At 48.6% G+C, this 115,343-nt stretch carries 101 protein-coding genes, 3 pseudogenes and 1 riboswitch (1 of these 105 cut by a window edge); of the genes and pseudogenes, 86 read left to right on the top strand and 18 right to left on the bottom strand.

Annotation, left to right across the window (positions count from 1 at the left end):
- The 3 genes in view from DWZ40_RS14160 to DWZ40_RS14150 are tightly spaced (at most 17 nt apart) and all read left to right on the top strand, a layout consistent with a single transcriptional unit that may run on beyond the window.
- Positions 1 to 969, top strand: partial view of an ABC transporter ATP-binding protein gene (locus DWZ40_RS14160; protein ID WP_118543643.1) — the 3' portion only. The gene continues 39 nt to the left of window position 1, outside the view; only the last 969 of its 1,008 coding nucleotides appear in the window; the start codon falls outside the window, past its left edge; its stop codon occupies positions 967 to 969.
- Entirely contained in the window at positions 956 to 2,023 is a 1,068-nt protein-coding gene (locus DWZ40_RS14155; RefSeq protein WP_118543642.1) for a dipeptide ABC transporter ATP-binding protein, read from the top strand. The genes DWZ40_RS14160 and DWZ40_RS14155 overlap by 14 nt, the downstream gene beginning before the upstream one ends.
- A gap of 17 nt (positions 2,024 to 2,040) precedes the next feature.
- Positions 2,041 to 2,532, top strand: a complete 492-nt coding sequence (locus DWZ40_RS14150) for a GNAT family N-acetyltransferase (RefSeq protein WP_118543641.1) — start codon at positions 2,041 to 2,043, stop codon at positions 2,530 to 2,532.
- Between the two features lie 95 nt (positions 2,533 to 2,627).
- Here DWZ40_RS14150 and DWZ40_RS14145 read toward each other — a convergent pair whose 3' ends face one another.
- The gene (locus tag DWZ40_RS14145) at positions 2,628 to 4,547 is read right to left on the bottom strand and encodes a GGDEF domain-containing phosphodiesterase (protein WP_118543640.1); all 1,920 of its coding nucleotides are present in this window, start codon (positions 4,545 to 4,547) and stop codon (positions 2,628 to 2,630) included.
- A complete protein-coding gene (locus tag DWZ40_RS14140) occupies positions 4,544 to 6,262 on the bottom strand; it encodes a diguanylate cyclase (protein WP_118543639.1) in 1,719 nt (572 codons plus the stop codon). Before DWZ40_RS14140 ends, DWZ40_RS14145 begins: the two co-directional genes overlap by 4 nt.
- 137 nt (positions 6,263 to 6,399) lie before the next feature.
- Positions 6,400 to 6,473: riboswitch (Fluoride riboswitch) on the top strand.
- Between the two features lie 94 nt (positions 6,474 to 6,567).
- On the opposite strand from DWZ40_RS14140, the gene DWZ40_RS14135 reads away from it, so the two are divergent.
- The 3 genes from DWZ40_RS14135 (at position 6,568) to DWZ40_RS14125 (ending at position 9,177) form a co-directional block, all read left to right on the top strand.
- The gene (locus DWZ40_RS14135) at positions 6,568 to 7,764 is read left to right on the top strand and encodes a cation:proton antiporter (protein WP_118543638.1); all 1,197 of its coding nucleotides are present in this window, start codon (positions 6,568 to 6,570) and stop codon (positions 7,762 to 7,764) included.
- A gap of 138 nt (positions 7,765 to 7,902) precedes the next feature.
- Positions 7,903 to 8,313, top strand: a complete 411-nt coding sequence (locus tag DWZ40_RS14130; RefSeq protein WP_118543637.1) for a hypothetical protein — start codon at positions 7,903 to 7,905, stop codon at positions 8,311 to 8,313.
- Between the two features lie 318 nt (positions 8,314 to 8,631).
- Positions 8,632 to 9,177 carry a carbonic anhydrase gene (locus tag DWZ40_RS14125; RefSeq protein WP_118543636.1) on the top strand — a complete coding sequence of 182 codons (546 nt, stop codon included), beginning with the start codon at positions 8,632 to 8,634 and terminating at the stop codon, positions 9,175 to 9,177.
- Positions 9,178 to 9,294: 117 nt separating this feature from the next.
- Here DWZ40_RS14125 and DWZ40_RS14120 read toward each other — a convergent pair whose 3' ends face one another.
- Positions 9,295 to 10,314 carry a sugar kinase gene (locus DWZ40_RS14120; protein ID WP_118543635.1) on the bottom strand — a complete coding sequence of 340 codons (1,020 nt, stop codon included), beginning with the start codon at positions 10,312 to 10,314 and terminating at the stop codon, positions 9,295 to 9,297.
- 241 nt (positions 10,315 to 10,555) lie between these two features.
- Here DWZ40_RS14120 and DWZ40_RS14115 point away from each other — a divergent pair, with 241 nt between their 5' ends.
- Complete coding sequence (locus DWZ40_RS14115) at positions 10,556 to 11,143, top strand: HD domain-containing protein (RefSeq protein WP_118543634.1); 588 nt, start codon at positions 10,556 to 10,558, stop codon at positions 11,141 to 11,143.
- Positions 11,144 to 11,194: 51 nt separating this feature from the next.
- Positions 11,195 to 11,947 carry an AAA family ATPase gene (locus tag DWZ40_RS14110; RefSeq protein ID WP_118543633.1) on the top strand — a complete coding sequence of 251 codons (753 nt, stop codon included), beginning with the start codon at positions 11,195 to 11,197 and terminating at the stop codon, positions 11,945 to 11,947.
- 307 nt (positions 11,948 to 12,254) lie between these two features.
- Here the strand turns inward: DWZ40_RS14110 and DWZ40_RS14105 are convergent, their stop codons facing one another.
- Positions 12,255 to 12,836 (bottom strand): 50S ribosomal protein L25, encoded by a 582-nt coding sequence (locus tag DWZ40_RS14105; protein ID WP_118543632.1) that lies wholly within the window; start codon positions 12,834 to 12,836, stop codon positions 12,255 to 12,257.
- 393 nt (positions 12,837 to 13,229) lie between these two features.
- Here DWZ40_RS14105 and xylB point away from each other — a divergent pair, with 393 nt between their 5' ends.
- Positions 13,230 to 14,699, top strand: coding sequence for a xylulokinase (gene xylB, locus DWZ40_RS14100; RefSeq protein ID WP_118543631.1), 1,470 nt, complete (start codon positions 13,230 to 13,232; stop codon positions 14,697 to 14,699).
- Between the two features lie 42 nt (positions 14,700 to 14,741).
- A complete protein-coding gene (locus DWZ40_RS14095) occupies positions 14,742 to 16,226 on the top strand; it encodes an L-fucose/L-arabinose isomerase family protein (RefSeq protein ID WP_118543630.1) in 1,485 nt (494 codons plus the stop codon).
- Between the two features lie 184 nt (positions 16,227 to 16,410).
- Here the strand turns inward: DWZ40_RS14095 and sigG are convergent, their stop codons facing one another.
- Entirely contained in the window at positions 16,411 to 17,187 is a 777-nt protein-coding gene (gene sigG / locus DWZ40_RS14090) for an RNA polymerase sporulation sigma factor SigG (protein ID WP_118543629.1), read from the bottom strand.
- A 280-nt stretch (positions 17,188 to 17,467) separates the two neighbouring features.
- On the opposite strand from sigG, the gene DWZ40_RS14085 reads away from it, so the two are divergent.
- The 4 genes from DWZ40_RS14085 to DWZ40_RS14070 all read left to right on the top strand — a co-directional run bounded on the left by DWZ40_RS14085 (position 17,468) and on the right by DWZ40_RS14070 (position 21,833).
- Positions 17,468 to 18,007 (top strand): histidine phosphatase family protein, encoded by a 540-nt coding sequence (locus DWZ40_RS14085; protein ID WP_118543628.1) that lies wholly within the window; start codon positions 17,468 to 17,470, stop codon positions 18,005 to 18,007.
- 125 nt (positions 18,008 to 18,132) lie between these two features.
- Entirely contained in the window at positions 18,133 to 19,158 is a 1,026-nt protein-coding gene (locus tag DWZ40_RS14080; protein WP_118543627.1) for a DUF362 domain-containing protein, read from the top strand.
- A 292-nt stretch (positions 19,159 to 19,450) separates the two neighbouring features.
- A complete protein-coding gene (locus DWZ40_RS14075; RefSeq protein WP_347560094.1) occupies positions 19,451 to 20,500 on the top strand; it encodes an aminotransferase class I/II-fold pyridoxal phosphate-dependent enzyme in 1,050 nt (349 codons plus the stop codon).
- 226 nt (positions 20,501 to 20,726) lie between these two features.
- Entirely contained in the window at positions 20,727 to 21,833 is a 1,107-nt protein-coding gene (locus DWZ40_RS14070) for a J domain-containing protein (protein WP_118543625.1), read from the top strand.
- 49 nt (positions 21,834 to 21,882) lie between these two features.
- On the opposite strand, the gene DWZ40_RS14065 is transcribed toward DWZ40_RS14070, so the two are convergent.
- Positions 21,883 to 22,461: a methylated-DNA--[protein]-cysteine S-methyltransferase gene (locus tag DWZ40_RS14065; RefSeq protein ID WP_118543624.1), complete on the bottom strand. Its 579-nt coding sequence runs from the start codon at positions 22,459 to 22,461 to the stop codon at positions 21,883 to 21,885.
- 199 nt (positions 22,462 to 22,660) lie between these two features.
- Here DWZ40_RS14065 and DWZ40_RS14060 point away from each other — a divergent pair, with 199 nt between their 5' ends.
- Positions 22,661 to 23,887, top strand: a complete 1,227-nt coding sequence (locus DWZ40_RS14060) for an AAA family ATPase (RefSeq protein ID WP_118543623.1) — start codon at positions 22,661 to 22,663, stop codon at positions 23,885 to 23,887.
- Positions 23,888 to 24,089: 202 nt separating this feature from the next.
- On the opposite strand, the gene DWZ40_RS14055 is transcribed toward DWZ40_RS14060, so the two are convergent.
- The gene (locus tag DWZ40_RS14055) at positions 24,090 to 24,857 is read right to left on the bottom strand and encodes a type III pantothenate kinase (RefSeq protein WP_118543622.1); all 768 of its coding nucleotides are present in this window, start codon (positions 24,855 to 24,857) and stop codon (positions 24,090 to 24,092) included.
- Between the two features lie 239 nt (positions 24,858 to 25,096).
- Between DWZ40_RS14055 and coaBC the strand changes: the two genes are divergently transcribed.
- From coaBC to DWZ40_RS13985, 14 genes and pseudogenes are all read left to right on the top strand, one after another.
- The gene (gene coaBC, locus DWZ40_RS14050; protein ID WP_118543621.1) at positions 25,097 to 26,287 is read left to right on the top strand and encodes a bifunctional phosphopantothenoylcysteine decarboxylase/phosphopantothenate--cysteine ligase CoaBC; all 1,191 of its coding nucleotides are present in this window, start codon (positions 25,097 to 25,099) and stop codon (positions 26,285 to 26,287) included.
- Between the two features lie 134 nt (positions 26,288 to 26,421).
- Complete coding sequence (locus tag DWZ40_RS14045) at positions 26,422 to 28,014, top strand: peptide chain release factor 3 (RefSeq protein ID WP_118543620.1); 1,593 nt, start codon at positions 26,422 to 26,424, stop codon at positions 28,012 to 28,014.
- Positions 28,015 to 28,046: 32 nt separating this feature from the next.
- Positions 28,047 to 28,493, top strand: coding sequence for a GatB/YqeY domain-containing protein (locus DWZ40_RS14040; protein ID WP_118543619.1), 447 nt, complete (start codon positions 28,047 to 28,049; stop codon positions 28,491 to 28,493).
- Positions 28,494 to 28,573: 80 nt separating this feature from the next.
- A complete protein-coding gene (pepV, locus tag DWZ40_RS14035; RefSeq protein WP_118543618.1) occupies positions 28,574 to 29,983 on the top strand; it encodes a dipeptidase PepV in 1,410 nt (469 codons plus the stop codon).
- Positions 29,984 to 30,298: 315 nt separating this feature from the next.
- The gene (locus DWZ40_RS14030) at positions 30,299 to 31,585 is read left to right on the top strand and encodes an O-acetylhomoserine aminocarboxypropyltransferase/cysteine synthase family protein (RefSeq protein ID WP_118543617.1); all 1,287 of its coding nucleotides are present in this window, start codon (positions 30,299 to 30,301) and stop codon (positions 31,583 to 31,585) included.
- A gap of 95 nt (positions 31,586 to 31,680) precedes the next feature.
- The gene (gene cysK, locus DWZ40_RS14025) at positions 31,681 to 32,613 is read left to right on the top strand and encodes a cysteine synthase A (protein WP_118543616.1); all 933 of its coding nucleotides are present in this window, start codon (positions 31,681 to 31,683) and stop codon (positions 32,611 to 32,613) included.
- Positions 32,614 to 32,734: 121 nt separating this feature from the next.
- Positions 32,735 to 33,163 carry an RrF2 family transcriptional regulator gene (locus DWZ40_RS14020; protein ID WP_118543615.1) on the top strand — a complete coding sequence of 143 codons (429 nt, stop codon included), beginning with the start codon at positions 32,735 to 32,737 and terminating at the stop codon, positions 33,161 to 33,163.
- Positions 33,164 to 33,724: 561 nt separating this feature from the next.
- Positions 33,725 to 34,744, top strand: coding sequence for an ATP-binding cassette domain-containing protein (locus DWZ40_RS14015; protein ID WP_182431756.1), 1,020 nt, complete (start codon positions 33,725 to 33,727; stop codon positions 34,742 to 34,744).
- A complete protein-coding gene (locus DWZ40_RS14010; protein ID WP_182430498.1) occupies positions 34,734 to 35,399 on the top strand; it encodes a methionine ABC transporter permease in 666 nt (221 codons plus the stop codon). Before DWZ40_RS14015 ends, DWZ40_RS14010 begins: the two co-directional genes overlap by 11 nt.
- Positions 35,400 to 35,563: 164 nt before the next feature.
- Positions 35,564 to 36,481, top strand: coding sequence for a MetQ/NlpA family ABC transporter substrate-binding protein (locus DWZ40_RS14005; RefSeq protein WP_118543614.1), 918 nt, complete (start codon positions 35,564 to 35,566; stop codon positions 36,479 to 36,481).
- Between the two features lie 165 nt (positions 36,482 to 36,646).
- A pseudogene (locus DWZ40_RS14000) lies at positions 36,647 to 36,883 on the top strand (PRC-barrel domain-containing protein); the annotation flags it as partial.
- A 241-nt stretch (positions 36,884 to 37,124) separates the two neighbouring features.
- Positions 37,125 to 38,009 (top strand): MBL fold metallo-hydrolase, encoded by an 885-nt coding sequence (locus DWZ40_RS13995; protein WP_118543612.1) that lies wholly within the window; start codon positions 37,125 to 37,127, stop codon positions 38,007 to 38,009.
- A 68-nt stretch (positions 38,010 to 38,077) separates the two neighbouring features.
- A complete protein-coding gene (nrdR, locus tag DWZ40_RS13990) occupies positions 38,078 to 38,539 on the top strand; it encodes a transcriptional regulator NrdR (protein ID WP_118543611.1) in 462 nt (153 codons plus the stop codon).
- A gap of 17 nt (positions 38,540 to 38,556) precedes the next feature.
- On the top strand, positions 38,557 to 39,063 hold the full coding sequence (locus tag DWZ40_RS13985) for a YqeG family HAD IIIA-type phosphatase (RefSeq protein WP_118543659.1): 507 nt from the start codon (positions 38,557 to 38,559) through the stop codon (positions 39,061 to 39,063).
- A gap of 76 nt (positions 39,064 to 39,139) precedes the next feature.
- Here DWZ40_RS13985 and DWZ40_RS13980 read toward each other — a convergent pair whose 3' ends face one another.
- Positions 39,140 to 39,724: a chromate transporter gene (locus tag DWZ40_RS13980; RefSeq protein ID WP_347560093.1), complete on the bottom strand. Its 585-nt coding sequence runs from the start codon at positions 39,722 to 39,724 to the stop codon at positions 39,140 to 39,142.
- Positions 39,721 to 40,353 carry a chromate transporter gene (locus tag DWZ40_RS13975; protein ID WP_118543610.1) on the bottom strand — a complete coding sequence of 211 codons (633 nt, stop codon included), beginning with the start codon at positions 40,351 to 40,353 and terminating at the stop codon, positions 39,721 to 39,723. Before DWZ40_RS13975 ends, DWZ40_RS13980 begins: the two co-directional genes overlap by 4 nt.
- A gap of 197 nt (positions 40,354 to 40,550) precedes the next feature.
- Here DWZ40_RS13975 and DWZ40_RS13970 point away from each other — a divergent pair, with 197 nt between their 5' ends.
- A complete protein-coding gene (locus DWZ40_RS13970) occupies positions 40,551 to 41,480 on the top strand; it encodes a LysR family transcriptional regulator (protein ID WP_118543657.1) in 930 nt (309 codons plus the stop codon).
- A gap of 26 nt (positions 41,481 to 41,506) precedes the next feature.
- Here DWZ40_RS13970 and DWZ40_RS13965 read toward each other — a convergent pair whose 3' ends face one another.
- Positions 41,507 to 42,559 carry a helix-turn-helix domain-containing protein gene (locus DWZ40_RS13965; RefSeq protein ID WP_207664519.1) on the bottom strand — a complete coding sequence of 351 codons (1,053 nt, stop codon included), beginning with the start codon at positions 42,557 to 42,559 and terminating at the stop codon, positions 41,507 to 41,509.
- Between the two features lie 217 nt (positions 42,560 to 42,776).
- Between DWZ40_RS13965 and DWZ40_RS13960 the strand changes: the two genes are divergently transcribed.
- From DWZ40_RS13960 to DWZ40_RS13950, 3 genes are all read left to right on the top strand, one after another.
- Positions 42,777 to 43,850 (top strand): M20/M25/M40 family metallo-hydrolase, encoded by a 1,074-nt coding sequence (locus tag DWZ40_RS13960; RefSeq protein WP_118543608.1) that lies wholly within the window; start codon positions 42,777 to 42,779, stop codon positions 43,848 to 43,850.
- Between the two features lie 27 nt (positions 43,851 to 43,877).
- The gene (locus DWZ40_RS13955; RefSeq protein WP_118543607.1) at positions 43,878 to 45,275 is read left to right on the top strand and encodes a YfcC family protein; all 1,398 of its coding nucleotides are present in this window, start codon (positions 43,878 to 43,880) and stop codon (positions 45,273 to 45,275) included.
- A gap of 107 nt (positions 45,276 to 45,382) precedes the next feature.
- Positions 45,383 to 46,552 carry an amidohydrolase gene (locus tag DWZ40_RS13950; RefSeq protein WP_118543606.1) on the top strand — a complete coding sequence of 390 codons (1,170 nt, stop codon included), beginning with the start codon at positions 45,383 to 45,385 and terminating at the stop codon, positions 46,550 to 46,552.
- A 178-nt stretch (positions 46,553 to 46,730) separates the two neighbouring features.
- On the opposite strand, the gene efp is transcribed toward DWZ40_RS13950, so the two are convergent.
- The gene (gene efp / locus DWZ40_RS13945; protein ID WP_118534287.1) at positions 46,731 to 47,288 is read right to left on the bottom strand and encodes an elongation factor P; all 558 of its coding nucleotides are present in this window, start codon (positions 47,286 to 47,288) and stop codon (positions 46,731 to 46,733) included.
- Positions 47,289 to 47,469: 181 nt separating this feature from the next.
- On the opposite strand from efp, the gene argS reads away from it, so the two are divergent.
- Together argS and DWZ40_RS19620 are read left to right on the top strand one after the other, a co-directional pair.
- Positions 47,470 to 49,236 (top strand): arginine--tRNA ligase, encoded by a 1,767-nt coding sequence (gene argS / locus DWZ40_RS13940; RefSeq protein WP_118543605.1) that lies wholly within the window; start codon positions 47,470 to 47,472, stop codon positions 49,234 to 49,236.
- 118 nt (positions 49,237 to 49,354) lie between these two features.
- On the top strand, positions 49,355 to 52,696 hold the full coding sequence (locus DWZ40_RS19620; RefSeq protein ID WP_182431753.1) for a DEAD/DEAH box helicase: 3,342 nt from the start codon (positions 49,355 to 49,357) through the stop codon (positions 52,694 to 52,696).
- Here the strand turns inward: DWZ40_RS19620 and DWZ40_RS13930 are convergent.
- Complete coding sequence (locus DWZ40_RS13930) at positions 52,626 to 53,612, bottom strand: P1 family peptidase (RefSeq protein WP_118543604.1); 987 nt, start codon at positions 53,610 to 53,612, stop codon at positions 52,626 to 52,628. The two genes, DWZ40_RS19620 and DWZ40_RS13930, sit on opposite strands and share 71 nt — an antisense overlap.
- A gap of 74 nt (positions 53,613 to 53,686) precedes the next feature.
- On the bottom strand, positions 53,687 to 54,319 hold the full coding sequence (locus DWZ40_RS13925; protein WP_118543655.1) for an ECF transporter S component: 633 nt from the start codon (positions 54,317 to 54,319) through the stop codon (positions 53,687 to 53,689).
- A 580-nt stretch (positions 54,320 to 54,899) separates the two neighbouring features.
- On the opposite strand from DWZ40_RS13925, the gene DWZ40_RS13920 reads away from it, so the two are divergent.
- Genes DWZ40_RS13920 through DWZ40_RS13910 form a run of 3 tightly spaced genes read left to right on the top strand, consistent with a single transcriptional unit; the run spans position 54,900 to position 57,349 of the window.
- Positions 54,900 to 56,009, top strand: a complete 1,110-nt coding sequence (locus DWZ40_RS13920) for an ABC transporter substrate-binding protein (protein WP_118543603.1) — start codon at positions 54,900 to 54,902, stop codon at positions 56,007 to 56,009.
- The gene (locus tag DWZ40_RS13915; protein ID WP_243035347.1) at positions 56,002 to 56,766 is read left to right on the top strand and encodes an ABC transporter permease subunit; all 765 of its coding nucleotides are present in this window, start codon (positions 56,002 to 56,004) and stop codon (positions 56,764 to 56,766) included. The genes DWZ40_RS13920 and DWZ40_RS13915 overlap by 8 nt, the downstream gene beginning before the upstream one ends.
- A complete protein-coding gene (locus DWZ40_RS13910; protein WP_118543602.1) occupies positions 56,747 to 57,349 on the top strand; it encodes an ATP-binding cassette domain-containing protein in 603 nt (200 codons plus the stop codon). Before DWZ40_RS13915 ends, DWZ40_RS13910 begins: the two co-directional genes overlap by 20 nt.
- A 61-nt stretch (positions 57,350 to 57,410) precedes the next feature.
- Here the strand turns inward: DWZ40_RS13910 and DWZ40_RS13905 are convergent, their stop codons facing one another.
- From DWZ40_RS13905 to DWZ40_RS13895, 3 genes are all read right to left on the bottom strand, one after another.
- Positions 57,411 to 58,283 carry a methionyl aminopeptidase gene (locus DWZ40_RS13905; protein ID WP_118543601.1) on the bottom strand — a complete coding sequence of 291 codons (873 nt, stop codon included), beginning with the start codon at positions 58,281 to 58,283 and terminating at the stop codon, positions 57,411 to 57,413.
- 19 nt (positions 58,284 to 58,302) lie between these two features.
- Positions 58,303 to 62,562, bottom strand: a complete 4,260-nt coding sequence (locus DWZ40_RS13900) for a 2-hydroxyacyl-CoA dehydratase (protein ID WP_118543600.1) — start codon at positions 62,560 to 62,562, stop codon at positions 58,303 to 58,305.
- 151 nt (positions 62,563 to 62,713) lie between these two features.
- A complete protein-coding gene (locus DWZ40_RS13895) occupies positions 62,714 to 63,730 on the bottom strand; it encodes a LacI family DNA-binding transcriptional regulator (RefSeq protein ID WP_118543599.1) in 1,017 nt (338 codons plus the stop codon).
- A 383-nt stretch (positions 63,731 to 64,113) separates the two neighbouring features.
- On the opposite strand from DWZ40_RS13895, the gene DWZ40_RS13890 reads away from it, so the two are divergent.
- The 18 genes from DWZ40_RS13890 (at position 64,114) to ychF (ending at position 80,976) form a co-directional block, all read left to right on the top strand.
- Positions 64,114 to 65,610 carry a lactate racemase domain-containing protein gene (locus DWZ40_RS13890; RefSeq protein ID WP_118543598.1) on the top strand — a complete coding sequence of 499 codons (1,497 nt, stop codon included), beginning with the start codon at positions 64,114 to 64,116 and terminating at the stop codon, positions 65,608 to 65,610.
- Positions 65,611 to 65,642: 32 nt separating this feature from the next.
- On the top strand, positions 65,643 to 66,830 hold the full coding sequence (locus DWZ40_RS13885) for an ABC transporter substrate-binding protein (protein ID WP_243035346.1): 1,188 nt from the start codon (positions 65,643 to 65,645) through the stop codon (positions 66,828 to 66,830).
- A 193-nt stretch (positions 66,831 to 67,023) separates the two neighbouring features.
- Positions 67,024 to 67,776 (top strand): ABC transporter permease, encoded by a 753-nt coding sequence (locus tag DWZ40_RS13880; RefSeq protein WP_243035349.1) that lies wholly within the window; start codon positions 67,024 to 67,026, stop codon positions 67,774 to 67,776.
- A complete protein-coding gene (locus DWZ40_RS13875) occupies positions 67,773 to 68,594 on the top strand; it encodes an ABC transporter permease (RefSeq protein WP_118543652.1) in 822 nt (273 codons plus the stop codon). The genes DWZ40_RS13880 and DWZ40_RS13875 overlap by 4 nt, the downstream gene beginning before the upstream one ends.
- Positions 68,570 to 69,331, top strand: a complete 762-nt coding sequence (locus tag DWZ40_RS13870; protein ID WP_118543596.1) for an ABC transporter ATP-binding protein — start codon at positions 68,570 to 68,572, stop codon at positions 69,329 to 69,331. Before DWZ40_RS13875 ends, DWZ40_RS13870 begins: the two co-directional genes overlap by 25 nt.
- A gap of 12 nt (positions 69,332 to 69,343) precedes the next feature.
- Positions 69,344 to 70,090, top strand: coding sequence for an ABC transporter ATP-binding protein (locus DWZ40_RS13865; RefSeq protein ID WP_118543595.1), 747 nt, complete (start codon positions 69,344 to 69,346; stop codon positions 70,088 to 70,090).
- 20 nt (positions 70,091 to 70,110) lie between these two features.
- Positions 70,111 to 71,556 carry an NAD(P)/FAD-dependent oxidoreductase gene (locus DWZ40_RS13860; protein ID WP_118543594.1) on the top strand — a complete coding sequence of 482 codons (1,446 nt, stop codon included), beginning with the start codon at positions 70,111 to 70,113 and terminating at the stop codon, positions 71,554 to 71,556.
- Positions 71,553 to 72,833 (top strand): FAD-dependent oxidoreductase, encoded by a 1,281-nt coding sequence (locus DWZ40_RS13855; RefSeq protein ID WP_118543593.1) that lies wholly within the window; start codon positions 71,553 to 71,555, stop codon positions 72,831 to 72,833. Before DWZ40_RS13860 ends, DWZ40_RS13855 begins: the two co-directional genes overlap by 4 nt.
- Positions 72,830 to 73,186: a DUF1667 domain-containing protein gene (locus DWZ40_RS13850; protein ID WP_118543592.1), complete on the top strand. Its 357-nt coding sequence runs from the start codon at positions 72,830 to 72,832 to the stop codon at positions 73,184 to 73,186. The genes DWZ40_RS13855 and DWZ40_RS13850 overlap by 4 nt, the downstream gene beginning before the upstream one ends.
- A 329-nt stretch (positions 73,187 to 73,515) precedes the next feature.
- Positions 73,516 to 74,457 carry a magnesium transporter CorA family protein gene (locus tag DWZ40_RS13845; protein ID WP_118543591.1) on the top strand — a complete coding sequence of 314 codons (942 nt, stop codon included), beginning with the start codon at positions 73,516 to 73,518 and terminating at the stop codon, positions 74,455 to 74,457.
- A 99-nt stretch (positions 74,458 to 74,556) separates the two neighbouring features.
- Positions 74,557 to 75,405, top strand: a complete 849-nt coding sequence (locus tag DWZ40_RS13840; protein ID WP_118543590.1) for a hypothetical protein — start codon at positions 74,557 to 74,559, stop codon at positions 75,403 to 75,405.
- A 33-nt stretch (positions 75,406 to 75,438) separates the two neighbouring features.
- The gene (pyk, locus tag DWZ40_RS13835; RefSeq protein WP_118543589.1) at positions 75,439 to 76,878 is read left to right on the top strand and encodes a pyruvate kinase; all 1,440 of its coding nucleotides are present in this window, start codon (positions 75,439 to 75,441) and stop codon (positions 76,876 to 76,878) included.
- 53 nt (positions 76,879 to 76,931) lie between these two features.
- Positions 76,932 to 77,090 carry a hypothetical protein gene (locus DWZ40_RS19615; protein WP_182431752.1) on the top strand — a complete coding sequence of 53 codons (159 nt, stop codon included), beginning with the start codon at positions 76,932 to 76,934 and terminating at the stop codon, positions 77,088 to 77,090.
- 13 nt (positions 77,091 to 77,103) lie between these two features.
- Positions 77,104 to 78,375, top strand: a complete 1,272-nt coding sequence (locus DWZ40_RS13830; RefSeq protein ID WP_118543588.1) for a diaminopimelate decarboxylase — start codon at positions 77,104 to 77,106, stop codon at positions 78,373 to 78,375.
- Between the two features lie 453 nt (positions 78,376 to 78,828).
- A complete protein-coding gene (locus DWZ40_RS19610) occupies positions 78,829 to 78,981 on the top strand; it encodes a hypothetical protein (RefSeq protein WP_182431751.1) in 153 nt (50 codons plus the stop codon).
- Between the two features lie 113 nt (positions 78,982 to 79,094).
- The gene (locus DWZ40_RS13825) at positions 79,095 to 79,319 is read left to right on the top strand and encodes a helix-turn-helix transcriptional regulator (RefSeq protein ID WP_118543587.1); all 225 of its coding nucleotides are present in this window, start codon (positions 79,095 to 79,097) and stop codon (positions 79,317 to 79,319) included.
- A gap of 152 nt (positions 79,320 to 79,471) precedes the next feature.
- Complete coding sequence (locus tag DWZ40_RS13820; protein WP_118543586.1) at positions 79,472 to 79,762, top strand: pyridoxal-phosphate dependent enzyme; 291 nt, start codon at positions 79,472 to 79,474, stop codon at positions 79,760 to 79,762.
- Positions 79,763 to 79,878: 116 nt separating this feature from the next.
- Positions 79,879 to 80,976 carry a redox-regulated ATPase YchF gene (gene ychF / locus DWZ40_RS13815; protein WP_118543585.1) on the top strand — a complete coding sequence of 366 codons (1,098 nt, stop codon included), beginning with the start codon at positions 79,879 to 79,881 and terminating at the stop codon, positions 80,974 to 80,976.
- Positions 80,977 to 81,245: 269 nt separating this feature from the next.
- On the opposite strand, the gene rpsT is transcribed toward ychF, so the two are convergent.
- On the bottom strand, positions 81,246 to 81,509 hold the full coding sequence (rpsT, locus tag DWZ40_RS13810) for a 30S ribosomal protein S20 (protein ID WP_118543584.1): 264 nt from the start codon (positions 81,507 to 81,509) through the stop codon (positions 81,246 to 81,248).
- A 257-nt stretch (positions 81,510 to 81,766) separates the two neighbouring features.
- On the opposite strand from rpsT, the gene gpr reads away from it, so the two are divergent.
- The 6 genes from gpr to thiI all read left to right on the top strand — a co-directional run bounded on the left by gpr (position 81,767) and on the right by thiI (position 87,879).
- Positions 81,767 to 82,843: a GPR endopeptidase gene (gpr, locus tag DWZ40_RS13805; RefSeq protein ID WP_118543583.1), complete on the top strand. Its 1,077-nt coding sequence runs from the start codon at positions 81,767 to 81,769 to the stop codon at positions 82,841 to 82,843.
- Between the two features lie 165 nt (positions 82,844 to 83,008).
- A complete protein-coding gene (locus DWZ40_RS13800; RefSeq protein ID WP_118543582.1) occupies positions 83,009 to 83,770 on the top strand; it encodes a TSUP family transporter in 762 nt (253 codons plus the stop codon).
- Positions 83,771 to 83,796: 26 nt separating this feature from the next.
- The gene (gene prmA, locus DWZ40_RS13795; protein WP_118543581.1) at positions 83,797 to 84,753 is read left to right on the top strand and encodes a 50S ribosomal protein L11 methyltransferase; all 957 of its coding nucleotides are present in this window, start codon (positions 83,797 to 83,799) and stop codon (positions 84,751 to 84,753) included.
- A 12-nt stretch (positions 84,754 to 84,765) separates the two neighbouring features.
- Positions 84,766 to 85,503 carry a 16S rRNA (uracil(1498)-N(3))-methyltransferase gene (locus tag DWZ40_RS13790; protein ID WP_118543580.1) on the top strand — a complete coding sequence of 246 codons (738 nt, stop codon included), beginning with the start codon at positions 84,766 to 84,768 and terminating at the stop codon, positions 85,501 to 85,503.
- A gap of 19 nt (positions 85,504 to 85,522) precedes the next feature.
- Positions 85,523 to 86,677, top strand: coding sequence for a cysteine desulfurase family protein (locus DWZ40_RS13785; protein ID WP_118543579.1), 1,155 nt, complete (start codon positions 85,523 to 85,525; stop codon positions 86,675 to 86,677).
- A gap of 20 nt (positions 86,678 to 86,697) precedes the next feature.
- A complete protein-coding gene (thiI, locus tag DWZ40_RS13780) occupies positions 86,698 to 87,879 on the top strand; it encodes a tRNA uracil 4-sulfurtransferase ThiI (RefSeq protein WP_118543578.1) in 1,182 nt (393 codons plus the stop codon).
- Positions 87,880 to 87,939: 60 nt separating this feature from the next.
- Here thiI and DWZ40_RS13775 read toward each other — a convergent pair whose 3' ends face one another.
- Positions 87,940 to 88,173, bottom strand: coding sequence for an HPr family phosphocarrier protein (locus DWZ40_RS13775; RefSeq protein ID WP_118534028.1), 234 nt, complete (start codon positions 88,171 to 88,173; stop codon positions 87,940 to 87,942).
- A 200-nt stretch (positions 88,174 to 88,373) separates the two neighbouring features.
- Between DWZ40_RS13775 and mtaB the strand changes: the two genes are divergently transcribed.
- The 24 genes and pseudogenes from mtaB to DWZ40_RS13655 all read left to right on the top strand — a co-directional run bounded on the left by mtaB (position 88,374) and on the right by DWZ40_RS13655 (position 114,908).
- A complete protein-coding gene (gene mtaB / locus DWZ40_RS13770; RefSeq protein WP_118543577.1) occupies positions 88,374 to 89,702 on the top strand; it encodes a tRNA (N(6)-L-threonylcarbamoyladenosine(37)-C(2))-methylthiotransferase MtaB in 1,329 nt (442 codons plus the stop codon).
- A gap of 33 nt (positions 89,703 to 89,735) precedes the next feature.
- Positions 89,736 to 89,996 carry an IreB family regulatory phosphoprotein gene (locus DWZ40_RS13765; protein WP_118543576.1) on the top strand — a complete coding sequence of 87 codons (261 nt, stop codon included), beginning with the start codon at positions 89,736 to 89,738 and terminating at the stop codon, positions 89,994 to 89,996.
- Between the two features lie 235 nt (positions 89,997 to 90,231).
- Entirely contained in the window at positions 90,232 to 90,651 is a 420-nt protein-coding gene (ruvX, locus tag DWZ40_RS13760; protein ID WP_118543575.1) for a Holliday junction resolvase RuvX, read from the top strand.
- A gap of 53 nt (positions 90,652 to 90,704) precedes the next feature.
- A complete protein-coding gene (locus tag DWZ40_RS13755) occupies positions 90,705 to 90,974 on the top strand; it encodes a DUF1292 domain-containing protein (RefSeq protein ID WP_118543574.1) in 270 nt (89 codons plus the stop codon).
- 697 nt (positions 90,975 to 91,671) lie between these two features.
- On the top strand, positions 91,672 to 93,342 hold the full coding sequence (locus DWZ40_RS13750) for a ribonuclease J (protein ID WP_243103253.1): 1,671 nt from the start codon (positions 91,672 to 91,674) through the stop codon (positions 93,340 to 93,342).
- Between the two features lie 7 nt (positions 93,343 to 93,349).
- Positions 93,350 to 93,748, top strand: a complete 399-nt coding sequence (locus DWZ40_RS13745) for an endolytic transglycosylase MltG (RefSeq protein ID WP_118543573.1) — start codon at positions 93,350 to 93,352, stop codon at positions 93,746 to 93,748.
- Complete coding sequence (locus DWZ40_RS13740) at positions 93,745 to 94,392, top strand: O-methyltransferase (RefSeq protein WP_118543572.1); 648 nt, start codon at positions 93,745 to 93,747, stop codon at positions 94,390 to 94,392. Before DWZ40_RS13745 ends, DWZ40_RS13740 begins: the two co-directional genes overlap by 4 nt.
- Before the next feature lie 159 nt (positions 94,393 to 94,551).
- Positions 94,552 to 95,781 carry a U32 family peptidase gene (locus DWZ40_RS13735; RefSeq protein ID WP_118543571.1) on the top strand — a complete coding sequence of 410 codons (1,230 nt, stop codon included), beginning with the start codon at positions 94,552 to 94,554 and terminating at the stop codon, positions 95,779 to 95,781.
- 190 nt (positions 95,782 to 95,971) lie between these two features.
- Complete coding sequence (cobJ, locus tag DWZ40_RS13730) at positions 95,972 to 96,706, top strand: precorrin-3B C(17)-methyltransferase (RefSeq protein WP_279220673.1); 735 nt, start codon at positions 95,972 to 95,974, stop codon at positions 96,704 to 96,706.
- Positions 96,707 to 96,725: 19 nt separating this feature from the next.
- Complete coding sequence (gene cobT / locus DWZ40_RS13725) at positions 96,726 to 97,808, top strand: nicotinate-nucleotide--dimethylbenzimidazole phosphoribosyltransferase (RefSeq protein ID WP_118543569.1); 1,083 nt, start codon at positions 96,726 to 96,728, stop codon at positions 97,806 to 97,808.
- A 4-nt stretch (positions 97,809 to 97,812) separates the two neighbouring features.
- Positions 97,813 to 98,565, top strand: a complete 753-nt coding sequence (gene cobM / locus DWZ40_RS13720) for a precorrin-4 C(11)-methyltransferase (protein ID WP_118543568.1) — start codon at positions 97,813 to 97,815, stop codon at positions 98,563 to 98,565.
- A 2-nt stretch (positions 98,566 to 98,567) separates the two neighbouring features.
- Positions 98,568 to 100,130 (top strand): cobyric acid synthase, encoded by a 1,563-nt coding sequence (locus DWZ40_RS13715; protein ID WP_118543567.1) that lies wholly within the window; start codon positions 98,568 to 98,570, stop codon positions 100,128 to 100,130.
- Positions 100,127 to 100,768, top strand: a complete 642-nt coding sequence (locus DWZ40_RS13710) for a precorrin-8X methylmutase (protein WP_118543566.1) — start codon at positions 100,127 to 100,129, stop codon at positions 100,766 to 100,768. Before DWZ40_RS13715 ends, DWZ40_RS13710 begins: the two co-directional genes overlap by 4 nt.
- Positions 100,769 to 100,877: 109 nt before the next feature.
- On the top strand, positions 100,878 to 103,163 hold the full coding sequence (locus tag DWZ40_RS13705; RefSeq protein WP_118543650.1) for a bifunctional (p)ppGpp synthetase/guanosine-3',5'-bis(diphosphate) 3'-pyrophosphohydrolase: 2,286 nt from the start codon (positions 100,878 to 100,880) through the stop codon (positions 103,161 to 103,163).
- A gap of 51 nt (positions 103,164 to 103,214) precedes the next feature.
- Entirely contained in the window at positions 103,215 to 103,877 is a 663-nt protein-coding gene (locus DWZ40_RS13700) for an MBL fold metallo-hydrolase (protein ID WP_118543565.1), read from the top strand.
- Positions 103,874 to 105,379 (top strand): coproporphyrinogen dehydrogenase HemZ, encoded by a 1,506-nt coding sequence (gene hemZ / locus DWZ40_RS13695; RefSeq protein WP_118543564.1) that lies wholly within the window; start codon positions 103,874 to 103,876, stop codon positions 105,377 to 105,379. Before DWZ40_RS13700 ends, hemZ begins: the two co-directional genes overlap by 4 nt.
- Before the next feature lie 185 nt (positions 105,380 to 105,564).
- Positions 105,565 to 106,827, top strand: a complete 1,263-nt coding sequence (gene hisS / locus DWZ40_RS13690) for a histidine--tRNA ligase (RefSeq protein ID WP_118543563.1) — start codon at positions 105,565 to 105,567, stop codon at positions 106,825 to 106,827.
- A gap of 112 nt (positions 106,828 to 106,939) precedes the next feature.
- Positions 106,940 to 108,742 (top strand): aspartate--tRNA ligase, encoded by a 1,803-nt coding sequence (aspS, locus tag DWZ40_RS13685; RefSeq protein ID WP_118543562.1) that lies wholly within the window; start codon positions 106,940 to 106,942, stop codon positions 108,740 to 108,742.
- A 231-nt stretch (positions 108,743 to 108,973) separates the two neighbouring features.
- Positions 108,974 to 109,648, top strand: a complete 675-nt coding sequence (locus DWZ40_RS13680) for a response regulator transcription factor (protein WP_118543561.1) — start codon at positions 108,974 to 108,976, stop codon at positions 109,646 to 109,648.
- A complete protein-coding gene (locus DWZ40_RS13675) occupies positions 109,648 to 111,378 on the top strand; it encodes a HAMP domain-containing sensor histidine kinase (protein ID WP_118543560.1) in 1,731 nt (576 codons plus the stop codon). Before DWZ40_RS13680 ends, DWZ40_RS13675 begins: the two co-directional genes overlap by 1 nt.
- A gap of 148 nt (positions 111,379 to 111,526) precedes the next feature.
- Positions 111,527 to 111,961, top strand: a pseudogene (locus DWZ40_RS13670) (chorismate-binding protein); the annotation flags it as partial.
- Positions 111,962 to 112,044: 83 nt separating this feature from the next.
- A pseudogene (locus tag DWZ40_RS13665) lies at positions 112,045 to 112,500 on the top strand (indole-3-glycerol phosphate synthase TrpC); the annotation flags it as partial.
- Positions 112,501 to 112,647: 147 nt separating this feature from the next.
- On the top strand, positions 112,648 to 113,265 hold the full coding sequence (locus DWZ40_RS13660) for a phosphoribosylanthranilate isomerase (RefSeq protein WP_243035344.1): 618 nt from the start codon (positions 112,648 to 112,650) through the stop codon (positions 113,263 to 113,265).
- Positions 113,266 to 113,351: 86 nt separating this feature from the next.
- Positions 113,352 to 114,908: a nitrite/sulfite reductase gene (locus DWZ40_RS13655; RefSeq protein ID WP_118543557.1), complete on the top strand. Its 1,557-nt coding sequence runs from the start codon at positions 113,352 to 113,354 to the stop codon at positions 114,906 to 114,908.
- Positions 114,909 to 115,343 lie beyond the last annotated feature (435 nt).

Raw genomic sequence — 115,343 nt, 5'->3', positions numbered from 1 at the left:
TCCCACTTCTTTACCGCGAAGGGGGAGGTGCCGGCAGTGGATGGCGTCAGCATTGAGGTACCGGCCGGAAAGATCATTGGCATTGTAGGAGAGAGCGGATGTGGAAAGAGTATGACCGCCATGTCTGTTATGGGACTTTTGCGTTACCCGGGCAAGGTGGTAGGCGGAAGCATTACCCTGGAGGGACGCGACATTACCCACCTTTCCCCGCGGGAACTGGCGAAGGTGCGCGGAAATGAGATCTCGATGATCTTCCAGGAGCCGATGACCTCGTTAAACCCGGTCTATCCGGTGGGAAAGCAGGTGCAGGAGGCCATTCTTTTGCATCAGAAGGTTTCAAAAGAAGAAGCAAAGCAGCGCGTTATTGACATTTTCCGTGCAGTCGGAATCCCGGAGCCGGAGAAGCGCTATAAGAGTTATCCGCATCAGCTTTCCGGCGGTCTGCGCCAGAGAGTCATGATCGGTATGGCCATGGTGTGCCGCCCGAAGGTGATGATCGCCGACGAGCCGACCACGGCGCTGGACGTGACCATTGAAGCGCAGATCTTACAGTTAATGAAGAAACTCTGTGAGGAGCAGGGAACTTCGATCATCCTCATTACCCACAACATGGGCGTGGTGGCAGAAGTTTGCGACTATGTGTATGTCATGTATGCGGGCAAGGTTATGGAGCAGGCAGAGACCTTTGAACTGTTTGACCATACCGCGCACCCTTATACGCAGGGCCTGTTAAAGTCCATTCCGAAGCTGGACAGCCGGGAAGAGCGGCTTTACACGATCGAGGGTGTGGTGCCGAATCTCTTACATCTGCCGAAAGGTTGCCGTTTCTGCACCCGGTGTGAGTATGCGACGGAGCGGTGCAGAAATGAGGAGCCGCAGATGTATGAGAGTGCCGAAGGGCATAAGGTGCGGTGCTTTCGGAGCGAAAATGCCGGAGCAGAGGAGGTGAGCGTGAATGGAGACAACTGAAAACACAACATGGCTGGCAGATCAGCCATGTCTGGATGGGCTGGCAGAAAACCAGCAGACAGAAAACAGCACGAGTGAACGCAAGCTTCTGCTTCGCACCAATCATCTGGTAAAGGAATTCCCTATTGGCGGCACAAAGAAGGATCCGCTGGTGGTGCATGCAGTGTCTGATGTCAACCTGGAAATTTACGAAGGTGAGACGCTGGCGCTGGTCGGAGAATCCGGCTGCGGAAAGAGTACGTTAGGGCGCTTGCTGATCCGTCTTCTGGAGGCAACCTCCGGTAAGGTGGAGTTTGAGGGGCAGGATATCACTGCCATGAAGGAGTCGGAGTTTGCGAAGATCCGCAGACAGCTGCAGATCATCTTCCAGGATCCGTACGCTTCCTTAAATCCGCGCATGAGCGTGGCGAAGATCATTGCAGAGCCGCTGACAACTTATGGAATGAAAGACAAAAAGCAGTTGGAAACACGGGTGAAGGAGCTCATGAAAGAGGTCGGGATCCCGGAAGAATTTTATAACCGGTATCCGCACCAGTTCTCCGGCGGACAGCGCCAGCGAATCGGCATTGCCCGTGCCATCGCACTGAATCCGAGACTGATCGTCTGCGATGAGCCGGTATCCGCGCTGGACGTTTCCATCCAGTCCCAGGTGTTAAACCTGTTAAAGGATCTGCAGGAAGAATATAAGCTGACGTATCTGTTTATTTCCCACGATCTGAGCGTAGTGAAATTTATCGCAGACCGTGTGTGTGTCATGTTTTTGGGAAGCATCTGCGAGATCGGGGATACCGAGTCGCTGTATGCGCATCCGCTGCACCCGTACACCCGCTTCCTTATGAATGCAATCCCGAAGGCAGATCCGCATCTTCGGACCAAAGAAAAAGAACTGCTGACCGGTGAGATCCCGTCTCCGGTGAATCCGCCGTCTGGCTGTAAATTCCACACCCGCTGCCCTTATGCACAGGAAATTTGTGGACAAGAGCAGCCGCCATGTAAGCGTTTTGGGGATAGAACGGTGTTCTGTCATTTCCCGCTTGAGAGCGCGGAGCAATAGAAAAGAGGAAACAGATCATGGAATTTGTATTTGAGCATGTGCGAAAAGAAGAGGCGGACGAAGTCCTGGACCTCTACCGTTCGCTGGTCGGCACTCCGTTTTGTGCCTGGACAGCAGACTATCCGTCTCGTAGTGACGTAGACTTTGACTTATCCCGCAATGCATTATTCTGTCTGCGGAACGAAGAAAACGGAGAGATCGCCGGAGTTATCTCCATCGATGAAGATCCAAAGGTGGAAACGCTGTCCTGCTGGACGAAAGAGCTTCAGCCGGGGCGGGAACTTTCCAGGCTCGGTGTGCGCGAAAGCTACCAGAACCAGGGAATTGCCAGAAAGCTGATGGCGGGGGCGATAGAGGAACTGCGCAGCCAGGGATTCAAAAGTGTACACATCCTGGTGGCAAAGGAAAATAAAAAAGCACTGGCGTCTTATAAGGTGTTTGAATATGAAACAGTCGGGGCGTGTTTTTTACACGAACACGATTACTGGTGTTACGAAAAAGCATTATAATAGAAAGAAAAAGCTGATGACTTCTGCGGAAAAAACGCAGGGCATCAGCTTTTTTGATATGGATCCGGCTGTGACGGTAGGAATCCTGGATCCGCTTAGTTTGTTTTCTCGGTGAGCAGTTCCAGAAGCGCGATCGGAGCCAGAGGTCTGGAAAAATAATATCCCTGGATCATATTGACACCCCACTGTTCCAGCAGGTCCAGTTCTTCCTGGGTTTCCACACCCTCTGAAATGATCAGGTAGCCCATCCGCTGGAATGCAGCCACAATACTTTGATAGAAGGTAGCGGCTTTGACATCAGAACAGATGTGAAAGAGCAGGGAGCGGTCCAGCTTGATCGCAGCAAATGGAAGCCGCATGACGGTATTAAAGTTTGCGTAGCCGGAGCCGAAATCATCCAGGCACAAGAGAATCCCGGCATTGGAAAATTCTTCGACAGCCTGATTCAGGATGTTATTGTATTCGGTTGCCACGGTTTCCGTAATTTCAAATTGGAAATAGGAATGCGGGAGACCGAATTCATCTATGATCCGGATAAAACGGCTGCTGCAGTCATTTTTGATCAGATCCAGCGGAGAAAGGTTGAATTTGACCGTATGGAGCTGCTTCATCAGATCTTCATGGTCTTTGAGGAAGCGGCAGACACGGCGAAACTGCAGGTCGCTGATCTGGTCGACCAACCTGTTCCTTTCTGCAATCTGAATGAACATATCGGGAGAAATCCAGCCGTACGTCGGATGACGCAGGCGGCTTAAGGCTTCCAGGGAAACGAAGCATTTTTCATCCAGGGAGTAGACCGGCTGGTAATAGACTTCAAACAGATCCTCTTCAATGGCGGTATGCAGAAACTGTTCGATTTCTTTATTATACACAAAGCTGCTCATGGTTTTCTGGTCATCCTGAACGGTTTCAACGATGCCATTTCGCGGAGCAAGAGATTCCAGGTATTCTGCGTATTCCAGGATGGCCCCTCCATCATCCAGCTTTTCTGCATTGAGGATACCGCAAAGAATGGCAGGGGAGGATAGCTTGTCAGAGGTTTCTGCATTCAAACCGGAATTCTGCTGAAAAAGCTTTTTTATTTCCGTCAGGAAATATTCATATTCCTGCAGGGAAGAGGCCAGTACGAGAAATCGTTTTCCGGTGATGCGGAAAACCTGCAGTCCGCAGATTTCTTGAAGCTGTTCGGAGATGAGCTTTAGAAACTGGTCCCCACTCTGGGTACCGGCTGCCCGGTTGATCTGGTTTAACTGGTAAAAGGTTATGGTGATCACGTGGAAACTTTTCTTTTCCGCGAGAAATTCTTCTGTTTTTCGGATGAAGTATGGTTTGTCATAGAGCCCGGTCAGACTGTCGGTATTGGCATGTGGATTGTTAATGGTCAAAAACAGTGTCAGGACTGCAAGGCTGAGCCCAAATCCAGTCATCAAAAGCGGTTGATACAGCGCCTGAACGATGACACCGAAAGCCGACAGTACAAGAATCTGAAACAGTGCCTTGCTGGTCGCTGGACCAAGTGCTTTTCTCCGGAAAATGATGATCAGAGTGGCTTCTGCAATATGGAGCAGGGCACAGTAATACATGAGCATGTACAGTGGGCCTTTTACGTAACCGGTCTGAGATTCAAAGAAAAACATATTGCCGGTAAACTGATTGCTCAGGATCAAAAAGAGCAGGATAAGTGTTGGAAAGCCCAGGATGAACATTTCACCGGGATGAATGTGCTCTTTTTTATGAAAGGTCCGGATGTAACAGACCAGAACGAAAGGAAGCAAGGTCTGCATCAGGTAAAAGATGGTAGTGGATAAAATGGCGCCCATTCCAAAATCACCATAACCGGAAGCAATGTAGTAAGTGCTGATCAGTTCAAAAAATACATCCAGAATTCCAAGCACTGCCAAATGAAGAAATGTGCGGTTATTCAGATCGTTTGGGCGCTTCTGATTAAAAAACTGCCACAGAACGATGGTAAGAATGATGAACGCGGCAATCAGAAAATCGGAATTATAACTCATAAGGATTCCTCCTGTTCGGACATTCTTTTGTATGGATTGCTGACCTGGGAAGCGGCGGTCTGTCCGCTGCTTTTGTGCTGGTCATAATCGGCCTGGCTCTTCCAGCTGCTGATACTCTGTGTATTTCCCAGGCTGTCTTTAAAATAGCTGTGTCCCAATGTAAGACATACCTGGCAGCGGCTGCTGCCGGACGCATTGAATCTGCGAATCTCTTTCTGCAGCATGGTTTCATAGTCAGAAAAAGAAATTTTTGGATCGGTAAGAATGACGGCAAATTCATTTCCATCGGTACGGAAACATTCAATCGGTTCCGGTGAAAGTTCCCTGCAGACATTCTGGATACACTGCGCGGCACTGATGATCAGTTCATTTCCGGCACTCATGCCATAGGCCGCATTGGCTTCTTTCAGATCCTCCAGTTTCAGAAATGCCAGGAATGCATTTGCGTATTCATCAGAATGCCGTTCCAGTTTTGCAAGATAGTGTTCGAAGGCTTTTTTGTTTTTCAAGCCGGTCATCCGGTCTTCCATGGACATTTTTTCCCGGATTTCCTGTTCCATGCGGAAGCGGATATCGTTTGTGATCTTACAGATCAGACCCCAGAACAGAAGCAGGATATACAGCATGATTCCAAACTGGAAGATGGCATCATACCAGTAGATCTTAAAGAGCCAGTATAAGATCAGGGAGATAATGCCGCCCACGCCAAGGATCGCGAATGCAATCAGACAAAGCCCGACTCCCCGGTTGTGTGTGGTCAGGTATTCGCGGCGTAACAGCAAAATCATGGTAATGACTCCGGAAAACAGCAGGATATGTGTGAGGAAAAGCATATGGATAAACGGTATGCCTGTCAAAAGGTACCCGATCCCCTGGAAAAAAGCATTGGCATAGAGGGCTGCGATCCAGAGGCCGGGAAGCGGACTCCTTTTTAATGTCCCAGTATTTTGTACGAAGTGAAGCATGGGAACGGACATCAGCATGAATGCGTAAAAGGAGATGAGGCTTCCAATCGCAATTTCTTTTCCATATACATGATAAATCCCTGAGTCGGTAAAGGACCACAGAGAACACAGGAACAGAAACAGTGCGACATCCAGAAAACGTGGTTCGTGAAAATCGTGATATTTCAGGTACAGGTAAATGGCAAGGGAAAGAATCCCAATGCCCAGCATGCCCGCCAGGACGGCAAAGGAAAGCGCATGGTCAATCAGATGCTGTCTTGTCACTGCTGAAGTGGGACCGAAAATGGGCGCGTAAATAAACTGAGGGCTGTCTGGCATGTTTCTATAGACCAGGCAAAGCGGACTGCTTCCGATCGTTTGTGGGAGGAAAACGTCAGCCCAGAGTTTTCCCTTCATCTGGTCATTTTTCAGAAACGCATTTTCCCGGTACTGATAAAGAAGGGAGTCTCCCATGCGGATCTCAAGGCCATACTGGATGCCGCGGGCGGAAAAAATTTTCCCGGCATCGGATCTGGTCAGTTTGTCACAATACAGCGTGAGGCTGCCGTCAGGTCCCGGTGTCAGGTTTGCCGGAAGTCTCACTTCGATGCGCTGTCCGTCCTGCAGCCGGTACCAGTCGCTCACAACGGATACCGGCGCGTTCACGGCAGGCTCTGGTTTATAAAAGCAAAATGACAGAAAGACCAGACACAGCAGCAGAAAACCAATTGCTGCGTATTCCAGTTTTTTCCATTTCGAAAGTTTATTCATGATCCATCTCCTAATGTAGAATGCAGGTATAGCATTTTGCCTGATAGTCTTATTATATCGTACAGAGTGTTTGGATGACAAGATTAGATGGCAAAAATGAGAATCTTCGCTTTACAAACCGTGGAAAATACAGTAAAATAGCGCCTGGGAATGAAGTTCTCCCGTGGGAAACCAAAACCGCTGAAATAAGGCTGATGACTTCTGTGAGAAAATCACAGGGGTCACCAGCTTTTTTTTTGCATTGCATATCGAGGAGTCACCAGTGGCGTGTCCGATGATTTCGCGTACAATAAGGAGGAAAAAATATGTTAACATCACTATCATTCATTTTTCTGGCAGGTCTGGCCATGGCGGCGATCTGTGCACGTATGAAACTGCCGCGCATCATCGGCATGCTTCTGACCGGCATTGTGCTGGGACCGTATGTACTGAACCTGCTGGATCCATCCATTTTGTCTATTTCATCCGAGCTGAGGCAGATGGCGCTGATCATCATTCTGGTAAAGGCCGGACTATCCTTGAACCTGGCCGATCTAAAGAAGGTGGGACGGCCTGCCGTGATGCTGGCCTGCGTTCCGGCGAGCTTTGAGCTTCTTGGGTATGTATTGTTTGCGCCTGTGATCCTTGGTGTGAACCGGATCGAGGCCGCTGTTATGGGAGCTGTTCTGGCCGCTGTTTCCCCGGCCGTTGTTGTGCCGCGCATGGTGAAGCTGATCGAAACCGGATACGGTACGAAAAAGAGCATTCCGCAGATGATCCTGGCGAGTGCTTCTTGCGATGATATTTTTGTCATTGTCCTGTTTTCTACGTTTTCCGGGATGGCGCAGGGCGGAAGTGCCAGACTGATGGATTTTGTGAATATCCCGGTCTCCATCATCAGCGGCGTGATCGTTGGTGAGGTGGCAGGATGGCTGCTGAGTCTGTTCTTTGAGACGGCTTATGCGAAGGAGCATTATGTCCGCAACAGCATGAAAGTGATCATTGTGCTCGGAATCTCGTTCCTTCTCATGTCCGTGGAAACCTGGCTGAAACCATACATTTCGGTATCCGGTCTTCTGGCTGTAGTCAGCATGGCCTGTGTGCTGAAGCTGCGCAGCATCAAAGAAGTCTCCGGGCGTCTGTCTGAAAAGTTTGGAAAGCTGTGGCTGGCAGCAGAGGTGCTTTTGTTTGTGCTGGTGGGCGCGGCGGTGGATATCCGCTACACCGTGGGAGCCGGGCTGGCTGCCGTTGTCATGATTGCGGTTGCTCTGCTTTTCCGCACGGTTGGCGTGCTGCTCTGCCTGGTCAAGACGACCCTGAACTGGAAAGAGCGCCTGTTCTGCGTGATCGCCTATCTGCCGAAAGCAACCGTGCAGGCTGCGATCGGTTCCGTGCCGATGGCAATGGGACTGCCATGCGGACAGATCATTTTGTCGGTGGCGGTTATGGCAATCCTCATTACAGCACCGCTCGGGGCGCTTGGCATGGATGCGAGTTTTGAGAAGCTGTTGGAAAAAGAGTAGAACCGGATGGAGGAAATCTGTAAAATCAGACAAAAAATCGCTTGATCGGGGAAAACACGGATAAATAATGGAAGAAATCACGGGGATTTTGTATATTGGAAGAAAGAGGAGAATGGGGTTAGAGAGGGGAGGGATTTTATGGCAGAACAGGAGAAGCTGGAACAAGGCAAAGAAGAACCACGTGCGCTGACGCTGGAAGAAAAATGGCAGATGGACGAAGAAATGCAGGCAGATGGCAGCAGCAATTACCAGGTGTTTACGCCGCAGTGTAGAAGCTGTCAGTTTGCGAAAAAAGGGGCACTGGAAGAGTGCCGGAAGTACTACACAATTCCATGGAAAATCCTGACTGTGCAGGAAGCATGTCCGTATTACCAGAGTCAGGAAGATCAGAAGCAGCAGAGTCTGGAATTACGCGGATGTCAGCATGCATTGAGTGTGAAGAACAAGATCTCGAAAAGCCAGATCCGGGTGCTAGCTTTTTTCAAAAGATCGGTTGGAAGCAAAGCTCTTGCGAATGGAAAAATTTGGAATACCAGCCAAAGCATATGATGTCTGAAAAATGGAAGAAATTTGTAATGAGAACAAGGCTTGAAAAAGCATCGTGAAAGGGAAAAACGCGTCTTTACCGCGGCGCAGATCTTGCGCCTGTGTTTGGAAACCCGGTGATACCTGCAAAGACGCTGTTGGTGATTGGGGAATCGTCATGTATGCTTCCGACGTGTTTCTGAAATTTCCATAAATAATTTTCTGATCTACTGACAATAGAACAAAAATCTGCTATATTGATGCATGCAGGCAATTGGTACAGAGAAAAATTTCACGGACATGGCAGCCTGCAGATATCCCACAGAAAGAGAGTGATAACCTATGATAGATGAAATTATGGAATACAACCGGAAATTTGTGGAGAATAAGGGCTATGAGCCGTATTTAACCAGCAAATACCCGGACAAAAAACTGGCAATCTTAACCTGTATGGATACCCGTCTCTTAGAACTTCTTCCGGCTGCGCTTGGCATCAAAAATGGCGATGCCAAGATCATCAAGAATGCCGGTGGTGTGATCGTGCATCCTTACGGCAGCGTGGTGCGAAGCCTGTTGGTCGGCATTCTGGAACTGGGTGTGGAAGAGGTTATGGTCATTGGTCATACTGACTGCGGCGTGCAGGGCATGGATGGAAACGAGATGCTGGAGAAGCTGGTGGAGCGCGGTATTGACCAGCAGCACATTGATATTGTGCGTCACAGTGGCGTGAATCTGGAACGCTGGCTGGGCGGCTTTGAGTCCGTGGAGACTTCGGTTCATGAGACCGTGTGCCGCTTAAAAGAGCATCCGCTGATGCCGAAAGATGTGCGGATCAACGGATTTATCATGGATTCGGCAACCGGAGAGCTGAGAAGAGTTGAAGGATAAGAACAGAAGCGATATTGCATAGGAAATATCCAAGGGGCGAATGTCCCGTGCCCGCCGTAAATGGTGGATGCGGAACGTTCGCCCCTTGTTTGTTATCGTGCGATATGGTTATATCATTTAGCGCATCACGTTGGTCTCTCCGGTTTTCATAATGCGGAGGATTTCTTCTTCACTGGCCAGATTAAAGTCGTGCTGGATCATCAGTTTCATGACGCTGGCGGTGATGGAAAAGTCGATCAGCTTCTGTGGGGAAAACTGGTGGACGAGTCCATGGATCAGGGCACCGGCAAAAGCATCTCCTGCGCCGACGGCTTCGAAGCTGTGTACGGTGTGGATGGGACTTTCGTAAAAATGTCCGCCCTTTAAATAGATGCCCATCCAGTCTCCATCCTCAGCGGTTTTCAAATTGCGCAGAACACTGGTAACGGCGCTGCAGTTTGGGTAAAGCTCCTGAATTTGTTTCATTCCCTGGCGGTAAGTTTCAATCTGGTCGATGCCGTGTGCCATGTCACCGTCAAATGCGTGGATGCCGAGAGTCGCTTCGAAATCTTCATCGTTGGCGATACAAAGGTCTACATACTGCATCAGTTCTTTCATGACGGACTGGGCTTTTTCGCGGGACCACATTTTCGCGCGGTAATTTAAGTCGCAGATGACGGTAATGCCATGTGTGTGGCAGTATTTCAGTGCGTCGCGTACAGCCTGTTCTACAGAATCGCTGATGGCAGGTGTGACACCGGAAAAGAAGAAAATGTCCACACCGGAAAGCAGGGTTTTCCAGTCAAATTCGTTGGCATCAGCTTCGGCTAGGGCGCTTCCGGCCCTGTCATAAAGCACGTTAGTCGGGCGGATATCGCTGCCCTTTTCAAAGTAATAAATGCCGAGTCGCGGGCCGCCGCGCAGAATGCGGGAGGTATCGACCCCGTAGCGCCGAAGCTCGTTAAATGCGGCATCGCCTACCGGATTTTTCGGAAGCTTGCTGACAAAGGCTGCGTCATCCCCAAGGGTGGCAAGTGACACGGCAACATTCGATTCCGCGCCGCCGTAGCTGGCTTCAAACCCGTCTGTCTGCACGATCCGCAGGTGGTCCGGTGTTTTTAAACGGAGCATGATTTCTCCGAAGGTAAGTATTTTCATGGAAAGATTGTCCTTTCAATAAGAATCGGTTATGGATTGTCTTTTTAGGTTCGGTGGTTTCATTATACCACGCTTTTTGTTGGATGGAATGTATTTTGTGGCTGAAAGAGGGGAAAAGCTGTGGTAGAATGTTATTGTACACAGATAGAAATTTTTTGAACTGAATTTATGCAGTGAAAGGCATGAGCCGCGAGAAACAGGAAATGAAACCGGCATATCGTGTACAGAAAGAGGATTCAGTATGGACGAACGTTTACAGAAGCAGATTGACTTTATTTTGGAAATCGATAAAGAAAAAAATATTTTCCGCCAGACGCACCTGACGGGACACGGGCGCAATGAGAACGATGCGGAACATGCCTGGCACATGGCGATCATGGCATATCTTTTGCGGGAATATTCCAACGAAAAGATCGATGTGGCACGGGTTATGCTCATGTGCCTGATCCATGATGTGGTGGAGATCGATGCGGGAGACACCTACGCCTACGATGCGGAAGGCTTGAAAACCCAGAAAGCAAGGGAAGAAGCAGCAAAGGAACGCATTTATTCCCTTCTTCCGGAAGATCAGAAAGAGAAGCTGGTGGAAATCTTCGATGAATTTGAGGAACGCAAGACTCCGGAAGCAAAATTTGCGCGGGCACTGGATAACCTGCAGCCGCTTTTATTGAACAACAGCAATGATGGCGGAGACTGGAAGCGCCACGATGTTACGGCCAAGCAGGTTTACGGAAGACAGTCCCGTACCCGCGAAGGATCGGAGAAGCTGTTCGAGATCACGGACCAGATCCTGAAAGAGAATATTGCGAAGGGGAATATTAAAGAGTAACGTGGCAGTCCGTTAAGCATCTGCATGAGTTTTTGGAAGGGGAACTAAGAAATGGGAATTTATTTTAATCCTGATAACGATAGCTTCAAAAAGGATAAAAATAGTGAATTATACCTCGATAAAACCGGTTTGCTGGAACATCTGAACCGGGTTATCTGCACAAATGCCAACTGTATCAGTGTCAGTCATGCAAGAAGATTTGGTAAATCCCATGCCGCCGGAATGATAGATGCATACTATAGCCGTGGCTGCGATTCATCAGAACTTTTTGAAAATACGGAAATAGCAACAAAGCCCGGATATCTTGAACACATGAACCAGTATCAAGTGATACACATCGATGTTTCATCATTTTGGGATGTCTATAAGGATAATGTAATAGAAAAAATCCAGGAGTATATCTGCGACGAGCTGAAACAGGTATATGGCGATTCCATTGACTATACAAAAATGCTAAGTGTTATACTTCTGTCCATCTATAAACTTACCGGTATTCCATTTGTTATCATTATGGACGAATGGGACTGTGTGATCAGAAATGGGGGAAACTCAGAACTGGTTCACAATTATCTGCAGTTTTTACATTTATTGTTTAAAAGTGAAGAGTCAAAGGCGTTTCTGGCATTGGCGTATATCACAGGCATTTTACCTATAAAAAAAATAAAAGATGAGTCCGCACTCAATAATTTCCGGGAATTTACCATGCTGAAATCCCGGCAGCTTACGAGGTATTTTGGCTTTACGGAAGAAGAAGTAAAAGGTCTGTGTGACTCATCTGGCATTGCAAACCGGTTCATGGAGTGAAGTCGCAAAAATTCATTCCAAGAGCAAATGCGGGGGGAAGACCTGCTTTTGTTGTGGAATTGAAATATAATGAGTCAGCTGATTCAGCAATCCGGCAAATTAAAGACCGACGATACAGTGGAATATTACAGGGATACGGAGATAAAATTTTGCTTGTAGGAATCAACTATAACGAAGATCCTAAAAATAAGAAAAAGCATACGTGTATCATAGAGAGTGTTCATTTATAACAATTTAAGTATATGACAAGGACCGTGTGAGTTGCCGAAAGGCAACTCACACGGTCCTATTAAAGTCAAATGGATTGTTATTTCGTTGCAGGTGCTTCTTCCTCAGCATCCTCTTCAACCTTCGCATATTCACCAACATGGAACAGCTGGGAATCGGCAGTGGTGACTACGGTGACACCTTTTTCTTCCAGCTTCAGGTCTTTGACATACAACGTCTTGGTTCCCTGCGGAAGCTTTGCCAGATCGATCTCAATCGGGTCAAGCAGATGTGCCGGGTCTGCTTTGTAATGAATCTCGGTGATCTCCGGTTCGAAGACACCCTGAACGACTTCTTCATTTACAAAGGTGACCGGAACGGTTGCGGATACAACTTCACCTGCGACCAGTGCCTGGAAATCCAGTGCCAGGATCTTCTTGCTCAGTGGATCATAATCAATATTTTTTACCAGGGCATCGACCTTTTCACCTGCGATATCCAGCATGGTCTGTGCACCTTCTTTGGCTTTTTTAATGAAGCTTAAAGCATCCTTTTCTGCGTATTTCAGAGCTACATTTTCTTTCATCTCACGACCATATAAAACGCCGGTGGTGTAGCCTTCTCTTCTTAATTTTTTTGCCTTTACCTCAGGGTCTCTTTTTTCAGCTGCTAATGTCATCATAATAATCTGCCTCCTACTTTGAATGGCCGGAGAAAGAAATCCTTCCGGTCTTATAATCATTATTCATTCGTGTAGATGGAGAGCTTGATGTGTTGCTTTAAACATCGATTGGTTCTTCTTGCACTGACTGTATTATAGCACTTCTGGAAAAAAGTGAACCTTGAAAAAGTTACAAAAAAACAGTACACAAAGAAATAAAATTAGCAATATTTTCAGAAATTAGCACTCTTTTATGCAGACTGCTAATAAGTGCGGCCTGGGAATTATGCAATTTCATAACCGCTTATTGAAAATCAAGAGTAAACAGGCTAATATGGGAGTAGAACTGGTGTTGCTGTTAGGCAACGCGTGAACAGCAACGAACGGATTGCATTACCTGAAAGGGGGAAAGGTATGCTCTATATTGGAATTGATCTTGGAACATCGGCGGTAAAACTCCTTCTTATGGAGGGCGATGGAACGATCCAGAAAATCGTATCCAGGGAATATCCGATCTATTTTCCGCATCCCAGCTGGTCGGAGCAAAAGCCGGAGGACTGGTTCGCCGGGACAATGGACGGTTTGAAAGAATTACTGGATGGCTGCGAGAAGGACCAGGTGGCAGGCATCAGCTTTGGGGGACAGATGCATGGCCTTGTGATTCTGGACGAAGACGACCAAGTAATTCGACCGGCACTGTTATGGAACGATGGACGGACCTGGGAGGAATGCGATTATTTAAACAACGTGATCGGTAAGGAAACGCTTTCGGAATATACGGCCAACATTGCTTTTACGGGCTTTACGGCGCCGAAGCTTTTGTGGGTGAAAAATAAGGAACCGGAGCATTTTGCGCGGATCACGAAGATCATGCTCCCGAAGGATTACATTGCTTACCGTCTGACCGGGGTGCATTGCACCGATGTGTCGGATGCGTCCGGCATGCTGCTGTTTGATGTAAAGAACCGCTGCTGGTCGAAAGAAATGTGTGAGATCTGCGGAGTGCGTGAAGAGCAGCTGGCAAAGGTTTATGAGTCTTACGAGAGCGTGGGAACCGTACTTCCAGAGATTGCGGATGAGCTTGGTATCCCGCATACAGTCCGGGTAGCAGCAGGTGCCGGAGACAATGCGGCAGCGGCCGTTGGAACCGGTACGGTGGGCGATGGCATGTGCAATATTTCTTTAGGAACCAGCGGCACAATCTTCATTTCTTCGGAAAAGTTTGGGGTAGACAAGCACAATGCGCTGCATGCGTTTGCCCATGCAGACGGACATTATCATCTGATGGGGTGCATGCTCAGTGCGGCTTCCTGTAATAAGTGGTGGATGGATGAGATACTCAAAACGAACGACTATGCAGTGGAACAGCTCACAATTGAAAATCTGGGAGACAATCATGTGTATTTTCTTCCCTATCTTATGGGGGAACGCTCCCCGCATAACGATCCGAACGCCCGCGGGACGTTCATTGGCATGACTATGGATACCAGCCGGGCTGATATGACCCAGGCCGTGCTGGAAGGTGTGGCATTTGCACTGCGTGATTCCCTGGAAGTGGCAAAATCTCTTGGAATCCAGATTGAGCGCACAAAGATTTGCGGCGGCGGGGCGAAAAGTCTGCTATGGCGGAAAATCATCGCGAATGTCATGAACCTGAAGGTCGACCTGATCGAGAGTGAGGAGGGACCGGCACTGGGCGGTGCCATGCTGGCAGCAGTTGCCTGCGGGGAATATGAAAACGTGGAGGAGGCAGCCCATAAGATCGTGAAGATTACCGGAACAGTAGAGCCGGAACCGGAGCTGGTGGAAAAATACGAAGCACGTTACCAGGTGTTCCGTCAGATCTACCCGGCCTGCAAACCGTTATTTGCGCTGATGAAATAAGAAATTAATGGGAACTGCCCATAGAAAACAGGAGGAGAAGGTATGAACAACATTCCAGAAGTAAAAGTAGGCATTGTTGCGGTGAGCCGTGACTGTTTCCCGGAGTCATTGTCCGTGAACCGCAGAAAAGCACTGGTCGAGGCGTACCGTAAAAAGTACGATGCAAAGGATATTTATGAGTGCCCGGTCTGCATCGTAGAGAGTGAGATCCACATGGTGCAGGCACTGGAAGACATTAAGACGGCTGGCTGTAATGCATTGGTTGTATATCTTGGAAACTTTGGTCCGGAAATTTCGGAGACACTGCTGGCAAAGCATTTTGATGGACCGAAAATGTTTGTGGCAGCTGCAGAGGAGAGCAAGGACAATCTGGTACAGGGACGTGGGGACGCTTACTGCGGTATGCTGAATGCGAGCTACAATCTGGCATTGCGCAATATCAAGGCATATATCCCGGAGTATCCGGTTGGAACTGCAGACGAGTGCGCAGATATGATTCATGAATTTTTGCCGATCGCGCGGGCTGTCATCGGTCTGTCTGACTTAAAGATCATCAGTTTTGGCCCGAGACCGTTAAACTTCCTGGCATGCAATGCGCCAATCAAACAGCTTTATAACCTGGGCGTGGAGATTGAGGAAAACTCTGAACTGGATTTGTTTGAAGCTTTCAACAAGCATGCGGGAGACCCGAGAATCCCGGATGTTGTGGCTGACATGGAACAAGAACTGGGTGAAGGCAATAAAAAACCGGAGATCCTGCCTAAGCTTGCCCAGTATGAACTGACCCTGCTTGACTGGATTGAGGCACATAAGGGCTACCGCAAATATGTGGCGATCGCCGGGAAATGCTGGCCTGCATTCCAGACCCAGTTTGGCTTCGTGCCATGCTATGTCAACAGCCGTCTGACGGGACGCGGTATCCCGGTATCCTGTGAGGTAGATATCTATGGCTGCTTGAGCGAGTTCATCGGAACCTGCGTGAGCCAGGATGCCGTAACGCTTCTGGACATCAATAATACCGTGCCGTACGATCTTTACGACAGCGAGATCAAGGACAAATTCGATTACAGAAGCCACGATGTATTTATGGGCTTCCACTGTGGCAACACCAGCACGAAAAAGCTTTCCTTCTGCCAGATGAAGTACCAGCTGATCATGGCGAGAAGCCTTCCAGAAGAAGTGACCCAGGGAACCCTGGAGGGAGATATTGTTCCGGGTGATATTACCTTCTTCCGCCTGCAGAGCACCGCAGATAACAAGCTGAGAGCTTATGTGGCAAACGGAGAGGTTCTTCCAGTGGCAACGCATTCCTTTGGAAGCATCGGCGTGTTCGCAATTCCAGAGATGAAACGCTTCTACCGTCATGTGCTGATCGAAGGAAACTTCCCGCATCACGGTGCCGTGGCATTCGGCCATTACGGAAAGGCACTGTATGAAGTGTTTAAGTATATCGGCGTTGATGGGAAAGAGATTGGTTACAACCAGCCGGCGGGTGTGCGTTATCCGACGGAGAATCCATTTGCGTAAAAAATGAAAAAAGATGATCAGAATCACAGCGGGGTACGGCTGACGTATCGTGTGAAATAAGAGGTGAAAATAAGGCAGCCATCTGTATAATGCAGATGGCTGTTTCCGTGTGCAGATCGGGGAGACACCAGTGGCATGTCCGTCGATTTGCAGATTAAGAAGTACAAACGAAAACTTTCTGGATTTAGCTTAGATAATTTCGCATGCTTTTCAGCGCATTTTTCTCCAGCCTTGACACCTGTGCCTGGCTGATATGGATTTCTTCTGCCACTTCTGTCTGGGTCTTTCCCTCGAAAAAACGAAGGTCTATGATGTGCCGTTCCCGTTTCGGCAGCCGGTCCATGGCTTCCCGCAGGGAGATTTCTTCGACCCAGCTTTCTTCGGAACTCTTTTTATCCTTGATCTGGTCCATGACGTAGAGCGGGTCACCGCCATCGGTAAAGATAGGCTCGTACAGGCTGACCGGACTCTGGATGGCGTCCAGCGCATAGGTGATCTCTTCTTTGCTGATCCCAATCTCCTGGGCAATTTCCATGAGGGTTGGTTCGCGGGAATTTTTGCGGGTCAGTCCTTCTCTTGCATAGATGGCTTTGTAGGCGGTATCCCGGAGGGAGCGGCTGACCCGGATCGAATTGTTGTCACGCAGATAGCGACGCACCTCCCCTAAGATCATGGGAACCGCGTACGTAGAAAAGCGGACATTCTGGGTGATATCAAAATTGTCAATGGCCTTGATCAGGCCAATGCAGCCGATCTGAAACAAGTCATCGACATTTTCATTGCTGCTGGAAAAACGCTGGATCACGCTTAAGACCAGTCGTAAATTTCCTTTGATGTACTGTTCTCTGGCGTCCTTATCGCCATCCAAAATGCGCCGGAAAAGTGCATCTTTTTCCTCGTTCGTAAGCAGGGGCAGCTTCGCCGTATTGACTCCGCAGATTTCCACTTTGTAGCCTGCCATGTTCCTTACCTCCGCAGATGATGTTTATGGGCTGTAACGATTCAGCATGAGATTTTGTTATGAACCGTTACATTTGATTTCTATAAAGATGATTTACGGAAATGAGGGGATTTATACGTTGATGGCGCTTCCAGAAACTGGATTTTACATTGCAATTAGGAGAAAGGTTGTTTATGATAAAGTCAGAATACTTGCAGTGCATAAGGTGAAACAATCCGGTATCATAGAGGAAGTGAGACAAGTGTGCAGCGGGCAGAACTGGATAAAGGAGCAAAGAACAATGGGACATTTTTATTTCGTAAGACACGGCCAGACCATCTGGAATGTAGAAGGAAAAATCTGCGGGGCAACCGATATTGCCCTGACGGACCTGGGACACAAACAGGCGATAGAAACAGGAAAAAAGATTCTGGAGGAGCACATTCATGCGGACGAGATTTTGTATTCTCCGCTGATGCGCGCGGCGGATACGGCAAAACATATTTCTGAGATGACCGGGATCCCAGCCCGGATGGAACCGCGCCTGAAGGAGCAGAACTTTGGCAAATGGGAGTCTACGCCGCGAAAGGGCGCGGAATTTCAGCAGGCGAAGCAGTCGTTTGCCTGCAGTTATGAGGGCGGCGAATCCATGCTGCGTCTGGCCCAGCGGATTTACAATCTGCTGGATGAGATCAAGGCGCAGTCGGATGAGAAAACCTATATTCTGGTGGCGCATAATGGAATTGCCCGGGTAGTACAGTCCTATTTTACGGATATGACAAACGAGGAGTTCGCGGCGTATGGTGTGAAAAACTGTGAGGTTGTGCGGTATGATTTCTGAGAATCCTCGTAAAGCAGCAGAATGAGCGTATGTAATGGCTGGAAAAATATAAAACAAACACTTGACGTAAAGCCAGGTTTAGGATCTATGATATTTTTAGAATGGTAAAAAAGGAGGATTTATCTATGAATGACCAGAAACCAGTTGCAGCAACCAATGGCGACCAGTATGTACCATATGACCAGAGAACCGGCAAGGAGTCCGTTGTTTATTTTACCAGAGACCTTTCTGAGGAAGGGTTAAAGAAGGTTTATAACCGCATCAAGGAGCATATTTCCGGAAAGACCGGCGTGAAGCTTCACACCGGCGAGAAGAACGGTCCGAATATCATCCCGCGTCCGTGGGTAAAGGAGCTTCTGGCTTCCGAGCTTCCGGATGCAAACATTGTGGAGACCAACACTTACTACGAGGGAGACCGCTATACCACCGAGCAGCATCGGGAGACCTTAAAGGTAAATGGCTGGACGTTCTGCCCGGCCGACATTATGGATGAGGACGGAACTGCCATGCTTCCGGTTAAAGATGGCAAATGGTTCACCGAGATGAGCGTTGGCAAGAATCTGTTAAACTATGATTCCCTGCTTGTCCTGACTCATTTTAAGGGTCATGTGATGGGTGGTTTCGGCGGTTCTAACAAGAACATCGGTATTGGCTGCGCAGACGGAAGAGTCGGCAAGGCGATGATCCACACGGTAGAAGGTTCTGATCATATGTGGAGCATTGCTACTGAGGAGCTGATGGAGCGGATTACCGAGTCTACAAAGTCTGTTGTCGATCATTTTGGTGACCACATTGCGTTTGTGAATGTGATGCGCAATATGTCTGTTTCCTGTGACTGCGAAGGCGTTGCAGCAGAGCCGGTTGTTACGCCGGATGTGGGCATTGTGGCATCTGCAGATATTCTGGCAGCAGATCAGGCCTGCGTGGATATGGTCTTTGCCATGAAAGAGGATGAGCACAAGGCTCTGACAGAGCGTATGCTTACCCGCCACAGCATGCGCCAGCTTTCCTATATGAAGGAAATGGGCATGGGCAATAACCGCTATCGTCTGATCGACCTCGATAACGATGATGAGGTGATCGATGCAGCAAAGGCTGTTGAGGGCGTGGTGCCGTTTGGGCAGGTGAGGAAAATTAAGTATAGCAAGTAAGAAATTGATCTTTCAATAAAATAGAGAAGGTCCGGAAAAGCGTGAAAAAGCGCTTTTCTGGACTTTTTTGTTGCTCTATGCATTCAGAGAAAGCAGCTCGTGATAATTCTTGGTTTTGAAGTAGGTCGTGAAGTGGTATTGAAGTAGAACATGAAGTGGTATTGAAGTAGGTCGTGAAGTGATATTGAAGTAGCATGGAAGCTGACATTGAAGTAATATTGAAGTTGATAAGGAAGCTTTTATGAAGTAAAATAAAACAGTCTATAGAATTTGATTGCTACATTTAGGAGAAATGACTATGAATACGAAATTATCATTCGCAAGTGACTACATGGAAGGTGCGCATCCTTCTATTTTAGAAACATTACAGGAAACCAATTTTCTGGCATCCCCGGGCTATGGAACGGATTCTTTCACGGAGTCTGCAAAGCAGAAGATCCGCGAGGCCTGCAAGGCACCGGGTGCAGAGGTGTATTTTCTGGTTGGAGGAACCCAGACCAATGCTACGGTGATCGATGCGCTTTTGCAGTCCTATCAGGGTGTGATTGCCGCAGATACCGGTCATGTCAGCATGCACGAGGCAGGTGCGATCGAGCACAGCGGGCACAAGGTGCTGACGCTGCCTCATGAGCTTGGGAAGCTTTCGGCAGAGGAAATCCGTGCATACCTGAAAACATTTTGGAGCGATGAAAACCACGAGCATATGGTCATGCCTGGTATGGTTTACATTTCCCAGCCGACGGAGTACGGCACGCTTTACTCCAAAAAGGAATTAGAGGATATCAGCAGCGTCTGCCGTGAATATCAGATCCCGCTTTATGTGGACGGTGCCCGTCTGGCGTATGCGCTTGCGTCTCCCGCAAACGATGTTTCCCTGCAGGATCTGGCTGAGTTGTGTGATGTTTTCTATATTGGCGGCACCAAGTGCGGAGCATTGTTTGGCGAGGCGGTTGTGATTCCGAAGGCCGGACGGATCCCGCATTTCTTCACGATCATCAAACAGCATGGTGCACTTTTGGCAAAGGGAAGAATCCTGGGAATCCAGTTTGATGTTTTGTTTACGGATCACCTTTATGAGCAGATTGGAAAAACAGCGGTTGCATTGGCAGCAAAGATTCAGGATACGATAAAAACAGCCGGAATTCCGCTGTATCTGGAATCTCCGACCAATCAGGTCTTTTGCATTATGGAAAATGCCCGTCTGGAAGCATTAGGAAATGAGGTGGAGTACAGCTTCTGGGAAAAGGCTAATGAGACCCACACAGTGATCCGCTTTGCGACAAGCTGGGCGACACAGGAGGAAAACGTGGAGAAGCTGTGTGAATTGCTGAGAAGAGAATAGCGGAAAGTGTTACGATTTGCAGGCAGGAATTTCCTGAATCAGCAGATGCGTTACTCGTGCCTTCCCGATATGCAGTGCAATGAAAAATGTGTTTTTTGTGTTAATTTTTCTCCCTCCCCTTGTTATTTGAAAAATGCGTGTTATAATACAAATAGAACAAAACTATAACGACAACAATAACATTTTTCTTCAGGCAGCAGCCGCTTCAGAAGGTAAGGTGAGAAATATGGCAGCAAAGAAAGATTTTTATGAAGTTCTCGGTGTTTCCAAAACAGCGAATGACGCAGAAATAAAGAAAGCATACCGTAAGTTGGCAAAGAAGTATCATCCAGACAGCAATCCGAATGATACCGTGGCAGCAGAACGGTTTAAAGAGATCAATGAAGCATATGACGTTTTAAGTGACCCGGAGAAAAAGAAACTGTACGACCAGTTTGGCGCGGCAGCGTTTGAAGCCGGGTTTGATCCGAAGGCAGCAGCCGGAGGATATGGCGGCTTTGGTGGATTCAGTGGTGGAGCCGGTGGTTTTGGCGGCGGCTTCCACGGATTTTCCGGCGGTGCGGGTGGTTTTCACGGTTTTTCGGGTGATCCAAACGGCGGCTATCAGGAGTTCCATTTCGAGGGCAATCCGGAAGATATGGACGATATTTTTGGCGGCATGTTCGGAGGTATGTTCGGTGGACACGGAAGCAGGCAGAACGGCACTGGCTCGAACAATCAATCTGGAGGAAGCGGACGAAGCAGCTTCCATGGTGGTTTTGGCAACAGTGGCTTCCAGAGCCGTGGTCAGGATGTAACTTCCGACTTGACGGTTACGTTTGATGAGGCAGCATTTGGCTGCGATAAGATCATCACACTGACCGGCTCGGATGGACGCAAGCAGACCTTAAAACTTCATATTCCAGCTGGTATAGAGGATGGCAAGAGCATCCGTCTGCAGGGCAAAGGCGGTGCCGGAATCGGCGGCGCACAGGACGGAGATCTTTTGATCTGCATTCATGTCAGTGAAAAACCTGGATTTACCAGAAAAGGAGCAGATGTGTATACGACAGCCAACATTCCGTTTACGACAGCGGTTCTTGGCGGAGAAGCAATCATCCAAACCTTAAATGGACGGGTATCCTGCCGCATCAAACCAGGGACCCAGTCCGGCTCCAAGATCCGTCTGAAGGGCAAAGGTGTAGCCAATATGCGTGACCCGAAGACCTTTGGCGACTTATATGTCACCGTTCAAATTGAAGTGCCGACGAATCTGTCGGCGGAAGCACTTGCGAAACTGAAAGAATTTGAGAAGGCCAGCAGTGGAAAGAAGGGCGGATTTCACGCCGCGTAAATGAGAAGGGACTTGTGTGTGAAATGACTGATCTATAGAGTGGATTATTTCACAGTGCAGTCCCTTTTTGGGGGATAAAGAACCTGCTCATATCAGTATGTTCCAATTCCAACAGCTTTACTTTATTACCAATCCCGCCTGCATATCCGGTCAGACTTCCATTCGTGCCCACCACCCGGTGGCAAGGCACGATAATGGAAACCGGATTATGCCCGACAGCGCCGCCGACAGCCTGGGCTGACATTTTTGCGAGTCCATGCCGGTCGGCCAGTTTCCTGGCAAGAGCTCCGTAGGTAACGGTCTGCCCATAGGGAATTTCCAGCAGCAGCTTCCAGACCTCCATGCGGAAATCGGAGCCGGTCAGATGAAGCTTTGGTGTGAAATCGGGTTTCTTTCCCTGAAAGTAAAGATCCAGCCAACGGCGGGTATCGGTAAGAATTTCAGAAGCTTCTTTCTGACCGGCAGCAGCAATGCCGGTCGGAGTCTTCTCAATTTTTTTATATTCTTTGTTCTCTAAAGTATCTGCAAAATATTTCCCATTTTCCAGCCACAGTCCGGTAAGACCTGCCGAATCAGCTGCAAGCAGGAGCGTCCCGAGGGGCGAAAAATAGGTGGATGTGTATATCATAAAAATCCTCCGTGAAGTTCCTAATCAATAAGATGTTACTGTTCATGCGAAATGTCAGTAACAATAATTTTACTACGAAATAAGAAATTGGGAAACAAGAAATAAGCGCATTGTGGTATTTGAGATGCTGCGTTATAATATCTTTACAATAAGCATGTGAAAAGAAAGTCCATAGATATTTTTGATCTGGAGGTGAAACATGGGAAGTTATCTGAATCCGGGAAATGCGCTTTTTAAGATGGCAGTGAATTCTCAGATTTTTATCGATAAAAGTATGCTGATCCAGGCAACGAATCAATGTATGAATACGATGCAGCGGTTTGTTTGTGTGAGCCGGCCGAGAAGATTTGGAAAGTCCGTTGCTGCAGATATGCTGGCAGCTTATTATGACAGAAGCATCGATTCCTCTGCATTGTTTGAACATTTAAAGATCAGTAGCCAGGCATCTTATCAGAAACATTTGAATCAATATGACGTTATAAAAATTAACATACAGGAATTTTTGAGTGGGACACAAACGGTCGATGAAATGCTGCAGCGGATACAGAAATTTCTGATCTATGATCTTATGGACGTATATGGTGAGGTAAGATTCCGTGATGATAAAAATTTGATTCAGGTGATGAAGGATGTATACGCATATACAGGGCATCCGTTTGTTATATTGATCGATGAATGGGATTGTCTGTTTCGGGAATATCAGCGGAGTGAGACAGCACAGAAAAAATACCTTGATTTTTTGAGAGCATGGCTGAAAGATCAGAGTTATGTGGCTCTGGCTTATATGACAGGAATTCTTCCGGTTAAAAAGTATGGTTCCCATTCAGCATTAAATATGTTTACAGAGTATTCCATGACGGAACCAGGAAATATGGCCCCATATTTTGGTTTCACAGAGGAAGAGGTACAAGAACTCTGTGAGCTTTATCAGATGAATTTCGAAGAGGCGAGGGCCTGGTACGATGGGTATGGGTTAGTTCAGCATGAGCGTACGGGAGAAATTCGATATTCCATGTATAGCCCCAAGTCGGTGGTTGAGGCAATGCTGCGTCATAAATTTGGAACATACTGGAATCAGACAGAAACTTACGAGGCATTAAAGCTTTATATTCGCATGAATCTGAATGGTTTAAAAGATGCAGTGGTCAAGATGCTTGCGGGGGAAAATGTATCGATCAATACCGGAACGTTTACGAATGATATGACAAATTTTTCCACAAAAGATGACGTGCTGACACTGTTGGTCCATTTGGGATACCTGACTTACGATAGTGAAAATGAAACCGTGACAATTCCCAACAAAGAAGTTTCGCAGGAATATATCAATGCACGAAAGGATTATCGTGGGAATTTGCTTCTGGCGGGAATCAATTATGAACGGAATACAAAAACACATAGCTGTGTTATTGAAAAAATAACAATTTAAGTATATGACAAGGGCCGTGTGAGTTGCCGAAAGGCAACTCACACGGCCCTATTAAAGTGAAATAAATAGTTGTTTTCTCCGTCAAAATAAATTTCTTCTCCATAATACGCTTTGATCGCCATAATAGAAGCCCCCTGTGAAATCCACGCTTATGCTGCTATGCCCTGATGCTGTTTGTTTCCTGCAATAGGTGCAGGATAAACTATGCCTTGTTTTTTTCGTATAGGATCATGAGCCCCTTTAGCAGAAGGGCATCGTCGTAAATGATCTTGTGGCGGCAGAGCGGAACCACAAAGCGGGAAAGTCCGCCGGTCGCAATGATCGTGGCTGGTTCGCCGAGTTCTTCTTCCATATGGTCAATAATTCCGTCGATCATGCCGGCATTGCCGTACATGATGCCGCTGCGCATACAGTCGATGGTGTTTTTCCCGATGACGTGCTTTGGAATGTCCAGGCTGATGGATGGCAGCTGTGCCGTTTTGCTGCTTAAGGAGTCTAAGGAGACCCGAAGACCCGGATAGATGATTCCGCCGATGTAATTTCCGCTTTTATCGACCACGGACATGGTCGTCGCGGTTCCCATATCGATGATGATGATCGGTCCCGGGTATTCGCGGATCGCGGCAACGGCGTCTACGATCATATCGCTTCCTACAGTCTTCGGGTTATCCATGATGATGTTCATGCCGGTTTTGATACCAGCGCCGACCAGCATGGGATGATAACCTAAAATCTTCTTTACAGCAGAAGAAATCGGTGCATTGAGCGGCGGAACGACGGACGACATAATGGCCCCTTCAATGTCGGATGGATTGATCTGGTGGATTTCCAGAATGTTCTTGATGTTGATGGCATACTCAGTGCCGGTTTTTGCGTGGTCTGTGGTGACGCGCTCTACAAAATAGGTTTTCTGGGAATCGATACAGCCGATAACAATGTTGGTATTTCCCATATCCAGTGCTAAAATCATGGATGAAGCTCCTTTTTTCTTTATTGTCTGCAGCAGTGAAAGGTCTGTCTGCAGCCGAATTTTTCTGGGTCTGCACAGCAAAGGTACAGACGTATAGATTATCTACAATCTTACCATATTTTACAGGGAAAGACAATCGGAATACACGCGTCTTGTCGTTTCTGCCCCTTTTATTGGCGGTTGAAATATGATATACTTATAAGACCGTTTGTATGAAAAATGAGGAGGCTTTGACTCTTATGTTAAAAGGAAAAACTGTGCTGCTGGGTGTCAGCGGCGGAATCGCTGCCTACAAGATCGCAAGCCTGGCAAGCATGCTGGTAAAGCAGCATGCCAATGTGCATGTGATCATGACACAGAATGCCACCAATTTTATCACCCCGACAACGTTTGAAACCCTGACGGGAACGAAGTGCCTGGTGGACACCTTTGACCGGAATTTTGAGTTCCAGGTGGAACATGTATCGCTGGCAAAGCAGGCGGATATTTTTATGATCGCACCTGCTACGGCCAATGTGATCGCCAAGGTAGCCCATGGTCTGGCAGATGACATGCTGACGACGACGTTTCTGGCCTGCAAAAAGCCGAAATATATCGTACCGGCCATGAATACCCAGATGTACGAAAATCCCATTACGCAGGACAATCTGGAAATCTGCAGAAAGTATGGCATGCATGTCATTGATCCGGCGAGCGGTTATCTGGCCTGCGGTGATACCGGAGCCGGAAAGATGCCGGAGCCGGAGACCTTGTTTGAGTATATTCTGCAGGAGCTTGCCTGTGAGAAGGATCTTGCCGGAAAAAAGGTTCTGGTAACAGCCGGACCGACCAGGGAGGCAATTGATCCGGTGCGCTATATCACCAATCATTCCACGGGAAAGATGGGCTATGCCATCGCGCGGGCAGCCGCAAGGAGAGGTGCCGAGGTGACGCTGGTGAGCGGACCGGTGGATCTAAAAGCGCCGCTTGGCGTGAAGCTGGTGCCGGTGGTCAGTGCAAAGGATATGTTCGATGCCGTGACCTCGGTCAGCGACCAGCAGGATGCCATCATCAAGGCAGCAGCGGTGGCTGATTACCGCCCGGCGGTTGTGGGTACGGAGAAGACGAAAAAGAGCGACGGCAACATGAACATTGAGCTGGAGCGCACGGACGACATTCTTGCATGGCTGGGTGCGCACCGGAGAGCGGGACAGGTGCTTTGCGGTTTCTCCATGGAGACCCAGAATATGCTGGAGAATTCCCAGGCGAAGCTTGCAAAGAAAAAGGTGGACATGATCGTGGCCAACAGTCTACGGACAGCCGGAGCCGGATTCGGCACCGATACCAATATCGTGACGGTCATCACGAAGGATGGCGCCGAGGAGCTGGAGCTGATGAGCAAGGATGCGGTGGCGCACGAACTTCTGAATCGTATTTTTCCACATGCTTAGTTCTTGCAAAAGCAGAGTGTGTCTGGTAAACTGTAAGTTTGGAACGAGAAATAAAAGCGGATAGATTCAGACCGCTTTCACCTTATATACATTCGGAAATTTCGAATGTACAATATAGAACGGAGGACAAACTTTTGTCGAATATAACAGAAGAAATCAAGAAACGAAGAACCTTTGCGATCATTTCCCACCCGGATGCCGGTAAGACAACCCTGACGGAGAAATTCCTGCTTTACGGAGGTGCCATTAACCTGGCAGGTACCGTAAAAGGAAGAAAGGCCGCAAAGCATGCCGTATCCGACTGGATGGAGATCGAGAAGGAGAGAGGTATTTCCGTAACCTCATCCGTTATGCAGTTTGAATACGATAACTACTGCATCAACATTCTGGATACCCCGGGACACCAGGACTTCTCTGAGGATACCTACCGTACCCTGATGGCGGCCGACAGTGCGGTCATGGTTATCGACGGTTCCAAGGGTGTTGAGGCACAGACCATCAAGCTGTTCAAGGTCTGTGTCATGAGAGGCATTCCGATCTTTACCTTTATTAACAAGATGGACCGCGAAGCGCGCGATCCGTTTGAACTGATGGATGAGATCGAGAACGTGCTTGGCATCCGTACCTGTCCGATCAACTGGCCGATCGGTTGTGGAAAGAACTTCAAGGGTGTGTATGACCGCCATGAGAAGACCATTACCACATTTACGGCTGCCATGGGCGGACAGAAAGAGATCGATTCCCAGACCTTCCCGGTAGAGGGAACCGATGTCGAGGCGGTGATCGGAGCCGATTACCACCAGCAGCTGTTAGATGAGATCGAGCTTTTGGACGGCGCAGCCGATGAGTTTGACCAGGAACGTGTCAGCCGCGGTAATTTATCCCCGGTATTTTTCGGTTCTGCACTGACCAACTTTGGTGTTGAGACTTTCCTGCAGCATTTCCTGAAGATGACGACTTCCCCGCTGCCGAGAAAGGCGATCACAAGAGAGATCAGCCCGTTTAACGACGATTTCTCCGCGTTTGTCTTCAAGATCCAGGCAAACATGAATAAGGCACACCGCGACCGTATCGCGTTTATGCGTATCGTATCCGGCAAGTTCGAGGCCGGCATGGAAGTAAACCATGTGCAGGGCGGCAAGAAGATCCGCCTGTCCCAGCCGCAGCAGATGATGGCGCAGGACAGAAAGATCGTCGAGGAAGCATATGCAGGCGATATCATCGGTGTGTTCGATCCGGGTATTTTCTCCATTGGTGATACCTTATGTCTCTCCAACGAGAAGTTCGAGTTCGAGGGCATCCCGACCTTCGCACCGGAGCATTTCGCACGCGTGCGCCAGATCGACACCATGAAGCGCAAACAGTTTTTAAAGGGTGTCAGTCAGATCGCCCAGGAAGGTGCGATCCAGATCTTCCAGGAGTTCAACACCGGTATGGAGGAGATCATCGTTGGCGTAGTCGGTGAGCTGCAGTTTGAGGTTCTGACCTACCGCCTGGAGAATGAGTACAATGTAGAGGTAAAGCTGGAGAAGCTGCCGTACGAGTACATCCGCTGGATTGAGAACAAGGACGAGATCGATGTGGCCAAGATCCAGGGTACCTCCGACATGAAGCGCATCAAGGACTTAAAGGACAACCCGCTTCTGATCTTTGTCAACAGCTGGAGCATTGGCATGGTAGAGGACCGCAACCCGGGATTAAAGCTGAGTGAGTTCGGGCGTAACTAGAAGTCATAAAAAATATATGGAGGAAATAAATCATGAGCAAGATTGACGTAGTAAGAGCTGCAATGGTAGAGGCAATGAAGGCAAAAGACAAGGCAAGAAAAGATTCCCTGTCCATGCTGCTTTCCGCACTGAAGAACGCGCAGATCGACAAGCGTGAGGAGCTGACGGAGGATGAAGAGAACGCCGTTGTTAAGAAGGAAATCCGCCAGACCCAGGAGACCTACGACATGGCTCCGGCAGACCGTACCGATATCCGCGAGGAAGCTGCTGCAAGACTTGCCGTTTACAAAGAGTTCGCTCCGGAAGATATGAATGTAGAGCAGATCACGGAGGTGATCAAGGGAGTTCTTGCAGAGCTTGGCATTGAGCAGCCGACCGGTGCAGACAAGGGCAAGATCATGAAGGTCCTGATGCCGAAGGTAAAGGGAAAAGCGGACGGTAAGCTGGTAAACCAGACTCTTGCCGGCATGATGAAATAAATCATTTCTGGACGCATTTGTGTGAATAACAGCGAAATGCTGTAAAATGACAAAAATAATAGACTTTGGGGGTTAATCTTATGTACAAAGAGAAAATCAGCGCCTGGGTGGACGCTCACAAAGATGAGATGATCGAAGATATCTGTGAACTCTGCCGCATTAACAGTGAAAAGATGCCGGAGGAAGAAGATATGGACATGCCGTTTGGCCCGGGTGCCGCAGAGTGTCTGGATACGGCTCTGGATATGGCGGAGGGTTACGGCTTTGAAACCTGCTCTTATGATGGATATGTGGGCTGCGTAGATATGAATGAGCTTCCGCGTCAGCTGGATATCCTGGCACATCTGGATGTCGTTCCGGCAGGAGAGGGCTGGACTGTGACAGAACCGTTCAAACCGATCGTAAAAGACGGAAAGCTTTACGGTCGCGGTACTGCAGACGACAAAGGACCGGCTGTGGCAGCACTGTATGCCATGCGTGCAGTCAAAGAACTTGGCATTCCGCTTAAGAAAAATGTGCGCCTGATCCTTGGTACGGATGAAGAGTGCGGCAGCAGCGATATCAAGTATTATTACAGCCAGGAAAAGGAAGCACCAATGACTTTTTCCCCGGATGCGGCTTATCCGCTGGTAAATACGGAGAAAGGCCGTTTTGCGGGACATTTTACCGCAGCGTTTGCGTGCTCGGATGCGCTTCCGAAGCTGGTTTCCATTCAGGCAGGCACCAAAGTGAATGTAGTGCCGGGAAAAGCAAAAGCTGTCGTGGAAGGTTTTGCAGAGACCGCTTTAACAACAGCAGCTGCTGAGACGGAAAAAGAAACCGGAATTCATTTTGATTTTGTCAGCGATGGCGCAGTGACCACGGTAACTGCAACCGGAACCGGTGCCCATGCATCGACTCCGGAAGTGGGAAACAACGCGCTGACCGGACTTTTGGTATTCCTTGGAAAGCTGGCATTTGCACCGTGTGAGCAGATCGATATGGTGCGCAAGGCAGCAGCTCTGATCCCGCATGGTGATGTGACCGGACAGACGCTTGGTGTATCCATGGAAGATGAGATTTCCGGAAAACTGACCCTGTCTTTCAATATGCTGACGGTAGATGCCGGAAACCTGGACGGCAAGTTTGACAGCCGTGTTCCGGTATGCGGAAATGACGACAATGTGCTTGAAGTTGTGAGAAGCCGCATGGCAGAGCAGGGACTGACCCTGTTGAATAAAGATATGGTTCCGCCGCATCATGTATCGGGGGATTCCCATTTTGTAAAGACACTTCTTGCGGCGTTTGAAACTTATACCGGACGCAAAGGCGAATGCCAGTTCATGGGAGGCGGCACCTATGTGCACAGTCTTGCAAATGGTGTGGCATTTGGCGCTGCAATGCCGGAAACGGACAATAAAATGCATGGTCCGGATGAATTTGCAGTTGTTGAGGAACTGGTAGTAAGTGCCAAGATCTTTGCACAGGCGATCGCAGATCTCTGCGGCTGATGAAAGATTAATAAGAAAAACTGGAAAGAAGGTACCGCAGGGTGCCTTCTTTTTTTACTTTGCATATTGAGGAGGGGCCGGTGGCGTGTCCGCTGATTTCTACTGTATGCAGGCAGAAGTGCTGAAAATTTTATTTATAGAAAAACATTGAAAAAACACCATAATACCTATTGACATAGTGGGTTAAAGGACTTACAATACGAAACAACGAATCACCTACAGAAATACAGGGTAATTCAAAAGAAGAAAACAATCTGAATAACTGAACAGGCGTAAAACCAGTTATGGATGAATTTGGAAAGGCAGGTACATACCATGAGCAAGAATTACAAGTTTGAGACCCTTCAGCTTCACGTAGGACAGGAGAGTGCAGATCCGGCAACTGACTCCAGAGCAGTACCGATTTATGCAACCACTTCTTATGTATTTAAAGATTCTGCACAGGCAGCAGGACGCTTCGCTTTAAGCGAGCCGGGAAACATTTATACCCGCTTAATGAACCCGACCTCTGATGTATTCGAGAAGAGAGTTGCAGCCTTAGAGGGTGGTATCGGAGCACTGGCTACCGCATCTGGTTCCGCAGCAATCGCTTATGCGATCCAGAATATCGCAAAGGCAGGAGACCATGTTGTATCTTCCAGCAATCTGTATGGCGGTACCACAAACCTGTTTGAGAACACACTGCCGGAGCAGGGAATCACTGCTACCTTGGTCGATCCGTCCGATCCGGAAAATTTTGAGAAGGCAATCCAGCCGAACACCAAGCTTCTTTACTCCGAGACACTTGGCAACCCGAACTCTGACGTGGTAGATCTGGAAGCAATCGCAGAGATCGCCCATCGTCATGGTATTCCGTTTATCGTGGACAGTACCTTTGCAACTCCGTATCTTTTACGTCCGATCGAGCATGGCGCTGATATCGTGGTACATTCTGCTACGAAGTTCATGGGTGGACATGGTACCGTAATGGGCGGCATCGTAGTAGACGGCGGTAAGTTCGACTGGGCTCAGAACGATAAGTTCCCGGGCTTAAGCAAACCGAACCCATCTTACCATGGTATTGTATTTACCGAAGCATGCGGAAATGCTGCTTACATCACCAAGCTCCGCACCACGCTGATGAGAGACTTAGGTGCTACCATTTCCCCGTTCAACTCTTTCCTGTTACTGCAGGGTCTGGAAACCCTGTCCTTAAGAGTAGAGCGCCACGTAGAGAACGCCCTGAAAGTGGTAGATTTCTTAAAGAATCATCCGCAGGTAGAGAAAGTAAACCATCCGTCTCTGGCTACCGGTCATCAGAAAGAACTGTACGACCGCTACTTCCCGAACGGTGCAGGTTCTATCTTTACTTTCGAGATCAAGGGCGATGTAAATACCGCAAAGAAATTCACCGAGAACCTGGAATTATTCTCCCTGCTTGCTAACGTAGCAGATGTAAAATCCCTGGTTATCCATCCGGCGTCTACCACCCACTCCCAGTTGGATGAGGAAGGACTTCTGGCATGCGGCATCAAACCGACCACAATCCGTCTTTCCATCGGTACCGAGCATATCGACGATATCATCGATGACTTAAAACATGGTTTTGAGGCAGTAAAGTAATTACAGATTAAAACAGGTCTGTCCGGTCATTTCCTTTGAACCGGGTGGATGATTTGATAATAAAACGTTGCGTGAATGCAAGGAGGACACAAAAAATGGCAAACATTTATACTTCTGCAGACCAGTTGATCGGAAAAACCCCTCTTCTGGAGCTCACAAATATTGAGAAAAAATATGGCTTAAAGGCGAAAATTCTGGCAAAGCTCGAGTATTTTAACCCGGCAGGTTCTGTAAAGGATCGTATTGCCAAGGCTATGATCGACGCAGCAGAGAAGAGCGGTCAGTTAAAACCGGACTCTGTGATCATTGAGCCGACCTCCGGCAACACCGGTATCGGTCTTGCATCGGTTGCAGCAGCCCGCGGCTACCGCATCATCATCGTTATGCCGGAGACCATGTCCGTTGAGCGCCGCCAGCTTATGAAAGCATATGGTGCAGAGCTGGTTCTGACGGAAGGTGCAAAAGGTATGAAGGGTGCCATTGCCAAGGCAGATGAGCTTGCAAAGGAGATCCCGGGTGCATTCGTGACCGGTCAGTTCGTAAACCCGGCAAACCCGAAAGCACACTTCGAGACCACTGGTCCGGAGATCTGGGAAGATACCGACGGAAAGGTAGATTATTTTGTAGCAGGTGTTGGTACCGGCGGTACCATTACTGGAACCGGTCAGTTCTTAAAATCCAAGAATCCGGATGTTAAGGTTGTCGCTGTAGAGCCGGCTACCTCTGCAGTACTTTCCACCGGTGTGGCAGGTGCCCACAAGATCCAGGGTATCGGTGCAGGCTTTGTTCCGGATGTACTGGATACCAAGATTTACGATGAAATCATTCCGGTCAGCAATGAAGACGCATTTGCAACCGGAAAAGAGGTAGGAAAGAATGAAGGCGTGCTGGTAGGTATTTCCTCTGGCGCAGCAACCTGGGCTGCCATTGAACTGGCAAAACGCCCGGAGAATGAGGGTAAGACAATCGTAGTGCTTCTGCCGGATACCGGAGACCGCTATCTGTCCACCCCGTTATTTGCAGACTGACCGTAACGGTTCCTATATCTGCGTACAGTCCGGATGAATTGGGACAGTCCGTACCGGCCCGGAAACAGGCGTGTGTTTCCGGGCGGAAATAGAATAGAATGAGAAGGATGGTTTGGGGATTATGATGATTTCAACAAGAGGAAGATATGCGCTGCGAGTCATGGTGGACCTGGCAGAACATGCCACCGGCGCCTTTACTCCGTTAAAGGAGGTGGCAGAGCGGCAGGATATCTCCCAGAAATATCTGGAATCGATCATGTCCAATCTGTCCAAATCCGGTTTTGTAGAAGGTGCTCAGGGAAAAGGCGGCGGTTATCGCCTGTCCCGAGCACCGGAAGATTATAAAGTCGGCGAGATCCTGCGCCTGACAGAGGGTTCTCTGGCTCCGGTTGCCTGTTTGGAAGCGGATGCCAAACCCTGTGCCATGTCCCCCCACTGCAGGACTCTGCCGATGTGGAACCGGCTCAATGAAACGATCAATCAGTTTTTTGACAGCTATACCATCGCCGATCTGATGCAGAGCGAAGACGGTGGGGACTACGTGATCTAAATGAGCAGTGCCAGCCGAAATTTTCACAGGAATTCTGCCGTGCTCGCACGAAGCAGAATTCCTGTGAAAATTTCGGCTGATAGGGCGAATGCCCTCAGCGAGGAAACGCAAAGCGTTTTCGAGCTGCCACTGCGAAACAGCCTGCGCCAAAGCGTTTTCGAGCTGCCACTGCGAAATTTCCAGAATATCCTTGACAAAACATAAAACCCGGCGTACAATACGCCACATAAGGTAAAATTAACGGAAACGGAGAACAGCTATGAATCAGTCCAAGACCATGCAGATGAATATGGCTATGATGTGCGGCATGATGATGAACATGTGCCGTATGTTCGTGTGCAATCAATTTCATCAGTAATCTGCAAGGTCAGGAAAGAGCATAGAAGGATCATATCGAATACGCATTCTAATTGCCGCAAACCTGTGCAGGTTTTGCGGCTTTTCTTGTTTCACAGGAAATTGCCTCTTATGAAACAAAATGCGTTGCGCAAAGTTTACGGAATAGGATATCCGAATATGATCTGGTTTACCGGATTCACAAAACAGGGAAAGGAAACTATCATGGCATCAGACGAAACCATCATCCAGTTAAAACACATGGGCAAAGAGTTTAAGACGGCGAATGGTCCGGTGAAAGCCTTAGACGACATTAATCTGGAAATTCGACGGGGCGAGATTTTTGGCATTATCGGTCTTTCCGGAGCAGGAAAGAGTACACTGGTACGCTGCATCAATATGCTGGAAATCCCAACCTCCGGTGAGGTTATTTTTGAAGGAGAGAATCTGGCGGCCTTAAGCGAGGCAGCGCAGAGAAAGGCAAGACAGTCCATGGGCATGATCTTCCAGCAGTTTAATCTGCTGGCTCAGAGAAACATCCTGAAAAATGTGTGTTTCCCGATGGAAATTGCAGGAGTTCCCAGGCAGCAGGCGAAGGAACGAGCAATGGAGCTGTTAAAACTGGTTGGTCTGGAAGACCGGGCGAAAGCATACCCGGCACAGCTTTCCGGCGGACAGCGCCAGCGCGTGGCGATTGCCCGTGCGATTGCAACGAATCCCAAAGTACTTCTTTGCGATGAAGCAACCAGTGCACTGGATCCGAACACCACCAAGTCCATTCTGGAGCTGATCAAACAGATCAACCGGGATCTGGGGATTACGGTGATCGTGATCACCCACGAGATGGCAGTCATTGAAGCAATCTGTGACCGTGTTGCCATCATCGATCACAGTCAGATTGCAGAGTCCGGACGGGTGTCGGAAATCTTTTCTGAGCCGAAATCCAGGATCGGCCGTCAGCTTATTCTTGGAGATGCGGTGGAGAATGTGAAGTTCGATGCTTCGAAAAAAATCCGTATCACATTCGATGGACGATCTTCCATGGAACCGGTGCTGGCGAATATGATCCTGGCAAGCAAAGTGCCGGTCAATATCCTGTATGCATCCACGAAAGACATTGGCGGTACGGCCTATGGACAGATGATCATTCAGCTTCCGGAAGATGAGGCAGATGCGGCGCGTGCCCTGCATTATTTGAAAACGGTGCAGGTACCATATGAGGAGGTGAGCGGCGATGTTATTTAGTCAGCAGATCATGGAACTGATCCGCAATGGAATCGGGGAAACGTTATGTATGGTGATCATTTCCACCGTGGTTTCTTATATTATCGGAATTCCGCTTGGTATTATTCTGGTAGTGACGGACAAAGAAGGCATCCGCCCGATCCCGGTCCTTCAGAAAATTCTGGGACTCGTCATCAACCTGCTCCGCTCGGTCCCGTTCCTGATCCTTCTGATCATGATGATTCCGGTCACCAGGAAAATCGTGGGAACGAGCCTTGGCTGGAAAGCAGTGGTTCCGCCGCTTGTAGCATCGGCAGCTCCGTATATTGCCCGCATGGTGGAATCGTCCTTTAAGGAAATCGATGCAGGAGTCATCGAGGCAGCGAAATCCATGGGCGCTTCTACGTTTCAGATCATCTGGAAGGTGCTGCTCCCGGAATCAAAGCCCTCTCTTTTGATCGGTGCAGCGATTTCTACGACCACGATCCTTGGATATTCTGCGATGGCAGGTGCGGTTGGCGGCGGCGGACTGGGCGGTATCGCGATCAACTATGGTTATTACCGTTATGAGACCGACATCATGCTGGTGACCGTAGCAATCCTGGTCATCATCGTCCAGATCATCCAGGAGATCGGCATGAGACTGGCAAGAAAGAGTGACAAACGGATCCGTTAAGAAATGGAACGCATCGGAATCGGATGCGAAAACTGGAAAAATCCGGCAGAACAGAAAATTGTTCTGGCAGACCGGAAATGACAGGCATGGATTTAGCAGCCGCAGGACGGCTGTCGGCCAAAGGCCATATAAATCAAAATTATTCATTGAGGAGGATCAGTATTATGAAAAAGAACATTGGTGTAATTGCAGCAGCATTTTTAGCAGCAGCAGCCCTGAGCGCATGCGGCGGCAGCAAACCGGCTGAGACGACTGCAGCAGAGACAAAGGCAGAGGCAGCTGAGACGACTGCAGCGGAGAGCAGCGCAGAGGCAGAGAGCAGCGAAGCAGAAGCAAAGACGGACGATTTAAAGGAACTGACGGTAGGTGCGAGCCCGGCTCCTCACGCAGAGATCCTGGAGGCTGCAAGAGAAGAACTGGCAAAGAAAGGGTATGATTTAAAAATCGTTGAGTATACCGATTATGTTCAGCCGAACCTGGCACTGGATGCTGGCGATCTGGATGCAAACTACTTCCAGCATCTTCCGTATCTGGAACAGTTCAATGAGGAGAGAGGAACCAAGTTAGTCAGCGCAGGTAAGATCCACTACGAGCCATTTGGCATTTACGCAGGCAAGACCGCATCCTTAGACGAGTTGGCAGATGGCGCAAAGGTTGCTGTACCAAACGATGCAACCAACGAGGCACGTGCACTGCTTCTTCTGGAAGCACAGGGTCTGTTAAAGTTAAAAGACGGCGCAGGTTTAAAGGCAACCAAGACCGATATTGTTGAGAATCCGAAGAACCTGGATATCCTGGAGGTTGAGGCAGCACAGGTTCCGCGTTCCCTTCCGGATGTTGACATTGCAGTTATCAACGGGAACTACGCAATCGAGGCTGGTTTAAAGGTATCTGACGCACTGGCTGTTGAGGCTTCTGACTCTGAGGCAGCAACAGCAACTACCTACGGCAACGTGGTAGCAGTGCAGGAGGGCAAGGAAGAGGATGAGAAGACCAAAGCCCTGATGGAGGCACTGACCAGCGACACCGTAAAAGAGTTCATGGAGCAGACCTACGAGGGCGCAGTTGTTCCGTTATTCTAAGAAGCGTGGTAACTGTTCAGTAGGTCTGCGCATTTACTGCGCTGACCGTAAGAAAACATAGGCTGGCAGGCAAGTGACAAACAGAAAAGGATACGCATAGACTACAGTAAGGAATTTTCGGTTCCGGATGTGGGCTATGCGTATTTTTGATTTAAAAAAAAAGAAGTCATCAATATCTGCGACTGCAAAAAACTTGGATTTGTGGGGGATGTAGAGTTTAATCCGGAAAATGGCTGCATTACACATCTGATCGTTCCGGGACCAGGGTGTCTTTGTGGGATTTTCGGACGAGAGAAAGAATATATCATCCCGTTCAAAGATGTTTGTCAGATCGGCGATGATATTATCCTGGTGGAAGTAAAAAAACTGAAAGAGATCGAGAAAGCGTGTAAATGCGACTGAAGGATTGCCGGACATGTATGCATAAACATGTTGCACAAATAGCAATGGTAACAGCGCAACAGCTGGGAATCGGGGTGTTTTATGAATGTTTACAAAAACAGCGGAGCGGGCTATACTGTAAGGAGCAGGGAAGATAACATTTCTGTTTATGCAGCGTGCGTGAACAGCGATCAAATGACTGTTGAAAAGAATGTGCAAGAAAAACATGCAGGAAAACATGTAAAAAACAGGAGGATTTACAATGGAGAAGACGGAAAATTATGGCGTGGTAAGTCTGCGCTGGCTGAACGGACAGTGTTACGAGATCAGACTTTCAAATGGAAAAGTGATCCTGACGGATCCGATGATCAGCGATCCGGTATCGGATGCCCCATGGCTGAAATTTTACAGGATTCCAAAAGAGTACGGAATTACTCCGGAAAGTGTTGAGCGGGTGGACTATCTGATCCTGAATCATACCCATTGCGATCATATTTCCGATGTGGAATATTACATCAAGAAATTTAATCCGATGGTGATCTGTCATGAAGCGGTTGCCTATGAGCTGGCCAAAGCATTTGACATTCCATTTACTTCGGTATATGCGGTTGGCAGTGAGGAAACCCATGAATTTCTGGATTTCAAAATGGAAACACTCCATGGAACACACAATGAGCAGGGAATGAAGTATTCGACGATGGCGAATATTCTGGAAGAAGATTACGGCATTGGCGGACCGGGAACCAGAGAACTGGGACATCTTGGCGGACTGATCCAGCTGAATTTCATTCTCACAACAAAGGAAAATTTCAAAATTGCATTTGTCGGCGGACGTCTGGATGCAATGTGGTCCAGACCGATGATCCGTGCAGTGGCAAAAGCAGAGCCGAATATCATGATCCGCCAGGTATCCGGAAGACTTCCGGAAAACCCGGAACAGATCTATGCCGATGAGATTGAGCAGACAGGTGTAAGACTGATGCTTCCGATGCATCATGAAAAGTATGATATCAGCGAGAAGGAAACACTGGCAAACCTGATCGAGAAGACCAATATCATGCTGCAGGAACGCGGAGTAAATGCCAATATGGTAAATCCGGTGAGAGGCAGATGGTATCAGCTCGGAATCAGTTTTCGTGAGATCTAAAATTACTTGCGTGAAGCTGATAAATGGGTTAAAATACTGACAAAGAACTTCTACAGGAGGAAACTATCTTGAAGTGCCCATTTTGCAGCGCAGCAGATACTAAGGTCATTGATTCCAGACCGGCAGAGGACAACAGCTCGATCCGCCGCCGTCGTCAGTGCGTTGTCTGCGGAAAGCGTTTTACTACATACGAGAAACTGGAAACCATGCCTCTCATGGTCATCAAAAAAGACCAGTCGAGGGAGCCGTATGACCGTTCTAAGATCGAAGCCGGAGTTGTCCATTCCTGCCATAAACGACCGGTATCCATCCAGCAGATCAACCAGATGATCGATGAAATTGAAAACCAGATCTTTACCATGGAGGATCGGGAAGTAGAAACCTCGCAGATCGGCGAGCTTGTCATGCAGAAACTGAAACAGCTGGACGAGGTTGCTTATGTGCGCTTCGCGTCTGTTTACCGGGAGTTCAAGGATGTGAATACCTTTATGGAGGAACTTGGCAAGCTCCTGGAGAATAAACGAAAGTAGGCAGGAAAACAGACGTGATATTAGAACCATTTTATCCGAAAGAATGGGTGGACAGCACCTATGAAATTGACTGGGAAGGCTGGAAAACGCGTGGGAAAAAGGGCGTTATTTTTGATATTGACAACACCCTGGTCCCTCACGGGGCACCGGCAGACAGCAGGGCGATTGCCCTGTTTGAGCGGCTTTATGCGCTTGGGTTTCGGACATGCCTGTTATCGAATAACAAGGAACCGCGTGTGAAATCATTCGCAGACCAGGTTCATTCTCCCTATATTTACAAAGCGGGAAAACCGGGTATAAAAAACTACGACCGTGCCGTGCGTGAGATGGGACTTCGCAAAGAAGAAGTCCTGTTTGTAGGGGACCAGCTTTTTACCGATGTGTATGGTGCCAACCGGGCCGGACTTTATGGAATCCTGGTAAAACCGATCAATCCAAAAGAAGAGATCCAGATCGTTCTAAAGCGGTATCTGGAGGCGGTTGTGCTATTCTTTTATAGACGGAAACAGAAAAAACAGGGATGAGATCCCTGTTTTTTTCTTGTTGCTTTGCATATCGAGAAGGTGCCGGTGGCGCCTCCTCTGCTTTGCAGCTCCTTTTTCATATTACGGGGAAGTATGTCAGAAAAATCTGATAGAGCACTTCCGCGAATCCGCACGAAACCATGACCTTGATCGGATCAATCTTCACCTTGCGCAGAAAGAACAACGCAGTGAAAAAGTAGATCAGATAGCGCAGCTGCAGATTACCGCCGGTGATGGAAATGCTTCCATCGAGGAAAAAGGTCGGGATCAGAATGGTGATTCCGGCAGTCAGGATCATGGCAACTACAGCTGGCCGCAGGGATTCCAGAATTCCTTTCATCAGGCGCAGATTGCGGTATTTTGCGTAAAGCTTCGCAAGGATCGTCACAAAGATGCAGGAAGGAAGAATACAGCCGAGGGTGGCAATCAGGGCACCTGGAATTCCTGCCACCTGGTTGCCGACAAAGGTGGAGGAGTTGACGGCGATAGGACCTGGTGTCATCTCTGCGATGGTGATCAGATTTGTAAAATCATTTAAGGTAAGCCAGTGATATTTATCGATCACCTGGGCCTGAATCAGCGGCATTGCGGCATATCCGCCGCCAAAGCTGAAGGCACCGATCTGCAGAAATGCGAAGAAAAGCTGAAAGTAAATCATCATTCGTTTTCTCCTTTCCCGGCAGACGGAATGTTTTCCCGTCTGACCGTGATCACCGTGCGGACCGCACCGATCAGTGCAGTTACAAGAATGATCAGAATCACGTTGATTTTTAAGATATAGTTGGCAATGAAGGCCGCGATCATGATCAGTGCCAGAGTGAGGGAGCGCAGCTTCAGAACCCCGCCGCCCATGTCGTATACAACGGAGATGATGACAGCGCCGACTCCGGCCCGCATGCCGTTTAGCAGATTTTGAATAAAGAAGCTTTCGCGGAATGCGTTGTAAAACGCTGAGACTGCAGTGATGATGACAAACGGCGGAAGGATCGCACCGAGAATCGAGCAGAGGATTCCGGGCATTCCGGCAAGCTTATACCCGACAACAATGGCACCGTTGACGGCGATCGCACCGGGTGAAGACTGGGCGATCGCGATCAGATCCAGCATTTCCGTTTCATCGATCCAGTGAAGTTCGTCTACAAATTTGGTTTTCAGGAGACTGACAATTACGTATCCGCCGCCAAACGTGAAGGTGCTTAAGTAGAGGGTAGAAAAAAATAATTTTTTCAGAACGGAAGCATTCGACTGTTTTAGGGAGGCTTCCTGCGTAGGATTGTTGTGATGTTCCATAGAGATAGATTACCATTCCTTTCGTTTCCATATATAATTCGGAGTAGTTTTGCTGTTCCTGATATACTATAGCACTGGACGGATTATATGAAAAATAATATAATTATATAACAATGATAATAAAAACAATATGATCTGCCTTTGATACAAGGAAAGAGAGGAAGAAAGGGAGGCATAGTATCATGACAATCCGGCATATGAGGATTTTTCGGGCGGTGATCGAGAATGAAAACAATCTGACGAGGGCAGCGCGTCAGATTTATATGGCACAGCCTGCTGTGACGCTGGCAATCCAGGAACTGGAAGAATATTATGGTGTGAATCTCTTCGACCGGTTGGGAAAAAGGCTGTATCTGACAGAGGCAGGAAAGCAGTTTCAGGATTATGTGATCCGTATTCTTGGTCTGTTTGATGATATGGAAGAAGGCATGCGCAGTTGGGGAAGCAAAGGCATGCTGCGTATTGGAAGCAGTGTGACAATTGGTTCCCAGTTTCTGCCAGGGTATGTGGAAAGTTATGCGCATACGCATCCGGATGTGAATACGCAGGTCTTGATTGGAGCGTCGGATCTGATTGAGAAAAAGATTCTCAGCAATGATCTGGATATTGGATTGGTGGAGAGTCCGGTTCATGAGAAGAATCTGATAGCAGAACAATATATGGAGGACTATCTGGTAGCAGTTGCGCCGGGAAAAGACTGGGAGCGAGGAATGGATGCATCAGGAAACGGGGATTCAGAAAGAATTCAAATGTCAGCAGAAGAGTTTGCACTGCAGCATTTGCTTTTACGTGAACCGGGAAGTGGGACAAGAGAGTCCTTTGATAAGGTGATGGCACAGCATCAGATTTTTGTAAAGCCGTCCTGGGAGGCAACCAGTACGACAGCGCTTGTAAATGCAGTGATTTCCGGACTGGGGATTTCGGTTGTGCCCAGACGAATGGTTGAGATTCCGCTCCGTGATGGGAAAATACGTGAGATCCAGATCGATGGGGTGGAATTTAAGCGGTACTTTTATCTGGTCTATCATCGGGACAAATTGCTTACCACACCAATCCGGGAATTCATGGACGTGTGCAGAAATTATGAAAACAGCCATTCTCAGCCGGAGTACAGCGGACTGTTCTGAATGTGTATAAGACGGTCATGGGAATTTTACGGCTCTTTTTCCTGCAAACAGATATAGCGGATATACGAAGCATAAAGTGCCATCAGATCATACGCATCATTTAAATCTTTCCCGCACAGCTCTTTGATCCGGCGGATCCGGTAAGGGATGCTGTTGCGATGGACATGCAGTTTGGCGCTCAGCTTTTGGATGTCTCCGCTGCACTGAATGTAGGAGACAACCGTTTCTGCTAACTGGGCATTGGAACCTTTTTCTTTCAGAATGGAAAAATCATGCTCCAGCCCTGGTATGTCAGCGTGACTGAGTACCAGGGCAGTTTTCATATAATCATAGTCGTAACACCCAAGGTCAGGAAACAGAAGCTGACCGAGTGAGAGACATTCGCGCGCAAGGGCACAGCCGGCAGAAAGGTTTTTCTGATTTTTGCAGAACGCAGCCGGAAATTTGGAAAGCACGGCAAGGAGTCGGTGAAAACGTTTTTCGTAGCCCGGCTCCTCTTTGATTAAGATCAGCTGCGTATCGGGAGAAAGGGAAACCATGGCATCTTTCTCATCAAGAAGATTTTGGATCATAGGAATGAGCACGGGAAATGTTTCCGATTGCGGCTGAAAAACAAGCATGGTGTGCGGTGACAGAATCTGGAAGCCAAATTCTTCGCCGCGTTTTTGAAATGCTTCACTGTACGGAGGCTGCATATGGAGCCATTCAAACAGAAACTGGTCGCGTTCTTTGGTTTGTGCCTGGACATTTCTGGAATTCAGCAGTTCTTCATACATCAGCTCCACAGCAGAACTTAAGATGGCTGCCTGTCTGAGAGAATCAGAAGCAGCAGAAGGAAGAATCAGCGCACCGATCCGGCTGTTCTGATAGCGCAGCGGTGCGGCGGCACCGGAAAACTGTCCGGGTTCCAGGGAAGAGGCGGGACCATTATGGTTCAGGCACTGGATGGCGAGGAGGTTTAAAGATCCGATCTGATCCGGGCTTGTGGATGCAACAACGCGTCCGCTGGCATCGCAGATCAGCAGTCCGTCAGGCGTGTGCTCTTTCAGTTTTGCGGCGATCTGATTCATGATGGTCATGTCCAAGAAAATCCCTCCTCCTTGTTTTTTTCTATTATAATAAAATAATAGAAAAAAACAAGGGAAATGAGAACGATATTTATGCATTTGCACAAAAATAGAGAAAAAAACTACTGGATTTAACCAATAGTTTTTTCGCTGGTCCGGTGCTAAAATCTTCATATGGCAATGATTGGGAAAGGAGGTATACAAAATCGAAGGAACCGTTGCACGTTTTATGCGATATGCAGACTGCGGAAGTGAAACACATCATGAACGCGCATTCTGCGAGTATATGGAACAGGAACTAAATGCCATGGGAATTGCGTTTGAGCGTCAGCTTCTGGACAGCCAGGTGGTTACGGATGGATGGAATATTCTGGCGAAGATACCAGGGCAGAGTGACAAAAAGCCGCTGCTATTTGTTCTTCATCTGGATACCGTAGCACCAGGCAGTCAGGTGAAATCCTATGTAAAAGATGGGAAAATTTACAGTGCCGGAAACAGTGTCCTGGGGGCAGATGGAAAACTTGCGATTGCCCTGGTTATGGAAGCGTTGGCAGAACTGAAGGAAAAGAAGGAAGCGTTCCGGCCGGTAGAGCTTTTGTTCACGGTATGTCAGGAACTGGGGTCTCATGGGGCAAAGTTTGCGGATTATTCGCATGTGGAAAGTGAAGAAGCACTGATACCAGACCATTATATTACTGGAGAAATATTGCTTTGCACACCGTCCAGACATTTTGTTCATGTAGAACTGATGGGGCAGGGAGCCCATGTCATAAGAAAAAATGAACCTGGCGTGAATGCTTTGGCTGCTGCCGTTGAGATCCTTCATCAGATTCCCATGGGGCAGGTGGACGAAAATCTCCGGATCAATGTATTTGACCTGGTTTCCCTGTCACCGTCCAATGCAGTTCCGGGTCATGCCCGTTTCGACATGGAGATTCGCACATTTGGTTCTGAAAAATGGGAACAGGTTTCCGCGGATATGTTTCGGATCATGGAAGATACCGCAAAAAGAACCGGCTGCCGCTGCAACATCAGCACGGAATGCGATTTCCCGGAGTCTGATTTTTCCGTTAATGAGGATATGCTGAAACGTCTGGAAAACATTTATGCCAGTGTTGGAATTCCCATGAAGCGGACGAGATCGTTTGGGGTCATGGATGCGACCTGCACACAGCAGATTGGGATCCGCAGCATTCCGATCGGACTTTCCATTTATCATTCGCATAGTGCCGGTGAATATGTCGTCATTGAGGAAATGGAGAACATGTTACAGCTGATAAAGCAGATTCTGAAAGAATTCTGACTGCTTTACAGTAGAAAGGGGAAAAACATGAGTAAAGACACAAAAAAAGCATCCCGCACCATGAACCCGTTTATTCCGCTGGTCATCATGGTGATCTTATGTACCATCGTATCGTATTTTGTGAAACCTGGTGCTTACGACCGTGAAACCGTGGATGGCGTGACCCGGGTGCTTGCGGACAGTTACCATGCGGTAGACCGGACGCCGGTATCGATTTTTCAGATGTTCCGTTCGATTCCGGAAGGCATGACAGCAACCGCAAATATGATGTTCTGTATCATGATCATCGGCGGTGTTGTAGAAATCTATAAGCGCACGGATACCGTTGGCGCAGCCATCAACAGCGTGCTGAAGGCATCCGAAAAGCTCAGCAGCCAGGTGATCATCGCGATTGTCATGATCGTCTTCTTTATCCTGGGCGGTATCCTGGGATGGAGCGAACATATCATTCCGTTCGTACCGATCATCATTTCCCTGGCATTATCCCTGGGGTACGATTCTCTGGTTGGTATGGCAATCTCTGGTTTTGCCTGCCTGATCAGTTTTGCTGTAGCACCGTTTAACATGTTTACCGTAGGTGTTTCCCATACCATCGCAGAACTGCCGATGTTCTCCGGATGGGAACTTCGTTTCCCGGCTCTGTTCTGTGTCTGGATCTTAAGCCTGGTCTGGACGATGCGCTATGCGAAAAAAGTAAAGGCGGATCCGTCTAAGAGTCTGGTCAAAAACATTGATACTTCTTCCCTCCGCATTCCGGTAGATCCGAACCTGAAATTTGATGCGCCGAAGAAGGTTTCTGCCCTGGTACTTCTGGTTACGATCCTGGTTACCATCTACGGCATCCTGAACTTAAAGTGGTCTTATACCGAGATGGCAACCGTATTCTTAATGGGTGCCCTGATTGTATGCGTGGTAAACCGCGTTGGAATGAGCGATGGCATCAACATGATCCTGGATGGATGCCGCGGCGCATTTGCCGGTGCCCTGATCATTGGTATTGCAAGATCCGTACAGTGGACCATGACTACCGGCGGTCTGGTAGATCCGCTGGTACACAGCCTTTCCGGTCTGATGAACGGCGCATCTGCTTATGTCAGCGCAGTCGGCATGTTTATCGTGAACTTCTTCATCAATGCATTGATCCCGTCCGGATCCGGTCAGGCAACTGCAGTGATGCCGATCATGGTTCCGCTTGCAGATATGCTTCATATTACCAGACAGACTGCAGTTATGGCATTCCAGTTTGGTGATGGTATCTCCAATACCTTCTGGTTTACCAACGGAACCCTGTTAATTTACCTGTCCCTGGCAAAAGTGCCGTTAAAGAGCTGGTATAAATTTATTCTGCCGTTACAGGGCATGTTCCTGGTAATGCAGCTGGTATTCCTGTACATTGCGGTAGCAATCGGATATGGTCCGTTCTAAAAATAAGAACGGAGTGATGAAAACACCGGCTTACTTCACTGCAGGGCATGCGTGCAGACTGTAGCGAAGTGAGCCGTGTATAAAGTGTGGAGAGGAGCGCGTACTTTATGAACGTAATGGAAGAAGTATTAAAACAGAAAGAGTATACAATCTCCATGCGCCGGATGTTTCACCGTCATCCGGAACTGAGCATGAAGGAGAACGGTACCGCTAAGCGGATCCGTGCAGAACTGGACAAGATGGGAATCCCATACGAAACCGTAGGGGAAACCGGAACCATCGCAACCCTGAAAGGAAAGAAAGACCATCCGGTTATCGGTCTGCGCTGTGACATTGATGCGCTTCCGATCACGGAGGTGAAGAATCTGGAATTCAAATCCGAAAACCCGGGCGTTATGCATGCATGTGGTCATGACGGACATATCAGCATGCTGCTGACGGCGGCAAAGGTTCTTTCGGAACATCGCGATGAACTAAACTGTACCGTAAAATTCATCTTCCAGCCGGCAGAAGAGCAGATGAACGGAGCACTTCAGATTTTAAACTCCGGAAAGCTGGGAGAGCTGGATACGGTAGCCGGAATGCATATTTTCCCGTACTTAAAGACCGGAACCATTTCGGTGGATCCGGGACCGCGTTATACTTCAGCAGGTTTTATGAATATTAAGATCATCGGACACAGTGGACATGGTGCCATGCCGCAGTATTCCGTTGACCCGATCTATGTAGGCGCCAAGGTGATCGATGCGCTGCAGAGCCTGGTCAGCAGGGAAACCAATCCGATGGATACGGTTGTGGTCAGCATCTGTACGTTCCATGCAGGAACTCTGGCGAACATTATCGCAGAGACAGCCGAGATGAGCGGAACCGTCCGCACGTTTAACCCGGAATTGCAGAAAAAACTTCCAGGTATGATCGAGCGGGTGATCAAGAGCACCTGTGAGGCTTACCGTGCGTCGTATGAACTGGATTATTATACCGATATCCCGGCCACGATCAACGATAAGCATTGCAGTGAGATTGCTGAAGAATCCGTAAAGAAGATCCTGGGCGAAGAGGGTGTCATCCATTATGAAGGCACACCGGGCGGCGAAGATTTCTCTTATTTCCTGGAAAAATTCCCGGGCGTGTATGCGTTTATCGGGTGCAGAAACGAGGAAAAAGACTGCTGCTATCCGCTGCATCATGAGCGCTTTGATCTCGATGAGGAGGCATTGCCAAATGGTGCTGCATTTTATGTGCAGTATCTTCTGGACGCGCAGGAGAAGTTTGGCTGATGTTCACGGACAGAAATTTTCTGAATCAGCGGACATGTCACGGGTGACTTGGCAGTCCATGCGAAAGTATGATGTATCAATAAAAAAGAGGCGGTTCCTGAAACAGGAATCGCCTCTTTTCAATTCTTTTCCGTGCGCCCTGCGGCGCGTGTTTTAAGATCGGAAACGGTACAGCGTATTAAACTCTGGACAGATACTCACCGGTACGGGTGTCGATCTTGATCTTATCACCGTTGTCAACGAACAGCGGAACGTATACGGTTGCGCCAGTCTCAACGGTTGCCGGCTTGGTAGCGCCCTGTGCGGTATCGCCCTTGAAGCCCGGCTCGGTGTTGGTGATCTCGAGCTCTACGAATAACGGCGGCTCTACGGAGAATACTTTACCGTTGTAAGAGCAGATCTTAACAACCTCATTCTCCTTAACGAACTTTAATGCATCACCGATCACGTCTGCTGCGAGAGCCATCTGCTCGTAGTTCTCCATGTTCATGAAGTTGTACAGATCGCCATCTTCATACAGATACTGCATATCTACACGGTCGATTCTTGCAGACGGGAACTTCTCGGTCGGACGGAAGGTTCTCTCTACTACGGAACCGGTCATAACATTTTTGATTTTGGTTCTTACGAAAGCAGCACCCTTACCCGGTTTTACATGCTGGAACTCTACGATCTGGTATACGTTACCCTCGATTTCCAGAGTAATGCCGTTTCTAAAATCACCTGCTGAAATCATGTGATATTCCTCCTTGAATTTGCGTACTCGCGATTAATCTACTATATTCTATACTAAAAGCCTGTATTTTTCAACTGTTTTTTGGGCTTAATCCGCCCTTTTCTTGCATTTTATAGCAGAATCGGATATAATAATAGTTCAGAAAAACGAGGAAAAGAAACCAATCAAAGGAGAAATCAAGGTGAAGAGAATTCTGGATCTGATCGCAGACGAGATGAAGTCTGCATTTACCGCCTGTGGCTACGATGCGTCTTATGCAAAGGTTGTCTTATCCAACCGCCCGGACTTATGTGAGTACCAGTGCAACGGTGCTATGGCTGCAGCCAAGGCTTATAAAAAGAAACCCATCGACATTGCAAATGAGGTGGTAGAGAAGTTAAACGGCGACAACATGTTTTCCGAGATCAATGCCGTGATGCCGGGCTTCATCAACATCCGCTTGAATGCAGCTTATCTTGCTGATTACATGAATGGCATGGCAAAGGAAGAAAAGCTTGGTGTGGAGGAAGAAGGCCACGGTGAGACCATCATTGTGGACTACGGCGGAGCCAACGTGGCAAAGCCGCTGCATGTCGGCCATCTGCGTTCTGCTGTTATTGGTGAAAGCGTAAAGCGCATGGGCCGCTACTTAGGTTACAATATGATTGGTGACGTACATCTGGGTGACTGGGGTCTGCAGATGGGCCTCATTATCGAGGAACTGCGTGACCGTAAGCCGGATCTGGTTTATTTTGATGAGAATTACACCGGGGAGTATCCGTCCGAGCCGCCATTTACCATCAGTGAGCTGGAGGATATTTACCCGACCGCAAGCGGAAAGTCCAAGGTGGATGAGGTATTTAAGGAGCGCGCGCAGACCGCAACCTTTAAGCTTCAGAAAGGTTATCCGCCGTACACTGCCATCTGGAAACATATCATGAAGGTTTCCCTGGCAGATTTAAAGAAAAACTATGGCAATCTGGATGTTCATTTTGAACTCTGGAAAGGCGAGAGCGACGCGGAAGAGTACATTCCGTGGCTGATCCAGGATCTGCAGGACAAGGGTCTGGCATACGAGAGCCAGGGTGCCCTGGTTGTAGATGTAACTGAGCCGACTGACTCCAAGGAACTGCCGCCGTGTATCGTGCGTAAGTCTGACGGAGCTGCCCTGTACGCAACCTCTGATCTGGGAACGATCCTGGAGCGTGAGAAGGACTTCCAGCCGGTAAAATACATTTATGTTGCAGACAAACGTCAGGAGCTTCACTTTAAGCAGGTCTTCCGTGTAGCGAAGAAGGCTGGATATGTAAAACCGGAAACCCCGATGGTTCATATCGGTTTTGGTACCATGAACGGCAAGGATGGAAAACCGTTTAAGACCAGAGACGGTGGTGTCATGCGTCTGGAGCACCTCATTGCAGATATCAATGCAGCTGTTTATGACCGTATCATGGAAAACCGCAGCATGGATGAGGAAGAGGCAAAGGAGACCGCAAAGATCGTCGGCCTTGCTGCTTTAAAATATGGTGACTTATCCAACCAGGCAGCAAAGGATTACATTTTTGATATCGACCGCTTTATCTCCTTCGAGGGAAATACCGGTCCATACATCCTGTATACCATCGTCCGCATCAAATCCATTCTGGGCAAATACGAGGCACAGAATCCGGACGCAAAAGCAGACACTATTCTCCCGGCAGCCAGCGATGCGGAAAAAGCATTGATGCTGGAGCTGTCCAAATACAACGACGTGATGGAAAATGCATTCGCAGAGACTGCACCGCACAAGATCTGCCAGTACATCTTCGATCTGTCCAATGCCTTCAACAGCTTCTACCATGATACCCGTATCCTGGCAGAGGAAGACAAAGCGCGTCAGGCAAGCTGGATCGCACTCATCACACTGGTAAAACGCGTGCTCGAGGCCTGCATCCAGGTACTCGGATTTAAGGCACCGGAACGGATGTGACGTTACAGCAGTGACATGCGCCAGGAAACAAGAGAGACAGGCGTGTGCGCTTGCTCACAAAGCAGGTCTCTGTTGTTTTCTGGCATAGGGCGAAGCCCGCGCAGCAAGGAGGCATTATATGAAGATCATGGAGTCTGCCACCAGCACATTCTGGAAGGGAGAGCAGGGAATCCAGGCCTCCGTCCAGGATGGGGATCGGTTATACAAAGTAAATTTATATGTCAAGGGTAGTCAGGTTCGTGACTACTCTTGTTCTTGTGTGAATGGAAATTCTTACAAGGGCATGTGCGCGCATGCGAAGCTTGTATGGGAACAATGGAAAAAAGAACAGGAGCTGCATTCCGGCCGCCCTGTCTCCACCTCACAGGAGATCCGCACCATGATCCGGGAGTATACCAACCGGGAAGTGGCAAAGATCATTGAGGATTCGGAGGAGACAGAGATCCGGCTGGTGCCGCGCCTGATGTTGAAAAACGGTTCTGCCAGTCTGGAATTTAAACTGGGGCGGGATCGTTTTTATATTATCAAGGATCTGATGGCGTTTGCGGAAGCGGTGCGTACCGGAGCCAGTGTGTCTTACGGAAAACAGCTGACTTTTCATCACAGTCTGAATGCGTTTGCGCAGGAGGACCGGGAACTTTGTGCTCTGCTGTTAGAGCTGGTGCAGGTTTACCAGGAGCATTTTGAACAGTTCCGCAAGAGTTCGTTTGTGACGATGCAGGGACTTCGCACCCTGAATTTAAACCGGGCCAACCGTGACCGCTTTTTCCAGTTAATGGAAAACCGGCAACTGGAGGTAGAGTTTGGCGATGGAAGCCATGTCAACGTGAAGGTGCAGCAGGAATGCATGCGCCTTCCGGTCCAGATTCGCCGCGCAGGCCGTGACGGCATTGCCGTTTCCGTGGATCAGGAACTGTTTGGAATTCCGGGAGAACGCGGCTGGTATGTGGGAGACCAGACCCGCCTTGTGTGTCTGGATGAAACCGAATCCAGGGAACTTGGCGTGTTCCTGGAACAGGTTTTGAAAGATAAAAAGAGCCATACGCTGGATATTCAGGACCGGGACATCCCGCTGTTTTATGAGCGTGTCCTGCAAAAAATCCTGCCCTATGCAGAGCTGACCGTGACGGACGTGGATCTGGAAAGCTACCGTCCGAAGGAACTGAAGGCGCAGTTTTCGTTTGACAGTACCGGTCCGGATGAGATTACCATGAAGCCGCTGCTTTCCTATGGAGATTTTTCTTTCTCGCCTTTAAATGACGACAAGGTTCCGCGGATCATCTGCCGCGATGTCCCGGCAGAATTTAAGATCAGCCAGGTCATCACAAAATATTTCCAGTACCGCGACGGTGAGTCGGAATTTCTGGTAATCCGGGGCGACGAAGACGCACTGTACCGTCTGTTATCCGAAGGCATGGACGAATTCATGTCCCTGGGTCAGGTTCTGGTGACCGATGCGGCAAGAAAGATCCGTGTGCTGCCGTCACCGCAGGTGAAAGTCGGTGTTCAGACATCCGGAAGATGGCTGGAGCTGAATGTGGATGCCGAAGGTATGAGCCGGAGCGAGCTGCTTGATATTCTCGCCGGTTATGATCCGAAAAAGAAGTACTACCGCTTAAAAAATGGAGAGTTTTTAGATGTAGGTGAAAATGGCCTGATGACCGTAGCGCGTATGACGGACAGTCTCGGGATTGGAAAGGAAGAATTGTTGTCCGGCACCGTTAAAGTCCCGGTCTACCGCGCCCTTTATCTGGATAGTGTGTTAAAAGAAGGCAATGGCATCACTTTTTACCGGGACAATCTGTTCCGTGCGGTCGTGCGCGGCATGAAATCTGTGGAAGACAGTGACTATGCGGTTCCGGATTCGTTAAAGCAGGTGCTGCGCGGTTACCAGAAGACCGGATACCGTTGGCTGAAAACTCTGGACGTAAATGGGTTTGGAGGCATTCTGGCCGATGATATGGGACTTGGAAAAACCATCCAGATCATCACGCTTTTGCAGGCAGAGGCGAAAACGCACCCGGATTCCCAGACGCTGATCGTATGTCCGGCTTCCCTGGTGTACAACTGGGAGAATGAATTAAAGCGGTTTGCACCGGGGCTGACGGTACAGACGGTAACCGGGACTGCGCCGGAGCGGGAGGAAATTTTGCGGCAGGCGGCAGAGGTGAAAGCTGAAGTCCGGAAACAGGCTGCGAAAGCAGCAGAAGCAAATTCCATGGAATCTGCCACAGGGGCTGCTCTGGGCAATCTGGAATCTGTCCAGGACAATTTGAAATCAGGACAGGAAAATCCGGCATTGGAATCTGTGACGGCAATCTGCCACCCTCAGATTCTGATTACTTCATACGACCTTCTGAAGCGTGATATCGCATTCTATGAGCCGTTCCAGTTCCGCTTCCAGGTGATCGATGAGGCACAGTACATTAAAAATCCGCTGACCCAGAGTGCGAAATCTGTCAAGCTGATCAAAGCGCAGACGCGTTATGCTTTGACAGGTACTCCGATTGAGAACCGTCTGTCAGAACTGTGGAGCATTTTTGATTATCTGATGCCGGGATTTTTGTTCACGTATTCCCGGTTCCGAAAACAGTTTGAAACACCGATCGCAAAAGACGGAAACCTGTATGTCCTGGAAAACTTACGGAGGCTTTCTGGTCCCTTTGTGCTGCGCCGCTTAAAGAAAGACGTATTAAAGGATCTCCCGGACAAGCTGGAGACCGTAGTATATTCTATGGCGGAAGAGGAGCAGAAGCAGCTCTATACGGCACACGCCCTGGCTTTAAAAGAAGAACTGGAGCAGATGAGCGGCGATACCTATGGAAGCGAGCGCATCCAGGTACTGGCAGAATTGACAAAGCTGCGCCAGATCTGCTGCGATCCGTCCTTATGCTTCGACCGTTATAAGGGCGGCTCGGCAAAGCTTGATACCTGTATGGAACTGATCACGGGAGGAATTGCGGGCGGACACAAGATTCTCTTGTTCTCCCAGTTTACTTCGATGTTAGAACTGATCGGAGCACGCTTAAAGAAAGAAGGCATCGCTTTCCATGAACTGACGGGAGCAACGCCGAAGGAAGAACGCATCCGTATGGCCGGAGCGTTCCAGACCGATGACACGCCTGTTTTCCTCATTTCGTTAAAAGCCGGAGGAACCGGATTGAACTTAACCGCTGCGGATGTTGTCATCCATTACGATCCGTGGTGGAACGTGGCGGCCCAGAACCAGGCAACCGACCGTGCCCATCGCATCGGTCAGGAAAAGCAGGTATCCGTATTTAAACTGATCATGAAAGATACTGTAGAGGAAAATATCTTAAAGCTTCAGGAACAGAAGCGGGATCTGGCAGACCAGATCATATCCGGAGAGCAGGTTTCTATCGGAAGCCTCAGCAAGGAAGAACTGCTGAAGATTTTGTCCCCGCAGCCCGCACCGCCCTCTGGATCGCCTCAGCCATAACTTCGGCAGCCAGTGTTCCGGCTACATTCAAGTCGGCCGGGACGTCTCCGACAGAAGCCGCGTAGATGGAATCTCCATCGGCCATGGTATTGACCGGGTTGATGCAGCGTGCATAGCCGCAGCGTGCCATGGAAGCCAGCTTGTTTAACTCTGCCTTGGAGAAAGCACCGTTGGTGATGATGGCACCGATGGTGGTGTTGGTTTTGCTGTTTGGATCGTTCTGAAAGAGATCTGTGCGCCGGCTGATCTTGTATAATTCTTCACGGGTATCGTAGAAACCGGTACCGTCTTCTTTCTTTGGACCGGCGATTTTTTCTCCGGTAGCCGGATCGAAAATATCACCGAGTGCATTGAGGACGACCACAGCGGCGATTTTCAGTTCTCCGCAGGATACGGCGTACAGACCAAGACCGGTCTTAAACGCTTTGTCCCGGCCGCAGATTTTGCCTACACTGGCACCGGTGCCTCCTCCGACAATGCCGGATTCCGGGTGCGGATGTTCGGCATCGACGCAGGCCGCATAGCCCATGGCGGCATCCGGGCGCACATCCGCACGGCCTATGCCAAGATCAAAAATGCAGGACTGGCAGACAAGCGGAACTTTGGCAAAGCCGGTATCATATCCGATGCCGTGTTCTTCCAGATAACGCATCACTCCGTCACTGGCGGCAAGACCAAATGCGGAACCGCCGGATAAGACGATTGCGTTTAAGGGATTATCTGCGGTCAGCGGGGAGGTAAGCGGTGTTTCCCGGGAAGCAGGACCGCCTCCGCTGATGTCGACACCGGCCCGTGCACCATGATCAAAAAGAAGTACGGTGACACCGGTCATGGCATCGTAGTCCTGGGCATTGCCGATGCGAAGCCCTTCTAGTTCGGTAATCGGGATTTCCCGAATGGATCCAAATAAATGCATGAGAATGCCTCCTGGCTATAAAAATTGTGAAAAGCAAAAACAAAGTCCTGCGGTTTTTTTGAAAAACGGTATGGTTACTGTCTGAAAGCAGCACCCAGCGCGCGGGAAACTGCACTTCCGAGAATGGTGCAAGCGACAGCCTCAATGGCACCCTGCAATCCGACAAACAGGATCACAAAAATGAGTGGATTTGCCGCGCCAAGACCGGAAGCAATGTTCTGGATGTACTCGGTGTGATAAAAGAACAGCACCAGAGAGCTCATGAAGAACAGGGTATTTAAGAGCGGGCAGGCCAGACTGGCTGCAAAGTAGGCACCGTTTTTGGAAAATTTCCGTACAAGCTGGAAGATCAGACCGCTGAGCCAGCCTTCGAGAATACGCGGTACCAGGCAGGTAAACATCAGACCAAATGGATTGATCTGCAGGAGTGCTGCGCTGAATGCGGAACCGCCGGTCAGTGCCATGATTGCACTGGTAATTCCGAATGCTGCACCGCAGATGGCACCGGCTGTCGGTCCCAGAATAATGGCGCCGACGGCAACCGGAACGGTTAAAAAGGTAATGGTAAGTCCCGGAGTACGTAAATAGCCAAGCGGCGAGAAAGCCATGACAAAGATAATGGCTACCATGAGCGCCAGCTTCACCATAAATGAAGTCCGGGAGTGGGAAAGTTCAGAACTGATTGGATTCCTTGTTGCTGTTTTCATTGTTTTCTCCTTCTTTCGCTGATAAAACGGCATGATCTGCAGGCTGCAGCAATCCGTATTGCGCAAAAACAAACAGACCGGTGTCCCCTGTTTTTCAGCATTGTTTAGATTAATTGGGGATACAATGAACGGAATCTTAAGAATGGAAGACGGAACATACCAAAACTGCTCCCTGTGAAAAACAGAGTATGTTTGTTGCAGCCAAAATGGTCCGCACGGAATTCTGTTTTCTGCATGATAGAACCGCGCTGTTTTCAAAGCGGTTTTTGGCTGCCACGCATCTGAAAAAAGATGCCGCGGCAGATTATGTAGATTTCATAGGAAACTTTCGTCCTGTGAAATGTTTCATAAAATGAGGCGCAGCCTGCTGCGTCCGACTTTGGGATGATACATTTTCCTAAGAATAACGTTCACCAATACTATAACATAAATCTTTCAAACAGCAAGTGTTTCTGAAGATACATAAGAAAAAATTTCCGATCCTGGGAATCTATGGTACAATAGCATTATGCATTCGCGCTAACCTGAAAGAATAGAACATCTGACAGAAAAGGCGAATGGAGAAAGAGAGGAAAGATTTATGAAGAAAAGAACGATCGCCACTATTTTGACCTGTGCCATGACTGCCGCTTTGCTGGCTGGATGCTCCGGTTCCGACAAGACACAGACGACCGCAGCATCGGAGTCTGAGACCGCAGCGGAACCGTCGGAAGAGGCCACAGAAGCAGCTGCAGAAGCCCAGAGTGAGGAGGCAGGTTCTAAAGCAGATACAGGGGCAGAACATGCGGATGCCATGACATTGCACGTAGGCTCTTTAAAGGGACCGACAACGATCGGACTGGTATCTTTGATGGATCAGGCATCCAAAGGAAATTCCGAAGGTTCTTATGAATTTACCATGGCTGCAGACGCATCTGAGCTGGCAGCACAGATGGTTTCCGGAGATCTCGATATTGCGCTGGTACCTGCGAATCTGGCAAGCGTCCTTTATCAGAAGACAAAACAGGGCATTGAAGTGATCGATATCAACACGCTTGGCGTACTTTACGTTGTAGCGGCAGATGATTCCATCCATAATATGGCTGACCTAAAAGGAAAAACCATATACATGACCGGAAAAGGAACCACACCGGATTATGTACTTCAGTATCTGCTCGGTGCAAACAGCATGACTGCAGATGATGTGAACATTGAATATAAATCCGAAGCGACGGAAGTTGCCGCTGTTTTGAAAGAAAATCCGGATGCCATCGGACTTTTGCCGCAGCCATTCGTGACTGCAGCCATGGCACAGAATGAAAACTTAAAAATGGTGCTGAACCTGACCGAAGAATGGGACAAGACCCAGCCAGAGAACGGAAGTTCCTTAGTAACCGGTGTTACCGTATGCCGGAAAGATGTAATCGAGCAGAATCAGGAAGCTGTTGATACATTCCTGAAAGAGCATGAGGCATCTGCCGATTATGCCAATGCACATGTGGAAGATACGGCATCGCTGGTTGCCGCAGCAGGAATTATCGAAAAAGCACCGGTTGCAGCAAAGGCGATTCCTTATTGCAGTATTACCTACATCGATGGAGAAGAAATGAAAACCAGACTTTCCGGCTATCTGGAGGCATTGTTTGAACAGGATCCGTCTTCCGTAGGCGGACAGCTTCCGGATGATGGTTTCTATTATATCCATGAATAAACTGAGAAAACCTGTTATGATCTGCCTGTGGCTGCTTCTCTGGCAGGCTGCAGCCGGACTGATCCAGAATTCCATTATGCTTGTAGGGCCACTTGAGGTCCTGCAGGCTTTGGGAACGCTGTTTGGATCTCGGGATTTCTGGCATTCCCTGGCGGGATCTTTTTGCCGCATCAGCGCAGGATTTCTGCTTGCTTTTGCGGCAGGAGTCCTTCTGGGCGGTCTGGCATATTGCATTCCGCTTCTCAAAGAATTTCTGGAACCGTTTATGCTGTTTTTAAAATCAGTTCCGGTTGCTTCTTTTGTGATTCTGGCACTGATCTGGGCTGGATCCCGCAATCTATCTGTGGTGATTTCATGTTTGGTGGTTTTGCCGGTCATCTACGTGAATACGTTATCCGGACTGAATAGCACAGACCCCAAATTGCTGGAAATGGCTGCAGTTTTTCAGATGCCCCGCTGGAAAAAACTGCGTTTTATTTATCTTCCTGCAGTGCTTCCCTATCTGTTAAGCGGCTGCAGGATTGCCCTGGGCATGGGCTGGAAATCGGGGGCAGCTGCGGAAGTGATCGGTTTGCCGGAGCATTCGGTCGGAGAGCACTTATATATGGCAAAAATCTATCTGGAGACAGCAGATCTGTTTGCATGGAGCCTTGTGATCATTCTGGTCAGTGCGGTGAGTGAACGGGTATTTTTATGTTTGCTGTCCAGACTTTGCCCGCAGAAGGGAGAAACGGCACATGAAACTGCAGATCCGTGATGTATCAAAAAAGTTTGGTGATCAGAAGGTCCTGGAACACGTTTCCATGGATCTGGAAAGCGGTCACATTTACTGCCTGATGGCGCCCTCCGGAAAGGGAAAGACCACACTTTTTCGGATTTTAATGGGGCTGGAAGATGCGGATGCAGGCTCGGTTACGGTGTTTACGCAAAATGCAGTCCGGACAGCCGTTTCTTCGATCCGGATCAGCGCTGTTTTTCAGGAAGACCGTCTTTGCGAAGCGCTTTCGCCAGTCGATAACGTGCTTATGACAGCGGATTCGTCCATGGACAGAAAAAAAGTATGCCAGGAGCTGCGAAAACTGCTGCCGGAAGAATGTCTGGATCGTTCAGTTTCTACATTGAGCGGCGGGCAGAAACGCCGCGTAGCCGTCTGCAGGGCTCTGTGTGCGCCGTTTGATCTTCTGATCCTGGATGAGCCATTTACCGGTCTGGATGACGGGACACGCAGGCAGGTGCTTGGCTACATACAAAAAAAGTGTGCCGGAAAGCTCACGCTTCTTAGCACACATCAGGAGGAAGATATTAAGGCGTTATCCGGGATCCGCCTGTCACTTCCGTAAATATCATATTGCATAAAAAATGCGCAGACTCATACGAAATTGTAGGGTCTGCGCATTTGATTTAATATGCGATGATCTCGTATCCGTCTTCGGTAACCAGCACCTGGATCTCCCACTGCGCAGATGGTTTTCCATCTTCGGTGTATACGGTCCAGTCGTCATCTGCGTCCACGAAAACATCCGGTTTTCCCATATTTACCATAGGTTCAATGGTAAACATCATGCCCGGGACCATAAGCATTTCGGTGCCGCGCTCGGAAACATAGCTGACCCATGGTTCCTCGTGGAACTGGAGTCCGACACCGTGACCGCCGATCTCGCGGACGACGCTGTAGCCGTTTTCGCGTACAAAATCATGGATGGCAGCACCCATATCACCTAAGAAATTCCATGGTTTTACTTCTTTTAATCCAACTTCAATACTCTGTCTGGTGATCTCTACCAGGCGCTTTTTTTCTGGTGAGACATCGCCGATGCAGAACATGCGGGAGGAATCGGAATAGTAGCCGTTTAAGATGGTCGAGCAGTCTACGTTGATGATATCGCCATCCTGAAGAACGCGGTCCGGATCCGGGATGCCGTGGCAAACAACTTCATTAATGGAAGTGCAGACACTTTTTGGGAAGCCTTCGAAGTTTAACGGAGCAGGAATGGCACCGCGTTTTGTGGTTTCCTCATAAACCCACTGGTCAATCTCTTCCGTGGTGACCCCTGCCTTGATGTGCTCTGCCACATAGTCTAACACGGCAATGTTGACTTTGGCACTTGCCTTGATCTTTTCAATCTGTTCCGGAGTTTTGATCATATTGTGCTCCGGGACGATACAGCCTTTGTTCTCGTACATTTTCAGCTTTTCATCGAAATCGTAATGACATTTTTTGTATTTGAGTCCGCTGCCGCACCAGCAGGGACTGTTTCTGTCGATCATATGCATAGGGAAACCTCTTTTCTTTTTAGGAAATTGCTTTATTTTCTTCTGCTTTTAACTGCTTCTGTGCGGTTGCCAGCATCAGCTTGATACGGTTTAACTGGTTTACCTCGCTGGCACCCGGATCGTAGTCGACTGCGATGATGTTTGCCTCCGGGTGGGAAGCGCGCAGCTCTTTGATGACACCTTTTCCTACGATGTGGTTTGGCAGGCAGCCAAACGGCTGGGTGCAGACGATATTCTTTACGCCGCTGTGGATCAGCTCCAGCATCTCGCCGGTTAAGAACCAGCCCTCACCGGTCTGGTTGCCGAGGGAAACATAGTGTTTTGCCATGTCAGCCAGATCACTGATGCGGGACGGCGGGGTGAAGTTTTTGCTGGCTTCCAGCTCCTTGCGTGCAGTCTTGCGGAAATACTCTAAAAGGGAGATCCCCAGGTTGCACAGGCGGGCGGTGGAGCGCTTGCCGCCAAGGTGGTCTGCCTTGAAGTTACTGTTGTAGAAGCAGTATAAAAGGAAGTCCATCAGATCTGGCATCACTGCTTCAGCACCTTCGGATTCCAGCAGGTCTACGATGTGGTTGTTGGCAAGCGGGGAGAATTTTACCAGGATCTCGCCGACAATGCCGACCTTCGGCTTCTTAATATCTAACCGCGGCAGCTCGTCGAAGTCGTGGATGATTCCCTTAATGTTTCTTCTAAATTCCATCATGTTTGCGGAGCGCTTGGAAAGGCTCTTGATGCAGCGGGCCTTCCATTTCTCATGCAGTGCGTTTGCGGAACCCGGAACCTTTTCGTAAGGACGGGTGGCATAGAGCACGCGCATGAAGATATCGCCGTAAACAACGCCCTGCATCGCTTTGGTGATCAGTCCTGGCGTGAAGGTGAAACCAGGGTTTGTCTCCATGCCGTTTGCATTGACGGAGATGACCGGAATCTGAGGCATACCGGCTTTTTCCAGTGCACGGCGGATAAAGCCAATGTAGTTGGAAGCACGGCAGCCGCCGCCGGTCTGGCTCATCAGGACTGCGGTGTGGTCGAGGTCATATTTGCCGGATAACAGCGCATCCATGATTTGACCGATGACGATCAGGGACGGATAGCAGGCATCGTTGTTGACGTACTGCAGCCCGACATCGACTGCGTTTTTGCTGTCATTCTGCAGCACCTCGATCTTGTAGCCGAACGCACGGATGGCTGGTTCGATCAGCTCAAAGTGGATCGGAGACATCTGCGGGCAGAGCAGGGTATAGTCTTTCTTCATTTCCTTGGTGAAGACAACACGGTTGTAAGCGCTGGATACGACCTTGCGCTCGAAATGCTTCTGCTGGCGCACCTTTAAGGCTGCAATCAGGGAGCGGATACGGATTCTTGCCGCACCGAGGTTATTGACCTCATCGATCTTTAATACGGTGTAGATCTTGCCGGAGCCGGTCAGAATATCGTGTACCTGGTCGGTGGTAACGGCATCCAGGCCGCAGCCGAAGGAGTTGAGCTGGATTAAATCCAGGCATTCGCTGTTCTTTACATAGGTGGCAGCGCGGTACAGTCTGGAGTGGTACATCCACTGGTCGGTGACGATGAGCGGGCGCTCTGCATTTGCCAGGTGGGAGATGGAATCTTCCGTCAGGACTGCAAAGCCGTAGGAGGTGATCAGCTCCGGGATACCGTGGTTGATCTCCGGGTCTACGTGGTAAGGGCGGCCGGCCAGGACGATACCGTGGCGGTCGTGTTCCTTTAACCAGGCAATGGTTTCTTCGCCTTTCTTTTCCATGTCACGGCGGGAAGCAAGAAGCTCTTCCCATGCAGCGTGTGCTGCCTTCTGGACTTCTACGGAAGAAATATGGTATTCTTTGCCGAATTCCACGATGAGCTGTTTGGTCAGCACTTCTTCGTTGGTAAATGCAAAGAACGGATTCATAAAGTGGACATCGAACTCAGAGAGCTCTTCCACATTGTTTTTGATGTTTTCCGCGTAGGAGGTAACCATCGGGCAGTTGTAGTGGTTTCCTGCCTGCGGGGTCTCGTTGCGTTCGTACGGAATGCATGGATAGAAGATATCGCGTACACCCTGACGGATCAGCCAGGAAATATGGCCGTGCACCAGCTTTGCCGGATAGCACTCAGACTCACTCGGGATGGACTCGATGCCAAGTTCATAGATCTGTCTGGTAGACTGCGGAGACAGAATCACGCGGAATTTTAATTCCTTTAAGAAGGTAGCCCAGAACGGGAAGTTCTCGTACATGTTCAAAACACGCGGAACACCGATGGTGCCGCGGGTGGCTTCATCAGCCGGGAGCGACTCATAGTCAAACATCCGGTGATATTTGTAAGCGAACAGGTTCGGAATTTCTTTCTTGGCTTTTTCTTTTCCAAGACCGCGCTCGCAGCGGTTTCCGCTGACAAACTGACGTCCGCCGTCGAAACGGTTGATGGTGAGGACGCAGTGGTTGGTGCAGCCCTTGCAGCGTGCCATGGAAGTCTCATATTTTAAGGAAAGAATCCGGTCAAGCGGAAGCATGGAGGTGCCCTTTTCGTGGTTGCAGCGTTCTCTTGCGATCAGCGCGGCACCGAATGCGCCCATGATACCGGCGATGTCCGGGCGGACTGCTTCACATCCGGCAATCTTTTCAAAGCTTCTGAGCACGGCATCGTTGTAGAAGGTACCGCCCTGAACAACCACATGGGTGCCCAGGTCCGAAGCATTGGTGATCTTGATTACCTTAAATAATGCATTTTTGATGACCGAGTAAGCAAGACCGGCAGAAATATCGGCTACGGTAGCACCTTCCTTCTGTGCCTGCTTTACGTTTGAGTTCATGAATACGGTGCAGCGGGTGCCCAGGTCTGTCGGGTTCTTGGCAAAAAGCGCTTCCTTCGCGAAGTCAATGACGGAATAATTCAGGGACTTTGCAAAAGTCTCGATGAAGGAACCGCAGCCGGAAGAACATGCCTCGTTCAGCTGCACGCTGTCTACGGTATGGTCCTTGATGCGGATGCATTTCATGTCCTGTCCGCCAATGTCCAGGATGCAGTCTACATCCGGCTCAAAGAATGCTGCTGCGTAGTAGTGGGAGATGGTTTCAACCTCTCCTTCATCTAACATCAGGGCAGACTTTAATAAGGCCTCGCCATAACCGGTCGAGCACGACCAGGCAATGTGTGCGGTTTCCGGAAGTATCTCTTTGATTTCAGCTATGGCACGGATCGCAGTTGCAATGGTGCTTCCGTTGTTGTTGTCATAGAAGCTGTAGAGAAGGCTTCCGTCCTCGCCGACCAGGGCCACCTTGGTGGTGGTGGAACCGGCGTCGATTCCCAGATAACAGTTGCCGCTGTATGTGGATAAGTCTCCTTTTTTTACCTGATGCTGTGCATGACGGGCCTGGAACGCATCGTAATCGGCCTGGGATGCAAAGAGCGGCTCCATACGTTTTACCTCAAACTCCATCTTGATGCCGGAGGTAAGACGTTCGATCATATCGGTCAGGGATACGGTTATGTTCTCGTCAGCATTCATGGCTGCACCGATGGCAGCGAATAAATGGGAGTGATCCGGTGCGACAATATGGTCTGCATCCAGATTCAGGGTACGGATAAAGGCCTGGCGCAGCTCCGGCAGGAAATGCAGTGGGCCGCCGAGAAATGCCACGGTGCCGCGGATTGGTTTTCCGCAGGCAAGACCGCTGATGGTCTGGTTGACCACAGCCTGGAAAATGGATGCGGAAAGATCTTCCCTGGTAGCACCCTCGTTGATGAGCGGCTGGATATCAGATTTTGCGAAAACGCCGCAGCGGGCTGCAATCGGGTAGATCATCTGGTAATTTTTGGCATACTCGTTCAGACCGGAAGCATCGGTCTGTAAGAGGGATGCCATCTGGTCAATAAAGGAACCGGTACCGCCGGCGCAGATTCCGTTCATGCGCTGGTCGATACCGCCGGTAAAGTAAATGATCTTTGCGTCCTCGCCGCCCAGCTCAATGGCAACATCGGTCTGCGGGGCATAGTCTTGCAGGGCAGTAGCAACCGCTACAACCTCCTGGGTAAACGGAACATCTAAGTGACCGGACAGCGTCAGACCGCCGGATCCGGTAATGCTTGGGGAGACAGTCATCTCGCCAAGTTTTTCTTTTGCTCTTGATAATAAAAGAGCGAGCGTCTCCTGGATGTTAGCATAGTGGCGCTCGTAGTCGGTAAATAACATATGATGTTCGCTGTCTAAGACTGCGATTTTTACGGTAGTGGAACCAATATCGATTCCAAGGGTATTATTATGTAATAAACTCATTTGATGCGGGGAAAACCCCTGCCTCCTTATCTAAAAAGACACACTTTTTCAGAGTACAGTGCAGAGTTTAACATAAAATCTTCCATATTACAATTTATGGATGCGTAAAAATTTAGTTAAGAAATTTGGAAACTTCTGTCAGAAAGAAGGATCATAGCTTTTTGCAGCTTCCCCTTTTTATGATGCTGTATGGAAATTCTACTTTCAGTTTACTGCTATGACCACCGTCTACCCGGTCAAGAAGAATGCGAACTGCCATTTTGCCCATTTCCTCTAGAGGTACATGGACGCTGGAAAGCATGGGCGAAGTGTATTGGACATTTTCTACATCGTTACAGCCAATCAGGGAAATATCATCGGGGACACGGATGTTCCGGTCGCGGCAGGCGCGCAATGCACCGATAGAAACCATATCATTTGCACAGAATACGGCAGTGACATCCGGAGCAGAATCTAACAGGCGCAGCATTCCCTGGTATCCTCCATCCATGGACAAAAACATGTCACTAATGATATAACGGTCATCTACGGGCAGATTTAATGATTTTACTGTTTCGCGGTATCCACGCATACGCCCTTCGTTGCTTCCAATAAAGCCTATTTTTCTGTGTCCTTGTGAATAAAAATAGTTGACAACGCTACAGGTGATCTTGTAGCTGTCGCATACGATCTGATCGCAGTCTGCGTCCAGAATATTCAATCCCACATAGATAATCTTCTTGAAATAAGCTTCTAACTGGTGCAGTGTTTCCGCTTTGAAACGGCCAATGATGATCAGACAGTCGGAGGGTGTTGCTGACAGAATGGGGGACATTAGATTAGGACTTTCCAGCGCGCTGGCAGAAAACGTGTACTGCAGGATATAATTATGCTTAAATGCTTCCTGTTCTACGCTTTCCAGAATTTTTGTATAAAAAGGGTCATCTTTTGTCTCCTGGGGAGCAACTGCAAAAAGACAGTATAGTGATTTGGGCTTAAGACTCCGGTGGGAGTCGCTGCCCTGAAGCTGCCTGGCAGCCAGATTTGGCATGTAGCCCTGCTGTTTTGCAACTTCCCATATTTTCCGCCGAAGTTCCTTACTGGCAGCAGATGTATTTCCTGTATTCAGAACTCTGGAAACAGTGGAGATAGAAACACCAACCTCCGCTGCAATGTCTTTTAATGACATAAAATATCCCCCTTCTGTGTCACACCAAGAATTTATGCATCATTATTAACAAGAATACCATAAATAGAAGAAAAAGTATACATATTTACTATAACAAACGTTTGTGTAAAAATCAAGAAATGATACAGTGAAAAACAACAAAATAATTTGTAATAAATCGAGAATAACCGTTAAAATATCAACAAAATTTGAAAAGTATCAGTTGTGCCAATTGTTTAATAAATTTCAAAAAGCCTTTAAATACAGCAAGACAAACGTTTGCTTAAAAAGTTGCCCGATATTTGCGCTAAACGAATTGACTAACACGAAAATTATGCTATAATTATGACAAAAAGTGATGGGAAATGATGCGAAAATTGTACAAAATAACGGAGGTATCCATCATGAAACATTTTGAATTTGAATATGGAGAAGGTACTTTGGGTGCCTGGTTGCCGGATAATACAGACACATTTATTCCTGGTGTTACTGTGCCGGATCCAGACTATATTCCGGAGGAGAAGCTGGAGGCTGCTTATAAAGAAAGTTTGGCTCATCCAATCGGTATGGAGCCGGTGAAAAATCTGGTTCACAAGGGAAGCAGGGTCGTCTTTATCATTCCTGATCGTGTGAAAGGCGGAGAGCAGCCAACCAGCCACAGAAAACTGGCTGTAAAGTATATTCTGGAGGAACTTTACGGGGCAGGTGTGGAGAAAAAAGATATCCTGTTCATTATTTCTAATGGACTTCATCCCAGAAGTACAGACAAAGATGCCCTGGCAATCTTTGGACCGGAACTGTATAAAGAGTTCTGGTATACGGGACAGATCATCAGCCACGATTCCGAGGATATGGAACATATGGTAGATCTGGGACTTACAGACAGAGGTGATCCGGTTTTCATCAATAAATATGTGTATGAGGCAGATCTTCCGATCCTCATCGGACATGTTCAGGGAAATCCTTATGGAGGTTATTCGGGAGGTTACAAGCACAGTGCAACTGGAATTAGCAACTGGAAGAGCATTGCCAGCCACCATGTTCCCATGGTTATGCACAGGGATGATTTTACACCAGTAAACAATGCCAGCCTCATGAGAAATAAATTTGATGAGATTTCCATGAAAATGGAAGAAAAAATGGGACATCCGTTCTTCTGCTGTGATGCGGTTTTGGATACAAAGAGTCGTCAGATTGCTATTTTTTCTGGATACGCAAAAGAAATGATGCCGTTGTCCTGGAAAGTGGCAGATAAGCGCACTTACGTACATTGGGCAGAAAAAAAATACGATGTTCTGGTGTTCGGCATGCCGCAGAAATTCCATTATGGAGATGGTATGGGAACCAATCCGATTATGATGATGCAGGCACTGTCTGCACAGGTGCTCCGGTTTAAGCGAGTCATGAGCGATAACTGCGTGATTATCTGTTCCAGTCTCTGCAACGGTTTCTTCAATGATGACAGATGGCCTTATCTGCGGGAATGTTATGAATGGTTCCAGAGGGATGAAATGAACACGTTGCCGGATATGAACCGGTTAGGCGAATATTTTGCAACCAACGAGGAATATATCCGGAAATATCGTTTTGCAAATGCCTTCCATCCATTCCATGGTTTCTCTATGATGAGCTGCGGTCACATCGCTGAGATGAACACAAGTGCCATCTACATTGTAGGAGCTAAGGAACCTGGTTACGCAAGAGGAATGGGATTAAAGACAAGAGCTACCTTTGAGGAAGCACTGGAGGATGCGAAAAAGAAATTCGTAGGAGAGAATCCGAACATTCTGGCACTTCCGCAGACCTTTAAGGTTGCGGCAGTACATCTGGGCATGAAAAATCCGGATGAAGACCCAATGGATGCATACGGTCACCGCCATCATGGCTGTGGCTGCTGTTAAAAAGTATGAAATAAAAGAAGGGAGAAAGTATAATGAGAAAGATGAAGCAGAAAGCATTGGCGATTGTGGGCGCGGCAGTTCTTATGGGGGCATTGACTGCATGCGGAGGATCTGGAAATGCGGCTAAGACAACCGAGGCAGCAACGGATACCGAAGCAGCGAAAGAGGACACAAAGGAAGAAAAAACAGAAGCAGCAGAGGAAGGCGCAGACACTACACTGGGATTGAAACCATTGGATGAGCGCACAACCTTAAGTATTGGTTTCTTTGCAGGATCTGCGCATTCCATGCCATGGTATGTGGCAGATGAGATGGGCTTTTTCGATGAATTGAATATTGATGTAGAATATCAGTCCTTTACCGGTGGTCCGGCCATGATGGAAGCCAGTGCAGACTGGGATGTGTGCGATGTAGGTGCTCCTGGTGTATTAAATGGTATGAAGAACTATGATATCAACATGCTTGGTGTATGCGACAACGAATTTAACACAGCATTGTTTGTACGTCCTGATACCGATCTTGCTAAAGATCCGAAAAATCCGGATAACTGGAAAGGCAAGAAAGTTCTGTTAAACAGAGGAACTACATTGCAGTATATGTTTATGGCATTTATGAATAGCATTGGCATTGATGATCTGGATGCTTATGGAATTGAAATCGTGGATACAGCAGTTGGAACCTGCCTGACTGCATTCCAGACTGGCGAAGGTGACGCAATGTGCGTATGGAACGCATTTGCATGCCAGGCAGAGGAAAATGGTTATGTTCGCGTAACGGATATTAAGGATTTGGGGCTGAATAATATTTCTGCTATGTGTGCAACCAAGGATGCCATCGAGAACAAGACTGAGCTGGTTGAAACTGCATTCCAGGTATATTACAAGACTTGGGAATGGTGCAATGAAAGTGAAGAGAATATGGCAAAAGCAGAAGAGCTGTTTGTACAGTCCTGCGAGGATGAGGGTGTTGCTGTCACCGAGGACATTGCAAAGCGCCTGATTGAAGAGTACAATTGCCCGACACTGTCTGAGGCGGTTTCTGCTATGACAACAGAGGAAGATGACCGCAATGGAAGTGGAAATAAGGTTACAAAGGCTACCAACCAGCTCTTTGAGACTCTGGACTTCTTCATCACACTGGGCAACTACACGGAGGAAGATCGTCAGACCATCCAGGATAAAGGTCTTGTAAATCCTGTTATTGCAGAAGCAGTGAAGTAGTAATTGTAGATTGTGAGCCCGAAAATGTTTCCGGGTAAATAAAAAAGAGGGAGCGGATGATACGAAAGGAAAATCCGTTCCCTCACTTAAATGAAGGAGGGATTACAGCATGAGTGACCAAAACGTACACCGGCTGTCAAACGAAGAACGTGTTGCCAAAGTGCAGACGGAAAAGAGAAAAAATGACTTTCAGATGGCGATGCTTTCGGCTATCGGCGTATTGGCTTTCCTGCTGATCTGGCAGTTGGCGGTTGCGTCTGGGTTCCTTCCCAGCAGATATGTTCCGATGCCGTCTGAGGTTGTGAAATTGTTTTTTGTAAAATTAACGGATCCCAATCCGGATGGAGCAGTCCTGGGAGCTCATATTGTAGCAAGCCTTCAGGTTGCCTTATCAGGATTTTTCCTGGCTATTATCATTGGCGTTCCGTTGGGACTGTGCATGGGATGGTTTCGGGGATTTGACAGTTTTATGCGTCCTATATTTGAAATTCTGCGTCCTATTCCGCCAGTATCATGGATTCCCATTACCATTATCTGGATGGGGCTGGGACTGAAGGCAAAAGCTTTTATCGTATTTTTTTCCGCATTTGTTCCATGCGTCATCAATTCCTACACAGGAATCCGCCAGACAAGTGAAGCCCTCATCAATGTGGGAAAAATTTGCGGTGCTTCTAATTTCACTATTTTCCGTACAATCGGGATTCCATCTGCTATGACGATGACCTTTGCGGGAATCCGTGTAGCGCTGGGCAATGCCTGGGCTACCTTAGTAGCAGCAGAGATGCTGGCGGCAAATCTGGGACTCGGATATATGATTCAGCAAGGTCGCTCTTTTGCGAGACCAGATATCATCATCCTGGGCATTGTGGTAATCGGAGCACTTGGTGTAGTATTCACTTGGCTGTTAGGCCTTGTTGAAGGAAAGGTTCTGGGGTGGAAAAAATGAAAAAAGAAAAAGAAGAACTGTTCCTCAGTGAATATGAGAAAAAAGAAATTCTGCGGAATCGGATTTACAGGGTTCTGCCGGTTATTGCAATCATTATGCTGTTTGCACTGTGGGTTGCGGCTTCCTCGAAGCCTGGATCTCAGTTTCCTTCTCCTGCAGCTGTGTGGGATCGTTATTTAAAACTTTTGGATCGTCCTATTAAAAAACTTGGACTGTTTGGACATATCTGGGCAAGCCTGAAACGAGTGTTTATCGCGCTGGGACTGGCCTGGGTTCTGGGAATTTCTTTTGGCATTTTCATCGGTTGGAATAAGAAGGCGAATGCCCTTTTTGGCCCTATTTTTACTGCTTTTCGTGCAGTTCCGCCACTGGCATGGGTTCCTCTGGTGACAATGTGGTTCGGAATTGGTGAGTTTCCAAAGGTTCTTATCGTCTTTATTGGTGCGTTGATGCCGGTGGTTGTAAACACTCAGGCAGGAATTGCCAATGTCCAGAGAGAGTATTTGGATATCGGAGTGATTTTTCACGCGAACAAGTGGCAGACATTGTTTGAGATTGCCATTCCTTCTGCACTTGATGCTATTTTTGCCGGAATCCGTAATTCAACCTCTGCAGGCTGGATGGTCGTGCTGGCAGCAGAAATGTTAGGTGGCAAGTCTGGTGTAGGATTCTTGATTGTCAGAGGTATGGATTCTGGAGATTATCCACTGTGCCTTCTGGCTATGATATGCATCGGAGTAGTCGGCGCACTGCTGGCCATTCTCATTCAAATCTTAGAAAGGATTATTTGCCCATGGACAGCCAAAAAATCAAATTAAAACTGGAACATATTTCGCAGAGTTATATTGTAGGAGATAAGGTTTTTGACGCGGCAGTTGATGTCTCTTTTGATGTAAAGGATTCAGAATTCTTAGTTATTTTAGGACCTGGACGCTGTGGAAAAACCATTTTGTTAAACATGATCGCAGGAATTGAAAAACCGGTAGATGGAACGATTTTCCTGGACGGGGAAGAAATCAAAGGAAGCGATGAACGAATCGGAATGGTATTCCAGAAGCGTGCTCTGATGCCCTGGAAAACGGTTATGCAAAACGTGGAGTTTGGACCTAAAATCAAGGGAATTCCAAAGGAGGAGCGTCGCAAGATTGCTCAGAAGTACATTGATCTGGTGGGACTTCAGGGCTTTGAGAAGAGCTACCCGGGCGAATTGTCCGGCGGTATGAAGCAAAGAGTCAGTATCGCCAGAGCGTATTCCAATAACCCTCAGATTCTTCTGATGGATGAACCTTTTGGTGCTCTGGATGCCCAGACCCGCTATGCAATGGAGGAAGAGGTTCAGAGAATCTGGCAGGCGGAGAAGAGAACCGTTCTATTCGTGACAAATAACATCGAAGAGGCATTGTATCTGGCGGATCGCATTGTTCTGCTGTCTAACTGCCCGGCTCATGTGAAGGCAGTTTACGATATCAATCTGCCGCGACCAAGAAATACCATTGACCCGGAGTTTTTGCGTTTGCGTAAAGAAATTTCCGATAACACGGATCTGGCACTGTAGGAGGGACAAGAGATGAGCGACAATCAGTATAAAGTAGAGGTCCACAATCTGACGAAGAATTTCGGCAGTTTGAAAGTGTTAAACGATATTTCTTTCAATATTAAAAAAGGCGAGTTTGTCTGTATTGTAGGTCCTACGGGTTGTGGAAAAACCACATTTTTGAATCTTCTGACTAGAATTTATATGCCTACAAAAGGTGACTTGTTAATTGACGGTGAGAGCGCCGATCCGAAAAAACACAACCTGGCTTTTGTGTTCCAGGAACCGTCGGCACTCCCATGGAAGACCGTGGAACAGAATTTGAGGTTTGGTCTGGAACTAAAAAAGCTTCCAAAGAAAGAAATTGACGAACGAGTAGAAAATATCATCAAGCTTATGGGACTGGAGCCGTTCAGAAATTCTTATCCACATCAGCTTTCCGTTTCTACAGAGCAGAGAATCATTATCGGACGGGCATTTGCCATGAATCCAGATTTGCTTCTTATGGACGAACCTTATGGTCAGATGGATATTAAGATGCGATTTTATCTGGAGGATGAAGTGTTAAAGCTGTGGAAAGAGACAGGCGCTACAGTGCTGTTTATCACCCACAATGTTGAGGAGGCGGCTTACCTGGCAGAGCGTGTACTGATTCTTTCCAATAAGCCAACGACAATCAAGGAGGATTTGAAGATTGATCTTCCAAGACCAAGAGATGTAACTTCACCGGAATTTATTGCCAAGAGACAATATATTACTGACCAGATTAAGTGGTGGTAAAGCGAAAAGGAGTGCAGCATATGTATGATGTGTTGATTGTGGGGTGCGGTGTGATTGGGGCTGCTACGGCTTACCAGTTATCCAGATATAACCTGTCTGTATGCGTTTGTGAACGTTACAATGACGTCGCAAATGGATGTACGAAGGCAAATACCGCTATTCTTCATGCCGGATTTGATTGTCCGGTGGGAAGTATGGAAGCAAAACTGAACATTCGCGGGATTAAGCTGGCAAAAGAAATATGCGAAAAGCTGGATGTAGAGCGGCTTGATATGCCTACGTTTATCATTGCATATGACAACCCACATGAACTGGGGTATATCCAGGAATTGTATCGCAGGGGAGTAGCAAACGGCGCAGAGGGCGTACGCATTGTAGATCATGATGAGGCTCTGAAGCTGGAACCGGCTTTAAATCCAAATATGAAAGCGGCTCTTTATGCGCCGGGATCAGGCATCATTAACCCTTGGGAATACTGTATTGCCATGGCGGAGACAGCTGTTCGAAACGGCGTAGATATAAAGCTGGAAAGCGAAGTTACTGCTATTGAAAAGGTAGATGACCATTTCTGTGTAACTACTGCTTCCGGAATCTATGAGACCCGTTATGTCATCAATGCAGGTGGTGGCTGGTCAGCAGAAGTTTACGGCATGGTGGGTGGTCATGAATTGCACCAGACCAACTTTGCAGGTCAGTATTATGTTTTGGATAAGTGCGAGGGAGAGAAACTTCATTCCGTAGTATTTCCGTGTCCTGATGAACATGGATTTAAGGGAATCTGCGTGACACCTACGGTGCATGGAAATCTTCTGGTAGGTCCTGACTGTTATGAAGTACAGGATGGTGATCATGTAGGAACGGATCCGGCTACATTGGAGCTTTTAAAGGAGCAGGGACATCGTTCTGTGCCCGGAGTGGATTTCAGAGAGATTATTCATGAGTATGCCGGCGTTCGCCCCAATACTCAGGTCCCGGATTTTGTTATCGGTGAAGCAGAGTGCTGCCCTCATTTTATTAATCTGGCGGGAATCAAGTCGCCAGGACTTTCCAGTGCTCCGGCCATTGCTGAGGAGGCAGAGCGTATCCTGAGAGATTGTGGACTGGAAATGGAGAAAAAGGAATCCTTTATAGACGAGAGAAAGAAAGTACGTTTCCGTTATCTCAGCGAGGAGGAGAAAAGAAAAATAATTCAGAAAAATCCTCTGTATGGTCGCATTATCTGCCGCTGTGAGACCGTGACAGAGGGGGAAATTGTAGATGCCATTCATAGTCCTATAGTTCCACGCAGTGTGGACGCTATCAAACGCAGATGCAATGCTGGAATGGGACGTTGCCAGGGTGGATTCTGTGGCCCTCGTGTTCATGAAATTCTTGCAAGAGAATTGTCTGTAAGGCAGGAGGAAATTTTGATGGATGAACAGGGAACCTTCATTATCACTTCTGCAGTAAAGGAGGTTGCCGGATGAAACGTGTTTATGATGTAGTGGTAGTAGGAGGAGGTCCAGCTGGTCTGGCGGCTGCATGCAGTGCAAAGCAGGCAGGAGCAGAGGATGTGTTGGTGATTGAGCGTGATAAAGAAGCCGGAGGAATTCTAAATCAATGTATCCATAACGGTTTTGGTCTCCATTATTTTAAAGAGGAATTGACGGGACCGGAGTATGCGGCACGATTTGTAAAAAAAGCCCAGGAATTCGGGGTGGAGGTTTTGCTGGATACCATGGTCCTTTCCGTAGACCATCACAGGATAACGGCCTGCAACACAAAAGATGGTCTGTTGGAAGTGGAAGGACGTGCGGTCGTTCTTGCCATGGGATGCAGAGAACGCACCAGAGGTGCTGTAGCAATTCCGGGAGACAGACCGTCTGGGGTGTTTACAGCGGGAACGGCCCAGCGATACATGAATATTGAAGGTTACATGGTAGGTCGCCGGGTGGTGATCTTGGGAAGCGGTGACATCGGACTTATTATGGCAAGGCGCATGACGTTAGAGGGTGCAACGGTTTTGGCATGTGTGGAATTAATGCCATACTGCAACGGTTTAAATAGAAATATTGTGCAGTGCCTGAATGACTACGATATTCCGTTGTATCTATCTCATACGGTCACAAATGTAGAGGGACTTCACCGGGTGGAAAAAGTAACGGTAGCTCAGGTGGGAAGTGACAGGAAACCGATTCCGGGAACAGAAATAGTTTTCGATTGTGATACCCTGCTTTTATCGGTGGGACTGATACCGGAAAATGAATTGACAAAGAAGGCGGGAATTCCGCTTGATACAGCCACCAGAGGTGCGGTAGTTTACGAGAATATGGAGACGGCAGAGCCGGGTGTTTTCAGCTGCGGAAATGTGGTGCATGTCCATGACTTAGTGGATTTTGTGACGTCGGAAAGTGAGCGGGCAGGAAAAGCAGCAGCAATGTATGCAGCGTCCTGTATCAGTGGAGCAGCAGAACCGAAAGAGGAGACGGTTGTTACCCTGAAAAAAGCCGGTCGTGTGACTTATACAGTTCCGCAGGCAGTCCGAATAAACCGGATTGATAAGGGCGTGGATGTATCGTTTCGTGTTAATGCTGTTATGAATGACAGCGAGATTCAGGTGCTCGACGGAGAAAAGCAGATTTGCTGCTTTAAGAGGGAACATATGGCTCCTGGTGAGATGGAACATATTTTCATTCCTGCAAAACTGATGAAACAGATATCGGGAGACCAGTTGACCGTTCGTGCAGAGGAGGTGGGCAAATGACAGAGCTGATTTGCATTGTATGCCCCAAGGGCTGTCATCTTCATGTAGATGAGAAAAATGATTTTGCAGTGACAGGAAATTCTTGTCCAAGGGGTGAAGCGTACGGAAAAACAGAACTATCAAATCCTACCCGTGTTCTCACAAGTATGATTCGTGTTCAGGACGGAACCATTGCCTGTTGCTCTGTGAAAACAAATGCTGGAATTCCAAAGGCAAGCATTTTTGAAGCAATGGAAACTTTAAAACCAGTGCGTGTGAAAGCGCCGGTTCACATTGGTGATGTGATTGTAAAAAATGTCTGTGACACAGGTGTTGACTGGATTGCTACAAAGAATGTAGAAATAGCAGAATAAAAGATATGAAAAAAGCCCGGTGGTGCTATCTGACTTGGATAGGTTTCCGGGTTTCTTTTTTGCATTTTCGGTTGCTAAATTTTTGTAATAAATTCATCAGATGTGGGAAAACTTCCTCTTTACTTAGCGAAAAAGACGCATCCTCCCCGCATACAATGCAGGCTTTAAGTTAAAATCTTCCATATTATAATTTCTGAACACGTAAAAATTTAGTAAAGAAATTTGGAAACTTCTGTCAGAATTGAAAAAGAACGATCAATAGATTTGACAAACAGGGACTCAGAAATTATAATAAGATAGCCGAAACAGGGAAAGGAACGAACGATCATATGATACGCATATTTAAAACGGAAGATGGAGCGATCCATCAGGTTGACGAAGCGGAATCCGGCTGCTGGATTGCACTGACAAATCCGACTGCAACTGAGATCCTTGAGATCGCAGAACGCTATGAGATCGATCCGGATCATGTCCGGGCCCCTCTGGATGAAGAAGAACGATCCCGTATCGAACTGGAAGAACATTATAGCCTGATCCTGGTTGATATCCCTGTTATCGAGGAACGTAATGAAAAAGACTGGTATGTGACCATTCCTATGGGCATCATCATGTCGGACAGCATCATCATTACCGTGTGTCTGGAAGAAACACCGGTATTAAACGCATTCATGGACGGAAGAGTCCGTGACTTCTATACTTATATGAAGACACGCTTTATCCTTCAGATCCTTTACAAGAATGCATCCCTTTACCTGCAGTATCTGCGTATCATCGACAAGAAGAGTGATATCGTAGAGAAGGAACTTTACAAATCCCCGCGAAACCAGGAACTCATCGAGATTCTGGAACTTCAGAAGAGCTTGGTGTACTTTACCACGTCCCTGCGGTCCAATGAGGTCGTGCTGGAGAAACTGTTAAAGAGTGAGAAAATCAAAAAGTATCCGGAGGATACCGAACTTCTGGACGACGTCATCATTGAGAACAAGCAGGCGATCGAGATGGCGAACATCTACAGCGGCATTTTAAGCGGCACCATGGACGCGTTTGCTTCGGTTATTTCCAATAATCTGAACATTGTCATGAAGTTTTTGGCAACCATTACGATTGTCATGTCGATTCCGACCATGGTATCCAGCTTTTACGGCATGAACGTTTTGAGCAGCAGCATGCCATTTGCAACAAATCCTTATGGTTTTGTGATTGTCATTGTTCTGTCAGTCATCCTGACCTGTGCAGTGGCATGGATTTTTGCAAAGCGGAATCTGTTCTGAACCTGCGCCTGTTGTTGTGACTGGTGAGTGTTAACACCGCGTCTGCATCTTGTTTTTGCAGCCAGAACGGAACCAATAAAAAGACAGAAAGGAAACTGCATGAAATTTTTTACGGATTTCGAACGAAAGTATCAGAAATATGCCATCCGGAATCTGATGTATTACATCACGATCCTTTATGCGGTCGGGCTTGTGGTATGGCTTCTGGATCCCATGATCTACTACAATTACTTAAGTTTAAATGTAGGCATGATCTTACGTGGACAGATCTGGCGGCTTGTCACATTTCTGATCTATCCGCCGGCTTTTGGCTCCTGGAGCTTTACTCAGATCTTTTATGGTCTGATCGCGTTGTTTCTATATTATAATCTGGGACAGACGCTGGAATATGTCTGGGGCTCTTTCCGCTTCAACGTATTCTTTATCATGGGAATTCTGGCACAGATCGTGGCTGCGTTTGTGGGCTACTTTGTGTTTGGTCAGAAATGGCTGTTATCTACCGGCTTTTTGAACGCATCTCTGTTTTTTGCTTTTTGCATCATCAATCCGGACGCACAGTTTTACATGTTCTTTGTGCTGCCGGTAAAAGCAAAATGGATCGCAATTGCTGAGGCAGCCGTTTATCTTTATGATTTTATCGCGGGAAACATTGCCGTGAAGGTGGAACTGGTGCTTTCCATGATCACCATTATCCTGTTTTTTGCCATGACCCGAAACTACAGGCGCTACGCACCGAAGGAGATCAAACGTCGGCAGGAATTTAAGCAGCAGGCGAAGATCGTGGTTCCGGGAAAGACCCGTCACCGCTGTGCGGTGTGCGGACGGACCGAACTGGACGATCCGGAACTGGAATTCCGCTATTGTTCCAAATGCGAGGGTAACTATGAGTACTGTCAGGATCATTTGTACACGCACAAGCATGTTACAAAGGATTCTGTACAAGAATAGATTTATAAAATAATTTTGGAGGACAACACATCTATGAAAAAGACAAAGATCATCTGCACCATGGGACCGAACACCAATGACCGCGACCTGATGAAGGCACTTGCTGAGAACGGCATGGATATTGCACGTTTCAACTTCTCCCACGGCGACTATGAGGAGCAGAAATCCCGTCTGGATATGTTAAAGAGCATCCGCGAGGAACTCGATCTGCCGATCGCAGCCCTGCTGGATACCAAGGGACCAGAGATCCGTACTGGTCTGTTAAAAGATGAGAAGAAGGTAACTTTGGTTGAGGGACAGACCTATACCCTGACCACCCGCGAAATCGTTGGTGACGACCAGATCGGTTTCATCAACTACAGCGGACTTCCGGCAGATGTTGAGGCTGGCAACACCATCCTGATCGATGACGGCCTGATCGAGCTCAAGGTTCAGGAAGTAGTAAACGGCACCGATATCGTCTGCACCGTAGTAAATGGCGGCGAGCTTGGCATGCGTAAGGGCGTAAACGTACCGAACGTAAAGATCAAACTTCCGGCACTGACTGAGAAAGATAAAGCAGATATCCGTTTCGGTATCGAGCAGGGCTTTGATTTCATCGCAGCTTCTTTCGTTCGTACTGCAGATGCAGTTCGTGAGATCCGTGCGATGTTAGCTGAGGCTGGTTCCCACATCCAGATCATTGCAAAGATCGAGAATGCAGAGGGCATCGAGAACCTGGACGACATCATTGAGGCCAGCGACGGCATCATGGTAGCACGTGGTGACATGGGTGTAGAGATCCCGGCTGAGCAGGTTCCGCACATCCAGAAGACCATCATCCGTAAGTGTAATCTGGCATGCAAGCCGGTTATCACCGCAACCCAGATGCTGGATTCCATGATCCGCAATCCGCGTCCGACCCGTGCAGAAGTAACCGACGTTGCAAACGCAGTATACGATGGTACCGATGCAGTGATGCTGTCTGGTGAGACTGCAATGGGTAAATATCCGGTAGAGGCATTAAAGATGATGGCTCAGATCTGCGAGACTTCCGAGCAGTACCTGGACTACAATGCATACCGTATGAGAAGAGTATCCACCGCAAACCGCAAGAACATTTCCAACGCAGTTTGCTATTCCTCCGTATCCACCGCTCATGACCTGGAGGCAGATGTGATCATCGCTCCGTCCATCAGCGGATTTACCACCCGCCTGCTCTCCAAGTGGAGACCGAGCACAACCGTAATCGGTCTGTCTCCGAGCGCAACCGCAGTACGTCAGATGCAGATCTACTGGGGCGTAAAACCGTACCAGGCAAAGCGTGCAGATTCCACCGACCTTCTGATCGAGTCTTCCGTTGAGCTTCTGAAAGAGAAGAACGTGATCAAGAGCGGCGATGTTGCAGTTGTAACGGCTGGTGTGGTAAACAAGAATACCCGTCACGAGCCAGCGAGCAGCACCAACATCATGCGTGTGGTAGTGGTTGAATAATTTTTGTATTAATTTTTCATATTAATCGAAAGAACTAGACAAGGAAGTCTGATATGGGTTACAATCAGTTTGATTGCGGCCTGTTCAGGCTTCCTGTTTTTTTGTTTATAGGAATTATAGCCTATGAAACAAAACACCCTGCACACCAAGGCGGTTGTGTCTTGATGCGGGAATGTGGAAAGATAAATCCTGCAAGAGCAGATTTTGTATAGAGAGGAGATACCGATGGAGAAAAAACCATTTGTAACAAAAGCACAGTTAGAGGAGATCACAAAGACCTACCCGACCCCGTTTCATTTGTACGATGAAAAAGGAATCCGCGAGAATGCAAAGCGTTTAAAAGAGGCATTTTCCTGGAATAAGGGCTACAAGGAATATTTTGCAGTAAAGGCAACTCCGAATCCATACATTCTGAAAATCCTGCAGGAGTATGGCTGCGGCACGGACTGTTCCTCTGCAACCGAGCTGATGATGTCTGACGCAACCGGCTTTTCCGGTCACAACATCATGTTCTCTTCCAATGATACTCCGCCGGAAGAGTTCAAGCTGGCCAATGACCTGGGTGCCATCATCAACCTGGATGATATTACCCATATTGAGTGCGTGGAAAAGGTTTTAGGCTATATTCCGAAGACCATCAGCTGCCGCTACAATCCGGGCGGACTGTTCAAGATCAGCAATGATATCATGGACAATCCGGGCGACGCAAAGTACGGCATGACCACCGAGCAGATGTTTGAGGCGTATAAGATCCTGAAAGAAAAAGGCGCTGAAAACTTCGGTATGCACGCATTCCTGGCAAGCAATACCGTAACCAACGAGTATTATCCGATGTTAGCAAAGGTACTCTTCGAGCTTGCTGTTAAGCTGAAAGAAGAGACCGGCGCCCACATCACTTTCATCAACCTTTCTGGTGGGATCGGCATTCCTTACCGTCCGGACCAGGAGCCGAACGACATTATGGCAATCGGCGAAGGTGTCCGCAAGGTTTACGAGGAAGTTCTGGTACCGGCCGGCATGGGCGATGTAGCGATCTACACCGAGCTTGGTCGTTTCATGCTTGGACCTTACGGCTGCCTGGTAACCAAAGCTATCCATGAGAAACACACCCACAAGGAGTACATCGGCGTCGATGCCTGCGCAGTCAACCTGATGCGTCCGGCTATGTACGGAGCTTACCATCACATCACCGTAGCAGGAAAAGAAGATGCTCCGTGTGACCACAAGTATGACGTAACTGGCTCTCTCTGTGAGAACAACGATAAGTTTGCCATCGACCGCATGCTTCCGAAGATCGATATGGGAGATCTGTTAGTCATCCACGACACCGGAGCACACGGCTTCGCGATGGGTTATAACTACAATGGAAAGCTCAAGTCCGCAGAGCTCTTATTAAAGGAAGACGGCTCCGTGCAGATGATCCGTCGTGCTGAGACACCGCGGGATTATTTCGCAACACTGGATATCTGCCCGATGATGGAGAAATATCTGAAATAAACAATATCGCACAGTAAGTCTCTGTAAATACGGAAACACAAGCCAGCCGCTACAGGAACGCATTTGGGTGAAAATCCTTTTGCTCGTGGGCTGCGCCGCCTATCAGCAGAACTGCGACCCAAACTCGCACGCGCTGCGTGCTCAAACAAGGGTCTCCGTTCTGCCGCTATGCTCGCCCACTCACGGATTTTCAAACAAATGCTTATCCTGTACCGGCTGGCTTGCGTTTCCTGTGTACTGGCTTTACTAGAATAAAAACCTGCAACCATTACTGATTTGGCAGATAATTAGCCTATCTCTATCATTTCAGTAGTGGTTGCAGGTTTTTGTATGTAGTGGAGCCAATAACATAGAAAGTCCCCGCCCCGCCATGCATAAGCGCATTCTTTTAGCCTGTTGCAGCCCGTTTTGTGAGCATAGCGATCGTTTCGGAGCTCTGTCTGAGCGAACGCAGTGAGCGAGTTAGCGGAGGAACGATCAATCGGCGGCGGAGCAAAACGGGTGAAAACAGGCGTGAATGCGCTTATGCATGGCGGGGCGGGGGCTTTCGGAACTATGGATGCTTACTGTGCGAAATTGTTTCATATGCTTTATAAAGTAGAGTAATGTCCATTTATGGATAATATACAGATTTCGGACAAACTGATTTAATAGAATAAAACTGTAGCTGAATGCTCAGAATGCAGTTACAGGAGATTTATAAATCAGGAGGGACGGACATGATCACGTATGATCCGCTTTGGGAGACCATGAAGACCCGCGGTGTTTCTCAGTACCGGCTGATCAAGAATTATGGTGTCAGTTCCGGACAAATTAACCGATTGAAGAAAAATGCGTATGTGTCGACGCATACGATTGAAGTTTTGTGTCGGATCTTAAATTGCAGAGTGGAAGAGATTATGCAGTTTGAAACCGATTTTGACGAAGAAGAAAAATCAGAATAAAGAGCTGTGAAGAAGAGGACTATCCTGTTTTTCATGGCTCTTTGCTATGTGCAGAAAAGAGTTTCCCAATTGCGGATATTGCGCTATGATAGACGGAGAGGACTGATATTGTAACCAGTAAAAAATCTAATGCAAAAAGGGAGGAACCGGGCATGAAACAGTTATGTGATTTTCCGAAGATAAATCTTGGAGTATTTCCAACGCCGATACAGCGTTTGTCGAATATCAGTGAATATCTGCATACGAACATCTGGATTAAGCGAGATGACCTCACAGGGGTGGCATTTGGCGGAAATAAGGTTCGAAAACTGGAATTTTTGCTTGCGGATGCGAAAAAACAAGGAGCAGAAATTGTATTTACCACAGGAGGAGCACAGTCAAACCATGCAATGTTAACGGTGGCCTGTGCACGAAAAGTCGGACTGGAACCGATTACTCTTTAAATTTTTTCTTACCTATGATATAGTATACAAGGACAAAACTCGCTTTTCCTGCTAAAGAGTAAGAAGCTGAGAGATAAAATACGTTCCTGCGTATTTCTAAGGAGGAAATAGAAACTATGAAATTAGGTATCGTGGGTCTGCCGAACGTCGGCAAGAGTACCCTGTTCAACTCTCTGACCAAGGCTGGTGCAGAGTCTGCTAACTATCCGTTCTGTACCATCGACCCGAACGTGGGTGTGGTTGCGGTTCCGGACAACCGTTTAAAATTACTGGGCGATCTGTATCATTCCAAAAAAGTAACGCCGGCTGTGATCGAGTTCGTTGATATCGCAGGTCTGGTAAAAGGCGCTTCCAAGGGCGAAGGTCTTGGAAACCAGTTCCTTGCAAACATCCGTGAGGTCGATGCGATCGTTCATGTGGTACGTTGTTTCGAGGATCCGAATGTTATCCATGTAGAGGGCAGTGTCGATCCGATCCGTGACATTGAGACCATCAACCTGGAGCTGATCTTCTCCGATATCGAGATTCTGGAGCGCCGTATCGCAAAGACTTCCAAGTCTGCGTTCAATGACAAGTCTCTGGCAAAAGAAGTAGAGATCTTAAAAGAGCTGAAGGCGATTCTGGAAGACGGCAAGATGGCATCCAGCTACGAAAATGATGACGAAGACGTTATGGCTTTCGTCAATTCCCTGAATCTGTTAACCTGCAAGCCGGTTATCTTTGCTGCAAACGTTGGGGAAGAGGATCTGGCAGATGACGGCGCTTCCAATCCACACGTTGCTGCAGTACGTGAGTATGCTGCAGAGAACAATTGTGAGGTATTTGTAATCTGTGCCCAGATTGAGCAGGAAATCGCTGAACTGGATGATGACGAGAAGCAGGAGTACTTAGATGCCCTTGGTCTTTCGGAGTCTGGTCTGGACAAGCTGATCGCTGCAAGCTATCGTCTGCTTGGCCTGATCAGTTATCTGACTTCCGGTGAGGATGAGACCCGTGCATGGACCATCAAGGTTGGCACCAAGGCTCCGCAGGCAGCCGGAAAGATCCATTCTGATTTTGAACGTGGTTTCATCCGTGCTGAGGTTGTCAATTACCAGGATCTGTTAGACTGCGGTACTTACGCAAAGGCCAAAGAGAAAGGTCTGGTTGGTCTGGAAGGAAAAGATTACGTTGTCAAAGATGGCGATGTCATCCTGTTCCGCTTCAATGTTTAATATCTTCTGAAATTGTCTGTGCAATGCATGAGCTGCAGCGCAGACATATATGGGAACGATAATACAAAAAAGAGAAATCGCCGCAGGGTGTCTGCGCTGATTTCTCTTTTTCTCTATTGCATAGCAGCGATGGGCGTCAGTGATGCGTCCGCTGTCTGCTCCATTTTTACGGGACATGTTTGATCACCGCAGAAGATAACAAAAAAGCTCCGGTTCCTCACACCCAGGAACCGAAGCTTTTTGTTATTTATAATATTCCAGTCTTATGATTAAGCCATTGCGTTTACAGCTTTAGAGAGGCGGGAAACCTTTCTGGAAGCAGTATTCTTGTGGTATACACCCTTGGTGCAAGCCTTATCGATCTCGGAAGTTGCAGCAAGTAATGCGGTCTGAGCAGCAGCCTTATCACCAGCGGTTACAGCAGCCTCTACCTTCTTGCAAGCAGTTTTCACTTTAGAACGGATTGCTTTGTTTCTAGCAGCCTTGGTCTCGTTTACTAAGATTCTCTTTTTAGCAGATTTAATGTTAGCCAATCTGGGCACCTCCAATTAATCAAAAATTTTATTCATAGTCTTTGGTTTGCATCAAAGTCTGGACACGGACAGTTCAATGTAAACATACTATTGCATTCTACCTAATCCAACCGAAAATGTCAATACATAAATTGCTTATTTTTGCGAAAAATAAACGAAACGATTGCTGTACATGCAATGCGTGAATCGTAACACATACGAAGAAGATTGGTCTTTAAAACAGCAGGAAAGCTGAGAGAAAGAAAAGAGGGATTTGTATGAAATATGAAGATAAAAAACAAAATAAGCAGACCTTTCAGATCCGGACGGACCTGGCAGTGGAAGAACAGGAGCGATTTCCGGGAGATGGAGGAGAAGTACAGGGCGTGTCATTGAGAAAATGGCGGGAAAGTGACTCGGATATCCGGATGACAGAAGTGAAGATTTTAAATGAGCAGGGAGCCAGAATCATGGGAAAGACAATGGGAACGTACCTGACCCTGGAGGCAGATCTGCTTGCAAAAAAGGATGAAAGCTATCATGAGGAGGTCTCGAAGGAACTTGCGGGGGATTTGCAAAAACTGCTTCGGTCGCTGACAGGGAAAATGGAAACAGAATTAAAAATTCTGGCAGTGGGACTTGGAAACAGCCAGGTGACACCGGATGCACTCGGTCCTAAGGTGATCCATAACCTTCAGATGACGAGACATCTGACCGGATACGGCAAAGTGGGTAATCAGGAAGATCAAAATGGGAAACATCATGAAAGAAAAAAACAGGATGAGAAAGAACAGGATGAAAAAGAGTACCGTTTCCCATCGCTGAGCGGGATCGTCCCAGGTGTCATGGCGCAGACCGGAATGGAGACCGCAGAGATTTTAAAAGGAATTATTCAGGAGACAAAGCCGGATCTGCTCCTTGCGATCGATGCGCTGGCTGCCCGCAGCATCCGGCGCCTTGGGACAACGATCCAGCTGACCGATACCGGGATTCATCCGGGGTCCGGTGTGGGAAATCACCGCCGTGGTCTGACAAAAGAAAGCCTGGGGATCCCGGTTCTTGCGATCGGGGTGCCGACGGTTGTGAGCGCGGCAGCGATTGTGTATGATACGGTGGATGTTATGGCAGAAGCGCTGAAAAAAAGCAGAAGAACAGAACACATTGGTGGTTTTGTGGAGGAACTGGAACCGGAAGAGCAATATCTTTTGATCCGGGAACTTCTGACACCGGAGTTTGGAAATCTCTATGTGACACCTCCGGATATCGATGAACGGATTCAGTATTTGAGCTATACCATATCTGAGGGAATTCATAAAGCGCTTTTTGGCGTTACAGACATTGCGCGTGAAGCGTAGTATTTTCCGTGAAAAATAGGCGAAAAATATAGAAATAAGAAACAGGGGAAGTCTTGTCATGCCGCGGATTCTATGTTATATTGATATCCGTGGCATTTTGCCAATTTACGAGAGAAACGGTTGCTGGTCAGGCATATATGGACAGCAACGAGAAAAGAGATGGTTATGTTACAGTATCTGATTGTATGCCCGCTGGTGTTCCTGGCGGGATTTGTTGACTCCATTGCAGGCGGAGGCGGTCTGATTTCCCTTCCGGCCTATATCATTGCCGGAGTTCCGGCTCATTTTGCCCTGGGCACCAATAAAATATCGTCAACGCTGGGAACCAGTGTTTCCACCTGGCGGTATTTGAAAAATGGCTATCTGAAGGGAAAAGAACTGGTTACGACAGCTCTGTGTGCCTGTCTGACAGCGTTAGTGGGTTCCTACATTGGTTCCAGCCTTTCCCTCATGGTGAGCGATACCGTGCTGAAGCATATGATGATGGTAGTGCTCCCGATCGTTTCATTTTATGTGCTGCGGAATAAAAATATGGGAACCGAAACCGAACAAAAAAAATTGTCCGGAAAAGCAGTGCTTCTGATCAGTGTGGCAGCATCGTTTGTCATTGGCATGTATGATGGCTTTTATGGACCGGGAACCGGCACGTTTTATCTTCTGGTTTTAACCGGGATTGCCCATCTGAGCATACACGAAGCATCTGCCATGACCAAGGTGCTCAATCTGACTTCCAATGTCATGGCGCTGACGAATTTTCTGATCAATGGAACCGCTTATTACGGGCTTGGACTGGCTGCGGCTGCGTTCTGTATTGCAGGAAACTATCTTGGTTCCGGACTTGTTGTGAATAACGGTCAGAAAATCGTGCGTCCGGTTATTCTGGTCGTGCTGCTTATTTTGTTTGTAAAAATTTTACTGGGAATTTAAATAAAGAAGAAAAAGGAGAGGACCTCATGAAGTGGACCAAATTTACGTTAAAAACGACAACCGAAGCCGTTGACCTCATCAGCAGTATGCTGGATGAGATCGGCATTGAGGGCATTGAGATCGAGGACAATGTTCCGTTATCCGATGCCGATACCAAGGGCATGTTCATCGATATTCTTCCAGAACTTCCGCCGGACGATGGTACCGCAAAGGTAAGCTTTTATGTGGAAGATTTAAGCAATCTGGAAAATATCATTCACCAGGTGAATGCCGGACTGGATGAGATCGCAGAGTTTGTCAATGTTGGTGAGCGTACTTTAAGCGTTTCTGAGACTGAGGATAAGGACTGGATCAACAACTGGAAACAGTATTTCAAGCCGTTTACCGTAGACGATATCCTCATCAAGCCGACCTGGGAGACCATTCCGGAGGAGCATAAGGATAAGCTGCTCATTCAGATCGACCCGGGAACCGCATTTGGTACCGGTATGCATGAGACGACACAGCTGTGCATCCGCCAGCTGCGCAAGTATGTAACCCCGGAAACCGATGTGATCGATGTGGGAACCGGAAGCGGTATCCTTGGCATCGCGGCATTGAAGCTCGGTGCAAGAAGTGTATTTGGTACCGACCTGGACGAGAATGCGATCGTGGCAGTGGGCGAGAATCTGGAGTCCAACGACATTCCGGCAGATCGCTTCCATGTGGTTCAGGGAAATATCATCGATGACAAGACCATTCAGGATCAAGCAGGATATGAGTGCTACGATATCGCGGTTGCCAATATCCTGGCTCCGGTCATCATCATGCTGCAGGGCGAGATCTGTAAGCACATCAAGCACGGCGGCATGTTCATCACCTCCGGCATCATCAACACCAAGGAACAGGATGTCAAAGACGCGATGAATGCAAATCCGGAGCTTGAGATCGTGGAAACTACCTACCAGGGCGACTGGGTATCCATCACCGCCCGCAGAAAATAAGGAGCAGGAACCGTGTATCATTTTTTTGTAACACCGGCGCAGATCATGGATGGCTATGCCGTGATCACCGGTCAGGATGTCAATCATATCCGCAATGTCCTCCGTATGAAAACCGGAGAGCAGGTCGGAATCCGGGACGGGATTTCCCGCAGCTATATCTGTGAGCTGGAAACGATTGGCGAAGCAGAGATCCGTGCGAAGATCCTCACGGAAGATACGAATATGAGCGAGCTTCCGGCAGAACTTTATCTGTTCCAGGGACTGCCAAAGAGTGACAAGATGGAACTCATCATCCAGAAAGCAGTGGAGCTGGGCGTGCATGAGGTCATTCCGGTGGCAACCCGCCGCGCAGTCGTGAAACTGGACCGGAAAAAAGAAGAGTCCAAATTAAAGCGCTGGAATGCGATCGCAGAGAGCGCAGCCAAGCAGTCAGGCCGCATGATGATCCCGCAGGTTCACGGCGTGCTGACCATGAAAGAGGCCTTTGCCTATGCCAAAGGGTTTGATGTCAATCTGATCCCGTATGAGCTGGCAGAGGGCATGAAGGAAACCAAAGCCATTCTGGAACAGGTAAAGTCTGGCATGCGTGTGGGCATTTTTATTGGTCCGGAAGGCGGATTTGATGTAGAAGAAGTAGAAACGGCCATGGAAGAGGGAATTCATCCCATCACATTGGGACGGAGGATCCTGCGCACGGAGACTGCAGGCATGACGATGCTTTCTATTTTAATGTTCCAGCTGGAACAGTAACAAATACAGGAGAAATGCAATGGAAGCATATTTTGATAATTCAGCTACCACAAAGGTTCTCGACAGTGTGAAGGACATTGTGGTAAAAACAATGACGGAGGATTACGCAAACCCGGCGGCAAAGCACCGCAAGGGCATGGAGGCAGAGCAGTATATCCGCGATGCCAGAAAGATCATTGCCGATACCATGAAGGTACAGGAAAAGGAAATCCTGTTTACCTCCGGCGGTTCGGAGTCCAACAATATGGCGCTGATCGGTACTGCCTGGGCCAACCAGAGAGCCGGGAAACACATCATCAGCACCTCGATCGAGCACCCGTCCGTGTATAATCCGCTCGGGGTTTTAGAGGAGCTTGGCTTTGAGGTGACCATTCTTCCGGTCGACCACGACGGGCACATCAGCCTGAAAGAACTGGAGGAGGCCATCCGCCCGGATACCATTCTGGTATCTACCATGTATGTGAACAATGAGGTGGGCGCTGTGGAGCCGGTTGAGGAAATCTCAAAGATCATCAAGGCAAAAAATCCGTCCACACTGTACCATGTTGATGCGATTCAGGCTTACGGAAAATATGTGATCCGCCCGAAAAAACAGGGCATTGACCTGTTGTCGGTCAGCAGCCATAAGATCCACGGACCGAAGGGGGTCGGATTTTTGTATATCCGAAACGGCGTAAAAATCAAACCGCTGATCTATGGCGGCGGTCAGCAGGCCGGTATGCGTTCCGGCACGGAAAATGTTCCGGGTGTGGCAGGCTTTGGCGCGGCAGCGAAAGAAATGTACACCGATCATGCGGCAAAGGTTGCGAAGCTGATCGAATTAAAGGATTATATGACAGACCGTTTAGGCGAGATCGAGGGAACGGTCATCAACAGCAAAAAGGGTGAGGCGAGTGCACCGCAGATCGTCAGCGTCAGCTTTGCGGGCGTGCGCAGCGAGGTGCTTCTGCACGCGCTGGAGGATAAGGGCATTTACGTTTCTTCTGGTTCGGCCTGTTCGTCCAATCACCCGGGCATCAGCGGAACCTTAAAGGGCATTGGCGTTGCCCAGAAGCTTCTGGATTCCACGATCCGCATGAGTTTTGGCATGTTTAACACGAAAAAAGAAATTGATTATACAATTGATACATTAAAGGAGCTGGTTCCGGTGCTTCGCCGTTACCAGAGAGGATAAGAAAGGATAAAAGGAGAACTATGGTATACCAGTCATTTTTGATTAAGTACGCAGAGATCGGTACCAAGGGAAAAAACCGTTACCTTTTTGAGGATGCGCTGATCAAGCAGATCAAGAACGCACTCAAAAAGGTAGAAGGTTCTTTCATCGCATCGAAGGAATCCGGCCGTATTTATGTGCAGGCACTCAGCGAGTACGATTACGATGAGGTGATCGATGCATTAAAGAAGGTATTCGGCATTGCCTGGATCTGCCCGATGCTTCAGATCGAGGAAAAGGATTATGAGAATTTAAAGAAAGTTGTTGTCGACTACATCGACCAGGTTTACCCGGACAAGCATTTCACTTTCAAGGTGGATTCCAGACGTGCCGATAAGAATTATCCGGTGCGCTCCGAGCAGATGAACTGTGATCTTGGTGAGGTGATCTTAAATGCGTTTCCGGAGACCTCTGTTGATGTGCATCACCCGGATGTGCTGCTTCATGTGGAGATCCGCAAGCTGGTCAACATTTACTCCCTGATGATTCCGGGACCGGGCGGTATGCCGGTTGGAACCAATGGAAAGGCAACCCTGCTCTTATCCGGCGGTATCGACAGCCCGGTAGCAGGCTACATGATCGCAAAGCGCGGCGTAAAGATCGATGCGGTTTACTTCCATGCTCCGCCATATACCAGTGACCGTGCAAAGCAGAAAGTGGTTGACCTGGCAAAGCTGGTAGCACGCTATTCCGGACCAATCCCGCTTCATGTTGTAAACTTTACCGATATCCAGCTCTACATCTACGAGCAGTGCCCGCATGAGGAACTGACCATCATCATGCGCCGCTATATGATGAAGATCGCAGAAGAGATCGCGAAAAAGAGCGATTCCCTGGCACTGATTACCGGCGAAAGCATTGGACAGGTGGCATCCCAGACCGTGCAGTCTTTGGCTGCAACCAATGAAGTCTGCACGATGCCGGTATTCCGCCCGCTGATCGGTTTTGACAAGCAGGAGATCATCGACATTTCCGAGAAGATCGGAACGTTTGAGACCTCCATTCAGCCGTTCGAGGACTGCTGCACCATTTTTGTGGCAAAGCATCCGGTAACCAAACCGAACTTAAACATCATCCATAAGTCTGAGACAAAGCTGGAAGAGAAGATCGACCAGATGGTGCAGACGGCACTGGAGACAGAGGAAGTTATCTGGTGCGACTAAACATAAAAATAAGGATACTCCAAACGGAGTATCCTTATTAAAAATCTCGTAAGCGATGATTTATTTGATGATGTATGGGGACAGGGTCTCCAGGATCTCGTCGATACCAGCCTCAGCGTGGATGTTTAAGTCGATCGGCTTGGAAAGATCCAGGCTGAAGATGCCCATGATGGATTTTGCATCGATGACGTATCTGCCGGATACCAGATCGAAGTCAACATCGAACTTGGTTAAGTCGTTTACGAAGGACTTTACTTTATCAATAGAATTTAAAGAAATACGAACTGTTTTCATGTGAGAAACCTCCTTAAATGGTTACCTTTTTAATCTTGGCGTATGGATAAATTTCGCTCGCCTTATGATAAATTTTACAAAGATATTTAGGGAAAGTCAATAGGGAGTTTCTATGAAAACAGGTTAAATGTTTGTTAGAAATGTATGTTCAGAAACAACCGTAACTTCTTGAAAAACAACAGAGAATGAGGAGAAAAAATATGAGAACGGCAGCATTACACAATCTGGGCTGCAAGGTGAATTCCTATGAAACCGAAGCAATGCAGCAACTTCTGGAAGAAGCCGGATACGAGATTGTGCCATTTCATGAAAAAGCCGATGTTTATATCATCAATACCTGTTCGGTGACCAATATCGCGGACCGTAAGTCCAGACAGATGCTGCACCGGGCCAAAAAACAGAATCCGGATGCCGTTGTGGTTGCGGCAGGCTGTTATGTACAGGCAGCGTCAGAGGAATTAAAGGCAGATTTGGCGGTCGATGTGATCATCGGAAATAATAAAAAGCAGGATCTGGTCCCAATCCTGGAGGAGTATTTTCAGGATCGCACAGACTGTGACCATGTCATAGAGATCGGTCAGACACAGGAGTATGAGCGGCTTTCCATCCACAAGATCGCGGATCATACCCGCGCGTTTTTAAAGGTGCAGGATGGCTGCAACCAGTTTTGCAGCTACTGCATCATTCCGTATACCCGTGGCCGGGTACGAAGCCGCAGACCGGAGGAGGTTGTGGCAGAGGTAAAAGAACTGGCAGCAGCAGGTTATCAGGAGGTGGTTCTGACCGGAATCCATTTAAGCTCTTATGGAGTGGATTTTGATGAGGAGCATAAGGAAACACTGCTGAGTCTGATCCGCCAGGTACATGAGGTGGCGGGGATCAAACGCATCCGTCTCGGTTCTTTAGAACCGCGGATTATCACAGAGGAGTTCGCAAAGGCGCTGGCCGACATGCCGAAATTCTGCCCGCATTTCCATCTGTCCTTACAGAGCGGATGCGACGAGACTTTAAAGCGGATGAACCGCCATTATACCACAGAGGAATATGCAGAGGGCTGCGCGATCCTGCGCCGCTTCTTCGACAACCCGGCTATTACCACGGACGTGATCGTGGGCTTTCCGGGAGAAACCGAGGAAGAATTCGCAGTGACAAAAGCATTCTTAGAGCAGACCGGCTTCTATGAGATGCATATTTTCAAATATTCCAGACGTGCCGGAACCCGCGCAGACCGCATGCCGGACCAGATTCCGGAGCAGGCGAAAACTGCCAGAAGCGAGGTTTTATTAAAATTGGAAAAACAGATGTCGAAAGCGTACCGTGAGAGTTTCCTTGGAAAGAAAAAGGCGGTACTTCTCGAAGAAAAAACGGAGATCAACGGTACGGAATATATGATCGGCCATACGATGGAATATGTAAAAGCTGTGGTGCCTTATGCAGAAAATCTGAAGAATAAAATGGTGGAAGGCGTCCTTGTCAGGGCGATAAACGATGAAGTCCTGATGCTTGACGAATCCTGGAAAGTAGTATAGAATAGAGAAGAATAGTTAAAGGACGTGAAGAACATGGGCGAAATTCATAACACACAGTTTTTTAAAGCAGTACAGGAGAACAAAATGGATGTCAGCCAGGTTTTGGAGCAGGTGTACGTGGCGCTGACGGAAAAAGGTTATAATCCGGTAAACCAGATCGTAGGTTATATTATGTCCGGAGATCCAACCTATATCACCAGCCATAAAGGTGCCAGAAGTCTGATTATGAAAGTTGAGCGTGATGAGATTCTGGAAGAACTGATGTCTGTTTACATCGACGCGAAATTAAAATAAAGAAGACGTGTGCCTGATATCATGAGCGAAAGTGAGTCAGAAAGCTGCCAGCAGATTTCTGGCGAGCCAAAGCATTATGGAGTGATGACATCACGAAATGATGAACGAAAGATAATTGCCAGCCATATCCGTCCGGAGAGGCTGGCAGTTTTGTGTTGCCATGTATCTGAAAATGCTGTAAACGGCAGTTTGAGCAGACGTGTTATACAGAGAATGTGAATAAGGAAAGATTTTTATGAGACTTTTAGGACTGGACTATGGATCCAAAACGGTAGGGGTAGCAGTCTGCGATCCGTTAGGCATAACGGCCCAGGGGGTGGAGACCATCACCCGGAAGGAAGAAAACAAACTGCGTAAGACCCTCGCACGGATTGAAGCTCTTGTGGAGGAATATCAGGTTGAAACCATTGTTTTGGGATATCCTAAGAATATGGATGACTCCATTGGGGAACGTGCAAAGAAAACAGAAGAATTTCGCGATATGCTTGTGCGCAGAACCGGGCTGCCGGTCGTTCTGTGGGACGAGCGTCTGACAACTATTGAAGCAAATGAGATTCTGATCGAAAGCGGAGTGCGCAGAGAAGACCGGAAAAAGGTGATCGACAAGATTGCGGCCACTTTAATTCTGCAGTCTTATCTTGGCTCCCTTAAGTAAAAGGCTACCGTCTGCGCAGTGTGCAGACTATAACAAAAACAGGAGAGAACGTGATGGAAGAGAAAATTACCCTGCGGACCGATACTGGGGAAAATGTAGATTTTTATGTTCTGGAAGAAACCCGGATCAATGGCATGAATTACCTTCTGGTAACCGATTCTGAGGAAGAGGAAGATGGTGAGTGCTATATTTTAAAAGATGTTTCCAAGGCAGAGGACAGCGATGCCGTATACGAATTTGTAGAGAACGATGATGAGATGGACTATCTCTTTAAGATTTTTACCGAGTTAATGGAAGATATGGAAGTAGAACTTCAGAAGTAGGGCTTCAGAAACAGATCTTCAACAAATGGGTCTTCAAAGGAAGCTTTTATGGAAAATAAATTGGAGGAAAATAGAAAGCATGGAGAATCAGAACAATCAGAATGACAAACCGGCAGACAGCTATTCCCAGGCGCCACAGCAGGAAGAAAAGTCTGTCCTGGCGGAACTGGCTGAGTTTGTTTCCAGAAAAAAAGAAGCAGCGGCACAGAACGTAAAAAGCGCGCCGGTGCAGGAAACAAAACAGGATGCAGGGCAGGCAGCGGAGACAAAGAAGTCAGACGATCCGGCGCAGAATGCAAACGGAAAAGAAGAGGGAAAATCCGAAGCGGTACAGGATGAAAATGGTTCCGAGCGACAGGAACGTCCGGTAAGAAATAACCGTGGCAGAGGACCGAGAAGACCAAGAAACACGGAAGCTAAGGCTCCGAAAAAGGAAGAAGGGGCAGAAGGTTTCGAAGAAGGCAGACAGCAGGAAGAAAGAAAACCGCGTACTGCAAGAGGAACGCGCGGCGCGGCTGCACGGGCAGAAAGACCGGCGAGAACAGAAAAAGCATCCCGTGTGGAGAAAAACGATAAGGAAACCGGAGCGGAGAAGCTGGAACGAGCAGAGAAACCGGCAAGAACAGAAAGAAATGCAAGAGCAGAGCGTCCGGCCAAAAGTGAAAAGCCGGTAAGAGCGCCAAAAGCAAAGAATGTTCTGGCAGATACCACCTCCAAGCCAAAGGTACGCATCATCCCGCTTGGCGGTCTGGAGCAGATCGGTATGAACATTACTGCATTCGAGTACGAAGACACCATCGTGGTTGTCGACTGCGGTCTTGCTTTCCCGACCGATGACATGCTGGGAATCGACCTGGTTATCCCGGATGTGACGTATCTGGAGCGCAACATTGATAAAGTCAAAGGTTTCGTGATCACCCACGGACATGAGGACCATATCGGTGCACTTCCGTATATCTTACAGAAGATCAATGTTCCGGTATACGGTACCAAGCTGACCATTGCACTGATCGAGAACAAGTTAAAAGAACACAACCTGATGAAGAGTACCAAGCGCAAAGTGGTAAAACATGGCCAGTCTGTAAACTTAGGCTGCTTCCGCGTGGAGTTCATTAAGACGAACCACAGTATCGCAGATTCTGCAGCACTTGCACTGTTTACCCCGGCAGGCATCATTGTGCATACCGGAGACTTCAAAGTTGATTACACTCCGGTGTTTGGTGATGCATTTGACCTGGCACGTTTTGCAGAGTTGGGAAGAAAAGGCGTGCTGGCACTCTTAAGCGACAGCACGAACGCGATCCGCAAGGGCTTTACGGCTTCCGAGCGTACCGTAGGCAAGACCTTCGATGCAATCTTCGCAGAGCATAAGAACAACCGTATCATCGTGGCAACTTTCGCATCCAACGTAGACCGTGTGCAGCAGATCATCTTTACTGCAGAAAAATACGGACGTAAGGTTGTCGTAGAGGGCCGGAGCATGGTCAATGTCATTGGCACGGCGAATGAGCTGGGCTACATCAACATTTCCGATGGCACCCTCATCGAGATCGACCAGTTAAAGAATTATCCGGACGAGCAGACGGTTCTGATCACCACTGGAAGCCAGGGCGAGTCCATGGCGGCTCTGTCCCGTATGGCATCCGGTCTGCACCGCAAGGTATCCATTAAGCCAAACGATGTCGTGATCATGAGCTCTACCCCGATCCCAGGCAACGAAAAACAGGTAGCGAAAGTCATCAACGAGCTGGCTATGCGCGGTGTTGAGGTCATCACCGAAGATACCCACGTATCCGGTCATGCATGCCAGGAGGAAATCAAGCTCATTTACTCCCTACTGCATCCGAAGTATGCACTTCCGGTACATGGCGAGTACCGTCATTTGATGGCGAACCAGTCCATCGCAACAGCCGTGGGTGTGCCGAAAGAAAATGTCCTGATCATGTCTTCTGGCGATGTTGTGGAGATCTGCGAGGATTCCTGCAAGGTGGTAGACCATGTTCAGCACGGCGGTATCCTGGTAGATGGTCTTGGCGTCGGCGATGTAGGAAACATTGTCCTGCGTGACCGTCAGAACCTGGCACAGAACGGTATCATCATCGTAGTTCTGACCCTGGAGCGTTACAGCAACCAGCTTCTGGCCGGACCGGATATCGTATCCCGCGGATTTGTTTATGTGAGAGAGTCTGAGGATCTCATGGATGAGGCAAAACGTGTGGTAGATGACGCGGTAGCCGACTGCCTGAGCCGTCATGTGACCGACTGGGGCAAGTTAAAGAACATGATCCGTGACAGCTTAAGTGACTTTATGTGGAAACGTATGAAGCGGAATCCGATGATTCTGCCGATCATTATGGAGGTTGAGTAGGCTAGATATGAGCCATATCACCAAGGATATCAACAAAGTGACCGGAGCGGTCATTGGAATATCGGGAAAGCTGATCCTGTATGCCCTTGTGATCCTTCTGCTTGCAGAGGGCATCACAAGAGGTTATGCATTTGGCCATTCCCTGTTTTATGAAAGTTCCGTGGAGCAGGCGCCGGGGCGGGATATTACCGTTACGGTCCCGCAGGGGCAGAAAGATGCTGACACCATCCATGAACTGAAAATAGACGGACTCATTGACAACGAGCTTGCCATGCGGGTCCAGATGAAGTTTTACGATTACGAGATTCATCCGGGAACCTATACGCTGAACACTTCCATGTCATCCAAAAAGATGCTTCAGATCCTGAATGAAAAGGTGGAAGAAGGGGAGGATACGGCGTCATGATGGACCAGGATAGGATCACACAGTATATTCATTCCCTGGACCAGGGACACGGCGCCTTCTGTGACCAGATCGCAAAGACAGCGAGAGCGGGGCGCGTGCCGATCATCCGGAAGGAAACGGCGGTTTTTCTGCAGACTATGGTAGCCTCCAAACAGCCAAAGCATATTTTGGAGGTTGGAACTGCAGTCGGTTATTCCGCTCTTTTGATGGCACAGGTCATGCCGGAAAATACGGATATCATCACGATTGAAAAATACGAACCGCGCATTCCCGTGGCACGGGAGAATTTTGAAAAAGCAGGAATGTCTGACCGGATCACCCTTTTAGAGGGCGATGCAGGAGCCATTTTAAAAGTACTGGACGGACCATTCGACTTTATCTTCATGGATGCGGCCAAGGGACAATATATCCACTGGCTGCCGGACATTGTCCGTCTGTTATCCGCAGGTGGCGTACTTTTTTCCGACAATGTGCTGCAGGACGGCGATATCATAGAATCCCGGTTCGCGGTCGAGCGCCGCAACCGCACGATTCATGCGCGCATGCGGGAATATCTGTATACACTGACGCATATGCCGGAGTTTCAGACCAGCGTGATCCCGATTGGGGATGGCGTTGCGTTAAGCGTGAAAATCAGTGGATAAATATTGTCTGCAAGACGAAAATTGTGGATAACATGGCAACAGAAATCTTGCAGCTGCAAAGACTGACAGGAATAAAAGACTGACAGGAATAAAAGACTGGCAGGAATATACGCAGCCGCTGCAAGAGCGTAGCATAGAAATAAATAACAGGAAAAAATTATGAGAAAAACAGAATTACTGATACCGGCAGGCAGCCTGGATGTCTTAAAAACAGCAGTCATCTACGGTGCGGATGCCGTATATCTGGGAGGAGAGGCGTTCGGTCTCAGAGCCAAGGCAAAGAATTTTACCAATGAAGAAATCAAGAAAGGCATCGCGTTTGCACATGAGCGCGGGGTAAAGGTTTATATCACAGCCAATATCCTGGCGCACAACGACGATCTGGCCGGTGTGGAGCAGTACTTTGAGGAGTTGAAGGAAATCCGTCCGGATGCCCTCATCATTTCCGATCCGGGTGTATTTGCCATCGCAAAGCGCGTACTTCCGGACATGGAACTGCATGTCAGCACACAGGCAAACAACACCAACTACGGAACCTATCTCTTCTGGCATCAGCTGGGGGCAAAGCGTGTGGTATCGGCCCGTGAGCTTTCCTTAAAGGAAATCAAAGAAATCCGTGCACACATTCCGGACGATATGGAAATCGAAAGCTTTATTCACGGAGCTATGTGTATCTCCTATTCCGGTCGGTGCCTGCTGAGCAACTTCCTGGTGGGAAGAGACGCAAACCAGGGTGCCTGCACGCATCCATGCCGTTGGAAATATTCCGTTGTGGAAGAAACCAGACCGGGCGAGTATATGCCGGTTTACGAAAATGAGCGCGGCACCTACATCTTCAACTCCAAGGATCTGTGCATGATCGAGCACATTCCGGAGCTGATCGATGCCGGTATCGACAGCTTTAAGATCGAGGGCCGCATGAAGACAGCCCTGTATGTGGCAACCGTAGCCCGCACCTACCGCAAGGCGATCGATGATTACAAGAAGGATCCGGCCCTGTACCAGAAAAATATGGAATGGTACAAAGAAGAAATCGGCAAATGCACTTACCGTGAATTTACTACCGGTTTTTACTTCGGAAAGCCGACGACCGACAGCCAGATTTACGACAGCAACACCTATGTGAAAAATTACACTTATCTCGGTACCGTAGAGGAAGTCCGGGAAGATGGATGCTGCCGCATTGAGCAGAAAAATAAGTTCACTGTAGGTGAGCAGATCGAGATCATGAAGCCGGACGGCCGCAATATCCTGGTAACCGTAAAATCCATTACCGATGAAGACGGAAATGCCATGGAGAGCGCACCACATCCGAAGCAGATTTTATGGGTAGACCTTGGATATGAGGTCAGCCCTTATGATATTTTAAGAAGAAGTGAAATGGAATAACGATTTATTTAACTTTAATGGGGTCGTGTGACTTGCTTTTCGGCAACTCACGCGACCCTTATCATGTATTTCATGTTATTTGTGGATATGCGTTTCTGTGGACTTTTGCCCGGAAATCTTCTATAATATTCCCCATGAAATCGCACGCAGAAACGTGCGAATGCATGACAGGAAAGATGAGGAAAAATCAGTGAAGAATCTTGTGTATGTGGTCGGCATGGGACCGGGAAATTTTGACCAGATGACGTTTGAGGCGCGAAAGGCGTTGGAGCAGAGTGATGTGATCGTGGGGTATACGGTGTATGTGGATCTTCTGAGGGAGTATTTTCCAGAAAAGCAGTTTTTGACAACGCCGATGCGGAAAGAAGTTGAGCGCTGCCGCATGGCATTTGAAGAAGCTAGGAAAGGACAGTGTGTTGCCATGGTCTGCAGCGGGGATGCAGGAGTGTATGGTATGTCTGGGCTGATCCTGGAACTGCAGGAGGAATACCCAGAATGTCAGGTGGAGGTGATCAGTGGTGTGACAGCAGCATTGGCAGGAGGTGCAGTGCTTGGAGCTCCGCTGATGCATGATTTTGCAGTGATCAGCTTAAGCGACCTTTTGACACCATGGGAGAAAATTGAAAGACGGCTCCGCTGTGCAGCGGAAGCAGACTTTTCAATTTGCATTTACAATCCGTCCAGCAAGAAACGGGCGGATTATTTAAAACGTGCCTGCGAGATTATTCTGGAGCAGACAAAGGAAGACCGGGTTTGTGGTATTGTGAGCAATATTGGCCGGGAAGGGCAGAGTGCCCGTGTGCTGCTTTTAAGTGAATTAAAAGATACACAGGTGGATATGTTTACCACAGTGTTTATCGGAAATTCCCAGACGAGAAAGATTGGGGAGCGGATGGTGACACCAAGAGGGTACCGCATCGGATAAAAAGAAAGTGAGATGTAACATGGAACAATATCTGGAAAAGCAGCTTAGCTGCCTTTGCAAGAGCGTGCGCCCGGCAGATGCCCTTGCCGTGGAAGCAGCGAAGCGCCATTGGAACGGGATTGCGAAGCCATTGTACGGACTTGGAAAATTTGAGGAGCTTCTGGTCAAGATCGCAGGAGTCCAGAAGACGGAAGATATCTGTCTGAATAAAAAAGCAGTCGTGGTATTCTGTGCCGACAATGGTGTGGTGGCAGAGGGGGTAACCCAGACAGACAGCAGTGTGACAGCTGTCGTGACCGAGAATTTTGCCCGGGGAATTGCCAGTGTCAACCGCATGGCAGCGGTTGCCGGGGCAGATGTGATCCCGGTTGATATTGGCGTGCTGGGAGAAATCAAAGAGCCGGGGGTCCGAAATTGCCGTATTGCGAATGGCACGAAGAATATGAGAAAGGAACCGGCTATGAGTCATGAACAGGTTTTGGAAGCGATCCACACCGGGATTACGCTTGCGTCGGAGCTTAAGGATGCAGGCTATGATCTTCTGGCAGTCGGGGAGATGGGAATTGGCAATACGACGACCAGCAGTGCCGTGGCCAGTGTGCTTTTGCAGGCTCCGGTAGAGCTTGTGACCGGCCGTGGTGCCGGACTTTCCAATGCCGGACTGGAAAAGAAGATCGAGGTCATTAAAGAAGCCATTGCCCTGCATCAGCCGGACCCGGAAGATCCGCTGTCAGTTCTGGAGGCGGTAGGTGGTTTTGATGTTGCCGGGATGTGCGGCCTGATGCTTGGAGGGGCGATTTACCGGATCCCGGTTGTGCTAGATGGGCTGATCTCCCTGGTGGCAGCGCTTTTGGCGCAGAAGCTTTGTCCTCAGGTGACAGACTTTTTGCTTCCTTCCCATATGGGAAAGGAACCGGCCTGTGCCATGGCGATGGAAAAACTGGGATTAGAGGCCAGTATTTATGGAAATCTGGCGCTGGGCGAAGGGACCGGAGCGGTTATGCTGTTTCCGCTTTTGGATATGGCAGAAGCTGTGTACCGGGAAAACAGTACATTTGAGGAAATTCATGTGGGGGCGTACCAGGAATTTAAGGAGGAGTAAACTTATGATCTATTTTATCGGAGCCGGACCGGGTGACCCGGAACTGATCACTGTAAAGGGAAAACGCCTGATCGATGAGGCAGATATCATCATTTATGCGGGTTCCCTTGTGAATCCCCAGGTGCTTTCCGGAGCAAAGCCGGAGGCAGAGATTTACAACAGCGCGACCATGCATCTGCAGGAAGTGCTTGATGTAATGAAGCGCGGCGTGAAAGCAGGAAAAAAGGTGGTCCGTGTCCACACGGGTGACCCGTCCATTTATGGTGCACACCGGGAGCAGATGGTAGAACTGGATAAGCTTGGAATCCCGTATGAAATCGTACCGGGTGTCAGTTCCTTTTTGGCGGCAGCGGCCAGCTTAAAGCGGGAGTACACGCTTCCGGGTGTGAGTCAGACTGTCATCCTGACCCGCATGGAAGGACGGACTGCAGTGCCAGAGCGGGAACAGATCGAGGCACTGGCAGCACATCAGACGACTATGGTTATTTTCTTAAGTGTCGGGGAGATCGTGGAACTGGGCAGACGGCTGCAGGCGGGCGGTTATCCGGCAGATACTCCGGCGGCTGTGGTGTATAAGGCTTCCTGGGAAGACCAGAAAATTGTGACAGGAACGCTTGCAGATATTGCGGATAAAGTAAAAGAAGCAGGCATCCGCAAGACAGCACTTGTCACGGTGGGTCGTTTCCTTGGAGATACGTTTGAACTTTCCAAGCTTTATGACGCACATTTTACAACGGAATTCCGTCAGGGGGTTTAGGAATGGCAAAGAAAATCATGATCCAGGGAACCATGTCCAATTCGGGAAAAAGCTTTCTGGCGGCGGCGTTGTGCCGGATTTTGAAACAGGACGGACTTTCCGTGGCTCCGTTTAAATCCCAGAATATGGCGTTGAATTCTTATATCACGAAAGACGGGCTGGAGATCGGACGGGCACAGGCGATGCAGGCTGAGGCAGCAGGCATTGCTCCTACGGTGGATATGAACCCGATCCTGTTAAAGCCGACCAGCCAGATGGGAAGCCAGGTGATCGTAAACGGGGAAGTGTTCGGCAATTTAAGAGCTATGGATTATTACCGGAGAAAAACCGAGTTCATCCCGGCTGTGAGGGAGGCATTTGAGCGTCTGGAAAGCCAGTACGATGCCATTGTCTTAGAAGGTGCGGGAAGTCCGGCAGAGATCAACCTGCGGGACAATGATATCGTGAATATGGGAATGGCAAAGATCGCCAATGCGCCGGTGCTTCTGGTCGGGGATATTGACCGGGGCGGCGTGTTTGCGTCGCTTTATGGAACGGTAAGTCTTCTGGAACCGGAGGAGCGGGCGCGCATCAAAGGACTGGTGATCAATAAATTCCGTGGTGATGTGAAGATTCTGGAGCCAGGTCTTCGTATGATTGAGGAGCGGCTTCATATTCCGGTCGTTGGCGTGATCCCGATGGAACAGATTGACTTAGATGATGAGGACAGTCTGTCGGACCGTCTGGTGCGGACCGAGGTGCAGGAGGGACTCGATGTGGCAGTGATCCATCTGCCGCATATCTCCAACTTTACGGATTTTAATGCACTGGAGCATTATGAAGGTGTTTCCCTGCGGTATGTGGACCGGACGGCGCATCTGGGACATCCGGATCTGATCCTTTTGCCTGGAACCAAAAATACGATGGCAGATTTAAAATGGCTGCGGGAGAGCGGCCTGGAAGCCTTGATCCAGAGACTGGTGAAAGAGGAGCAGGTGCCGCTGATCGGAATCTGCGGCGGCTATCAGATGTTAGGGGAGCGGCTTTCTGACCCGGAGGGTGTGGAAGGCGAGCCGGGAAGCTCTATGCGCGGCATGGAACTTCTGGCTGCGGAAACCATTTTTGCAGCGGAAAAGACCAGGACACAGACCGAAGGAACGCTGCAGGAACTGCCGGGAATTTATGCAGCATGTGCGGGACAGACCGTGAAAGGATATGAGATCCACATGGGGGAGACATTCCGGACAGAAATAGAAGCTGGAAATAGTGACATTTCTCATGAAAAGGGTGAAATAGCCCCGGCAGTCCGCCTTGCAGACGGCCGCATGGATGGATTCGTGCGGACAGATGGCCTGGTGTTCGGAAGTTATCTGCACGGCATCTTCGACAATCTGGAGTTTACCGGAGCCATTTTAAACCAGCTTGCAGAAAAAAAAGGCATCAGCCTGACTGCAACGGCAAAAAGCATGGAAGAATATAAGGAAAGCCAGTACGATAAGCTGGCAGATCTGGTACGGAGGTCTCTGGATATGGAGGCGGTATACCGTATTATGGAGGAATATGAATCAGAAAGGACAACATTATGATAGAAGAAATGCAGTGGGTCCGTCCGGAGGAGATCGAGGCCCGCAGTATGGCGATCATCGAGTCAGAGATGCCAAAGGGCAGCTGGAGTGCAGGGGAGCTGGCTGTGGTCAAGCGCTGCATTCACACGGCGGCAGATTTTGATTACGCAGAGAATCTGTATTTTTCTCCTCATGCTGTGGAGCAGGCCGTGGCTATGATGAAGAGCGGAAACGGCTTTACCATTGTAACCGATACCAACATGGCACTCGCAGGTGTGAATAAGGCGGCATTAAAGCAGTTGAATGGAGCGGTGCGCTGCTTTATGGCAGACCCGGATGTGGCAGCGGAGGCGAAGGAGCGCGGGGTGACCCGCGCCATCGTCAGCATGGAGCGCGCGGCAAAGCTTTCCGGTCCGGTCATCTTTGCAATCGGAAATGCGCCTACTGCGCTGATCCGTCTCTATGAGATGATGCAAACTGGTGAGATCCACCCGGATTTCATCATCGGGACTCCGGTTGGGTTTGTGAATGTCGTGGAATCGAAAGAACTCATCTGTCAGTCGGATGTTTCCTGCATCGTTGCGCGCGGCAGAAAAGGCGGCAGTAACATTGCGGCAGCTGTGTGCAATGCGCTGATGTATCAGGTTACCAGGGCTTAGAAATCAGTTAAAAGGCCTAAAAGGCGGACTACGGGACGTAATGCTTGCATTTTCCGACAAAAATATTTATAATGATTTAATAACTATGCTCAAAAAGGTGGCTTTTTCTATGGCAAAAGAACAGACGGAGAAGAAAATGGACATTGAGCTGGAAAATCCCGCAGATTTTACCAGCCCGGAAGAATTGTATGAGGACCTGATCCGCAGTATCCGGAAGTATCATCCTTCGGACGATATCTCCCTGATCGAAAAGGCGTACAAGATCGCGCATGAGGCCCATAAGGATCAGAAACGAAAGTCGGGTGAACCTTACATCATTCACCCTCTTTGTGTTGCCATTATCCTGGCAGACCTGGAGATGGATAAAGAGACGATCGCAGCGGGTATCCTTCACGATGTTGTCGAGGATACGGTTATGACGTTAGACGAGCTCTCCAAGGAGTTTGGACCGGAGGTAGCGCTTTTGGTAGACGGTGTTACCAAGCTGACCCAGCTGTCCTGGTCGAAGGATAAGGTCGAGATGCAGGCAGAGAACCTGCGAAAAATGTTCCTTGCCATGGCAAAAGATATCCGCGTGATCCTCATCAAGCTGGCAGACCGTCTGCACAACATGCGTACGCTGCAGTATATGAAACCGGAAAAGCAAAAAGAAAAAGCCCGTGAGACCATGGAAATTTATGCGCCGATCGCCCATCGCCTTGGTATTTCCAAGATCAAGGTAGAGCTGGATGATCTTTCCTTAAAATATCTGCAGCCGGAGGTTTATTATGACCTGGCTGAGAAGATTTCCCTTGGAAAGGATGCGCGCGAGGAGTTTGTTAAGGGCATTGTAGATGAAGTTTCCGCCCATATGAAAGGAGCAGGCATTGAGGCGAAGGTAGATGGCCGCGTCAAACATTTCTTCAGCATTTACCGGAAAATGGTTAACCAGCACAAGACACTGGACCAGATCTACGATCTGTTTGCGGTCCGCATCATTGTCGAAACCGTGAAGGACTGTTATGCGGCACTTGGTGTCATCCATGAGCTGTACAAGCCGATCCCGGGACGGTTCAAGGATTATATTGCCATGCCGAAGCCGAACATGTACCAGTCCCTGCATACGACGCTGATCGGCAGCAACGGTCAGCCGTTTGAAATCCAGATCCGTACCTTTGAGATGCACCGTACCGCGGAATATGGTATCGCAGCACACTGGAAATACAAGGAGAGCGGCAGCGGCAAGATCGCGGCAGGCGACGAAGCTGCGAAGTTATCCTGGCTGCGCCAGATCCTGGAGTGGCAGAAGGATGCCAGCGACTCCAAAGAGTTCTTAAGCATGGTAAAGGGTGATCTGGACTTATTCTCTGAGAATGTTTACTGCTTTACCCCGTCTGGTGATGTCAAGACACTGCCGAGCGGTTCCACGACCATTGACTTTGCCTACTCTATCCACAGTGCTGTCGGCAACAAGATGGTGGGGGCAAGGGTCAACGGCAAGCTGGTACCGATCGAGTATGTGGTCCAGAACGGTGACCGTATCGAAGTCATCACATCCCAGAATTCCAAGGGACCGAGCCGGGACTGGCTGTCTCTGGTGAAGAGCACCCAGGCAAAGAACAAGATCAACCAGTGGTTCAAGAGTGAGTTAAAGGAAGACAATATTGTACGTGGTAAAGAACTGATCGACCGCTACTGCAAGACCAAGGGGATCAACTTTGGTGACTTAAACAAGCCGGAGTTCCAGGAAAAGGTGATGCAGCGTTATGCGTTCCGTGACTGGGATTCAGTTCTGGCTTCCATTGGACACGGCGGCTTGAAAGAAGGCCAGGTCATCAACAAGATGATCGAGGAACGTGCCAAGAAAACCCGCAAGGAAGTTACCGATACCAACATTTTAGACGGTCTTAGTGAGATGTCCGGTAACAAAGCCGAGGTCAGCAAGAAGTCCAAGGGCGGCATTATGGTCAAGGGGATCCACGATGTGGCAGTCCGTTTCTCACGGTGCTGCAGTCCGGTGCCGGGCGACGAGATCGTGGGCTATGTGACCCGCGGTCGCGGCGTTTCCATTCACCGTACCGACTGCGTAAACATTATCAACCTTCCGTCAGAGGAGCGTACCAGACTCATCGAAGCAGAGTGGCAGCAGCCGGAGAATGATACAGACAGCAAGGAGCGCTACACCACAGAGATCCAGATCTACGCAAATAACCGGATCGGTATGTTTGTCGATATTTCCAAGGTATTTACGGAGCGTCAGATCGACATCACTTCTATGAATGTGCGCACCAGCAAGCAAGGCAAGGCCACCATCATCATGACGTTTGATATTCATGGAATTGAAGAACTGAACCGCCTGACTGACAAGTTAAGACAGATCGAGGGCGTGATCGATATAGAGAGGACTGCGGGATAGTTGTTCCGCAGTTTTTCTTTTCATTTATCAAATGGGAAAAAGGAGCAAAACATGAGCAATTTTCGAATAAAAACCTACGTGCTGGGCGGCATCAGCACAAACTGCTATCTTGTATTTTGCGAGGGAGAAAAGGCGGCGGTGATCATCGATCCGGCCGACAATGCGGACTACCTGGTCAGCAAATGCCGGGAGTTTGGCGTGGAGCCGGAGGCTGTGCTTTTAACGCATGCACATTTCGACCATATGATGGCGGCAGATGATATCCGCAAGACATACGGCTGTAAGCTTTATGTGCATATGGACGATGAGAAGATGTTAAATGATCCGTCCCTGAATCTTTCCGGGACCATGGGAACCGAGCAGGTCAGCATCAGCGCAGATCATTTGCTGCGCGATGGCGATGTGCTGCACTTTTTGAACCGGGAGTGGAAGGTTATGGCAACACCGGGACATACCGCGGGTTCTGTCTGTTATTACATCCCGGAAGAAGAGGTGGTCTTCAGTGGAGATACCTTATTTGCAGAGTCTTTAGGCCGGACCGATCTTCCGACTGGAAGTATGTCTGCAATCGTGCATTCTATCGCGGAAAAACTTCTTGTATTGCCGGATGAGATCATGGTTTATCCGGGCCACGGCGATGCCACGACGATTGCCCATGAAAAGCAGTACAATCCGGTGGCTGCGTATGTGAGAAAGGGAGGCAGACAGGGATGATTGGAATTTTGTTAAACGACAGTGCCTATGAGCAGGACATCCGGGAACTTCTGATGGCATTTTACCCGGGGCAGACGTTCGCGCACGAGATGCAGGATGATCTGGACTTTTTCGTGGAAGGAACGGTAAATGAAGACCACACAGAGTTTAATCTGTGTCTGGGACATCTGGGAAGAAGTTCTTTTGCGGCGCTTTCCATGGAAGCGCTGGAGCCTGGCGTGCGTGCAGAGCTTCAGGCGGCAGCGGAAAGCAGCGTTTTAAAGGTTGATTACGAGAATCGTTTCGAGACGAAGAACAAGATCAAGCGCAGACTCTATGTGCTGCTGATGCAGCAGACCGGAAAACTCCTTCCGTGGGGAACCTTAACCGGCATCCGTCCGACCAAGATCGCTATGACCAAATTTGTGGAGGGAGAGAGTGCGGAAAGCATCTTCCACCACATGAAGGACACTTACTTTACCGGCAACGAGAAGATCAACTTAAGCATTGAGATTGCCCAGAGAGAGCGCCAGTTGCTTTCCACAATCGACTATAAAGAAGGATACAGTCTGTATGTCGGCATTCCGTTCTGTCCGACCACCTGTCTGTACTGTTCCTTCACCTCTTATCCGATCGGAAAGTGGAAGGACCGCACCCATGAGTATCTGGATGCGTTATTCAAAGAGCTGGACTATGTGGCAGAGAAGAAAAAGGGCTGTACCCTGGATACCGTCTACTTTGGCGGCGGTACCCCGACTTCCCTCTCGCCTGAGGATCTGGATCAGCTCATCACCAAATTGAAAGCAACCTTCGATTTCTCTACCGTCCAGGAGTTTACGGTGGAGGCAGGACGTCCGGACAGCATTACCCGGGAAAAACTGGAGGTCTTAAAGAAACACGGGGTCGGTCGTATTTCCATCAACCCGCAAACCATGAAGCAGGACACCTTGCGGCTCATCGGACGCCGTCATACCGTAGAGGATGTGGTGGACCGCTTTCAGCTTGCGCGGGAAGTCGGCTTTGACAACATCAATATGGATCTGATCATCGGACTGCCGGAGGAAACGTTAGAGGACGTGCAGGCGACCATGGAAGCCGTGAAGGCGCTGGCGCCGGACAGCGTGACCGTGCACTCTTTAGCAATCAAGCGTGCAGCACGCTTAAACACCATGAAAGAAGTCTATAAGGACTTAAAGATTGAGAATACCCAGGAGATGATCGACCTGACAGCCCGCTACGCAAGAGAAATGGGGCTGGAACCGTATTATCTGTACCGCCAGAAAAATATGGCAGGCAATTTTGAGAACGTGGGCTATGCAGCGCCGGGAAAGGCCTGTATCTATAACGTGCTGATCATGGAGGAACAGCAGACCATCATCGGCTGCGGAGCAGGAACCACGACCAAGCGTCTTTTCCCGGAGGAAAACCGCATCGAGCGCTGTGAGAATGTCAAAGACGTGGAGCAGTACATCAGCCGTGTGGATGAGATGATCGAGCGGAAAGAGAAACTATTTGCGCAGTAAGGAAACCGCAGTGTAACTTTGTTGCCGGGCACGTACGTGCAAACAGAAATAAAACTTTTGCTGGACATCCCGTAACTTACATACTTGCGATTGCATTTTGTGTTTTAGAATAGTATAATCTTTAGGAATATGTGATTTTTCAGATACACAGAGAGATTTACAAAGATAGAAAACGGAGAAAGAATATGGCATTGAAAAAGAAGCCGGTTACCGGCATGCGTGATATCCTGCCGGCAGAGATGCAGGTGCGGGAATATGTGATGAACCAGATCCGTGAAACCTACCGCAGTTTCGGATTTACCCAGGTGGAGACTCCGTGTGTGGAGCATATCGAGAACCTGACCAGTAAGCAGGGCGGTGACAACGAGAAGCTGATCTTCAAGATCTTAAAGCGCGGCGAGAAGCTGAACCTTGAGACTGCTGAAACAGAGAATGATTTAACAGACAGCGGACTCCGCTACGACCTGACCCTGCCGCTGTCCCGTTATTATTCCAACAACGGCGCACAGCTGCCGAGCCCGTTCAAGGCTCTGCAGATGGGCAGTGTATGGCGTGCAGACCGTCCGCAGCGCGGCCGTTTCCGCCAGTTCACCCAGTGTGATATCGATATTTTAGGCGATGCAACCAATATGGCTGAGATCGAGCTGATCCTGGCTACGACCACAGCACTTGGCAAGATCTGTCCGAAAAACGCATTTACCGTGCGCATCAATGACCGCGGTATCTTAAAGGGTATGGCACTTTACTGCGGTTTCCCGGAGGATGGACTGGATCAGGTCTTCATCACCCTGGATAAGATGGACAAGATCGGTCTGGACGGCGTAAAGACAGAGCTTCTGGAACTTGGCTATGCACAGGAGAGCGTAGAAAAGTATGCAGACCTGTTAGCAAATCTGGGCGAGGATGCAGCAGCAGTCCGCGGTCTGGGTGAAACCTTAGCCGGTGTGTTAGATGCAAAGACTGCAGAGAATCTGGCTAACATTATGGATACCGTGACCGAGGTTGCGGAAACTGATTTCAAGCTGGCCTTTGACCCGACTCTGGTGCGTGGTATGTCTTACTATACCGGAACCATTTTTGAGGTTTCCATGGAAGGCTTCGGCGGTTCCGTTGCAGGTGGCGGAAGATACGACAAGATGATCGGCAAGTTCACCGGCCAGGATACCCCGGCCTGCGGCTTCTCCATTGGATTCGAGCGTATCGTTACCATTCTTATGGAGCAGGGCGGCGAAATCGAGAACGCAGCTCCGAAGAAAGCATACCTCATCGAAAAGGGTATGGACCAGTCCCGCTTCGGTCAGATCATGAAACAGGCTATGGACGAGCGTAAAGCCGGTGTCCAGGTGCTGGTTTCCATGATGAACAAGAACAAGAAGTTCCAGAAGGAGCAGCTGAATAAGGAAGGCTACACAGAGTTTGTAGAGTTCTACAAAGAAGCACTGAAATAAAGAAAAACTTTGAAATAAGAAATCAGCTTTAAAATAATAAGGTTTAAATGAGAACCATTATAAATTCAGAAGAACCACGGAGTGATCCGTGCTGAAATAAGGAGACAAAACCATGGCAGAATCAATGCTGGGACTGAAACGGTCCCATCGGTGTACGGAAGTCACCACAGCAAACATCGGTCAGGACGTGACCGTAATGGGCTGGGTGCAGAAAAGCAGAAACAAGGGCGGAATCATCTTCGTAGATTTACGTGACCGCTCCGGTATCCTGCAGATCATCTTTGAGGAGAGCGACTGCGGCGCAGAGAGCTTCGCAAAGGCAGAAAAGTTAAGAAGTGAATATGTCATTGCAGTAACCGGCCGTGTTGAGGCACGTTCCGGCGCAGTCAATGAGAACCTGGCGACCGGCGCGATCGAGGTACGTGCCAACAGCCTGCGCATCTTATCTGAGTCCGAGACTCCGCCATTCCCGATTGAGGAGAACTCCAAGACCAAAGAGGAGCTGCGCTTAAAATACCGTTTCCTGGATTTAAGAAGACCGGATATGCAGCGTAACCTGCTTCTTAGAAGTAAGATCGCTATCCTTACCAGACAGTTCCTGGCAGAGGAAGGATTTTTAGAGATTGAAACCCCGACCCTTATCAAGAGTACTCCGGAGGGAGCAAGAGACTACCTGGTACCGAGTCGTGTGCATCCGGGTTCTTTCTATGCGCTTCCGCAGTCCCCGCAGCTCTTTAAGCAGCTCTTAATGTGCTCTGGCTATGACCGTTACTTCCAGCTGGCACGCTGCTACCGCGATGAGGACCTGCGTGCAGACCGTCAGCCGGAGTTCACCCAGATCGATATGGAGCTTTCCTTCGTAGACGTAGACGATGTGATTGATGTCAACGAACGTCTCTTACACAAGCTGTTCAAGGAAATCTTAAACGTAGAGATTCCACAGCCGATTCCGCGTATGACCTGGCAGGAGGCTATGGACCGTTTCGGTTCTGATAAGCCGGACCTGCGTTTTGGTATGGAGTTAAAGAATGTATCCGATGTAGTCAAAGACTGCGAGTTCGTCGTATTCAAGAGCGCACTCGAAAACGGCGGTACCGTCCGTGGTATCAACGCAGAGGGACAGGGCCATATGCCGCGTAAGAAGATCGACGCACTGGTTGAGTTCGCAAAGGGCTACGGCGCAAAGGGTCTTGCTTACATCGCAATCCAGGAGGACGGCAGCTACAAGTCTTCCTTCGCGAAATTCATGACCGAGGACCAGATGGCAGCCCTCATTTCCGCTATGGATGGTAAGCCGGGCGACCTGCTGTTATTCGCAGCAGATAAGAACAAAGTTGTATGGGATGTTCTGGGCAACCTGCGTCTGGAGATCGCACGCCAGCTTGACCTCTTGAAGAAAGACGACTACAAGTTCCTGTGGGTAACTGAGTTCCCGTTACTGGAGTACTCCGAGGAGCAGGGACGTTTCGTGGCAATGCATCACCCATTCACCATGCCGATGGACGAAGACTGGCACCTGATCGATACCGATCCGGGCGCAGTACGCGCAAAAGCATACGATATCGTATTAAACGGTACCGAGATCGGTGGTGGTTCCGTTCGTATCCACCAGAGCGACATCCAGTCCAAGATGTTCGAGGTACTGGGCTTCACACCGGAGAAGGCACAGGAGCAGTTCGGCTTCCTGCTTGAAGCATTCAAGTACGGAGTACCGCCGCACGCTGGTCTGGCATACGGCCTTGACCGTGTGGTTATGCTGATGGGCGGCTGCGACAGCATCCGTGAGGTCATTGCATTCCCGAAGGTAAAGGATGCCTCCTGCCTGATGACCGAGGCACCGACCCCGGTAGATCCGAAGCAGCTTGAGGAGCTTGGCATCGAGGTGTGCGAAGAAGCTGGGAAGACAGAAGAATAAAAACGCAATAAATTTGATGAGGAAAAGGGCTCTGGAATGCTGCCATATGGCGGCATTCCGGAGCCCTTTTACACAGTTCGGGTTGTATCTGTGAAATCTCTGTGAAAACGTGGAAAACCAGAAAAATATCTGCTAAAATGGGGAAAAAGAAGGAAAACTGCAGGCTGCAGGGTACAGTCAGCAGCTGAAATTCTGTGTGAATCAGCATATGCAGAGAGGAGACGATACATAATGGATTCCTTAAAAATATTAGTAGTAGACGATGAAGCCAGAATGCGCAAGCTGGTCAAAGACTTCCTGACGATCAAGGGCTTTTCCGTGATCGAGGCGGAGGACGGCGAGCAGGCGGTCGATATTTTTTTTAAACAGAAAGATATTTCACTGATCATTCTGGATGTGATGATGCCGAAAATGGACGGCTGGGAAGTTTTGAAGACGGTGCGCCAGTATTCCCAGGTGCCAGTCATCATGCTGACAGCCCGGGGTGAGGAGCGCGATGAACTCCAGGGCTTTAAGCTTGGAGTGGATGAGTATATTTCCAAACCGTTCAGCCCGAAGATTCTGGTCGCGAGAGTGGAGGCGATTCTGCGCCGGTCCAACGTAGCGGTGAGCGAGACCATGGAAGTGGGCGGTATCCGCATTGACAAGGCGGCGCACCTGGTCGAGATTGACGGAAAACCGGTTGACTTAAGTTACAAAGAGTTTGAACTTTTGACTTACTTTATGGAAAACCAGGGCATTGCGCTGTCCAGGGAGAAGATTTTGAACAATGTCTGGAATTATGATTATTTCGGGGATGCCCGCACGATCGATACCCACGTTAAAAAACTGCGCAGCAAGATGGGTGAGAAGGGCAATTATATCAAGACCATCTGGGGTATGGGGTATAAATTCGAGGTAGACTGATGAAGCATAAAAAAGTTTTTCAATTTCATTCGATCCGCCACCGGATCATGCTGATCTTTGTAGGGCTTATGGCGGCGATGCTCTTTGCCATCTGGGGGGTCAATTCCTGGTGGCTGGAGCGCTATTATGTGGATCAGAAACTGAAGGTGATGGAAGAGGCTTATACCGATATTGATACAGTCATCCAGGAAAAGGTCGGGGAAAATGAAAATATCGGAGATGTCCTGAAATCAGAGTTGGAGCAGGAGTGGGAAATCTGGAAGCAGACGGCAAAAGGCGAGGAAGATTCCGATAATGCCGATGCTTCAGGTGAAACATCCGGCACAGACACACTGGAAGAATCTTCCAATCAGGCTGACGAGGTTCCGGCAGAAGATCTTCCGACCGACCTGCCGCAGGAGCAGGGAACGCTTCTTGGGACGATCCGCAGCTACAGTGAGCAGAACAATATTGCCATGACCCTGATCGACAGTGATACGGGAAAAGCCCTGATCACCTCCGGGCGTGACAGTGACTTCCTGACCCAGAAGCTGCAGCGCTATGTACTGGGTAAGGGCCAGAAGCACATGCAGGTGTTAAAACAGCACGACAATTATGTGGTTGAGAAGAACATGGATTTCCGTTCCAGCGGAACCTATATGGAAAGCTGGGGCTATTTTTCCGACAACCGGACCATGTTCATCATGTCCATGCCGCTTGCAAGCATCCGGGAGAGCGTGGAGTTGTCCAACCGGTTTACTACCTGGGTCGGTCTGATCGCGCTGGTATTTGGAAGTGCCCTGATGTGCTTTGTGACCAACCGTATCACCAAGCCGATCTTGAAATTATCTTCTCTGTCCGAGGAGATGTCAAAGCTGAATTTTGATGTTGCTTATGAGGACGACGCAGAGGATGAGGTCGGTATTCTGGGGCGCAGCATGAACTCGCTGTCCCACAGCTTGAAAGATGCCATTGGTGCGCTGCAGGCTGCGAACAAACAGCTGCAGCACGATATTGATGAAAAAATCCAGATCGATGAGATGCGAAAGGAATTCATCGCGAATGTTTCCCATGAATTAAAGACGCCGATCGCGCTGATCCAGGGCTATGCAGAAGGTCTTTGCGACGGCATGTGTGAGGATGTGGAAAGCCGCAATTACTACTGCGAGGTCATCATGGATGAAGCCAACAAGATGAATAAGATGGTGCGTCAGCTGCTGACCTTGACGGCTTTGGAATTCGGAAACGATACTCCGAGTATCGAAGCCTTCGATGTTTCAGAACTGGTTCATGACCTGATCAATTCCTCCAGCATCCTGATCCAGCAGAATGAGGCAAAGGTAACCGTGGACATGCCGGAGATTCTTATGGTCATGGGTGATGAATTCAAGATCGAGGAGGTTGTGACGAACTATCTCACCAATGCCATGAACCATCTTGGCGGGGAACATCAGATCCGCATCTGGAGTGATGTAACCGATAAAGTGGCGAAGATTCATGTATACAATAATGGCAATCCGATCCAGGAGGAAGACCTGCCGAACCTGTGGACGAAATTCTACAAGGTGGACAAGGCCCGCACCCGCGCTTACGGCGGAAGCGGCATCGGACTTTCGATCGTCAAGGCAATCATGGAAGCTCATCACCAACAGTATGGCGTGGCAAACCGGGAAGACGGCGTGGAGTTCTGGTTTACGCTGGCGCTTGCGCCGGAAATTCCGGAAGATCAGGAACCGGCAGAAAATCCATAACGGCGAAGCTTTAGAAAAGTCCCAAAACTGACAGCCCTAGAAGAAACCTGGCAGAAACACAGGACGGCATTTTCGGCGAAAAAGAACAAAAGAAAATAGAGAGACGGGAGGCTGAGAACCGTCAGAACGCAGCTTGTTAAATGGACCGCTGGAAAAATATATGGCAGTGGAGCGTTACTCCCATGTGATGCATATCGGTTCTACAGTAGGCGGTCAGATCCGACCAGAATATGATGCGGTCGATGCGGTCGATGCACTTTTGCCGGCAGGCACCCTTTCCGGAGCACCAAAGTTTAGGGCCTGTGAGATCATCCAGGAGCTGGAGGGCGGCAGGCGCGGCATTTATGGCGGAGCTATCGGGTATCTGGATTTCTCAGGAAACCTGGATGTCTGCATTGCGATCCGCATCGCTTATGCCAAGAAAGGCAAGGTCTATGCTCGTTCCGGCGCCGGAATTGTGGCTGACAGTGTCCCGGAAAGTGAATATCAGGAATGTCTGAATAAGGCAAAGCAGATTCCATTCAGGCTGGGATTGATCTTGCAAAAGAAAGGATCGACAGCGGAAAAGCTGCCGCACAGCTGAAAAAATTTGTGGAGTTGTCGAATCAGTAGATGGAAATTATGCAATGCAATTGAAAATTCCGCAGAATACCGTTGTGGCAGCAGATTTCTGTTCCGGTTCTGCGCAAAGACTTTACGGTGGATTCCTATATGATCGACCAGGCAAAGGTCCTTGGTGCGTCGGCCGTGCTTCTGATCTGTGCGATCCTGGACGATGGCGAGCTGCGCGAGTATATGGCACAGGCAAAAGCGCTGGGACTTTCTGTGCTGGTAGAAGCTCACGATGCAAATGAGGTGGAGCGTGCCTTAAAAGCAGGTGCTTCGGTGATCGGTGTCAACAACCGGGATCTCAGAACCTTTGAAGTGGATGTAACGAATTTCGTACGCCTGCGCAAGATGGTGCCGCCGGAAGTTGTATTTGTGTCAGAAAGCGGCATCCGTGGGTCGGAAGATACGAAGGTTTTGTATGAAAATGGAACGGACGCAGTGCTGATCGGGGAAATCCTGATGCGCAGTCCGGATAAAAAGGCAGCACTGGCGCAGTTTCGACAGAAACGATAAACGGAGAAGTGCGCTGCAATGCGTAAGCAGTAACAGAAAAACATGCTGTAATATGCAGAAGAAAATCCGTTGCTGTTTGCGCAACGCGTGAACAGTAACGAAAATCAGGCATGCAGCAGAAAACATAGGAAAATGGGAGCAAGAAACGTGACAAAAATAAAAATCTGCGGCCTAAGACGCCCGGAAGATATTCAGGCAGTCAATCAATATTTCCCGGATTATGCAGGCTTCGTATTTGCTCCGGAGAAACGTCAAATTACCCCGGGACAGGCAGAAAAGCTTTCCGGAATGTTGAATCCGGATATTTGCCCAGTAGGCGTTTTTGTGAATGAATCCGAAGATATTATCTGCCGCCTGGCAGACTCCGGCGTGATCCGTGCGATCCAGTTCCATGGCCAGGAGACAGAAGAACAGATCCACCGGATGAAAAACCGCTTCCCGGATATTCCGGTGATCCGTGCAGTGTCCATGAAACAGGATCATGAATTAAAACGCTGGGATGCAAGTGAAGCGGATTATCTTTTGCTGGATGCCGGAAGCGGCGGAACCGGACATACCTTCGATCACAGCCTGATCACGCAGGCAGGAGCAATTCAAAAACCATGGTTTTTAGCTGGCGGTATGCGGGCAGACAATGTGCGGGAAGCAATTCAGACGTTTCATCCGTTTGGAGTAGACTGCAGCAGCGGAGTGGAAACAGAAGGAATGAAAAACCCGGTGAAAATCCGGCAGACCATAGAAAATGTACGAAAGCCATTTTCATGAAAAGTGAAGTGTGATAGAATCAAAAGCATCTGGGAAAATCAGGTGCTTTTTGATTTTTCGACAAATCACATTAGGAGGAGAAGGTTATGGAAATCAGAAATGACCAGGACTGGAAACAGGATATTCCGGCGTTTCGGGAAAAAACAGCTGCATTTTATGCTGGAGAACTCAGTAAGGATGCTTACAAAGGTTTTTCAGGTTTATATGGAAGTTATGCACAGAAAGGCGGCAAGGCCAGCATGCTGCGCCTGCGTATGACCGGTGGCTGTGTGACAAAGGAAAAACTGAAATTTGTTGCAGATACGATCCGGAAATATCAGCTGCACAAGGCACACTTTACTACCTGCCAGACCATTCAGCTGCATGATCTGGATGGGGCAATCGTTGCCGATATTATGGAACAGGCTCTGGATGTTGGAATCGTCACCATGGGAGGAGGTGGAGACTTTCCGCGTAATGTGACCTGCAGTCCGCTTTCTGGTGTAGAGAAGGAAGAATATTTCAATGTACTGCCATGGGCAAAGGCAGCAGGCGAATACCTGATGGGCTTTATCCGTGCGGAAAAAATGCCGCGTAAGCTGAAAGTGGCTTTTTCCAGTTCTCCAAAGAATCTCTCCCATGCGACTTACCGGGATCTCGGCTTTGCAGCCCGCCCGGATGGATGCTTTGATGTTTATAGCGCGGGAGGACTTGGAAACAATCCGCGTTTTGGCGTACTGATCGCAGAGGCAGTAAAACCGGAAGATATCTGCTATTACATCAAGGCAATGTGGCTGACCTTCCGCGCCTATGGAAATTATGAAAATCGTGGTAAAGCCAGAAGCCGCTATATGCAGGAAAGTCTCGGTGGTGCAGAAAATTACAGAAAAGCATTTCTGGAAAAGCTGGATGAGGTCTATGCGTCTGGCGAGGATCTGAAGCTTCGGGTTCAGAAAATGGAAGTGAATAAGACCGGAGATGGCAGCACGGTTTCTGATAGCCGTGCTTTGGAACAGAAACAGGAAGGCCTTTATACTGTGCTGTGGCATCCGATCGGAGGACAGCCGGATCTTTCTGTACTGTGTGCGCTCAGCGATGCGCTTCAGAAAATGGATGAAGCAGAAATGCGCCTTGCACCGGATGAGACTGCGTATATCATCAATCTGACTGGCGAAGAGGCTAAAAAAGTTCTGGCGATCACAGCGGATAATACTGCCAAGACCGAGTTTGAGGCATCCGTAAGCTGCATCGGTGCATCGGTCTGCCAGGTCGGCGTGCGGGATTCCCAGGCACTTTTGCAGGCGTGCGTAAAAGCAGTGCGGGAAGCAGACCTTCCGGCAGATGCACTTCCGAAAATCCATATTTCCGGATGCCCGTCCTCCTGTGGTACACACCAGACCGGTGTCCTGGGATTTCGCGGAGCTGCAAAGAGGGTAAATGACAAAACGGAATCTGCGTTTCTTCTATACTTAAATGGATGTGAGGAACAGGGAAAGGAAAAGATGGGAGAAGAACTGGGGACGATTCTGGAAAGTCAGATTCCAGAGTTTTTAGTAATGCTCGGAAAGACCGTTGCAGAAACTTCACTCAGCTTCACTCAGTGGAACCTTGAAAATCCAGATGGAGTAAGAAAGGCAGCGGCTTCATTCATAGCGATGCAGTAGGTCAGAAGTTCCATACATATGGGAAAAAACATGTTTTCCACGATTTCCGCGAAAAAGGTGAATTACAAAAGTAAATTCCACTTTGCGCAAAAAAATGAAAAAAGTTGAAAAATACTGTTGACATTTGTCGTGACATTTGATATTATAATCCTCGCCCCGTGAGAACGGGGCAGGGAAATGAAAAACTTCCAAAAATAAATTAAAAAAGTTGTTGACAAAGCGAAAACAATGTGATAATATATAACACGTTGCTGCTGAGAACAACAGCAAATGAACCTTGAAAATGAAAGATTGAACAGTGTTTAAAACCCTGAAAATTCTAATAAAAAAGAGTCCTGGTTGGACATCTTTGAATGAGAAAATTCAGAACAAAAACAAACCAAACAACAGTAGAACGGTTTAAAATTAGCTAGTAGCGATTTTTGAACCGGGAAA

Origin of the sequence: Clostridium sp. AF32-12BH (assembly GCF_003477935.1) — a bacterium.
Taxonomy (GTDB): domain Bacteria; phylum Bacillota; class Clostridia; order Lachnospirales; family Lachnospiraceae; genus Brotaphodocola.
This window is presented reverse-complemented; position numbering and strand designations above follow the sequence as displayed.

What these genes read in the sequence shown, in the direction of transcription:
- DWZ40_RS14080 (WP_118543627.1), top strand. Translation starts at nt 18,133, where the DNA reads ATGAATGACCAGAAACCAGTTGCAGCAACCAATGGCGACCAGTATGTA.
- cobT (WP_118543569.1), top strand. Translation starts at nt 96,726, where the DNA reads ATGGAACAATATCTGGAAAAGCAGCTTAGCTGCCTTTGCAAGAGCGTG.
- hemZ (WP_118543564.1), top strand. Translation starts at nt 103,874, where the DNA reads ATGATTGGAATTTTGTTAAACGACAGTGCCTATGAGCAGGACATCCGG.
- DWZ40_RS13965 (WP_207664519.1), bottom strand. Translation starts at nt 42,559, where the DNA reads ATGACCATCATGAATCAGATCGCCGCAAAACTGAAAGAGCACACGCCT.
- DWZ40_RS13920 (WP_118543603.1), top strand. Translation starts at nt 54,900, where the DNA reads ATGAAGAAAAGAACGATCGCCACTATTTTGACCTGTGCCATGACTGCC.
- DWZ40_RS13840 (WP_118543590.1), top strand. Translation starts at nt 74,557, where the DNA reads ATGAAATTTTTTACGGATTTCGAACGAAAGTATCAGAAATATGCCATC.
- DWZ40_RS13970 (WP_118543657.1), top strand. Translation starts at nt 40,551, where the DNA reads ATGAGGATTTTTCGGGCGGTGATCGAGAATGAAAACAATCTGACGAGG.
- DWZ40_RS13785 (WP_118543579.1), top strand. Translation starts at nt 85,523, where the DNA reads ATGGAAGCATATTTTGATAATTCAGCTACCACAAAGGTTCTCGACAGT.
- DWZ40_RS14055 (WP_118543622.1), bottom strand. Translation starts at nt 24,857, where the DNA reads ATGATTTTAGCACTGGATATGGGAAATACCAACATTGTTATCGGCTGT.
- DWZ40_RS14110 (WP_118543633.1), top strand. Translation starts at nt 11,195, where the DNA reads ATGGGAATTTATTTTAATCCTGATAACGATAGCTTCAAAAAGGATAAA.
- pyk (WP_118543589.1), top strand. Translation starts at nt 75,439, where the DNA reads ATGAAAAAGACAAAGATCATCTGCACCATGGGACCGAACACCAATGAC.
- DWZ40_RS13655 (WP_118543557.1), top strand. Translation starts at nt 113,352, where the DNA reads ATGGAAATCAGAAATGACCAGGACTGGAAACAGGATATTCCGGCGTTT.
- DWZ40_RS13710 (WP_118543566.1), top strand. Translation starts at nt 100,127, where the DNA reads ATGATAGAAGAAATGCAGTGGGTCCGTCCGGAGGAGATCGAGGCCCGC.
- DWZ40_RS14115 (WP_118543634.1), top strand. Translation starts at nt 10,556, where the DNA reads ATGGACGAACGTTTACAGAAGCAGATTGACTTTATTTTGGAAATCGAT.
- DWZ40_RS13875 (WP_118543652.1), top strand. Translation starts at nt 67,773, where the DNA reads ATGAAAAAAGAAAAAGAAGAACTGTTCCTCAGTGAATATGAGAAAAAA.
- prmA (WP_118543581.1), top strand. Translation starts at nt 83,797, where the DNA reads ATGAAGTGGACCAAATTTACGTTAAAAACGACAACCGAAGCCGTTGAC.
- DWZ40_RS14070 (WP_118543625.1), top strand. Translation starts at nt 20,727, where the DNA reads ATGGCAGCAAAGAAAGATTTTTATGAAGTTCTCGGTGTTTCCAAAACA.
- DWZ40_RS14060 (WP_118543623.1), top strand. Translation starts at nt 22,661, where the DNA reads ATGGGAAGTTATCTGAATCCGGGAAATGCGCTTTTTAAGATGGCAGTG.
- DWZ40_RS13880 (WP_243035349.1), top strand. Translation starts at nt 67,024, where the DNA reads ATGGCGATGCTTTCGGCTATCGGCGTATTGGCTTTCCTGCTGATCTGG.
- DWZ40_RS13905 (WP_118543601.1), bottom strand. Translation starts at nt 58,283, where the DNA reads ATGCATATGATCGACAGAAACAGTCCCTGCTGGTGCGGCAGCGGACTC.
- DWZ40_RS14010 (WP_182430498.1), top strand. Translation starts at nt 34,734, where the DNA reads ATGTTATTTAGTCAGCAGATCATGGAACTGATCCGCAATGGAATCGGG.
- pepV (WP_118543618.1), top strand. Translation starts at nt 28,574, where the DNA reads ATGTACAAAGAGAAAATCAGCGCCTGGGTGGACGCTCACAAAGATGAG.
- DWZ40_RS13700 (WP_118543565.1), top strand. Translation starts at nt 103,215, where the DNA reads ATGAGCAATTTTCGAATAAAAACCTACGTGCTGGGCGGCATCAGCACA.
- DWZ40_RS19620 (WP_182431753.1), top strand. Translation starts at nt 49,355, where the DNA reads ATGAAGATCATGGAGTCTGCCACCAGCACATTCTGGAAGGGAGAGCAG.
- DWZ40_RS13860 (WP_118543594.1), top strand. Translation starts at nt 70,111, where the DNA reads ATGTATGATGTGTTGATTGTGGGGTGCGGTGTGATTGGGGCTGCTACG.
- DWZ40_RS13830 (WP_118543588.1), top strand. Translation starts at nt 77,104, where the DNA reads ATGGAGAAAAAACCATTTGTAACAAAAGCACAGTTAGAGGAGATCACA.
- DWZ40_RS13675 (WP_118543560.1), top strand. Translation starts at nt 109,648, where the DNA reads ATGAAGCATAAAAAAGTTTTTCAATTTCATTCGATCCGCCACCGGATC.
- DWZ40_RS14145 (WP_118543640.1), bottom strand. Translation starts at nt 4,547, where the DNA reads ATGAGTTATAATTCCGATTTTCTGATTGCCGCGTTCATCATTCTTACC.
- DWZ40_RS13740 (WP_118543572.1), top strand. Translation starts at nt 93,745, where the DNA reads ATGATGGACCAGGATAGGATCACACAGTATATTCATTCCCTGGACCAG.
- DWZ40_RS13715 (WP_118543567.1), top strand. Translation starts at nt 98,568, where the DNA reads ATGGCAAAGAAAATCATGATCCAGGGAACCATGTCCAATTCGGGAAAA.
- DWZ40_RS13745 (WP_118543573.1), top strand. Translation starts at nt 93,350, where the DNA reads ATGAGCCATATCACCAAGGATATCAACAAAGTGACCGGAGCGGTCATT.
- DWZ40_RS14015 (WP_182431756.1), top strand. Translation starts at nt 33,725, where the DNA reads ATGGCATCAGACGAAACCATCATCCAGTTAAAACACATGGGCAAAGAG.
- DWZ40_RS13925 (WP_118543655.1), bottom strand. Translation starts at nt 54,319, where the DNA reads ATGAAAACAGCAACAAGGAATCCAATCAGTTCTGAACTTTCCCACTCC.
- DWZ40_RS13915 (WP_243035347.1), top strand. Translation starts at nt 56,002, where the DNA reads ATGAATAAACTGAGAAAACCTGTTATGATCTGCCTGTGGCTGCTTCTC.
- DWZ40_RS13845 (WP_118543591.1), top strand. Translation starts at nt 73,516, where the DNA reads ATGATACGCATATTTAAAACGGAAGATGGAGCGATCCATCAGGTTGAC.
- DWZ40_RS13735 (WP_118543571.1), top strand. Translation starts at nt 94,552, where the DNA reads ATGAGAAAAACAGAATTACTGATACCGGCAGGCAGCCTGGATGTCTTA.
- DWZ40_RS13895 (WP_118543599.1), bottom strand. Translation starts at nt 63,730, where the DNA reads ATGTCATTAAAAGACATTGCAGCGGAGGTTGGTGTTTCTATCTCCACT.
- DWZ40_RS13900 (WP_118543600.1), bottom strand. Translation starts at nt 62,562, where the DNA reads ATGAGTTTATTACATAATAATACCCTTGGAATCGATATTGGTTCCACT.
- DWZ40_RS13955 (WP_118543607.1), top strand. Translation starts at nt 43,878, where the DNA reads ATGAGTAAAGACACAAAAAAAGCATCCCGCACCATGAACCCGTTTATT.
- DWZ40_RS14085 (WP_118543628.1), top strand. Translation starts at nt 17,468, where the DNA reads ATGGGACATTTTTATTTCGTAAGACACGGCCAGACCATCTGGAATGTA.
- DWZ40_RS14040 (WP_118543619.1), top strand. Translation starts at nt 28,047, where the DNA reads ATGAGCAAGATTGACGTAGTAAGAGCTGCAATGGTAGAGGCAATGAAG.
- DWZ40_RS13775 (WP_118534028.1), bottom strand. Translation starts at nt 88,173, where the DNA reads ATGAAAACAGTTCGTATTTCTTTAAATTCTATTGATAAAGTAAAGTCC.
- DWZ40_RS14135 (WP_118543638.1), top strand. Translation starts at nt 6,568, where the DNA reads ATGTTAACATCACTATCATTCATTTTTCTGGCAGGTCTGGCCATGGCG.
- DWZ40_RS13850 (WP_118543592.1), top strand. Translation starts at nt 72,830, where the DNA reads ATGACAGAGCTGATTTGCATTGTATGCCCCAAGGGCTGTCATCTTCAT.
- DWZ40_RS14155 (WP_118543642.1), top strand. Translation starts at nt 956, where the DNA reads ATGGAGACAACTGAAAACACAACATGGCTGGCAGATCAGCCATGTCTG.
- DWZ40_RS14030 (WP_118543617.1), top strand. Translation starts at nt 30,299, where the DNA reads ATGAGCAAGAATTACAAGTTTGAGACCCTTCAGCTTCACGTAGGACAG.
- DWZ40_RS19615 (WP_182431752.1), top strand. Translation starts at nt 76,932, where the DNA reads ATGGGTTACAATCAGTTTGATTGCGGCCTGTTCAGGCTTCCTGTTTTT.
- DWZ40_RS13680 (WP_118543561.1), top strand. Translation starts at nt 108,974, where the DNA reads ATGGATTCCTTAAAAATATTAGTAGTAGACGATGAAGCCAGAATGCGC.
- efp (WP_118534287.1), bottom strand. Translation starts at nt 47,288, where the DNA reads ATGATTTCAGCAGGTGATTTTAGAAACGGCATTACTCTGGAAATCGAG.
- DWZ40_RS13820 (WP_118543586.1), top strand. Translation starts at nt 79,472, where the DNA reads ATGAAACAGTTATGTGATTTTCCGAAGATAAATCTTGGAGTATTTCCA.
- gpr (WP_118543583.1), top strand. Translation starts at nt 81,767, where the DNA reads ATGAAATATGAAGATAAAAAACAAAATAAGCAGACCTTTCAGATCCGG.
- mtaB (WP_118543577.1), top strand. Translation starts at nt 88,374, where the DNA reads ATGAGAACGGCAGCATTACACAATCTGGGCTGCAAGGTGAATTCCTAT.
- DWZ40_RS14150 (WP_118543641.1), top strand. Translation starts at nt 2,041, where the DNA reads ATGGAATTTGTATTTGAGCATGTGCGAAAAGAAGAGGCGGACGAAGTC.
- DWZ40_RS13950 (WP_118543606.1), top strand. Translation starts at nt 45,383, where the DNA reads ATGAACGTAATGGAAGAAGTATTAAAACAGAAAGAGTATACAATCTCC.
- DWZ40_RS13980 (WP_347560093.1), bottom strand. Translation starts at nt 39,724, where the DNA reads ATGATGATTTACTTTCAGCTTTTCTTCGCATTTCTGCAGATCGGTGCC.
- DWZ40_RS14065 (WP_118543624.1), bottom strand. Translation starts at nt 22,461, where the DNA reads ATGATATACACATCCACCTATTTTTCGCCCCTCGGGACGCTCCTGCTT.
- DWZ40_RS13890 (WP_118543598.1), top strand. Translation starts at nt 64,114, where the DNA reads ATGAAACATTTTGAATTTGAATATGGAGAAGGTACTTTGGGTGCCTGG.
- DWZ40_RS14105 (WP_118543632.1), bottom strand. Translation starts at nt 12,836, where the DNA reads ATGATGACATTAGCAGCTGAAAAAAGAGACCCTGAGGTAAAGGCAAAA.
- DWZ40_RS13885 (WP_243035346.1), top strand. Translation starts at nt 65,643, where the DNA reads ATGAGAAAGATGAAGCAGAAAGCATTGGCGATTGTGGGCGCGGCAGTT.
- DWZ40_RS13930 (WP_118543604.1), bottom strand. Translation starts at nt 53,612, where the DNA reads ATGCATTTATTTGGATCCATTCGGGAAATCCCGATTACCGAACTAGAA.
- DWZ40_RS14140 (WP_118543639.1), bottom strand. Translation starts at nt 6,262, where the DNA reads ATGAATAAACTTTCGAAATGGAAAAAACTGGAATACGCAGCAATTGGT.
- DWZ40_RS13960 (WP_118543608.1), top strand. Translation starts at nt 42,777, where the DNA reads ATGCGATATGCAGACTGCGGAAGTGAAACACATCATGAACGCGCATTC.
- DWZ40_RS13975 (WP_118543610.1), bottom strand. Translation starts at nt 40,353, where the DNA reads ATGGAACATCACAACAATCCTACGCAGGAAGCCTCCCTAAAACAGTCG.
- DWZ40_RS13910 (WP_118543602.1), top strand. Translation starts at nt 56,747, where the DNA reads ATGAAACTGCAGATCCGTGATGTATCAAAAAAGTTTGGTGATCAGAAG.
- cysK (WP_118543616.1), top strand. Translation starts at nt 31,681, where the DNA reads ATGGCAAACATTTATACTTCTGCAGACCAGTTGATCGGAAAAACCCCT.
- DWZ40_RS13800 (WP_118543582.1), top strand. Translation starts at nt 83,009, where the DNA reads ATGTTACAGTATCTGATTGTATGCCCGCTGGTGTTCCTGGCGGGATTT.
- DWZ40_RS13865 (WP_118543595.1), top strand. Translation starts at nt 69,344, where the DNA reads ATGAGCGACAATCAGTATAAAGTAGAGGTCCACAATCTGACGAAGAAT.
- DWZ40_RS14075 (WP_347560094.1), top strand. Translation starts at nt 19,451, where the DNA reads ATGACTATGAATACGAAATTATCATTCGCAAGTGACTACATGGAAGGT.
- ruvX (WP_118543575.1), top strand. Translation starts at nt 90,232, where the DNA reads ATGAGACTTTTAGGACTGGACTATGGATCCAAAACGGTAGGGGTAGCA.
- cobM (WP_118543568.1), top strand. Translation starts at nt 97,813, where the DNA reads ATGATCTATTTTATCGGAGCCGGACCGGGTGACCCGGAACTGATCACT.
- ychF (WP_118543585.1), top strand. Translation starts at nt 79,879, where the DNA reads ATGAAATTAGGTATCGTGGGTCTGCCGAACGTCGGCAAGAGTACCCTG.
- xylB (WP_118543631.1), top strand. Translation starts at nt 13,230, where the DNA reads ATGCTCTATATTGGAATTGATCTTGGAACATCGGCGGTAAAACTCCTT.
- DWZ40_RS13870 (WP_118543596.1), top strand. Translation starts at nt 68,570, where the DNA reads ATGGACAGCCAAAAAATCAAATTAAAACTGGAACATATTTCGCAGAGT.
- hisS (WP_118543563.1), top strand. Translation starts at nt 105,565, where the DNA reads ATGGCATTGAAAAAGAAGCCGGTTACCGGCATGCGTGATATCCTGCCG.
- sigG (WP_118543629.1), bottom strand. Translation starts at nt 17,187, where the DNA reads ATGGCAGGCTACAAAGTGGAAATCTGCGGAGTCAATACGGCGAAGCTG.
- DWZ40_RS13755 (WP_118543574.1), top strand. Translation starts at nt 90,705, where the DNA reads ATGGAAGAGAAAATTACCCTGCGGACCGATACTGGGGAAAATGTAGAT.
- DWZ40_RS13995 (WP_118543612.1), top strand. Translation starts at nt 37,125, where the DNA reads ATGGAGAAGACGGAAAATTATGGCGTGGTAAGTCTGCGCTGGCTGAAC.
- DWZ40_RS14005 (WP_118543614.1), top strand. Translation starts at nt 35,564, where the DNA reads ATGAAAAAGAACATTGGTGTAATTGCAGCAGCATTTTTAGCAGCAGCA.
- DWZ40_RS13765 (WP_118543576.1), top strand. Translation starts at nt 89,736, where the DNA reads ATGGGCGAAATTCATAACACACAGTTTTTTAAAGCAGTACAGGAGAAC.
- coaBC (WP_118543621.1), top strand. Translation starts at nt 25,097, where the DNA reads ATGTTAAAAGGAAAAACTGTGCTGCTGGGTGTCAGCGGCGGAATCGCT.
- DWZ40_RS13825 (WP_118543587.1), top strand. Translation starts at nt 79,095, where the DNA reads ATGATCACGTATGATCCGCTTTGGGAGACCATGAAGACCCGCGGTGTT.
- DWZ40_RS13705 (WP_118543650.1), top strand. Translation starts at nt 100,878, where the DNA reads ATGGCAAAAGAACAGACGGAGAAGAAAATGGACATTGAGCTGGAAAAT.
- aspS (WP_118543562.1), top strand. Translation starts at nt 106,940, where the DNA reads ATGGCAGAATCAATGCTGGGACTGAAACGGTCCCATCGGTGTACGGAA.
- DWZ40_RS14130 (WP_118543637.1), top strand. Translation starts at nt 7,903, where the DNA reads ATGGCAGAACAGGAGAAGCTGGAACAAGGCAAAGAAGAACCACGTGCG.
- DWZ40_RS13855 (WP_118543593.1), top strand. Translation starts at nt 71,553, where the DNA reads ATGAAACGTGTTTATGATGTAGTGGTAGTAGGAGGAGGTCCAGCTGGT.
- thiI (WP_118543578.1), top strand. Translation starts at nt 86,698, where the DNA reads ATGGTATACCAGTCATTTTTGATTAAGTACGCAGAGATCGGTACCAAG.
- DWZ40_RS14020 (WP_118543615.1), top strand. Translation starts at nt 32,735, where the DNA reads ATGATGATTTCAACAAGAGGAAGATATGCGCTGCGAGTCATGGTGGAC.
- DWZ40_RS14125 (WP_118543636.1), top strand. Translation starts at nt 8,632, where the DNA reads ATGATAGATGAAATTATGGAATACAACCGGAAATTTGTGGAGAATAAG.
- DWZ40_RS14095 (WP_118543630.1), top strand. Translation starts at nt 14,742, where the DNA reads ATGAACAACATTCCAGAAGTAAAAGTAGGCATTGTTGCGGTGAGCCGT.
- DWZ40_RS14120 (WP_118543635.1), bottom strand. Translation starts at nt 10,314, where the DNA reads ATGAAAATACTTACCTTCGGAGAAATCATGCTCCGTTTAAAAACACCG.